This is a genomic window from Micromonospora sp. NPDC005174 (assembly GCF_040608495.1).
Classification (GTDB): Bacteria; Actinomycetota; Actinomycetes; order Mycobacteriales; family Micromonosporaceae; genus Micromonospora.
On sequence record NZ_JBEXIJ010000005.1, the window covers coordinates 172,495 to 285,828 of the forward strand.

Consider the following 113,334-nt stretch of genomic DNA (forward strand, 5'->3'; position numbering starts at 1 on the left):
GCCGGCGAGGTCGACGGTCACCTCGGCCGGGGTGTCGACGACCCGGTTGACGAGGAACACGGTCAGCTCCGCGGTGCTGTCGTCCCAGGTGGAGACCGCGTCGACCGCGTCGATGACGCCGTAGCGGTCGGTGGTCGTGGTGCTGCCGTCACGCAGCACGTCGAGGACGACGCCCTGGGCGTGCCGGGCCGTCCGGGCGAAGGGGTGGAAGATGGTCTGCCGCCAGGCCGAACCCCCCGGTTCGGTCATGATCGGCGCGATGACGTTGACCAGTTGGGCCTGGCACGCCGCGGTCACCCGGTCGCTGTGCCGCAGCAGGCTGATGAGCAGGCCACCGACGACGACGGCGTCGGCCACGCTGTAGTGGTCCTCCAGCAGAGGCGGCGCGACCGGCCAGTCCTCGCCGCTCGGCGGCGTGGACGGCGCCGCGGACTGGTACCAGACGTTCCACTCGTCGAACGCGATCATGATTTTCTTGCTCGACCGGCGGATCGCACCGACCGAGTCGGCGATGGCGGTGACGGCGTCGATGTACCTGTCCATGTCCTCGGCCGAGGCGAGGAAGCTGGGCAGGTCGTCGTCGACCGGCTGGTAGTAGGCGTGCAGTGAGATCAGGTCGACGTCGTCGTACGCCTCGGTCAGCACGTCGCGCTCCCAGCTCCCGAAGGTCGGCATGCCGAGGTGGGACGAACCGCAGGCGACGAGTTCGAGGTCCGGGTCGAAGCGGCGCATCGCCTTCGCGGTCTGCGCGGCGAGCCGGCCGTACTCGGTCGCGCTCCGCTGGCCCACCTGCCACGGGCCGTCCATCTCGTTGCCCAGGCACCACAGTGTGATCCCGTACGGGTCGACGGCGCCGTTGTCGCGACGCTTGTCGGCGAGGTGGCTGCCGCCGCGGTGATTGGCGTACTCCAGCAGGTCGACGGCCTCGGCGGTGCCACGGGTGCCGAGGTTGACCGCCATGATCGGGTCGACGCCCGCCTTACCGACCCAGCGCATGAACTCGTCCAGCCCGAACGCGTTGGTCTCCAGGCTGTGCCAGGCGAGGTCGAGCCGGGCCGGTCGTCGGTCGACCGGACCGACGCCGTCCTCCCAGCGATAGGAGGAGACGAAGTTGCCGCCCGGGTAGCGGACGGTGGTGATGCCCAGCTCCCGGACGAGCGCGAGGACGTCGCCCCGGAAGCCGTCCGCGTCGGCTGTCGGGTGGCCGGGCTCGTAGATCCCGGTGTAGACACAGCGGCCCAGGTGCTCCACGAACGAGCCGAAGAGCCGGCGCGGCACCGGTGCGACGCGTCGACGTGGGTCCAGGAGCAGGCGCGCGGTGTTCACGACTGCCCTCCAGGCCGGCTCGGACGGGGCCGGACGGGCGAGGCGGCGCGGTGGGGGAGTGGGTGCGGCGCTGGGGCGGGGTGGGTGTTCAGGGCGGGCTCCCTTCGTGCGAGGCCACCGACGTCGAGATCCGCGTCGCGGTGCCGGGGGCCGAGGGGTGGTGGGTCGGTGTGACCTCTGGACATCGCCATGATCATCGATTACGTTCCCGATCTATGTAAACGTTACCGATCATGCTCGCGTGAGGGAACACCCGTCGCGGAATGGTGCCTGACGGAGAGTGTCGTTCCGTTGTCAGCGGGTGGATCGATCGCGCGAAATAGCGATCCGGTGGCTTTCTCGGTGTCGCCGCGAGAGGTGGGAAGTTCACGCTGTGAACATCCCGTTAGGACCCCGCGCGCGGAACGCTGGTGAGGCGAAAGGCTCTTGTGTTCGTAATCGTGGTCCGTTACGTTGGCAACATCCTGGAAACGTAACCGATAACGATTGCAGTCCAGAGAGAGCGGCATGATCGAAGCCAATGCGCCGGTAACGATGAGTGATGTCGCCCGGATCGCCGGCGTCTCCACCGCCACCGTCTCCCGTGTCGTCAACGGGCACTACGGCGTCAGCGCCCGCACGATCGCCCAGGTCCGCACCGCGATCCAGGAACTCGGCTACGAGTCGAGCCTGGTGGCGTCGAGCCTGCGACGCAGCCGCACCAACGTTCTAGGCCTCGTGGCGCACAGCTTCCAGTCGTACACGGCGGAGGTGCTCAAGGGCGTCATGAAGGCGCTCAGTCGCTCCGGCTTCGACCTCATCATCTACGCCAACAGTGACCTCTACGGGTCCTACTCGGAGGGCTGGGAACAGCGGCACCTGACGCGCCTGTCGGGCACCCTCACCGACGGGTGCATCGTCGTCACGCCCTGGGGTGAGATGCGCAGCCGTACCCCGGTCGTGGCCATCGACCCGGTGCGAGGGTCGACGGGGCCCTCCGTCATGGCCGACAATCTCGCCGGTGCCACCACGGCTGTGGCGCACCTGCTCGACCTGGGTCATCGACGCATCGGGTTCATCGCCGGGCGCGACAGTCTAGCCTCGGCGTGGTCCCGGGAGGAGGGCTACCGGGCGGCGTTGGACGGTGCCGGCGTGCCTGTCGACCCGACGTTGATCGGCAGGGGGGACTTCAACCCCGAGTCGGCGGTGCCGTTGGCGCGTGCCCTGCTGCAACGGCCGGACCGGCCGTCGGCGATCTTCGCGGCGAGCGACGGGATGGCCCTCAAGGTGCTGGAGGTCGCCCGGGAGTTGGGACTCGCCGTCCCCGGTGACCTGTCCGTCGTCGGCTTCGACAACATCCCCGAGTCGGCGTCGACCGAGCCGGGTCTGACCACCGTGGACCAGTCGATGTACCAGCTCGGGTACGAAGCCGCGCGGATGCTCAAGTCGCTGGTGACCGGCGAGTGGGACGAGCCGAACCAGATAGTGCTCCCGACCAGTCTCGTGGTGCGCGGCTCGACCGCGGCACCGACGAGCGACCAGAGGAGGTGAGCGCAACCGCACGGCGAGATCCACCGATGGGTTGAGCTGGCCAGCGGGTCGCATCCGCTGCCGGCACAGGAAAGGAGTGGAGCGTGACAACCGAACATTATCACGGGCGCTTACGCCGTCTGGGCGTACGCCGGCTCTCGGCGGCGTTCACCGCCGGAGTCATCGCCATGGCGGCGGCCCTGCTCACACCGCAACCGGCAGCGGCGGCGGACACGCCGTGGCTGGAGGTCTCCCCGGACCGGTACGCGTCGTTCACCGTCCCGGCCGCGTACGTCCAGGAGCACCTGGGCGAGGTCTCGCAGGTCGTCGTCGAGGGAAACTTCGGGCCGTCCGCCTCCTGGGCGGAGTTCGGCCTGACGCGCCGGGGTGACGTGTGGTCCGGTGTGCTCGGCGCGTTGACGCCGGGGTTGTACCGCTACCAGGTGACCGCCGACGACACCAAGACCATCAAGGACCCGACGAACAGCACGAGCGTGGCGTCGAACCCGCTCCTGAGCACCTTCCTGGTGGCGGGCGACTCGGCGCGCTGGCTGGCCGACGCGCCCGCCGGCACCGGCGGCACGGTCGGGACGTTGACGTACCGGGTCCGCGGCGAGCAGCGCTCGGCCCTGGTCTGGACACCACCCGGGTACGCGGCCAAGAAGCCGAAGGGCTACCCGACGCTCTTCCTGGAGTCGGGTGCCGGTGCGGCCGCCACCGACTGGCTCGACCTCGGCCGCACGAAGCAGATCCTCGACAACCTCTCGGCGGCCGGCGTCATGCAGCCGATGGTCGTGGTGATCGCCGACAGCGCGGACGACCGGGAGCTGAAGGATCTCCGCAAGGCGGTCGCCGCCAACTACCGGGTCCTTCGCGATCCGGCGCACCAGGCCATCGCCGGCGTCACCGACGGCGCGGCGCGGGCCGTACGGGCGGCGTTCGCGAGGCCGGGCCAGTTCGGCTATGTCGGCTGGTTCTCGGGCACGTCGACTCCGACGATCGACCGCAAGGACGCCAAGGCGGTCAACCACGGCCTGAAGCTGCTGCGGCTCTACACCGGCAACGTCACCGACCCGGCCTACAACACGACCTACCGGCTGACGAAGGCGCTGGACCGGGCCGACGTCCGGTTCGAGTTCGACGGGGTCGACCCCGACGGCGGGGGAACCTGGACCACCTGGCAGGAGAACCTCGTCGACTTCGTGCCACGGCTGTTCCGGCACGTGTCGGACCACGGGCCGAGCCCGGGCCACGGTCGGTTCACGGGCGAGTTCACGCCTCCGCCGGCCGGCACCACCCCGACGCCGTTCGTCACCGAGGACGGGTTCGTCACCTTCGAGACCACCACCGACTTCGCGGACGCCCAGCACGTCACGGTGTGGGCCAACATCGCGCCGGGCGGCAGTTGGCTGCGCGTGCCGCTGACGCGTGACGGCGGCCGGTGGCGGGCGACCGTCGGGCCGCTGAAGCCCTGGTTCTACTACTACCGGCTGATCGTCGACCGGGTGCCGTTCAAGGACACCTCGAATCCGACGAAGGTCACCACGGAACCGATGTGGAGCACGTTCCTCGTCCCGGGCCCGGAGGCTCGACTGCTGACGGACGTGCCCGCCGGCCAGGGCGGAAAGGTCGAGAGCATGACCTATGCCAGCACGGTGGCGGGCCAGGACCGCACCGCGCTGGTGTGGACTCCACCCGGGTACGACCCTGGTCGGGCGCAGCCGTATCCCGTCCTGTACCTCCAACACGGAGGCGGCCAGAACTACACGGACTGGGTCGAGATGGGCCGGGCCAGGCAGATCCTCGACCACCAGTTCCTCGACGGTGACCTCACGCCGATGGTGGTCGTGATGGGCAACGGCAACTCGTCGAACTTCAACCGGGAACTGTTGGAGAACATCGTGCCGACGGCCCGATCCCGCTACCACATCTCCAGCGACCCGTCCCAGCAGGCCATCGCCGGCCTGTCGATGGGCGGCGGGCAGGCGCTCGGCATCCTGCGCGCCTACCCGGGCCAGTTCGCCTACGTGGCGGCGTTCTCCGCCGGGTTCGGCAGCGGCACCGGCGTCGACGTCGAGGCGATCAACAACGGCACCACGATGCTGCGCCTGTACGTCGGCGACCGCACCGACTTCGTGTACCCGAGCTTCATGGCATCGCTGACCACGTTGGACACCCTCGGTATCCGCTACGAGTTCGACGGGGTCACCCCCGGACCGCACGGCTGGGACGTGTGGCAGAAGAACCTCATCGACCTGGCGCCGCGTCTGTTCAAGCGCTAGGAGCCGTCCCCGGCGACGCCACCGGGAGCAGGAGAGCCTGCCCCGGTGGCGCCCGGCCAGCGCATGGATGTCTGTGCACCGCCACCCCCGAAGGGAACCATCTCAATGAAGAGAAGACGCAAGCTCGCCACGGTGGCCCTGCTCGCGGCAGTGAGCGGCCTGGTCGCCTGCTCCTCGGACGACGGCGGCAGCGACGCGAGCAACTGCACGAACACCATCACCAAGCAGAACGTGCCGGTCGTGACGATGTGGGGCTGGTACCCCAACACCCAGCTCGTCGTCGACAACTTCAACAAGCTGCACGACGACGTGCAGGTCTGCTGGACCAACGTCGGGCAGGGCGGTGACGAGTACGACAAGTTCCAGACGGCCATCTCGGCGGGCACCGGCGCACCCGACGTGATCATGGTGGAGGCGGACCGGATTCCGACCTTCCAGATCCAGGGCGCGCTCGTCGACATCAAGCAGTACGGCTACGACGCGGTCAAGGCCAACTACGGCGAGGGCGCCTGGAAGGACGTGTCGGTCGGCGACGCGGTCTACGGCGTCCCGGTCGACGGCGGCCCGATGGGCATGATCTACCGCAAGGACATCTTCGACAAGTACAAGATCACGCCGCCGAAGACCTGGGCCGAGTACGAGCAGGCCGCGCAGAAGGTGAAGGACGCCGGTGGTCCGCTGTTCGGGGATCTCGGCGCGAACGTCCCGGCGGTCCTGATGGCGCTGCAGATCCAGAAGGGCGCCGCGCCCTTCACCTTCGATCCGGCGCAGCCGAAGTCGATCGGCGTGCAGCTCAACGACCAGGCGTCCAAGGACGTGCTGGACTACTGGGGCGGCCTCGCCAAGAAGGGCCTGGTGGGTACGCAGGACCAGTTCACCCCGGAGTACATCTCCGGTGTGATCAACGGGAACTACGCGACGTACATCTCGGCGGCGTGGGCTCCGGGCTACCTCACCGGCGCTGGCGTCGGCAAGGGGCAGGACACCGGCAAGTTCGCGGTGGCGCCACTGCCGCAGTGGGATCCGGCCAACCCGGTGCAGGTGAACTGGGGTGGGTCGGCCTTCTCGGTGACCAAGCAGGCGAAGAAGCCGGAGCTGGCGGCGAAGGTCGCGTACGGGCTCTACGCCGACAAGGAGTCACTCACCGACGGCTGGACCAACCAGATCATCTTCCCGTTGAACCTCACGGCGCTCAAGGACCCCGCGTTCGTCGACCTGAAGGTGGCGTTCTTCGACGGCCAGCAGGCCAACAAGGAGGTCTACCTTCCCGCCGCCGAGGCGTACAAGGGTGTCGCCTACGCGCCCTTCGGTCAGTACTACCTGGACGCCATGACGAAGCAGATCAGCGAGGTCATCAAGGGTTCCGTCACCGGCTCACAGGCCGCCGACAAGCTCCAGGACGACGTGGCGAAGTACGCCAAGGAGCAGGGCTTCACCGTCCAGTGACCGCTTCGGGTGGGCCGGCCCTGGCCGGCCCACCCTCCACCCCGCAGCGTCCACGTCCCGGAGACCGAGATGACAACCCTGACCGAGAAGCGCACACCGCGCAGTCAGCACGAGAAGCCCAAGATCCGTGGCAAGGTGCACCTCCGCGAACACCTGATGGGGTGGCTCTTCGTCGGGCCCTTCGCGATCGTCTTCCTGGCGTTCCTCATCGCGCCGCTGGCGTACGCGCTGTACCTCAGTCTGTTTCAGAAGAAGCTGATCGGTGGCACCAGCTTCGTCCTCTTCGACAACTACGTGAAGGCGTTCACCGACCCGAGTTTCCTGTCGGGTGCGTGGTTCGTCCTTCGCTTCTCGCTCGTCTCGATCCCGCTGCAGATCGTCCTCGCGCTCGCGCTGGCCCTCATCCTGGACGCGGTGACCACGCTGTTCGCCCGCTTCTCCCGCCTCATGATCTTTCTTCCGTACGCGATCCCGACAGTCATCGGGGCGGTGATGTGGGGGTTCCTCTACAGCAAGGGTTTCGGCCCGCTCACCGACATCTTCGGGCTCTTCGGCGCCAGCGCACCCGACTTCCTGGGCAGCGACCTGATCTTCTACGGCCTGCTCAACGTCGTCACCTGGCAGTGGGCCGGCTACTACATGATCATCCTGTACGCGGCGTTGCAGGGAGTCGACCCGACGCTCTACGAGGCAGCCCGGATGGACGGTGCCGGGCGGTGGCAGATCGCGACGCGGATCAAGATTCCGCTGATCGCGCCGGCGTTGATCCTGATCCTGGTCTTCTCGCTCATCGGCACCCTGCAGTTCTTCAACGAACCGCAGATCCTGCGCTACCTCGCCGCAGGCACCATCGGGACCGACTTCACCCCCAACATGTACGCGTACCAGCAGGCGTTCTCACTCGCCAACTTCAACTACGGGTCGGCGATCTCCTTCGCCCTCGGCGGCATCGTCTTCATCTGCGTGTACGCCTTCCTGTTCTTCACCCGCAAGCGGAGGAGCTTCCTGTAGATGACCGACCACACAAGCGTCCGCGCAGGCGCTCGCCGGCCGCAGCGCTACCTCCCTCTGCAGATCCTCCTCGGCTTCCTGGTGATCTACTTCCTCGTACCGTTCTGGTGGGTCATCGTCAACAGCTCCAAGGACGCGCCGGGCCTCTTCGGTGGCGGCAACACCCTCTGGTTCACCGACCAGGTCGACTACCTCGGTAACCTCCGGCAGCTCTTCACCTACGACGGTGGCATCTACCTGCGGTGGATCCTCAACTCCACGCTGTACGCCATCGCCGGCGGCGTCGGCGCCACGGTCCTGGCGGTGATGGCCGGCTATGGGTTCGCCAAGTACCGGTTCGCGGCGCGGCGCTTCAGCTTCGCCGTCGTGCTCGGCGCGCTGATGGTGCCGGCCACCGCCCTGGTCATCCCGACCTTCATCATGTTCTCCCGGTTGGGCCTGACGAACACCGTCTGGGCAGTCATCCTTCCGTCGCTGCTCAACCCGTTCGGCGTCTACCTGATGCACGTGTACGCGCGCGACGCGGTGCCGGACGAGCTGCTGGACGCGGCGCGGGTCGACGGCGCGGGGGAGATCCGCACCTTCCTTCAGATCGCGCTTCCCTTGATGCGGCCCGCGGTGGTCACCGTGCTGCTGCTGTCGGCCGTGGCGTCCTGGAACAACTACTTCCTGCCCCTGGCCATGCTCTCGGACAACCGACTCTTCCCGGTGACCGTGGGCCTTGGTCTCTGGCAGGGCATCGCGTCGGCGAACAACTCGGGAGGCACCTCGCTGTGGAGCCTCATCATCCTGGGTTCGCTCGTGTCCGTGATCCCACTGGTCATCGCGTTCTTCAGCCTCCAACGACACTGGCGCGGCGGACTGTCCGTCGGAGGCCTTCGCTAGGTCGCGCCGCGCGATCTCCCGGAATGACAGAGAGGTGTGCTGATGTCGACGACAGATGGACCGCTGCGCAGCGGGCAGTGGTTCGGCGCGGAGGGCCGTAACGGGTTCATCCATCGGTCCTGGATGCGCAACCAGGGTTTCGCGGACGACGTCTTCGACGGTCGCCCGGTCATCGGCATCGCCACCACCTGGTCGGAGCTGACACCCTGCAACGCCCACCTGCGTGACCTGGCCGAATCGGTGAAGCGGGGCGTGTGGGAGAGCGGCGGCCTACCGCTGGAGTTCCCGGCCATGAGCCTGGGCGAGCCGCTCATGCGTCCCACCACCATGCTCTACCGCAACCTGCTCGCGATGGAGTTGGAGGAATCGGTCCGCGCCAACCCCCTCGACGGCGTGGTCCTGCTCTCCGGCTGTGACAAGACCACTCCCGGCCTGCTGATGGGTGCGGCGAGCGTCGACCTGCCGACGCTGATGCTGACCGGCGGCCCGATGCTCAACGGCAAGTTCCGCGGCCAGGACATCGGCTCGGGGACTGTCGTCTGGCGCTTCACGGAGGAGATGCGGGCCGGCCGGATGACCGCCGCCGACTGCGCCGAGGCAGAGGTCGGCATGTCCCGCAGCCGGGGCCACTGCATGACCATGGGGACCGCCTCCACCATGGCCTGCGTGACCGAGGCGCTCGGCGTGCAGCTACCGGGGGCCGCCGCCGTGCCCGCCGTCGACTCCCGGCGGTACGCCCTCGCGCAGGCCGCTGGACGTCGGATCGTCGCCATGGTGGGTGCGGACCAGCGACTGTCGTCGGTGCTCACCCGCGAGGCGTTCGAGAACGCGATCCGGGTCAACGCCGCGATCGGCGGTTCCACCAACGCCGTCGTACACCTGCTCGCCATCGCCGGACGCCTTGGTGTGCCCCTGTCGTTGGAGGACTTCGACACCCTCACCGCGGAGGTGCCCCTGCTCGTCAACCTCATGCCTTCCGGGGCGTACCTGATGGAGGACTTCGCGTACGCGGGTGGCCTTCCGGTGGTGATGAAGGAGCTCGCCCCGCTGCTGCACACCGACCACATCACGGTCAGTGGCAGGAGCGTGGCGGAGAACGTCGACGGCGCCCAGTGCTGGAACCGGGAGGTCATCGCCACCCTGGAGGAGCCGTTCCAGGCCGCCGGCTCGGGCACCGTGGTGCTGCGCGGGTCGCTCGCGCCGTCCGGGGCGGTGCTGAAGGTCTCCGCCGCATCCCCTCACCTCCTCTCGCACACCGGTCCGGCGCTCGTGTTCGACCGGATCGAGGAGTACGTCGTCGCCGCCGACGATCCGGACCTCGACGTCACCCCCGACACGGTGATCGTCGTCCGCAACGCCGGCCCGCGCGGCTACCCCGGCTTCCCGGAGGTGGGCAACGTGCCGATGCCCCGCCGGCTGCTCGCCGCCGGCATCACGGACATGGTGCGGATCTCGGACGCCCGCATGAGCGGCACCGGCTACGGCACGTGCGTCCTGCACGTGGCACCGGAGGCGTCCGTGGGCGGCCCTCTCGCGCTGGTGCGCACCGGCGACCAGATCCAGGTCGACGTCGCCACGCGCCGCCTGGAACTCCTGGTCGACGAGGCGGAACTCGCCGAGCGCCGGTCCGCCTGGAAGTCACCGCCGCCGGTGGCCGACCGTGGTTGGGTACGGCTGTACAGCGAGCACGTTCTCCAGGCCGACAGCGGAGCCGATCTCGACTTCCTCGTCGGTGGTAGCGGCAGCGCGGTGCCCCGCCACTCACACTGACGGGCGCGGAACGTACGAGGTACCCACCCATGGAAGAACGGACGGCCCGCCAGTGCGAGTTCACGCGGAGAAAGCAGTGACGACCGCCCATCGGCCCCCGGTCATGGCGGACGTCGCCCGCCTGGCGGGCGTGTCGCACCAGACGGTGTCCCGGGTCATCAACGGTGCACCCGCCATCAGACGCGAGACGCGGGAGCGTGTTCTCGAGGCCATCCGGCGGCTCGACTACCGCCCCAACACCGCCGCCCGAGCGCTGGTGCGGGGACGTTCCGGGATGATCGGCATCATCGGCACGGCCAGGACGCTGTTCGGTCCGACGAGCATCCACCGCAGCGTCGAGGACGCCGCCCGCGCCGCCGGTTACTTCGCCACCTCGGTGAGCCTGTCGGAGGTGACGGTACGGGCGCTCAGCGACGCCACCGAACACCTCATGCGTGTGGGCGTGGAAGGCGTCGTGATGATCGCCGGCAACGACGAGGCTCTCGAAGTGGTGCGGATGACCCGGTCCGGCGTGCCCTTCGTGGTGGTGGAGGGTGACCTGTCCAGGGCAAGCCTCACCGTCGGCGTGGACCAGGTGCTCGGCGCCCGGATGGCGACCGAGCATCTGCTCGGCCTCGGGCACACCGAGATCGTGCACGTGTCCGGTCCGCTCAACTGGGCCGAGGCGCGCGCCCGCCGCGACGGCTGGCATTCGGCGATGCTCGCGGCGGGCATCCGGCCGCCCGAGCCGGTCGAGGGGGACTGGATGGCCCACAGCGGCTATTTGGCCGGGCTGCGGATCTGCGAGATGCGCGGGACCACCGCGGTCTTCGCGGCCAACGACCAGATGGCCATCGGTGTGCTGCGTGCGCTGCACGAGCGCGGGCGGCGGGTGCCGCAGGACATCTCCGTCGTCGGATTCGACGACGTCCCCGAAGCGGCGTACCTGATTCCGCCGTTGACCACGATCCAGCAGGATTTCGGCGCGGTCGGTCGACGGGCGATCACGGCGGTCACCCAGGCCATCGACGACATGGTGCCACAGCCTCTGCCGCTCGTCGTACCCACGCTCGTGGTGCGGGAGAGTACGGCGCCACGGACCGGTACGTGAGCCACGGTCACCGCCGCACGAGCGGGCGGGCCCGGCGTGACGCCGAGCCCGCCCGTTGCCGGTCGGTCAGGACCATCAGGTCAGGGCGGTGAGCCGGAACTGCTGGTTGGTCTGTCCGTGGCAGTCGTAGAGCTGGATCTGGGCGCCGTTGGCGGTGCTCCAGACGTCCAGGCAGCGTCCGGACTGGACGCTGCTGATGGTGCCGTTGGAGTTGACGTTCCATTGCTGGTTGGTCTGTCCGTGGCAGCTGTAGATCTGCACGGCCGCGCCGTTGCCGGAGCCTGCGGCGTCGAGGCACATGGTGCCGTACACCTGTAGTTGTTTGCCCGACGTGTAGGTCCACTGCTGGTTGGTCTGCCGGTTGCAGTCGTAGAGGGTGACCCGTGTGCCGTTGGTGCGTGAGGCGTTGGGTACGTCGACGCACCGGCCCGACTGCGTGCCGACGATCTGGCTGGCCGAGCCGGGTGGGGTGGTGGGCGAGACCGTGGGCGTCGGTGTCGGGCTGCTCGTCGGTGTCGTGGTCGGCGTCGGGCTGGTCGGCGTCGACGGCAGCAGCGGGCAGGTGCTGCGGTAGGTGACCACGCCGCTGTTGTCCAGCAGCGGGCAGAGGAACTGGCTGTACCGGGCGTCGTTGTCGACGAACATCTTGACGAACGGCAGCATGGTCCGGACCAGCACGGGGTTCGACCGTCCGACCATGAAGCCGTGATCCGCGCCGGCGACCTCCAGGTAGGTGCTCTCGGTGGTGCTCGGGATGCTGTTGTAGAGACCGGTGGCGTAGGACGGGGTGACCACCGTGTCGGCCTGGCCGGCGAAGATCATGGTGGGCACCCGGTCGTTGGCCAGGTTCGACGACGGCGAGTACGGCGCGATGCCGACGACCGCCTTCAGCGACGGCCGCCGCATCGCGGCACTCAACGCCCCGCCGCCGCCCATGGAGTGGCCGGCGACAGCCAACCGGTTGGGGTCGACGCGGTCGCGTACCGGGCTCTGCTGTGTCAGGTAGTCCAGCGCGGCGAGCAACTGGGTGCCCCGGGCCGTGTCGAAGTCGTTGCGGCTGTTGGTCTCGATGCCGATCACGACGAAGCCGTGGGAAGCCAGCCACGGTCCCATCCAGGCCAGTTCGGCGGAGAACAACGCGGTGTAACCCGGCGAGATGGCGATGGCCCCGAAGGTGCCCTGGCTGGTGTCGGTCGGGTAGTAGATCCGGCCGCCGTTGAAGCCGTACCCCGTCGGGACGCTGACGGACGTGTTGGCGAACGGACCGTTCACGGCGGTGACGCTGGTCCGGGTGGGGTCCGGGCCGCGCTGGTACGGGTTGTCGGCGGCCGACGCCGACCCGGTCGCCAGGGTGATGGTGAGCAGCCCGACCGCGGCGGCGATCCCGGCCGCGGCCAACGTGAACAGGCGTCCTCGGATGCCGGGCGACCTGCGGTCGACAGGGGTGTTCGCCGGGGGCGGCGGATGGTCTGCGGGTCCTCGCACTGTCGGTACCTCCTGGGGGTGGTGGTGGAGAGACGAGGGCGGGCGGGTTCGTCAGGTGCCGAGCCCGCCCGCCCCGACCTTGTCTGGGCGGAACGTCCCTGGTAGAGCTTTACGCGCCGCTGGACGAGAGCCGGAACTGCTGGTTGGTCTGTCCATGGCAGTCGTAGAGCTGGATCTGGGCGCCGTTGGCGGTGCTCCAGACGTCCAGGCAGCGTCCGGACTGGACGCTGCTGATGGTGCCGTTGGAGTTGACGTTCCATTGCTGGTTGGTCTGTCCGTGGCAGCTGTAGATCTGCACGGCCGCGCCGTTGCCGGAACCGGCCGCGTCGAGGCACATGGTGCCGTACACCTGTAGTTGTCTGCCCGACGTGTAGGTCCACTGCTGGTTGGTCTGCCGGTTGCAGTCGTAGAGCTGTACCCGGGTGCCGTTGGTGGTCGAGGAGTTCGGCACATCGACGCACCGGCCCGACTGGGTGCCGACGATCGCACCGGCGGAGCCGGGTGGGGCGGTCGGCGTGACGGTGGGGGTCGGACCCGGCGTGGTGGGCGTGGGGGTGGTCCCGGGGCCGGCGCTGTTCAGCGCCTCCAGGGCGGCCGTGTAGGCGGCCTTCTTGTTGCCGCTGCAGTCGAAGAGCAGCGGAGTGCCGCTGGAGCGCCACGAGTCGCAGTCCCGCACTCCCCAGACCGTGAGTCCGTTGCAGCGAGCCACGGCGAGGCAGTCGTTGACCACGCTGCGGTAGGTGTTGGCCTGCGTCGTACCGGAACCCTCGATGTCCAACTCGGTGATCTGCACGTCCACCCCGAGGGCGGCGAAGCTGGACAGGGTCGTGCGGTAGTTGCTGTTGTACGGCGAGTTGGCGTTGAAGTGCGACTGGAACCCGACGCAGTCGATCGGTACGCCACGGGACTTGAAGTCGCGCACCATGTTGTACACGGCCTGGGTCTTGGCCCACGTCCAGTTGTCGGTGTTGTAGTCGTTGTAGCAGAGCTTCGCGTCCGGGTCCGCCGAGTCGGCGGCGCGGAACGCCGCCTCGATCCAGTCGTTACCGCTGCGCTGGAGGTTCGAGTTACGACGGGCCCCGCTGTTGCCGTCCTCGAACGCCTCGTTCACCACGTCCCAGGAGTAGATCTTTCCCCGGTAGTAACCGGCCACCCGGTTGATGTGGTTGAGCATGGCGTTGCGCAGCGCGGTGCCCTCCATGCCCTGCATCCAGCCCGGCTGCTGGGAGTACCAGGCCAGGGTGTGGCCGCGGACCTTCCAACCCCGGGAGAGGGCGTGGTTGACGATCCGGTCCGCGTTGCCGAAGGTGAAGTTGTTCTGCTGCGGCTCGGTCGCGTCGATCTTCATCTCGTTCTCGGGCGTGACAGCGTTGAACTCGCGGTTCAAGATCGTCGTGTAGGCGCTGTCGCCGAGTTTGTTGGCGGCCACGGCGGCACCGAAGTACCGGCCGGACTGGGCCGCCGCCGCGCCGAGAGTCGTCTCGGCGGCCTGGGCCAGGTTGGGCAGCATCGATACGACCAGGGCCACAATTATCGCGGCAGTTCCGGAAAGAGCGACCGTTCGTAGTCGGGTACGCCCGGTGGGACGGGGCCGGGAAACCATGCTGATCCTCCGGTGGTGGGTGGGGAGAACTCGGGTGCTGTTCGGGTGGGTGAAACCGCGGTGCCGGTTGCGCTAGCGCTGCCTAGGTCACCCGACGGGTCCGGCGGTCGGATGCGGTGTCCGGGCCGCTGCGGTCTGAAAGGATCATGGCAACGTTCACACTGATCGATGTCTCAGGCTCGCAGAAAGTTCCGGCTTTTTCAACCGGTAGTTTCGGGGCTGTTACGGGCCGGGACATCACGGCGTGAGCCGCGTCAGACGCAAGATCGGTTGACGCCCTGCCGCCTGGAAGCGAGGGCCACGGTCGTCCCGTCACGGGCTGGGCGCCGCCCGTCAGGCGTCAGCGCCGGAGCCGAATGACCCTGAGTGACCAGGATGGACAGAGGGTTCGCGAAACCTTACAGTTCGCCAACTGGTTCAGCTTCATCACGGGGGATGCGATGACACCGGCTAGATCTCTGCTGCCCAAATCACGTCCAGGCTCGCGCCGCGTCGCGGCGGCACTGCTCAGCAGTGTCCTGGTCGTCTCGGTTCTCGTGGCGCCGCCCGAGGCCGCCGCCAAGCCCAAACCGCACCTGTCCGCGCAGCGGGAAGCGCTGGACGGCGACGGTGGGACCGCCGCCGGACGGGCGTGGCCGACACAGCCGGCGCGCAACGCCGAGCTGGCGGCTCCGACGTGGCCGAAGCCCGGCCGGGCGACCGTCACTCTGCCGCAGGCGGGTGCGGGCCAACGGAAAACCGCCGCTCCCGCCGTACGAGCCGGCGCGCTGCCGGTGACGGTGGGTCGGGCCGACGGCGCGCGGGGAGCGCGCACCGACGCGGTGGCCGTGGAGCTGCTCGACCGGTCCGTCGTGCCCCAGCAGTGGCGTGACGGTCTGCTGATGCGCGTCAGTGCTACCGCCGCGGCGACCGCGGGCGAGACGGCGACGGGTTCCGGCGCGGCTGCGGTCTCGGTCGACTACCGGGGATTCCGCAACGCCATCGGCGGCAGTTGGTCGTCCCGGCTACGCCTGTGGCAGGTGCCCGAGTGCGCGTTGCGGGAGCGACCGACGCCCGGCTGCGCCGCCACGCCGCTGCCATCGGTCAACAAGGACGGCCAGGTGAGCGCCGAGGTACCCGTACCGGTGGCGGCCTCCGGGGCCCGCACCGCCGGCTCCACCCTCGTCGCACTCGCGGCCGGCAGCGCCGGACCCGAGGGTGATTACACCGCCACCTCACTCACACCGTCAGCGACCTGGGCGGCAGGCGGCGCGACCGGGGACTTCAACTGGTCGTACCCGATGAAAATGCCGCCGGCGATCGCCGGCCCGGTGCCGACCTTCTCCCTCGGCTACTCCTCGGCGTCGATGGACGGCAGGTCCGGCACCGAGAACAACCAGCCGACGTGGGTCGGTGAGGGGTTCGACCTGTGGTCCGGGTACATCGAGCGCAAGTACGTCGGCTGTGGCGAGGACATGACCGACAGCAACAGCAGCAAGAAGACGGGCGACCAGTGTTGGCGGTCCGACAACGCGACCCTGTCCCTCAACGGACGGGGCTCGGAGTTGGTGTACGAGAGCGGCAAGGGTTGGCGTAGCCGCAACGAGGACGGTTCGAGGATCGAGAAGGTCACCGGTGGCAGCAACGGTGACAACAACGGTGAGTACTGGAAGGTCACCACGGCCGACGGAGTTCAGTACTTCTTCGGCCTGCACGCCCTGCCCGGTCAGTCGGCGAAGACCAACTCGACGTGGACCGTTCCGGTGGCCGGAAACCAGAGCGGCGAGCCGTGCCACGGCAGCTCCTTCACCGCCTCGTTCTGCGACCAGGCCTGGCGGTGGAACCTCGACTACGTGGTCGACCCCCGTGGCAACACGATGTCCTACTGGTACGGCACCGAGACCAACTACTACGGCCGGAACGCCAGCAACACCGACAAGGCGTCCTACGTGCGGGGTGGCACGCTCACCCGCATCGACTACGGCACGTGGGACCGCGGGTCGGGCGACCGGTCCGTGACCCCGACCGCACAGGTGATCTTCACGACGGCGGACCGCTGCGACTCCGGTTGCAGCACCCACGACGCGGCGCACTGGAAGGACGTGCCCTGGGACCAGGAGTGCACGGCCACCGCCGCGAACTGCAAGGAGAACTACTCACCCACCTACTGGTCGACCAAGCGGCTGTCGAAGATCACCACCCAGGTCTGGGACACCACCAGGACCACGCCGGCCTGGCAGCCCGTGGACTCCTGGACCCTCACCCACACGTATCCGGCCGTCGGTGACGGCAGCGACCACGCCGGCATGTGGCTGAGCGCGATCTCGCACACCGGGCTCTCCGGGACGGCGGTCAGCATGCCGCCGGTGACGTTCGAGCCGGTGTCCCTGCGCAACCGGGTGCTGACGACGAACAACACCAGCAACAACCGGATGCGGATCGGGAACATCGTGACCGAGACCGGCGCGAAGATCCAGGTCACCTACAGTCTGCCGGACTGCTCGTCGGGCAACCTCCCCGCGACGGCGTACGACAACGCCAAGCGGTGCTATCCGGTCATCGGCGCGGACCCCTACGACCCGGACGGTCCGGACATCACCGAGTGGTGGCACAAGTACGTGGTCACCCAGATCTCCGAGTCGGACCTGACGGTGATGGTGAACGGCACCGACCACGGGCAGCCGGTGAAGAACACCTATTACACCTACGTCGGCGCGCCGGCCTGGCACTACGCCGACGACGACGGCCTGGTCAAGCCGAAGCGCAAGACGTGGAGCCAGTTCCGGGGATACGCGACGGTCGAGACCCGCGTCGGTGACGCGCCGAGCCAGACGTTGAGCCGCACCACGTACCTGCGCGGCATGCACGGCGACCGGGCGACCACCTCGGGCGGCTCGCGGACCGTCACCGTCGGCGCGTCGCTGGGCAACGAGACGGTGTACGACGAGGACCAGTTCGCCGGCCTGGCCCGCGAGCAGGTGACCTACAACGGGGTCAGCACCAAGCCGGTCAGCAAGACCGTGAACGTGCCCTGGATGTCACCCCCACTGGCCTCCCGAACGATCAACGGTGACACCGTCACGGCCCGTTTCACCCGCACGTCGGCCACCTACTCGGCCACCGCTCTGGGAGTGGACGGCGCCTCGGGGTGGCGTACGACCCGGACGGAGTCCCGCTTCGACGACACCTACGGCACGACGACCTGGACCCAGGAGGATGGAGACACGGCGAAGACCGGCGACGAGAAGTGCACCACCTACAGCTACAACCGCAACACCGCAGCGAACCTCGTCGAGGTCGTGAGGCAGACCACCGTCACGGCGCTCACCTGCGGAGTCGCGCCGACCGGGCCCGACGATGTCGTCTCGGACGAGCGGAACTACTACGACGGCGCGACGAGCGTCGGCGCCGCCCCGACGAAGGGGCTGGTCACCAAGGTCGAGAGCCTGAAGGACTGGTCGAGCACGGGCGGCACGACCTGGCGGGTCAACAGCGAGTCCGCCTATGACACCTTCGGCCGGATCACCCAGAGCACCGACGACCGGGGCAACGTCACCACGAAGGCGTACCTGCCGGCCTCCGGTGGGCCGCTGCGAAAGGTGACCACGACGACCGCGGACCCCAACGGCGCAAGCGGCTGGGTCAGCACCATGGAGTCGGAGCCGTACCGGGGTTCGCCGGTGCGGACTACCGATCCCAACGGGCGGGTCACCGACATCGAGTACGACGCGCTCGGGCGTACCGCCCAGGTCTGGAAGATCGGCTGGACGAAGGCCGACCACCCGAACAACCCGTCGGCGCGATACGACTACACCTTCGCCGCCGCGCGGGACGCCTACCCGTACACCACGAGCCGGACGCTGCACCCGGGCGGCGGGTACACCACGTCCCACCAGATCTTCGACGCGCTGCTGCGGTCCCGGCAGGTGCAGACGACGGGCGTGGGCGGTGGCCGGGTCGTCACCGACACCCTGTACGACAAGGCCGGCCGGGCCGTCACCAGCTACTCCGCCCACGCCGAACCCGGCACGCCGTCCGGCGCGCTCTGGTGGGAGCCGGAGTGGTCGGTGCCCGCGCTGACCAAGACCGTCTTCGACGGAGCTTCTCGAGCCACCGACCAGGTCTTCTTCGGCACCGATGGTGTGACGAACCTGGTGGAGAAGTGGCGTACCACCACCAGGTACCTCGGGGACTCCACGACGGTCACCCCGCCGTCGGGTGGCGTACCGACCACGACGGTGGTGGACGCCCTCGGGCGTACCGTCGAGCTTCGGCAGACCGGCTCCAAGACCCTCACCACGCGGTACGGCTACGACGGCAAGGGCGAACTGCGGACCGTCACCGACTCGTTGGGCAACGAGTGGCGGTACACCGTCGACATCCGGGGGCGCAAGACCGTCACCGTCGACCCCGACAAGGGCACGAGCCGGAGCGAGTACAACGACTACGGCGACCTCGTGAAGACCACCGACGCCCGTGGTGAGGTGCTCGTCTACGAGTACGACAAGCTCGGCCGCAAGATCGGCGTGTACGACGACACCGTCTCGGCCGGCACGAAGCGGGCCGCGTGGACGTACGACCGGCTCTATACCGGCCAGACGGTACGCGGCCAGTTGGGCCAGAGCATCCGCTACGAGCCGGCGGGATCGGCGAACGCGTACACCTACCGGGTGAGCGGGTACAACGACCGGTACCAGCCGACGGGCACGCAGTACGTGGTGCCGACCGTGGAGGGCACGGGCATCGCCGGGACGTACATCTACGGCTTCGGCTACTCGCCCTACACGGGCGACGCGACCTCGGTGACGCTGCCGGCCGCCAACGGGTTGACCACCGAGACGGTGACCACCCGGTACGACGCCACGACCGGTCTGCCCAGTGGGCTGGACACCAACCTGATCAACGTCGGCGCCTACGTGATCGGTCAGCAGTACACCGCCTACGGCGAGCCGACGGTCACCACCCGGAAGATCAACGGTGGCGTGTACGTCGAGGACGCGGCGTACTACGACCTGACCACCCGACGGCTCGAGCGGTACAAGGTGCAGCCCGAGACGGCGGCCGGCACGGTGCAGGACACCACCTACGGGTACGACGCCGCGGGCAACATCCTCTCGGTCACCGACGCGCCGCAGGTGGGTTCGGGGGACAACCAGTGCTTCGGCTACGACTCGTTGCGGCGGCTGACCTCGGCGTGGTCACCGAAGGCGGGCGTCGCCTGCGCGACGGCGCCGTCGGTGGCGAACCTGGGCGGCCCGGCCCCGTACTGGCACGAGTGGACGATCGACGACATCGGCAACCGCCGTACCGAGACCGTGCATTCCACGGTCGGCGACACGGTCCGCACCTACGCGGTGCCGGACAGCGGTAAGGACAAGGTCCGCCCACACGGGGTCGACTCGGTGGCCACGGTCACCAACGGCGGCGCCGGAGTGACGACCCGGTACGGGTACGACAGCACCGGCAACATGACCTGTCGCCCGACGGGGGCCGCCACCAACACCTGCGACACCGCCTACACCAACTCCCAGGCGCTGAGCTGGAACAGTGAGGGCAAGCTCGCCACCGTCACCGTCGGTGGGCAGAGCGTCGAGTCGAACGTCTACGACGTCGACGGCAGCCGGCTCGTCCGCCGGGACGCCAACGGCACCACCCTCTACCTGCCGGGACAGGAGATCCGGCGCACCGGTAGTTCGACGACGTCTGCCGTCCGCTACTACACCTTCGGCGGCAGGACGGTCGCCAGCCGTGACCCCAACGGACTGACCTGGCACTACTCGGATCACCAGGGCACCCAGCAGGTCAGCGTCGATGCGCTCAGTCAGCAGGTCTCGGCCCGCCGGCAGACCCCGTACGGCGACCCACGCGGCAGCCAGCCGCAGTGGCGCAACTCGAAGGGCTTCGTCGGCGGCGACAAGGACCCGACCGGTCTGACCCACATCGGGGCACGCGACTACGACCCGGGCCTCGGCCGCTTCGTGTCGGTGGACCCGGTCCAGGACCTCAAGGACCCGCAGCAGTTCCACGCCTACGCGTACGCGAACAACTCTCCGGTGACGGCCTCCGACCCGACGGGCACCATCCCAGAGGGTGTCTCGATGCAGGAATACCAGCAGGACATCCTGCACGACGTCGAGAACCGCAGGCGGCTGTTCAATGATCCGGTGCGCAACGGCTGGGGTGGACGTCGCCCGCCGACCCTGACCAAGACGAAGGATTGGGAGCAGAAGTACAAGAAGGTGGTCGGCGCCACGTGGTGGAAGAACCCGAGTGGTCCGGCGGCCTGGATGCTGATGGCCGTCGAGTCGGCCCAGGAGGCCGACATCGACCCGCGGTGGCTGCTCGCGGTGCTCATGGCCGAGGTGGGTAACTCGGAGAAGTACGCGTCGATCGACCAGAACGTCCAGGCGGCCAGCGTGGTGGCCGACAAGCTGGGCATCTACGGCCCGTTGAAGCAGCTCGTGGGCAACGTGACGGGCTTCAAGAAGGGCGAACAGGCGAATCCCCCGTCGATCGGTTGGGGCAACATCCAGCAGGAAGCGTTCGAGAGCACCAAGGTGAACCACCCGGAGGCGTTGGGGGACGTCGACTGGTCCTCGCTCATCTGGCACAACGACCTCTCCATCAAGGTGACGGCGTACCGGCTGAAGGACACCACGGCCGCGGCGGAACGGACGGCCACCGTGGGCATGAAGCAGAGATGGACGCCCCAGCAGGTGGGCGCCGGGATCTACAACGTCGGGGAGCGTAACTACAACGAAGCGGTGCGGCAGCGTGGCGATCTGGGTCCGAGCGGGACGGTCTACGCCACGACCATCGGTCGCTACTATTGGACGGCCGATCAGATGGTCTGCCACTCCGGAGTGTTCACGTGTTCCTGACGTCGGTGCCCCGCCGGACCCTGATCGTGGTGACGGCCGTACTGCTGGTCGTCGGCGCGGCCGGCTGCGGCGACGGCAATGAGACCCAGCGGTACGCCGACCGCGTGCGGGTGGAGGGCTTCACGTTGGTCAAGTCGGCGTACTCGAACGGCGAAGGTCGGTCCTACCTGGGGCCGGCCGGCGAAGGGGCTCCGCCGGTCACCGCCCCCGGGCTCACCCTGAGCTCGGGCGGCACGGACACCTCGTACCTGTTCTACGACTACCTGGCCTACGGCCAGGGCACCGATCCGGACACGGGCACCTGCTCGGTGACGGTGTACGAGATCCGGGACCGGGCCAAGGCCGTGGACTACCTCGACGACGACCTGAACAGCAGCCAGCAGCAGGCGGTCCGTGACGGCACGTCGCGGATCGTGCATCTCGACGTGCTCTGCGACGCGCAGGCCGACACGTGAGCTGGTGCGGGCCGGCGGCACTCCGCCGGCCCGCACCGATCATCGGAGCGCGGTCCGTCGTGGTCAGGGGGCCCAGGGAGCGGCGATGTTCCAGGTGCTGTCGGCCGCCCAGAGGGTGGGGCTGTTGTAAGCGTCACCGCCCGTGCCGTTGCTGAGCCACACCTCCGAGTTGTAGTGCCGGAGGTACTTCCCACGGAAGTTGTACGACTCCAGCGACACGCCGCTTCCGGTCAGTCCCACCCGGGCGCACCAGGTGGCGTCGGCCCGCAGGAGCGCCGAGCCGTCGTTCGGCGAGTTGCGGACCCGGGAGTCCTGGTGCCGCAGGTACTGACCGGGATAGTTGGCCGACTCGAAGGAGTAGCAGGCGCCGTCGGCCAGGCCGGGCCGGATGACGTACGTCGCGTCGTTCTTGAGCAGCGCCGAACTGCCCGCGTCGACCACCTCCGTGTACGCCAGGCTGTTCTGGTGGCGCAGGTACCGGTTGGTGTAGCCGGGGGTGGTCACCTGCAACGAGCGCCGCGTGTTGACCGGCAGGGCGACGGGGGCGGAACTGCCGATCGCCTTGGACGCGCTGACGAGGGCGGTGTTGGCCGCGCGGACGCGTGCCTGGTCCATCTTGACCACCTGCCGGTCGTAGGTGAGGAAGCCGTTCAACTCTCCCTCCTGGTCGGCGATCTCGGTGTAGATCGAGGCGCTGAGACCCTTGCCGAGCATCAGGTTCTGCGCGCCCTGCACCAGCCCCACGTACCGGTCGGTGAGCGCGGCGGAGGTGGGCTGCCACTCGTAGGCGAAGAACTGCCCGTTGGGGCTGTACTCGTGGCCGGGTGTGCGCAGGCCCAGGCCGCCGAACTCGCCGAGTACCGCGATCCGGCTGCTCGACGGCGAGGGTGAGTCCGGGCCGAGGTAGACGTGCCAGTCGTCGATGTCGCCGTTGCCGGGGTCGCCGAGGGACTGGCAGCAGTTGTGGCCGCTGTGCGGGTTGACCAGGCGGGTGGGGTCCTGATTCTTGATGTTCTGTGCCACGCGGCGGGTGTCGGCCAGGGTGCGCTCGCCCCATCCCTCGTTGTAGGGCGTGTAGGCGACGACCGCAGGGGAGCTGCGGTGCTCGTCGACGATCTCGCGTGCCTCGGTCTCGAACTGCGCCTGTTGCGCATCGGTGGGGTCGATGTTCTGCGCGGTGAGCGACGGAATGTCCTGCCAGACAAGCAGGCCGAGCCGGTCGGCGTGGTAGAACCAGCGCTGCGGCTCGACCTTGATGTGCTTGCGCACCATGTTGAAGCCCAGGTCCTTGTGCATCTGCAGGTCGAAGGCGAGGGCGGCATCGGTCGGCGCGGTGTACAGGCCGTCCGGCCAGAAGCCCTGGTCGAGGGTGCCGACCTGGAAGACGAACTGTCCGTTGAGCTTCGGTCGTAGCACCCCGTTGACCACGCCGGTGGTGATCTCCCGCATCCCGAAGTAATGGACGGTCTGGTCGACCGTCGCGCCACCCGCGTTGCGCAGACGAATTCGCAGGTTGTAGAGGAACGGGTCGTCGGGTGACCAACGGCGGGCGTTGGGCACCGGGACGCTGAAGTCCGTGAAGCCGCCGGTGGCGGAGCCGACGACGGTGCTTCCGGTCAACGCCTCGGCGAGCACGCTGTGCCCGCTCACGTCGCCCCGGGTGAAGACCCGGACCCGCAGGGTGTTGGCGCCCAGGTTCGGGTAGACGTCCACGCTGCTGATCGACGCCGACGGCACCGGTTCCATCCACACCGTCTGCCAGATGCCGGAGCTGGGCGTGTAGAAGATCCCACCGGGCTGCTTGGTCTGCTTGCCGATCGGTGGCAGGCTGCCGTTCTGCCGGGTGTCGGTCGGATCCCACACCTTCACCACGATCTCGTTCACGCCGCCGTTGAGCTGCGGGGTCACGTCGAAGGTGAAGGCGTCGTAACCGCCGGTGTGCGCACCGAGCCGTACGCCGTTGACCCAGACCGTGCTCTGCCAGTCCACGGCGCCGAAGTGCAGCAGGGTTCGCCGACCCGACCAGTTCGGCGGGACGGTGACGGTGCGTCGGTAGAACAGGTAGTTGCGGTTGTCGTTGGCGGCCCGCTGGATACCGGAGAGGGCGCTCTCCACCGGAAACGGCACATTGACCCGTTCGGGCAGGTCGGTGTTGAACTGCGGGGCGTCGTCGGTGCCGGACTGCCGCAGCTGCCACTCCCCGTTGAGGTTGAGCCAGTCCGGACGCGTCATCTGTGGTCGCGGGTACTCGGGCAGGGGCGTCCCGGCCAGCGCCTGGCTGGTCCACGGTGTGGTCAGTGGCGGCGTCTTGGCCGGGGCGGCCTGCGCCGGTCGGGTCGGTGCGGCGAACACTCCGACGACGAGGGTGAGGATGAGCAGTAGGGACAGGGCGGGGCGGGCGGGGTCCTGACGTGTCATGCCGTCTCCGAGGGGCGGGTCGCCGCGGGCCGTGCAGCTGAGCCCGCAGCGCGCGGGCGGTGGGAATCGGGTGGCTTCTGGAGCGCGGACGGCGGATGTCGGCGGGATTCACACCCCACAGGTCATGGCAAATAGATTGACATCCATCACCACCCGTACAACGTTATAGAGGCATCCTGGACATCCAGTCAATTGCCCAGCGTCAATGCCCTGGTGGTGAACCGATCGCCGTACCTCGGCCACGGCGACCGCCCCGGCCGGCGTCGGAGCGGCCGGGTAGCGGGAGTGCTTCCCCCCGGGCGCACCCCCGCGCACAGCCGTCACCATCCGTCGCGGGCAGTGCTCCTATGGGCGCCCATGCCCGATTCAGGATGACCGAACGTGACCGATGTGGACACGGAGGCGTGTGAGCCCTACAGTCTCGCCACCGGTTCACGTTCAATCACGGGGGTTGAGATGATGCCTGGCCGCTCGATGCTGCCTGCCTTATTCCTGAAACGTTCCCGATTCACTGCCGCCAGCGTCGCGGCTGTGGTCGTAAGTTCCCTGCTCATCGCGCCGTCGTCCGTCGAGGCGGCGGCACCCGCTGCCAAGCCCGCCAATCCGTCGGTCGCACCGGACGCGGCCTCGGCCGTCGCCCAGGCGAAGCGTTCCGGCCAGCGGGTGGAGGTGGCCAACGCGCGCACCGAGCTGACGCAGGTCTTCGCGAATCCGTCCGGCGGTTTCACGTCGGAGTCGGCGGTCACGCCGCAGCGGGTCCGCCGTGCGGACGGGTCGTGGGCATCGGTCGATCTCTCGCTTCGCGCCGGGGCGGGAGGCTGGCTGCGTCCGGTCGCCTCGGTGGCCGACGTGCGGTTCTCCGCCGGTGGCAAGGGCCCGGCGGTGACGCTGGTGCGACAGGGCAAGACGTTGACCCTGGCCTGGCCGGGTGGGCTGCCGAAGCCGACGGTCAGCGGCGACTCGGCCACCTACGCGGAGGTGCTGCCGGGCACGGATCTGGTGCTGCGGGCCACCCGCACCGGCTTCACGCACGTCTTCGCGGTCAAGAACGCGAAGGCCGCCGCCAACCCCGCCCTGCGCACCCTGCGCTTCGACCTCGGCGGGAACGCCCGTGTCGTGCGCGGCGCCGACGGGCGGCTCACCGCGATGGCCGGCGCCGAGGTGCTGGCGTCGGCGGAACCCGCCGCTATGTGGGACTCCAACACCACGCCGTCGTCGGCCGCCAGGTCGATGGCCGCCGACGACACCCAGGGCGGCCCGGAGCTGGCCCGGTCAACGGCGGCGGCGCCGGGCGACGTCGCCAGGACGGCTGCCGTCGATGTCGAGGTCGATGGTGGTGACCTCGTGCTCCGTCCGGACGCCGGCCTGTTGTCGACCGCGACGGCCTACCCGGTGTTCATCGACCCGGCCTGGTCGACGGGCAAGACCCGATGGGCGTACGCGACGAACAACAACAGCAACAACACCGACACGTCGGTGGCCCGGGTCGGCCGGGACCCGGACAGCGGCAAGCTCTACCGCTCGTACTTCGACTTCCCGCTGACGTCGATGAAGGGCAAGCACATCGAGTCCGCGTACGTCCAGATGAAGCTGGACCACTCGTGGTCGTGCGGGAACACTCCGACGTACCTGTACCACTCGGCGGGCATCTCCACGACGCCGCGGACCGCGTGGGCGCCGAAGCTGATCAGCCAGAAGTCGACCGCGCAGTCCCACGCCAACGAGGGTTCCGGCTGCTCGGACTCGCCCCAGCCGGACATGACGGTGAACTTCACCGGCTCGGCCGTCACCACCCTTATCCAGACCCAGGCGACCAACAACACGACGAACATCACCTTCGGATTCTGCGCGTGCAGCGCCACCGACGGTTCGGGCGAGTCGACCACCGACCGCTACAAGAAGTTCTGGCCGAACAACGCCAAGCTCGTCGTCGACTACGACTCGATTCCGGGCGCGCCGAACAACCTCCAGGTCTCCGGCGTCGCCTGCGTCTCCGGCCAGCGGATCGGCATCGGCACCCTCACCCCGACCTTCTCGGCGATCTTCCCGGACGCCGACACCGGTCAGGCACTCCGTACCGGCTACGAGTGGCTCCAGATCCCCGCCACCGGCGGCTACAACGACTCCACCCCCCGAAAGACCGCGCCGGCGGGCGCGTCCGTGCCCGCCAACGGCAGATCCACCACCGCTGCCCTGTCGGGGCTGGTCGAGGGCGGCGCCTACGCCTTCCGTACCCGATCAACCGACCCGGCGCCGTACGACAAGACCAGCGCGTTCTCCGGGTGGTGCGAGTTCACCGTTGACACCAAGCTGCCCCCGGTGACCGTCGTCCTCACCTCCGCGCCCAACCCCCTGCCCGGCTCGGTGGCGACCTTCGTCATCAGCTCCACCGACACCACGGTCACCAAGTTCCTCTACGGCTGGACGTCGGCGGTCACCGTGCTGACGCCCACCACCTCCTGCAGCACCGTCTGCGTGAAGACCGCGACCGTCTCCCTCGTGGTGCCGAAGTACGGCATCAACACGCTGCACGCCAAGGGCGTGGACGGTGCCGGAAATCAGGGTCAGGCATCGGTGGAGTTCACGGCGGCCCGTCCCTCACCGGCGGTGGCCCGCTGGGGGCTCGAGACCTACCCCGGCGTGACCGAGGCGCAGGCCCTCGCCGACGGTCAGCCCGCGCTGGGCGGCAACACCCCGCTTTCGCCCACGGGCCTCCTCTGGGAGACCGACGGACGCCTCGTCGGTGGCAAGACGGCCTCCTTCAACGGCTGGTCCTACCTCATGGCCAACTCGGTTCTCGACACCACCAAGTCGTACAGTGTGGCGTCCTGGGTGAAACTGCCGAGTATGCCGACGCAGAACGCGGCCATCGCGACCCAGAGCGGAAACTGCGACTTCGGCTTCTTCTTCGGCATCGTGATGGTGTCCGGAGCGCCGAGGTGGAACGTCACCATGCGCAACGGTGACTGCACGAACGCCGCCTGGACTCCGCTCTACTCGCCCACCGCGATCAGCCAGGCGGACGTCAACCGTTGGCGTCACGTCGCCTTCTCCTACGACTCGGCCGCCCGCACTCTGACGCTGTTCCTGGACGGGGCGGCCGTCGCATCCACGCCGTGGACGACCGCGTGGAGCGCCACCGGCCCCTTCCACGTCGGCCGGAACCGGGCACAGAACACCGGGGTGGCCGACAACTACTTCACGGGGTCCCTCGCCGATGTCCAGGCCTTCGACCGCGTGCTCGTCGGTCAGGACTTCACCGGCCAGCTGGCCGAGGAGCCGACCTCCGGTGGATTCGACGAGCCGGGCATTCTCCGTCCGATCCAGGTGGGCGAGTGGGACTTCGGCGGCGCGACCCCCTGCTACCTGGCGTCGACCGATCCCACGCTCTGCAGCGCTCCGGAGGCCGGGCAGTTCGGGCGTCGGCTCGCACTGACCGTCGGCACCGACACCGGCAGTGAGAGCCGCAATTTCCTGCGGTTCAACTCGGAGGATCTGCAGGATCCGTCGAAGGTGACCACCGAGTACGGCCGATCGGTGAAGGACGTCAGCGGTGTTCCGCAGGACAGCAGGGTGCTGAACACCAATGACTCGTTCTCGGTGTCGGTCTGGCTGCGCCCGGAGTCACTCGGCATCCAGACCGCCGTCGCGCAGATCGGTAACCAGAACTCCGCCTTCTACCTCGGTCAGCGGACGAAGGCCGTCAACGGCGTGACCGGGAACTGGTGGTCCTTCAGCCTCTTCGGTCTCGACACGTCGCCGCAGTACGGCAACGTCGTCGACGTGATGATGACGTCACGGCAGATGAACGAGGAGGACGACCTGTCCACCTGGACTCATCTGGTGGGTGTCTACGACCGGGGACGTCGGGAGGCCCGCCTCTACGTCAACGGCCGGCTGGAGGCCAACCTGCCGTTCCCCGGCACCTTCACCGGCGCGTTCAACGCGACGGGCCCGATCTACGTCGGCGCTTCCCGCTACACGCCGCCGGGTCAGGCGACCCAGGTCGTCGACAAGTGGGACGGCGACGTCGCCAACCTCACCCTCCACCAGGGCGCGCTGACCAACGTCGACGTCGAGCAGCTCTTCGAGAAGCAGTCTGGGGCGGACGTCATCCCGGAGGACTGACCTGCTCGCGGGGTTCGCGCCGGTCGGCCTCCGGGCCGGCCGGCGCGAACCCTTCGCGGTCGTCCCCGCACGTCAACCAATCTTCGCAAACCGTCGCCTGTGGAGGCATGGGTGAAACACGCCCTTTCCAGAACCCGCACATTCCTACGCCCACGAACGAGGGACAGCCGACTTCGCAGCGTGGTCGCCGCGATGCTGACCGGTGCGCTGGTCGTGTCGGTGCTGTCCGTGCCGACGCAGGCGGCGGCCAAGCCGCGCCCGCACCTGACAACGCAGCAGGAGAAGCTCGACGCCGACGGCGCGCCGGCGAAGGGCCGCGCGTGGCCCGTCAAGAAGGTGCCCAGCGCGCAGCTCGCGGCACCGGTCTGGCCGAAGCCGGGCCGGGCGTCCGTGACGCTGCCCGCCCCGGCTGCCGGCCAGCGTGGGGCCACCGCCTCGCCGGTGCGCGCCGGTGCTCTGCCGGTGACGGTGAGCCGGGCGTCCGGCACTGCGGGATCCCGAACCGACGTGGTCTCGGTCGAGGTGCTGGACCGCGCCGCGGCGCCGGAGGCATGGCAGGACGGGCTGCTCCTGAAGGTCTCGGACACCAGCGCCACGGCGAACGCGGCGACGTCGACCGGATCGGGCGCGGCGACGGTCTCCGTCGACTACCGCAGCTTCCAGAATGCCTACGGTGGCAGCTGGTCGTCCCGGCTGAGGCTCTGGCAGGTACCCGAATGCGCGTTGACCAGTCCGCAGAAGGCGGGCTGTGCGGCCATACCCTTGGAGTCGCGGAACGCGGACGGCGCGGTCAGCGCCGACGTGCCGCTTCCGGCGGTTTACGCGGGTGGTCGGACCAACGCGGCGACGGCCTCGGCCTCCACGCTGGTCGCGCTCAGCGCGGGCGCGTCCGGCAGTGAGGGTGACTTCTCCGCCACGCCCCTGGCCGCCTCCTCGACCTGGTCGGCGGGCGGCTCCACCGGCGACTTCTCCTGGTCCTACCCGCTGCAGTTCCCGGCGGCGATCGGTGGCCCCGCCCCGTCGATGACGCTGGCCTACTCCAGCAGTGCCGTGGACGGCAAGTCGGAGGCATCCAACAACCAGCCCTCCTGGCTCGGCGAGGGCTTCGACTACTGGCCCGGTTACATCGAGCGCAGTTACGTCGGCTGCTCCGATGACATGACCGGCGACCACAACAACAGCCAGAAGACCGGCGACCAGTGCTGGCGTTCGGACAACGGGACCCTGTCGCTCAACGGCCGGGGCGCCGAGCTGGTGTACGAGTCGGGCAAGGGCTGGCACAGTCGCAGCGAGGACGGCTCGAAGATTGAGAAGCTGTCCGGCGCGTCCAACGGCGACAACGACGGCGAGTACTGGAAAGTCACCTCCACCGACGGTATGCAGTACTTCTTCGGCCTGCACAACCTGCCCGGGAAGTCCGAGACCACCAGCTCCACCTGGACCAGTCCGGTGGCCGGCAACAACTCCGGCGAGCCCTGCAACGGATCCAGCTTCGCGTCCTCGTTCTGCGACCAGGCCTGGCGTTGGAACCTGGACTACGTGGTGGACCCGCGAGGCAACACCATGTCGTACTGGTACGACAAGGAGACCAACTACTACGCCAAGAACTTCACCACGACCAACAAGGCCTCCTACGTCCGCGGTGGCACGCTGAAGCGGATCGACTACGGCACCTGGGATCGGGGCACCGCGGACCGGTCGGTCGCGCCGACCGCGCAGGTGCTCTTCACCACCGCCGATCGCTGTGACACCAGCTGCTCCACCCACGACGCGGCGCACTGGAAGGACGTGCCGTGGGATCAGGAGTGCACCTCGACCGCCTCGAACTGCGGTAGCAACTACGCGCCGACGTTCTGGTCGACCAAGCGTCTGTCGAAGATCACCGCGCAGGTGTGGGACACCACCAAGAGCACTCCCGCCTGGCAGCCGGTGGACTCCTGGACTCTTGCCCACTCCTGGCCGGCGGTCGGCGACGGTAGCGACTACGCGGGCATGTTCCTCACCTCTGTGGTGCACTCGGGTCACGTGGGCAGCACGGTGACCATGCCTCCGGTGACCTTCGAGCCGGTGGCTCTGCGCAACCGCGTGCTGACGAAGAACAACACCACGAACAACCGGATGCGTATCGGCAACATCGTCACCGAGAGCGGCGCCAAGATCCAGGTGACCTACAGCCTGCCGGACTGCTCGTCGGGCAACCTGCCCGCGACGACGTACGGCAACACCAAGCGGTGTTACCCGGTCCTCGGCCCCGACCCGTACGACGCGGACGGCCCGGACATCACCGAGTGGTGGCACAAGTACGTGGTCACCCAGGTCTCCGAGTCCGACCTGATGGTGGTGGTCAACGGCACCGACCACGGCCAACCGGTCAAGAACACCTTCTACACCTATGTCGGCGCACCGGCCTGGCACTACGCGGACGACAACGGCCTGATCAAGCCGAAGCGCAAGACCTGGAACCAGTTCCGCGGCTACGCGACGGTCGAGACCCGGGTCGGTGACGCGCCGAGCCAGACACTCACCCGCACCACCTACCTGCGCGGAATGCACGGCGACAAGGAATCCACCTCGGGCGGCACCCGGGACGTCACCGTGGGCGCGTCGCTGGGCACCGAGACGGTGAAGGACGAGGACCAGTTCGCCGGCATGGTCCGGGAGCAGGTCGTCTACAACGGTGTCGACACCAAGCCGGTGTCGAAGACGGTGAACGTTCCCTGGATGTCGCCGGCGTCGGCCACCCGCACCATCAACGGCGACACCGTCACCGCCCGGTTCACCAACACCAGAGCCACCTACTCGGGGACGGCCCTCGGTGTCGACGGCGCTTCCGGCTGGCGGGTGACACGCACCCAGTCCAGCTTCGACGACACCTACGGCATGGTCACGCAGGTCCAGGACGACGGCGACACCGGCAAGACCGGCGACGAGCGGTGCACCACCCACAGCTACAACCGCGACACCGGCAAGAACCTGGTGTCGCTGGTCAAGCAGACGACGGTCACCGCCCTCGCCTGCGGCAGCGCGCCGCAGACCACCGACGACGTCATCTCCGACGAGCGGAACTACTACGACGGCGCCACCAGCGTCGACACGTCGCCGACGTTCGGCGCGGTCACCCGGCGCGAAACGCTCAAGGACTGGAGCAAGGCGGCCGGTACGACCTGGCAGGTCATCAGCAAGGGCACCTTCGACGCCTACTGGCGCCCGCTGACCACCACCGACGTTCGCGGTAACGTCACGAAGACCAGCTACACCCCGGCCACGGGTGGCCCCCTGCTGAAGGTGACCACCACCGCCCCCGATCCCGCCGGCGGCACCACCGGCTGGAGCTCGTCGATCGAGGTCGACCCGTACCGGGGCGCGCCCACCAAGTCCACCGATCTCAACGGGCGGACCAGTGAGCGGGAGTACGACGCCCTCGGGCGACTGGCCCGCGCGTGGCAGGTCGGGTGGACGAAGGCCGATCACCCCACCAGCCCGTCGGTGGAACACAGCTACGTGTTCGCCGCCAACCGGGACGCCTACCCGTACACCATGTCCAAGACCCTGCACGCCGGCGGGGGCTATCTGGTCTCGTACCAGATCCAGGATGCGCTGTTCCGGCCGCGCCAGACCCAGACCGCCGGTGTGGGCGGCGGCCGGGTCGTCGCCGACACCTTGTACGACAAGGCCGGCCGTGCGGTGACCAGCTACGCCGCGCACGGCGAGCCCGGCGCGCCCTCCGGTGGTCTCTGGTGGGAGCCGGAGTGGTCGGTTCCGGCGGTGAGCCGAACCGTCTACGACGACGCGGGCCGCACCAGGGCCTCGGTCTTCTACGGCACCGACGGCGTCACCAACCTGGTGGAGAAGTGGCGCACCACGACCGAGTACTTCGGCGACTCGACAAAGGTGACGCCGCCGGCGAAGAACGCTCCGGTCACGACCGTCACCGACGCGCGCGGCAACACGGTCGAACTGCGCCAGCACGTGAGCCCGCAACACTCGACCAGCTACTCCTTCAACCGCAAGGGGCAGCTCACGGGCATGCGGGACACCGCTGGCGACGAGTGGGCCTACACGTACGACATCCAGGGCCGGCAGGCTTCGGTCAGTGACCCCGACAAGGGGACCACGACCACCAAGCACAACGCCTTCGGTGACGTGACGGAGTCCGCCGACGCCAACGGCAAGGTGCTGGTCTACGACTACGACCCGATCGGCCGCAAGATCGGCCTGTACGACGGGAGCAAGTCGGCGGCCACGAAGCGCGCCGAGTGGAAGTACGACACGCTGTACACGGGTCAGACCCTGCGTGGGCAGTTGACCCAGAGCATCCGGTACGACCCGCCGGGTTCGGTGAACGCGTACACGATCCGTCCGACCGGCTTCAACACCCGGTACCAGCCGACCGGGATGCAGTACGTGATCCCGTCGGCCGAGGGGACGGGGCTCACCGGCACCTGGTCCTACGGCTACGGCTACTCGCCGTACGACGGCAGTCCGACCTCGGTCACGACGCCCGCGGTCGCGAACCTTCCCACGGAGACCGTCACCACCAGGTACGACCAGGTAACCGGTCTGCCGACGTCGTTGGACACCAATCTGATCAACGTGGGCCGGTACGTGATCGGGCAGCAGTACACGATCTACGGTGAGCCGACGGTCAACACCCGGAAGATCGACGGCGGGGTCTACGTCGAGCAGGCTTTCGACTACGACCTCACCACCCACCGGCTGGCCCGCAGCCGCGTCCAGCCGGAGACCGCCACCGGCACCGTCGCGGATCTGACCTACGGGTACGACGACGCGGGGAACATCACCTCCGTCGCCGACGCCCCGGCGGTCGGGCAGGCCGACACCCAGTGCTTCGGGTACGACGACCTGCGCCGGCTCACCTCCGCCTGGACTCCCAAGGCCGGAGTGAACTGCGGTTCGTCGCCGACGATGGCCAACCTCGGCGGTCCGGCTCCGTACTGGACCGACTGGACGATCGACAGCATCGGCAACCGGACGAAGGAGATCTCGCACGCGCTCGGCGGGGACACCACCCGTACCTACGAGGTGCCCACTGCGGGGAAGGACGTCGTCCGGCCGCACGCGGTGAAGTCGGTGACCGTGGCGGCGCCCGGCCAGTCCCCGGTGACCACCCGCTTCGACTACGACAAGGCGGGCAACACCACCTGCCGTCCGGCCGGTACGACGGCCAACACCTGTCCTCCGGACGCCAACGCCCAGTCGCTGAGCTGGGACTCCGAGGGTCGGCTGACGTCCGTGTCGGGCTCGGCGGCCTCCGCCGGCAGCAACATCTACGACGCCGAGGGCGGCCGACTGGTCCACCGCGACGCCACCGGAGCAACCCTCTACCTGCCCGGCCAGGAGGTACGGCGGGAGAACAACCTCACGTCGGGGACCCGCTACTACGGGTTCGCCGGCAGCACCGTCGCCTCCCGCAACGGCGCGGGGCTCACCTGGCTCTTCGACGACCACCAGGGCACGCAGAGCGTGGCCGTCGACGCGCTGACGCAGACGGTGACGGTCCGGCGGCAGACTCCGTACGGCGCTCCGCGCGGCCAGCAGCCGACCTGGGTGAACAAGAAGGGCTTCGTCGGCGGTGACATCGACACCACCGGCCTGACCCACATCGGTGTCCGCGAGTACGACCCGCAACTGGGCCGGTTCATCTCGGTCGACCCGGTGCAGGACGTCACCGATCCCCAACAGTGGAACGCGTACGCCTACGGCAACAACAGCCCGATTACGTTCAGCGACCCGACCGGCGAGAAGGCGTGCTCGGACGACGCCTGCGGCCCAGGGGCGGACTACGAGGACGTCAACGGCGTCTACCACTACGTCGACGGGCACAACGACGGCTGCAACGGGTGCAGCAACACCGTGGACCCGTACGCCCACAAGAAGCCGCCGACGGTCAACGACGTCATGACCTACGCGGCGCCGCTCGACAAGACGAAGCGGGACATGATCCGCGCCCGCGGCTACACGGGTTCGGCCACCATGACCTGGGGCGACCTTCGCGACTGGGCATCGGAGTACCACGACAACTGGATCTTCCTGTGCGCGGACGTGATGGGCAACGACCGGCTCAAGTGCGGTCTCGACAACCCGTTCCACAAGCTGTCGAAGCTTGAGCAGTTGGCGCAGGTCGCGCTGATCGTCGGTGCTCTGGCCTGCGCGATGACCGGCCCCGCGTGCTTCCTGGAGGCCGCCGCAGCGGAGGGTGAGTTTGCTGCCACCGGTGCTCTGATCGGTGGTGAAAGCTCCGGGCTCGCCGCGCTGCGCAACCTGAGCGCGCGAGGTGCGGTGAAGGTCGAATCGGTGACCATGGGCCTCTGCAGCTTCAGCGGCGAGACCCGGATCCTCATGGCCGACGGCAGCACCAAACCGATCAGCGAACTCAAGGTCGGCGACGAGGTACAGGCCGCCGATCCGGAGACGGGGGAGAAGGGGAACCGCAGGGTCACCAACCTGTGGATCCACGAGGACGACCTTCGCGCCCTCGAGGTCGACGGCGCGGAGCTGACGACGACCGAGGACCACCCGTTCTGGAATGCCAGCAAGCGAAAGTGGCAGCCGGCGCAGGCGCTTGCGCCGGGTGACGAGCTGCTGACGTCGGGCGGTGGCACGGTACGGGTCGACGAGCGGGTGGCGGACTCCTCGAAGCGGGGTACGGCCTACAACCTGACCGTTGCCGGGATCCACACGTACTATGTGCTCGCCGGCGACACCCCGGTGCTCGTGCACAACACCGGGCCGGCTTGCAAAATCGGCGCCAACGGTTGGCCCGTGCCAACGATGGAAAATTGCCAGGCCTGTGCAACGGAAATCCAGAGGATAATCGGGGGAGATATCGTCCATGTGAAGGACGCATATGGTGCGCCAGGGCTGGGGCCATCGGTGCGTGACCCTGCCGGCAAGTGGACTGAGCACTACGCCGTAATCAAGGACGGTACCGTCTACGATGGGTTCACAGGGCGAGGCGGCATGCCGCTGGATGCCTATCGTGCCCAGTGGCAATATGGCGATTATCTTTCATTCACGCCAGTGGGGTGACCGACCGTGAACTTGGCTGACCTGTGCTTCCATCTCCGGCGTCGACGCAGGATGTATCTGCTGGATGATCGGTTCTCCACGGCGGTTGCCTTCGTGCAGGGCTACGACACTGCATTCGATGGAACTCCCTTGTCTGGCTTTCGGGATTACGTCGCTGATCAACTGCTCAACCGTGAGTCGAGGCTCCATTGGGCTTATGTCATCGCATCAACGAAGGTGCCCGCGATCCTCGGGGGCGATATTGGATTCGAGCAGGTTTCTTCCGAGTTTGACACAGAACTAACGGAGATGTTGATCGATCTGCTGGAAGACTATCAAGGCGCAGGGCGGCCGCCTGGAATACCGGCATGACCGTTCGATAGGTCAGCGGTGTCGGTTCAGCTCGAATGCTGACTGCGTAGACGGAGTGGTGCCTGTACCTGGGGTATTGGCACCACTCCGTCGTGTTCTGCGCGCCAGACGCCGCTGGCCCACGTCATGTCGGCGCGTTCCTTTACACGCCACCGGGCGCGGCGGCTCGGCTCGCCTGTCCAGCTCCTGTCAACTGCTCCTCAACTCACGTTGCCTACAACTCCTGGTGCAGGTTCATCACGTAGCACGAAGGAGTATTCATGGCCGACGTCACCGCACCGTCGTTCAGCGGCGTGCACCACGTCGCTTTCACCGTTCGGAACCTCGAGGCCAGCGTGGCCTGGTACCAGAAGGTCTTCCAGGCCACGCTCGCGGACGGCAAGCTTCCGCACTACGGGCGCGAGTGGTCCGGGTACGCCGAACTGGTCATCGATCCGCGCACCGGCTTCTCCATCGGTCTGCACCACAACGAGGGCAACCAGGGCGAGGAGTTCAACGAGGCTCGCACGGGCCTCGACCACTTCTCCCTCAACGTCGAGACGCGCGAGGGGCTTGAGGCCTGGTCGGCCTGGCTGGACAGCCTGGGCGTCGCGCACTCCGGCATCCAGACCGCGAGGGACCCGTTCCTCTACTCGACAGTCGTCTTCCGGGACATCGACAACATCCAGCTCGAGGTTGTCGCGTTCGGCGTCTGAGTCGCCGGACCGTGGGTATGTCCGCCGGCACGGCGGACGGCGGTGGCGGCCCGCAGGGGTCCGCCATCGTCGTACTCGACATGACGCAGGAGCTCATTCCTGCGCGGAACGGCCTGATGATGTCAAGGAGCGGTGCATGACCAAGGTTCTGATGGTGTTGACCTCGCACGACCAGCTGGGTGACACCGGCCGCAAGACCGGGTTCTGGCTGGAGGAGCTGGCCACGCCCTACTACCGGTTCCGGGACGCCGGGTGGGAGGTGACGCTCGCCTCGCCCCAGGGTGGACGGGCGCCCCTGGACCCGAAGAGCGATGAGCCGGACTTCCAGACCGACCAGACCCGCCGGTTCACGGCGGACGCCCAGGCGGAACGTCAGCTCGCGACGACCGTACGGCTCGACTCGGTCTCCGTCGCGGGCTACGACACCGTCTTCTACCCGGGCGGCCACGGCCCTCTCTGGGACCTCGCCGAGGACGACACCTCGATCAAGCTGATCGAGCAGGTCGTCGCGGCGGGCAAACCGATCGCGCTGGTGTGTCACGCCCCGGGGGTGTTGCGGCACTGCGTGACGCCCGACGGCGAGCCTCTGGTGGCCGGCAAGCGGGTCACCGGCTTCACCGACAGCGAGGAGGAGTACATGGGCCTGACGAAGGTCGTGCCCTTCCTCGTCGAGGACGAGCTGGTCGCGAAGGGCGGCGACTTCTCCAAGGCGGGCAACTTCGAGCCGTACGTGGTGAGCGACGGGCTGCTCGTCACCGGCCAGAACCCGGCATCCTCGGGTCCGGCTGCGGATCAGCTGATCTCACTGGTGGCCGGCGAATAACGCCGGTCACCTCCGTCCGGCGGGGCCACACGCGTGGTTCCCGCCGGACGGAGTACCGGGTGATCCCGGCCGTGACGCGTCGTAGGCGACCTCAGCGGGCCCGCACGGTGTGGACCGCGGAGACCGCGCCGGCACCCTCGCCGACGGCTGTCGCCACCCGCTTCGTGGAGCCGGAGCGGATGTCGCCCACCGCGAAGACGCGGGTAGCGCTGGTCTGGAACGGCAGTGGCGACTGGTGCGTGTCGGACGGCAGCCGGCTGTCGGTCAGCACGAAACCGCTCTCGTCCATCGCGATGCCCTTCATCCACGCGGACTCCGGTTCGGCACCGATGAAGCAGAACAGCCCCCGGCAGTCCAGCCTGGTGGGTTCACCCTCTTTTTCCACGACGATCGCCGCCAGGCTGTCCTCACCCTGAAGCTCACGCAGCGTGCTGCCGGTGTGGATGGTGATCCTCGGGTTGGCCTGGATCCGGTCGGTCAGGTAAGCCGACATCTTCGCTCCGAGATCGGTGGAGCGCACCACCAGGTGTACGGAGCAGCCGCGTGCGGCCAGGGAGAGCGCCGCCTGCCCGGCCGAGTTGGCGCCGCCCAACACGGCGACCGGCTGGGACTCGTACCCGCGCAGGTCCAGTTCCGTCGCCGCGTACCGGACGCAGCCACTCTGCTCGAACTCCGCCCACCGCTCGATGTCGAGGCGTCGGTAACGCGCTCCCGTGGCGGCGATGACCGCGGACGTCGCGATCCGGGTGCCGTCCTCCAACTCCACGACGGGACGGCTCTCGTCGGAGACGTCCAGGCCGACCACCGCGCACGGCGCGTAGATCTGGACGCCGAACTTCAACGCCTGGAGCATCGCCAGCCGGGCCAACTGTTCACCGCTGACCCCCTCGGGAAAGCCGAGGTAGTTCTCGATTCGCGCGCTCTTGGCAGCCTGACCGCCAATACCGGTGCCGTCCAGCAGCACCGTCACGAGACCTTCGGAGGCGCCGTACACCGCCGCGGCCAGCCCGGCCGGCCCGGCGCCGACGACGACCAGGTCAGGGTCACGCGCCGTGGGTACGTAGGTCAGGCCGAGCGCCTCGGCGACCGTGCCGGGAGTGGCGTGACGCAGTACGCGGTTGCTGGTGACGGCGACCGGAAGTTCGTCCTCGCCGACACCCTCTGCCCGCATGAGTGCCCGCCCGGGTAGCGATGACGCGTCGAGCCAGGCGTGCGGGAGGAGCATCTGGTTCACGTACGTCCGCAGCTCCAGCGATCCAGCCACGTTCGGCCGCCCGACGATCTCCAGGGCGTTGCCGGCCGCTCCGCGCATGAGCTCGCGCCGGGCGCGGAAGGTCTCGATCAGCACGTCGGCGATGTCGACCTGGTCGGCGAGTACGCGGCGCAGGTCGGGGGCGGTGATCCGCACGACCGTCCCGGCGGTGACGACACGGACCGTGAGGAACACCTGCTGTCCGGTCAACAGGCTCAGCTCGCCGAGGAACTCGCCCGGCCCACGCCGGTAGATGAGCCGCTCGGGCTCGAGCGACGTCGCGTTGCGCACCGCCTCCGCTGTCGCCGTACGCAGCAGGAAGAAGTCGTAGGAGCTGTCGCCGGCGGCGTACAGGTGCTGTCCCTGGCGGACCTCTTCCTCGGTGCCGTAGCTGGCCAGGCGGTCGAACTGCTCCGCGTCCAGGACAGGACCGTCGGCGTCTCCGGTGCTCACCCCCGAAGACTAGATGGCCGGTGTTGACGAGAACTGGACCCTCACTGACTTACGTCGACATCTCCCACCGGGTGGCTTCGGTGGCTTCACCGTCGCGACGGCCGCGGCCAGCGGTAACTTGCTGGTCACTGGAAATCCTGTGCCCTGGGGTTGAGTTGACGCGCTGTACCGGCACGAGAGAGGAACAACCGTGACACGCCACGCGAACTGGGGCCTGGACGGGTGGGCGGTCCAGCCTGGCGAGGGGAAGTTGATCGAACTCGGCGGCCCGCACCGGCCGGAGATCCTCGTCCGGGGCGCCGAGGTGGATGGGGCGTTGGGCGCGTTCCTGTTCCATCACGACGTGATCGCCGAGAACCCACCGCACGCGCACAACGACTTCATGAAGATCGCTTACGTCCTCGAAGGGGAGTACCACTTCCGGGTGGGGAACGCCGAATTCTCCGGTGGTCCAGGTACCACCGTCGTGGTGCCGCGGGGCGCTTACCACACGTTCGTCACCCCGACCGGCGGCAAGCTGCTGTTCGTCAGCGCGCCGGCCGGCAACGAGCAGCTCTTCGAGGAGCTCGGCAGCCTGGGCCCGAACCCCACGCCGGAGCAGCTCGCCGAGGTCGACCAGCGCTTCGCCACGACCCCGCTTCCCGGTGCGGATGGCCGCCCCTGGAGCCAGCTGCGGGGCACCGGAGGTCAGGCGGACGGAACCGCCCACTGATCTCTGTCGGGCTGCGTACCGCGACCGGCGTCGGCCAACCTGTGGCCGACGCCGGTCGGCGACTACGCGGGCGTGACGGCTGGCCTGGTCCGACCGACGGTGGTGAGGAAGAGAACCAGGCCGGCGCTGGTGAGGACGAAACCCGCCCAGACCGTGGAGAGGGTTCCCCACCCGGCGCCGAGAGCGATGGCACCACCGATGGCCCCGAGCGAGTTGGCGAGGTTGAGGGCGGCCAGGTTCAGCGCACCCATCAGGGTCGGCGCGTCGGGTGCGAATTCGGTCAGCCGTACCTGGATGGTGGGAATGGCGAACATCATGGTCGCGCCGACGCCGAACAGCGTCGGCAGGAGGATCAGGACCTCACGGCCGAGCAGACCGATGACCACGAGCAGCACCAGGACGTAGCCGAAGCCGTAGATCAGCGGCCGGTTGCCGTGCCGGTCGGCGGCCCGACCGCCGTAGTAGTTCCCGAAGGCCATGCCGAGGCCGAAGACAGCCAGGGCGACCGGGATGAGCGACGTGCTCTCCCGGGCCGCGTCGGTGACGAACGGCCCGATGAAGGTGTAGACGGCGAAGATGCTGGAGATGCCGAGTGCCGCGACCGCGACCATCAGCCAGACCTCGCGTCGTCGCAGGGCCGCGAGCTCGTGCCCCACCGAGCTGCCGTGCAGATCGTCGGTGCGGGGCAGCCAGGCCAGGAGCGCCGCGCCGGCCAGCAGGCCCAGGGCGACAACGGTCCAGTAGGTCGCACGCCATCCAGCGTGCTGGCCGACGAGGGTGCCGAGCGGCGACCCCAGGATGGTGGCCACCGTCAGACCGCCCATCACGGTGGCGAACGCCCTGCCGCCCTTGCCCGGGCCGTAGACGTACGCGGCGACGACCGCCCCCGCGCCGAAGAACGCGCCCTGCACGCTCCCGGTGATGAAGCGGAAGACGACGAGGGTGGCGATGTTCGGGGCCAGGCCCGACAGGACGTTGCCGACCAGGAACAGCGCGATCAGACCCAGCAGGAGGGTACGGCGGTTGGCGCGCGCCGCGAGAAGTGTGATCGCCGGCGAGCCGATCATGACGCCGAACGCGTAGGCGCTGATCGCGTACGTCGCGACTGGGATGGAAGCGTCCAGGTCGGCGGCGAAGAGTTGCAGGATCCCATTGCTGCCGAATTCGCCCGTGCCGATGGCGAAGGTGCCCAGGGCCAGCGCGAAGAGGGTCAGTTTCGGTCGGGGACCCGACCGCGCGGCGGTAGCCCGCCGCGCTGGAGCGTCACGCTGGGGTTCGTCCGGCTCGTCGTGGATGCCGGGGTACGCCGGCTGGAGCCGGGTGCTGTTCTCTGACGTGGTCATGGTGCCTTGTCCTCGCGGAGGGATGCCTTGCGTGGACATACTGACGTCAGCCAGTTGACATTTTCTGAAGTCTGTCGGACCGGGCGGACGTCCTCGCGTCCTGGCTGAGCAGCAGGAGCGCGGCCAGCGTCAGCAGTCCGCCGACGAGCGCGAGCACGCGCGCCCCCGACGTGGGCAGGAGGGCACCGCCGAGCAGCGAACCGCCGGCGATGCCGACGTTGAAGGCGGTGCTGACGCCAGCCGAGGCGATGTCGGTGCTGCCGGGGGCCAGGTGCAGCATCCGGTTCTGTACGGCGGAGGCGAACGCCGCGTAGGCGAGGCCGAGCCCGGCGAGGAACGCGACCGCGCCGGGTCGGAGCACGCCGAGCCCGTACATGCCGAACAGCGCGGCCGTACCGATGCCCAGCGGCGTCAGCAGCGAGGCGATCGGCCGACTGTCCAGGGTCCGGGCCGAGAGCAGGGTGCCGACGACGGCCGCGACGCCGGCGGTGAACAGCAGCGGCGTCAGGGCCGCGTCGGTGAAGCCGCTCACGTCGAGTAGGAACGGCGCGATGTAGGTCTGCAGGGTCATGAAGCCGCCGATACCGAGGGCGGTGGCTGTCAGCAGCACGCCGAAGCGCCGACCGTCCGGTGCGGTGCCCCGGGCCGCGCCGCCAGCCTCCGGCGGGTAGGTGGGCAGGAGGACGAGCACCGCGGTGGCGATCAGCAGACCGATCCCCGCCAGCGCCGCGAACGACGCGCGCCAACCGGCCTGCTGTCCGATCCAGGTGCCGAGGGGTACGCCGAGCACCGGCGCGAGCGTCACTCCGGCCCCGAACAGCGCCACCACCCTGCCCCGCACCGCCAGGGGGAAGGGCCCGATCACCGTCGCCGTGGCGATGGACCAGAACAGCGCCTGGGCGACAGCGGTCACGAGGCGGGCACCGGCCAGCATGGTGTACGTGTGCGCGAGCGCGGCGGTGCCGTTCGCGGCGGCGAACAGGACCATCGTGACGCCGAGCAGGTGACGACGGGGGATTCGTCGGGTCAGTCGGGCCAGCGGGACGGACGCCAGCACGACCACGACGGCGTACCCGCTGACCAGCAGACCCACCCGCGAGCGGGACCGGTCGAGATCGACCGCGATGTGGGTCAGCAGGCCGACAGGCAGCAGCTCGGTCGTGACGAACGCGAACGCGGCCAGGGAGAGCGTGACGAGCATGGCCCTGGCCCTGCGCGGCGACACGTCCGGTGCCATTCCCCACCCCCGTAACTCTGTGTGGTCATCGTCTCCGCACGTGGTCCGTAGGGCGCTTGACGGTAGGGACCGCGCCGATATAATTCATCGAACCGGGATGTCATCAGATGAGGAAGCTCCTCCGTTCGGCGCGTACCTACCCGTCGAGTCGAGCCGGCCCGCCGTTCGAGCAGCGTGGAGGCCTTGTGTCCACTATAGATTCACCCCTGGCTGCCGCGCGGCATGGTTTGCCCGCCCTCGGCACGGGCTGGGTCGACGACGTCCTGCTGGCCGGCCCGGGCAACGAGACCTGCCTCGTCCTCGGAGCGCCGATCACGCGGGCGCAGCTGCGCGCCGAGGTGGCCTCCCGACAGGCCCGACTCACCGATGCCGGGCTGCGCCCGGGCGGAGCGATCGCGCTACGGCTGCCCTCCTCGCTGGCGTACGTGGCCAACCTGCTCGCCGCCTGGCGGATCGGGGCCCAGGTGACGCTGCTGGACCACCGCCTGTCCCGTGGTGAGGTCGAGCGGGCACTCGAACGCGTCGGCGCGCAGTTCCTCGTGCAGCCCGTCGACTCCGTACTCCCACCGCTGCGCGGCTTCGTCACCGTCGACGAGACGGTCATCGCGCGCCCGGCCGGCCGGCCGGCATCGACGCCGCACGCGCTCATCCAGCTGAGCTCCGGGTCCACCGGTCCGTCGAAGGTCATCGGACGCACCGTCGACGACCTGGTCGCCGAGATCGAGCGCTACACGCTGACCGACGGCGTGCCCCGGCCCGGCGAGCGGCTCGTACTGCTCGCCTCGATGGCGCACGTGCTCGGTCTGGTCGGCGGCCTGCTCTACGCTCTGCACGCCCGGGTCACGCTCACGCTGCCCGAGCGCATGACGGTCGGCGGGGTGCTGGGCGTCATCGCGGGGGACTCCACGCCGACCACGGTGATCGGCGTCCCCGTCCATCTCGAGATGCTGATGGCCGGTCGCCCCGCCGGGCCACTGCCGCAGTTCGTTCGGATGACCACGGCGGGCGAGCTGGTCCGGCCCGGCGTCCCCGAGCGCTTCGCCGAGTGCTACGACACCGTCCTCGGCAACATGTACGGGATGACCGAGGTCGGCGTCATCGCCACCGACCTGTTCGGTGTGCACCGGCCCGAGGTGCGCCCGGCGCCTGGAATCGACGTACGGGTCGTCGACGGTGAGCTTCAGGTGCACCGGCCCGTCACGCCGTACGTGGGGCTCGTCGACGAGAGCCGCTGGGCCGACGGCTGGCTGCGTACCCGCGACGCGGCCACGATCGACCCGGTGACGGGCCTGGTCACGATCCGCGGCCGCCTCGACTCGCAGGTCTCCATCGGAGGCCTCAAGGTCGACCTGACCGAAGTCGAACAGGCCATCCTCGACCTGCCCGGTGTCACCGAGGCGGTGGTGACGTTCGACGGTGGCGCGATCGAGGCGTACACGGCCGTGGACAAGCCGCTCACCGGGCCCGAGCTGGACGCCGCCCTGGAGGACGTGCTGGCTCCGTACAAGCGGCCGTTGCGGTGGCAGCTCCTGGAGCGTCTGCCGCGTACGTCCAGCGGCAAGCTGGTGCGCGACGTGGCCGTGTTGCGCCGTGCGTCGGCCGAGCCGACGCCGTCATGACGCGCCGACGAGGGACGTGTGTGGCGCGACCGTCGACGGCTCGTCAGGTTGCGATCGCCTCCGGTGGACCGGTGAGCAGCCGGATACCGTCCATGTCGCCTGGGCGCGGCCGCTCCTGCCCGGCGACGGCCAGCACCAGGCCGCCGGCGAGCGCTCCGCAGGCCACCCCGGCGCGACTGTCGGGAACGGGACGCAGCGGCAGCGACCCCGGCGGGTCCGGCCAGCGGGCCGGCAGCACCAGCGGCTGCCGTAGACCGCCGCCGCGTAGGCCGGTGCCGCGTGCCTTCCCGATGGCCTCCTTCTGCGTCCACAGCCACAGGAACGCGCTGGTGTGCAGGGGAGCCGGCTGGTCGGTCAGCCAGTCGGCGTCGGCCGGTGCCATCCAGCGTCGGGCCAACACCGCACCGGGCAGCTCGCGGTCGCGCTCGACGTCCACGCCGACCGGCGTCACCGCCGACACGGCCACCGCCACCACGCCACGTCCGTGGCTGATGCTCGCGTGCAACCCGCGCGCGGCGCCGGTGAGCCTCGGCCGGCCGGTCTGGTCCCGTACCACGCCCACCTCGCCGGCCGGCGCGCCCAGCAGGTCGGCGGCGGTGCTCACCAGATGTTCCGACGCCCGACCCCTGGGGTCGCCGGTGATCGTCGCAATCCGCACCACGACCCATTCCATGGGAGGAGTCAAGCAATGTCAGATGAGGTTCGCCAGTCCATCGTCGATGCGCTGGCACAGATGAACTATGACGTCGACGACGTCACCGGCGACACGGTGCTCGGCCCGGCAGGGCTCGACCTGGAGTCGCTGGCCGTCGCCGAACTCGCCGTCCGTGTCGAGGACACGTTCGGCGTCAAGTTCACCGACGAGGAGTTGGAGAAGCTGGCCGACTACTCCCTCGACCGGTTCGCCGCAGAAGTGGCCGGGCGTGCGGAGCCGGCGCGGAGCGCACCCGCCGCACCGGCCGCCGCGGCGGAGTGACGGTGGGCGGCAGCGATCGCCGCGACGAGATCCTGTCGATCCTCGCCGACGTGGGCTACCGGACGGTCGACGCCTCGCGTGAGCGGATCGACTCGCTGGAGCTCGCCCGGCTGGTCTACGAGATAGAGCGGCGCTACGGCCTCGACCTCGACCTCGACGACGACGAGTTGGCGACCATGTCCACGGTGACCGGTGCGGCGGAGATCCTCGACCGCCTCACCCTGACGGCGGCGGAGCCGGAGTGACCGGTTCGACTGTCGTGGTCACCGGCCTGGGCCTGCTGACGGCTCACGGCCGTGGCCCGGCACCGCTGCTGGCGGCGGTGTTGGCCGGCGAGCCCGCCTTCAGCGAGGTCCGTCGCTTCGACCCCGGCCGTAGCCGGGTCCGAGCGGCGGCGACGCTTGCCGACACCGGCGACCTGGGCACCGAGCTGGTCGCCATCGTGACGGCTGCCTGCGACGACGCGGGGTTGGCGTACCGCCGTGCCGAGTGCCCGCTGTTCTTCGCCACCGGCACGGGCACGACGGTGGCCCGCTCGGGCGGGTCGGGCAACGGGCCGGCCGAACTGGCCGCCACCGTGGCCCGGCGCTGCGGGCTCTCCGGCGTCGCACGGGTCTACACGTCGGCCTGCGTGGCGGGTAGCACCGCGTTGGCCGAGGCCGCCTCGATGATCGCCCGGGGTCGGTGCGATCGCGCCGTGGTCGCCGGGGGCTTCCTCGTCGACGCCGACCACCAGGGCCTGTTCGACGCCGGACGGGCCCTGGCCGACGACGGCGCCGTGCGGCCGTTCAGCAACGGTCGGCGCGGGATGCTGCTGGGCGACGCGATCGTCGCCGTGGTGCTGGAGTCGGCGGCCAGCGCCCAGGGGCGGGGCGCCCGGGTGCGGTCCCGGCTGGCCGGCTGGGCCCGGGCCGGCGACGCCTACCACGTCTGCCAACCCGACCCGGGCGGGGCCGGAATGGGGTCGGCCATCCGGGCCGCCCTGGCCCGGGCCGGGGTGACTCCGGAGGAGGTGGCGTACGTCAACGCCAACGGCACCGGCACGACACGTGCCGACGCCGCCGAGAGCAGCGCGCTGCGCGTCGGCCTCGGCGCGGCGGCGGCGTCGGTGGCGGTCAGCTCGACCAAGTCCGTCCACGGCCACGCCCTGGAGGCGTCCGGCCTGCTGGAGTTCGCGGTCACCGCGCTGGCTCTCGACGCCGGCCGGCTGCCCGTCAACGCCGGCTTCCGGGAGCCTGACCCGCAGTGCCCGGTACGGGTGGTGCGTGAGCCCGCTCCGCTGGCGGGCCGGTACGCCCTGAGCTGCAACCTCGCCTTCGGCGGCGCGAACACCGCGCTGGTGTTGGAGACGGTGTGAGCGGCCTCGACACCGCGCCCGGCGCGATCCGCGAGCTTGCCCGCGCGGCGTGGCCCGAGCCCGGCGACGTCGGCCGGCCACCCGCGATCCGCGGCTTCGTCGCCTCGCCGTTCCCCCCGCTCGTCGTGGCCGTCGTCGGTCGCTGCCTACAGCGACGCATGGGCGCCGGGCCCGCCGGGCCGACCGCCGTCGTGCTGGTCAGCGCCTACGCCGACCAGGCCACCGCGGCGGCCATCGTCGCGGAGGTGGACGGGGGCCGCCGGGTGTCGCCGATGTACTTCTTCCAGTCGGTGCCGAATTCGGTCCTGGGGCACGTCGCCACCGAATGGGCCCTGACCGGCCCGGTCGTGTGCCTGAGTCCGGCCGGCGATCCCTTCGGCGAGGGTCGGGCGGTGGCCGAGGGCCTGTTCGCCGACGGGGACGCCGCCGAGGCGCTGGTGATCGTCGTCGAGCACGACGCCGACCCGGCCAAGCCCTCCGGCGCGACGGCCCTGCTGTTGACGCCGGACCACGAGACGACCAGGCCGCCGACCGGCGGCGGACAAGGCGGTTGACATGACCGGATCGACCCGACCCTCGGCCACCATCACCGGCATGGGGCTGGTGACGCCCGTCGGGCGGGGCGTGGAGGACTTCTTCGCGGCGATCTGCAACGGGCGCTCCGGGCTGGTGCGCCCACCCGAGGGGCACGGCGCGGCCGCTGCCACGGAGGCGGTCGGGATCGCTCCGGACATCGACCCCACCACCGTGCTCCCGCGCAACGAGGTGCTGGTCGCCGACCGATTCCTGATCATGGCACTGGCCGCCGCCGACGACGCGATGCGCGACGCCGGGCTGGAGGTCGGCCGCGACGTCGACCCATTTCGGGTCGCCGTGGTCGTCTCCAGCGGCGCGGGCGGCCTCACCACCTACGAGGCCCAGGCGAAGGCACGGGAGGCGCGCGGCCGTACCGCCGTCAGCGCGTACCTCTATCCGGGTTTCCTCCCCAACATGGCGGCCGCCCGCATCGCCATCCGGTACGGCATCCAGGGCTACAGCTCCTGCATCGCCACCGCCTGCGCGGCCGGTGCCCACGCGGTGGCGGAAGCGCTGCGGCTGATCCGGGCCGGCGACGCGGACGTGGTCGTGTGTGGTGGCGCCGAGTCGCCGCTCGGGCCGACCGGCACCGCCGGTTTCGCCAACGCACGGGCGCTCGCCACCGGCTGGTCCGACCCGACGCAGGCGAGTCGCCCGTTCGACCGGCGTCGCAACGGCTTCGTGCTCGGCGAGGGCGCCGGGATCATGGTCGTCGAGCGCGCCGAGCACGCGGACGCGCGAGGGGCGGCCGGCTACGCCGACATCATCGGGTGGGGTGCCACCACGGACGCCCACCACCCCACGTCACCGCGCGCGGACGGTGTCGGCGCCGCGCAGAGCATGCGCCGGGCGGTCGCCGACTCCGGCGTCGCGCCCACCGACGTCGACTACATCAACGCGCACGGTACGAGCACCAAGCTGGGCGATGTCGCCGAGAGCCGGGCCGTGCACAGCGCCTTCGGCGCGCACGCTCCCGCGGTCAGCTCCACCAAGGGTGTGACCGGACACCTGCTGGGCAGCGCCGGAGCCGTGGAGGCGGCGGCGACCGCCCTCACGATCACCCACGGCATGCTGCCGCCGACTCACAACCTGGACGAGCCGGACCCGGCCTGCGACCTCGACCACGTGCGGGGTCAGGCGCGAGCGGTCCGGCCCCGCGCGGTGCTGTCCAACTCCTTCGCGTTCGGCGGACACAACGTCAGCCTGATGTTCGGCCCGCCGTCGACGGCGCGGGCCCGGGGGGCGGACGCGGGGGCGGTCACCACAAGGGATCAACCATGAGAGGAGCGCGATGACAACGACGGAATTCACGCTGACCGACGCGGAGCGGGCCGCGCTGCCCACCGACGAGGATGTCCGGTCGTACGCCGAGCGGGGCTGGTACCTCAGCCAGAAGCTGCTCACCGACGACGAGGTGGACACGCTCGTCGAGGCCAGCGAGCGGTTCTACGCGGGTCACCGTGACCGGCGGTTGCCCCGGCGGCCGGCGAAGCTGGCCTACTGGGAGCCGGAGCACGGCGACGTGCAGCGGCACAACGACTACGTGCACTACGAGAGCGACGAGGTCGCCGCGATCCTGCGTAAGCCGATCATCGGGGCGGTGGCGGCCCGGCTGGCGGAGGCGGCCGAGATCCGGGTGTTCCAGAGCACGCTGATCCTCAAGCCGCCGAGCCCCGGTGAGCCGACCAACATCGTGCCCTGGCACTTCGACCGTCACTACTGGCAGACCTGCACGTCCGAGCGGATGCTGACCGCGTTCATCCCGATGCACGAGTGCACCGAGGAGATGGGCACGATCACGATGGTCGACGGCAGCAACACCTGGAAGGAGATCGGCGGCGACGACAAGACCACCAAGCACTTCGCCGAGCGGGACCGTTCCGAGCTGGAGGATCTGCTCGTCAGCAACGCCGAGTTCAACGGCGCTCAGGTCAACAAGATCCCCATGCACATCCCCAAGGGACACATGAGCTTCCACCACTGCCGCACCTACCACGGCAGCGGTGCCAACCGCAGCTCAGCTCCCCGACGGGCCATCTCGCTGCACCTGCAGGACGGCGACAACCAGTACCGGCGGTTCCACCGTTCCGACGGCGACCTCGTCGTCTACAACCACGATTCCCTGGTGCGTCGTGACGAGGCGGGTCTGCCCGACTACAGCGACCCGCAGTTCTGCCCGGTGCTGTGGCGGTCGTCGTCCGCTCCCGGCGAGACGGCATGACCGTTGGCACGCCCCGGCCCGTGGCAGTCGCACGGGACCGGGGCGATGGCCGGCGTGACCCACTGCTCTGGCCGGAGGAGTGCCTGTTCGCGGTGGCCCTCACGCTCGTCGCCGGGCTCGCCCTGCTCACCGGCGCGCTCTCGTGGGCGCTGCTCGCCGCGTCGGCCGTGCTGGTCGGCGCGCTGATCGCCGGGCTCGCGCTGTCGAGGCGGCGGCGCAACGCCGCGTCGGGCGTCCCGGTGCGGGCGAGCGGCGCGGCCAGGCTGGTCAGGACCGTCGGTGGGGTGGCCAGGACGGCGGTGCCGTTCCTGTCCTGCGTGGTGATCTATTCGAGCCTGCGCGTCGTCACCCCGGAGCTCGACTTCCCACTCGTCGACCCGGCGTTGATCGAGTTCGACCGGGCCGTCTTCGGCACCGACGTGAGCCGTTGGCTCAACGACACCCTCGGCTCACCCGCGCTGACGTTGTTCATGGCGTTCTGCTACCTGAGCTACGGCCTGTCCCAGGCGGCGTGGGCCATCTCCTCGTACCTGCGGGGCCGCCTGCGCGAATACCACGACTTCGCGCTCGCGATCTCCATCACGGCGGTCGTCGGCTACTCCGGCTACGTGCTGGTGCCCGGGGTCGGTCCGCACATCTACCAGACCGACACGTACGCCGACCCGCTTCCCGGTCAGGAGGGGTCGATCGGTGGCGCGCTGGACGCGATCACCGCGGTCCAGGGCCCGGCGCGGGATCTCTTTCCGAGCCTGCACACCGCCATGACGGTGGTGCTGATGGTGTACCTGTGGCGCGACGCCCGTCGGCTGTTCTGGTGGTACCTGCCGATCGGCCTGGGGTTGGTGCTGTCCACGCTGTACCTGCGCAAGCACTACGCCGTCGACCTGCTGGCCGGGACGGCCCTCGCACTGCTGGCAGTGGTGGTGGCGGGACGGGTCAACCGCTGGTGGTACCGGCCCCGGACCGACTCGCCGGACGGAGCAGCTCGGTCGTTCGCGCCGTCACCGCCGCGATGACCTGCGGATGGTCGAGGATGAAGTGCCCCCCGTCGACAACGGTCAGGTCGAAGCGGTCGACCGTCTCCTGCTGCCAGGCCAGTGCGCCCGCCGCGTCGGCCATCCGGTCGTGCCGGCCCACCACGGTGGCGATCGGGCACGTCAACGCCGGCCGGGGCGGGCGGGCGTAGGTCTCCGCCAGCCGCAGGTCGGTCCGCAGCACCGGCAGGGCGAGCCGCATCAGCGCCGGTTCGGCGAGGACGTCGGCCGGGGTGCCGCCGAGACGTCGCAGCGACTCGATCAGACGGTCGTCGTCCAACGCGTGCAGGGGGCGGTGGGCGAGACCGGCGGCGGGCCCGTTACGCCCCGCGGCGATCAACAACGCCGGGCCCGGGCCGGTGCGGGGCAGCGTCGCCGCGACCTCGTACGCCAGCAGCGCGCCGAAGCTGTGCCCGGCCAGGGCGTACGGACCGGACACCCGGTCGCGCAACATGTCGCACGTCGTGGCCACCAACCGGGGCCACTCGTCGATCGCCGGCTCCTGCCGGCGGGTGCCGTGCCCGGGCAGCTCCACCGGCTCGACAGTCACTCCGGCCGGAAGCCATCGCCTCCACCTGGTGAAATGCGCTGCCGAGCCGCCTGCGGCCGGGAAGCCGAACACGGTCAGGGACGACGGAGCTGAACTGCCGTTCTCCAGAGCTTTTTCGTCCGACGGGACGTGATCTATCAGCATTGACATCTCGCTTCTCGTCCGATGTACTTCAACGTACAGGGAAATCATCAGGCGGGGAATGGCCGCCGTGGTTCACCAAGGCGGATGCGCGTGGGGGGTGCCGTGGGGATGCGCCGCGACCGTCGCCCAGCCTCCAGGGCAGGCGTCACCGACATCGCGGTGGTGGGCGTCGGTTGCCGGTTCCCCGGCGGCGTGGACGACCTCGACTCGCTGTGGCGCGTCCTGGAAGAGGGCCGCGACGTCACCGGCCGCGTGCCGGCCGGGCGGCCCGGCGCGGCCTCGCTCGACACGGTCGGCGTCGGCGGGTTTCTGCCCGACATCGACCTGTTCGACGCGGAGTTCTTCGGTGTCTCGCCGCGCGAGGCGCGCGAGATGGACCCGCAACAGCGCCTCCTCCTCACCCTCGCGTGGCGGGCCATGGAGCACAGCGGCGTGCCGTTGCCGACCTGGTCCGGCAGCAACACCGGGGTCTACTTCGGCATCCTGGCCATGGACTACGCCGTCCTGCACGCCCGCACCCTCGGTGTCGACCACGTGGGAGCGCACTACGCCAGCGGCAAGGAGTTCAGCTTCGGTTCGGGGCGCGTGGCGTACACGTTCGGCCTGAACGGGCCGTGCATGACCCTGACCGCCGCCTGCGCGTCCTCGCTGTTGGCGGTGCACCTCGCGGCGCGCGCCCTGGCGGCCGGCGACTGCGACACCGCGCTGGCCGGCGGTGTGAACCTGATGGTGGGTCCGGAGCTGACCCTCTACATGCGGCACATCCAGGCGCTCTCGCCGCAGGGGCTCTGCCGCCCGTTCGACGCGGCCGCCGACGGCGTGGTACGCGGCGAGGGCGGGGCCGTGGTCGTCCTCAAGAGGTACGCCGACGCCATCGCCGACGGCGACCGGATCTGGGGCGTCATCAAGGGAAGCGCGACCAACCACGACGGCCGCAGCGCCGGCCTGACCGCGCCGAACGCCGTCGCCCAGGAGCAGCTGCTGCGCGCCGCGCTCCGCGATGCCGACGTGGCGCCCGCGGACGTCGGGTACGTCGAGGCACACAGCACCGGCACACCGCTGGGCGACCCGATCGAGCTCAGCGCGCTGGCGGCGGTCTTCGGTCCGAAGCGTGCACCGGAACGCCCGCTGCTCATCGGCTCACACAAGGCCAACTTCGGCCACCTCGACTCCGCCGCCGGCATCCTCGGCCTGCTCAAGGGGCTTCTCGTCGCGCGTACCGGCGTGGTGCCGCCGCAGATCAAGCTGGCCCAGCCGACGCCCCGGTTCGGCTGGTCCGGCTCCGGGCTGGCGGTCCCCACCACCCGTACGACGCTGCCGGACACCCCGCACCGCCTGACCGGCGTCAGCGCGTTCGGCCTGTCCGGCAGCAACGTCCACGTCGTGCTCGCGGCACCCGAACAGGACCGCCCGGCCCCGACCCCGGCACCCGTGTCCTGGCCGGTGCTGGTGCTGTCCGGTCCCACCGAGTCGGCACTGGCGGACCAGGTCACGCGGCACGCGGAGCTGCTCGACGACTCCGCGACGGCAGAGCCCGACCAGCTCGGCGACCTGCTGTTCAGCACCGGCACCCGGCGCAGCCACCACACGCACCGGCTCGCCGTGACCGGCGCTACGGCCGCCGACCTGCGCGGTGCGTTGACCGGTCACCAGCGTGGTGAGAGGTCCGCCAGCACGGTCAGCGGTGAGCTGCTGCACGACGGGCCGGCGTACGTGGTGCAGGTGTTCTCCGGCCAGGGCTCGCAGTACCCGGGAATGGGCCTCGACCTCTACCGCGCCGACCCGACCATGCGGGCCACGCTCGACGAGTGCGACGCGGTGACGCGGCGGATCGCCGGGTGGTCGCTGCTGGAGGAACTGGGCCGCCGTACGGGCAGCCGGCTGTCCGACACCCGGTTCGCCCAGCCGGCGATCTTCGCGATCCAGATCGGGCTCTCCCGGCTCTGGGCGCGGTGGGGCGTTCCGCCGGACTCGGTGGTCGGCCACAGCATGGGCGAGGTCGCCGCGGCCTGCGCCGCCGGCGCGCTGTCGCTGGAGGACGCGCTGCGGGTCATCGTGCTGCGCGGGGAGCTGTTGCAGCCCGCCTCCGGCAGCGGGCGGATGGCCGCCGTCGCGCTGTCCGCCGACGAGGTCGCCGCCGCCCTCGAACGGCACGCCGAGGTCGTGATCGCCACGGTCAACGGGCCGCGCTCGGTCGTCGTCGCCGGCCCGGCCGCCGCCCTGGACCGCCTCCTCGCCGAGCTGACCTCCGCCGGAGCGCGGTGCGTGCCGTTGGCCGGCGACTACGCGTTCCACAGCCCGGCGGTCTCCGCGTACGGCGACGAGCTGGAGCGCCAACTCGACGGGTTGCCATGGACCGCGCCGCGGGTGCCGATGCTGTCCAGCGTCGACCCGACCGGTGTCGTAGCAGAGTTCGGGCCGGCCTACTGGGGCCGCAACGTGCGTGAGCCCGTGCTGTTCTGGCCGGCGATCGACCGGCTGCTGTCCCGGCGGCCGGCGGTCTTCCTGGAGCTGGGCCCACACCCGGTCCTCACCGGGCCGCTGACGGCGTCACTCGCGGCCCGGTCCCGCCGGGGCGCGGCGATCGGCAGCCTGGTGCGGGGGCGACCGCCGGTGCAGACCCTGACACGAGCGCTCGCCGAGGCGTACACCGCCGGTGTCGCGGTGGACTGGGCTGCGGTGCACGGCGAAGGTCGGCGGTACAGTCCGCTGCCACCGGTCCGGCTGAGCGGCGAGCGGTACTGGCTGCCGAGCCCGGCGGTCCCGACTGCGGCGTCCGTCGTCCCGGCGTCGCCGGAGACGGTGCGAGCGGGTTCCCCGGAGCATGCCGGGTCCGAGCATGCCCTCGCCGGCGTGGCCCTGGGCGAGCTGCGAGCCGAGGTACGCCTCATCGCTCCGGACGGCACCGTCGTTCAGACACTGGCCGGGGTCGGAGTGCCGGCGGCATCGGCGAGTAACGGCGGCGGTGGCCGGGACGGCAGAGCCCTCGGCGACGGACTCGGCACCGGTGCGGGAGCCAACGGCGCCGAGACCAACGGCGCCGAGACCAACGGCGCGGGTACGACCGGCGCGGACACCCGCGGCGCGACGGACATCGGCGCGACGGCCAATGGCGCGACGGCCAATGGTGGGACGGCCAATGGTGGGACGGCCAGCGGCGCGACGGCCAATGGTGGGACGGCCAATGGTGGGACGGCCAGCGGCGCGACGGGCGACGGCGCTGGTGCGGCAGGCGCGGGTGTCGGTGGCGGCGACGTTGGTGGCGGGGTCGGTGTCGGCGGCCGTGACGCCACCAACGGCTCCGGCACCCGCGCCGGCACGGCGTGGGAACGGGAGCGGATCGCGGCCCTGGTCAACGACGCGGCCGCCGAGGCTCTCGGCTATGAGCCCGGCCGACGTCTGGCGCGCGGGCGTGGGTTCTTCGAACTGGGGATGGACTCGCTCGCCCTGGTCTCGCTCGTCAGTCGGCTCGAACGGGAGCTGGGGACCGTCCTCGGTGCCGCCGTCGGCATCGAGCACCCGACCATCGACGCACTCGCCGACCACCTCCTCACCGAGGCCCTTCCGACCGAGCCCCCGCGTCAGGCCGAGCCCTCGCGCGCAGTCGAGCCGCTGCGTCAGACCGGGTCACTCCTCATGGCAGGGCCGACCCTCCAGCCCGCACCGCTACCGAGCCGTGACGCGATCGCGCCGGCTGCCAGCGTGCTCGGGCGTGGCACGTCGGGTACGACTACGTCGGTCGTGTCGCGGCCGTCCGGAGCGGCCGCGTCGACCCCGCGTGGGCCGGCAGAGCCCGTGGCGATCGTGGGCATCGGTTGCCGGCTGCCGCAGGCCGACGGCCCGGAACAGTTCTGGCGGCTGTTGTGCGACGGCGTCGACGCCACCGGCGACGTCCCGGCGGACCGGTGGGACGCGGAGGCGCTGCTCGGCGCGGGGCCCGGGGCACCCGGCACGGTGGTCACCCGCCGTGGCGGCTTCCTGGACCGGATCGACCTGTTCGACAACGCGTTCTTCCGGATCTCGGCCCGTGAGGCCCGGGCCATGGACCCGCAGCAGCGCCTCTTCCTCGAGGTGGCCTGGGAGGCGCTCGAGGACGCCGGGGTCACGCTCGAACACCGGCGCTCCGCCCGCGTCGGCGTGTACGTCGGCATGAACACCACCGACTACCAGCAGTTGCTCACCCGGCGCGCCCGGGACGTGGACCTCTACTACGGCACGGGCAACTCCTTCAGCGGGACGGCCGGCCGGTTGTCGTACTTCCTGGACGTGCGCGGCCCGAGCCTGGCGATCGACACGGCGTGCTCGTCCTCGTTGGTCGCGGTGCACCTGGCCGTGCAGAGCCTGCGCGCGGGCGAGGCCGACATCGCGCTCGCCGGTGGGGTCAACGTGATGGTGCGGCCCACCGTGCACCTGGCTATGTCGGCGGCGGGCGCACTGTCGCCCGACGGGCGTTGCAAGACCTTCGACGCCAGCGCCGACGGCTACGGGCGCGGTGAGGGCGCCGGCGTGGTGGTGCTCAAGACACTCGCGCAGGCCGAGCGTGACGGCGACCGGGTCTACGCGGTGATCCGCGGCAGCGCGGTCAACCACAACGGTGCGAGCGGCGGGCTGACCGTGCCCGGCGGCGAGGCCCAGGAGGAGTTGATCCGGGCGGCGCTCGCGGTGGGCGGCGTCCCCGCGTCGGACGTGGACTACCTGGAGGCGCACGGCACCGGGACGGTCCTCGGCGACGCCGTGGAGGTGCGGGCGATCGCCCGTGCGCTCGGCGGCGGGCGTCAGCCGGACCGGCCGCTGCTGGTGGGGTCCGTCAAGACCAACATCGGTCACCTGGAGGCGGCCGCCGGTATCGCCGGGCTGATCAAGACCGCGCTGGCGCTGCGACACGGCGAGCTGCCCGCGCACCTGCACGTCTCCCAGCCCACGGGCCAGGTGGACTGGGCGCGGTTGCCGGTCCGGATCACCACGTCCACCACGGCATGGCCGGCCACCGGTGGACGGTCCCGGGTCGCCGGGGTGAGCGCGTTCGGTTTCACCGGTACCAACGCCCACGTGGTCCTGAGCGGGCCGTCCGCACCGGCGTCGTCGCCGCAGGACGGTGCCGCACACCTCACGTCGGGCGGCGGTGCGGCGTCGAGGGCCGGCGCGATCGTCTCCAGCCGCGCACACCTGCTGGTGCTGTCGGCCGCCGGGGACGGCGCCCTCGCCGTCGCGCGCGACGGCTTCGTCCGGGCGCTCTCCGCCTCGGCCAGCGCCGACCTCGCCGACATCTGCTACGCCGCGGCGGCCCGCCGGGCTCACCTGGAGCACCGGTTCGCGGTGGTCGGCCGTGGGCCCGCCGCGCTCACCGCCGGGCTGTCCGGTGACGACGGCGCGCACCAGGGCGTGGCCTCCGGTGCGGCCGAGCGCCTGGTGCTGGTGTACGGCGACCGTGTGACGGTGGACTGGCGTGCCCTGGAGCGTGACGAGCCCGCGTTCGGGGACACGGTGGACGCGCTCGACGACGGTGGTCTCGTGCGAGCGGCACTGGTCGCCGGTGGCGCGGAGCGCGGCGAGCCCGTCGCAGTGCTGGCCGTCCAACTCGCCCTGACCGCCGTCTGGGAGGCGTACGGGCTGCGGCCCGACGTGGTCGTCGGCCGGGGCGTCGGTGAGGTGGCGGCGGCGTGTGCGGCTGGTGCGCTGGACCGGGCGCGGGCGGTCCGTGCGGCCCTCGACGGCGCGACGGTCACCGTGGCGACGCCCGCCGACCTGCCGGCGACCCCCGTGCTGTGGCTGGCGTCGACGGGCGGGCCGGTTCCCGGTACGCACCCGTTGGCCCTGCGCTCACCGGCCCCCGACTGGGACGCGCTGGCCGGGCCACTCGTGGCGGCGGGGGAGCGGGTGCTGCTCGCGGTCGACGCCGGGCCGGACGCCGCGACCGTCGCGGCAGGACGGGAGACGGATCTCGTGGCGGTCGGGACGGACCTGGGCCGCCCCGACGGCTTCCTGGACGTCGTCGCCCAACTGCACGTGGGCGGGGTCGGCATCCACTGGGAGACGCTGTTCGGCCGCCGCCCGTACCGGGCGGTGCTGCCGCGCTACCCGTGGCAGCGACGCCGGCACTGGGCGGACACGCCGGACCAGGTGCACGGCTCGGCACCCGTCGCGGAGCGGCCGGCCCCCGCGACCGTGGCCGTCACGACCGGTGCGGCCGCCACCGTGGTCTCGACCGCCGTCGCCGCGAGTGTCGTGCCCGAGGTGCAGTCCCGAGGCGCCGTCGGTCGCGCGCTGTCCGACGACGTCCGGGACCGCTGGGCGGCGCGTACGTTCGCGGTCCGCTGGCGCCGCGTCCCCGCGCCCCGCGCGGAGGCGACCGGACGGTGGCTCGTCGTGCCACTCACGAACGCGTCCGTCGAGACGGGACTGCGGGTGGTCGACGGCCTGCGGCTCGCGGGCGTCGAGGCGACCTGGCGGCCCTCGTCCGTCGGCTCGGCCCGCGACGACGACCGGGCGGGCACGCCGACCGACGGCGTACCGGAGGTTGACGCGCCGTGGACCGATGTTCCGCCGGACCACGGAATCGTGCTGGTCGCGGCGGCCGCACCCGGCAGTGTGTCGGGCGAGGTCCTGGTCGCGCGTCTGGTGCGGGCGGCCCGTCACCTTCGCAACGGGCTCGACGCGGCACCCGGCAGGCTGCGCGTCGTCACGGCCGGGGCGTACCAGCCGACCGGCGACGGCGAGGTCGATCCGGCGCAGGCCGCGGTCTGGACGGCCGGGCGGGTGCTCGCGATGGAGGCGGCACCGGGGTGGGGCGGACTGGTCGACGTCGACCCGCGGGTGCTCGGCACCGGCCCGCGCGACGCGGACGGCGAGCCCGGCCAGGCGGACGCCGGCTGGACTCCCGGCAACGCTGCCGGACTGGCCGGCGCGCTCACGGCATCGCGCGCGCCCCGCACCGAGCCGGCCGAGGACGAGGTGTGCCTGCGCGACGGGATCTGGTATGCCTCCCGGCTGTCGACGGCGGACCCACTGCCCGTGGCGCTGTCCGACTTCGACTGCGACCCGGACGCCTGGTACCTGGTGACCGACGCCCTGCGCCCGGCCAGCCGGCCGTTCGTCGACGTGCTCGTGCGCCGTGGCCTGCGCCGGCTGATCGTCGCGGACGCCATGCCGTCCGACATCGCGTCCCCCGGGGACGTCCGGCTCGGCGAGCTGACGGCGTCCGGCGTGGAGGTGCGACACATCGACCTGACGGCGGCGGACCGTACGGCGGCGGAGGTCGCGGCCGACCTGACACCGGAGGCGCTGGGTGCCCCGCTCGGCGGCGTGCTGATCGTCGGGTCGCCCGCGTCGGCGGCCCCGATCGACACCCTCGACGAGGACGCGGTGTCGAGGGCGCTGGGCTGGGCCGACGTCGTACACCGGCTGGATCTGGCGACCCGTGACCTCGCGCCGCCGCTGTTCTGCGTGACCGGCGCGGCGGCCGCGGTCTGGGGAGCCGCCGGGATGGTCGCGCGGGCCGCGGCAGAGGGCGCGGTCGACGCGGTGACCACCGCCCGGGAGCGGGCCGGTCGGCCCGTGCAGGTGGTCCGCTTCATGCCCGTCGACGACCCCGCCGAGTTGTCCCGCCGGGACCGGATGGTGATGGTGGACAGCGGCCTACGACCGCTGGCCGGCGCGGACGTGGGCGAGGCCTTCGAGGTGGCGCTCCGGGCGGGCCTGACCCGGGTCACGGTGGCGGACGTGGACGCTCCGCGGTATGCGCGGGTGTGTCGGGAGCGGGCCGACCGCGCGTTCCTCGCCGAGATCGGCGTCGAGCCCGCGGCGGATGACGGCGGAACGCCGGAGGGCGGGACGCCCGACGCGCCACTGGCCGCCGTCGTGCTGGCGCTGCCGGCCGATCGGCGGGCCGAGCACCTGCTGGAAGCGGTGCTCGACGCGGTGGCCGAGGTGCTGGGTGAGACGTCCGGCGTGGACGTCCTGGCCCACCAGGGCTTCTTCGACCTCGGCATGGACTCGGTGATGTCGCTGAGCCTGCGCGGCTGGCTCGAACGCGCGCTGGGGGTCGACCTGCCGGCGACGCTCACGTTCGAGTTTCCCAACGCGGCGGCCCTCACCGATCACCTGCTGACGGTGCTCGACCCGGTCGCCAGTCCGGCCGATGGCGCGCCGACCACCACGGTGTCCGGCGCGCTGGACGAGGCCGACGACGACCTGGCGGCGATGCCCGAGGACGAGCTGATCGCGCGGCTGTCGGCCGCGCTCGCGGAGGGAGGCTGAGATGACGACGACCGCTCCGCGTACCCCGGACAGCCGACGGCTGATGGCCGACGCGCTGCGCACCATCGAGGATCTGCGCCGTCGTCTGGCCGACAGCCGGGACGGGTGGCTCGACGAGCCGATCGCCATCGTCGGGATGGCCTGCCGCTTTCCCGGCGGGGCGCACTCGCCGGAGGAGTTCTGGACGCTGCTGCGCAACGGGGTGGACACGACCTCCGAGTTTCCGCCGGAGCGCGCCGACGCTCGCGCGTACCACCATCCGGACCCGGAGGAGCCGGGCAAGGCGTACACGATCCGGGGCGCCTTCCTGGACCAGGTCGACCGGTTCGAGCCGGAGGCGTTCGGCATCTCCCCACGCGAGGCCTTGGGCATGGACCCACAGCACCGCATCGCGCTGGAGATCTGCTGGGAGGGGCTGGAGCGTGCCGGCTACGCGCCCGACCGGCTCGACGGCTCGCGCACCGGCGTCTACTTCGGGCTGAGCACGACCGACTACGTACGCGCCCGGCAGGCCGTCGGCGACATCAACGACGTGGACTTCTACCAGCTCACCGGCGAGCCCAGCTTCCTGGCCGGCCGCATCTCGTACCTGCTCGGGTTGCGAGGGCCGAGCAAGGTCGTCGACACCTCCTGCTCGTCGTCACTGGTCGCCCTGCACGAGGCGTGCCAGGCGCTGCGGCTGCGGGAGTGCGACCTGGCCCTGGCGGGCGGGGTGAACCTGCTGCTGTCCCCGTACGGCTTCGTCATGATGAGCAAGTTCCGTGGGCTGTCCGCCGACGGACGGTGCAGGACGTTCGACGCGTCGGCCGACGGGTACGCCCGTGGGGAGGGCGCGGGTGTCGTGGTGCTCAAGCGGCTGTCCGCCGCGCTGGCCGACAACGACCCGATCGTCGCCGTCGTCCGTGGCTCGGCTGTCAACCACGACGGTCGTTCCAGCGGCCTCACCGTGCCGAACCCGCTCGCCCAGCAGGACGTCGTCGGCGCGGCCATGACCCAGGCCGGCGTCGGGCCGGACGGCGTGGACTACGTCGAGGCGCACGGGACGGGCACCTCGCTCGGTGACCCCATCGAGCTGCGCTCGCTGGAAGCCGTCATCGGCCGGCACCGCCGCTCCGACGACCCGCTGCTGGTGGGCTCGGTCAAGACGAACATCGGGCACCTGGAGCCGGCCGCCGGCATCGCCGGCCTGTTCAAGGTCGTCCTGGCCATGTCGCACGGTGAGATCCCGCCGCACCTGCACCTGAGCGAGCCGAACCCCAACCTGGACTGGTCCGGTCTGCACGTGCGCGTGCCTGTCGCGTGCACGCCCTGGCCGGACCGGGGTCACCCGCGCACCGGGGGAGTGAGCAGCTTCGGCGCCAGCGGAACCAACGCGCACGTCGTGCTCGCGGCACCGCCGGTCGGTGCCGACCGCACCGCCGCACCGCAGCCGTACGGGCTGTTCCTGGCCTCCGCGCGCACGGAGGAGGCGCTGCGCGAGATGGCCGACCGGCACGCGCGGTGGCTGCGCGGTCCCCACGCCCCGTCCCTCGGCGACGCCTGCTACACGACGCACGTCGGCCGCGCGGTCCAGACCCACGGTCTCGCGGTGACCGCGGCGGACACCGACGAACTGGCGGACGTCCTGTCGGCGTACGCCCAGGGCCGCCAACCGCGCGGGCTGACGGTCGCCGCGCTGCCCCGCCGCCGCGATCGCAAGGTCGCCTGGCTGTTCACCGGCCAGGGCGCCCAGTACCAGGGCATGGCCCGGGGACTGCTCGGGAACGCCGCCTTCCGCTCCGCGTTCGACGAGGTCGCCGCGCTCTTCGACACCGGGTTGCCCCGGCCCCTGGCGGACGTGTTGTGGGCCGACGGCGCGACTCCGCTCGACGACACCCGGTACACCCAGCCGGCGCTGTTCGCGGTCGAGTACGCGCTGGCCCAGATGTGGCTCTCCTGGGGCCTGCGGCCGTCGGCGGTGGGCGGCCACAGCATCGGTGAGCTGGTCGCCGCCTGCGTCGCCGGCGTGCTGGACCTGCCCGCCGCCGCGACCCTGGTGACCGCGCGGTCGCGGCTGATGGCCGAGCTGCCGTCGGGTGGCGCGATGGCCGCCGTCGGCTGCACCGAGGAGGTCGCCGTCGCGGCGATCGACGGGTACGCGGACACGGTCGCCGTCGCGGCGGTCAACGGGCCTACCGACGTCACCATCTCGGGGATCGCCGCACACCTGGGCACCGTCCTGGAGCGGCTGGCGACCGACGGTGTGCGCACCCGGCGGCTGAGCGTGTCGCACGCGTTCCACTCGCCGCTGATCCGGCCCATGCTGGAGCCCTTCCGCGCGGTGCTGGCCGGGTTGTCGTTCCACCCGCCGCGCATTCCGCTGGCGTCCAACGTCACCGGACGGCTGTGGGGTGACGACGAGGTCGGCCCGGACTACTGGCTGCGGCACGCGGCCGGCGCGGTCCGCTTCCGCGACGGGGTACGCGCGTTGCACGAGGCGGGCGTCCGCACCTTCGTGGAACTCGGTCCGGCGCCGGTGCTGACGGCTCTCGCCGCGCGTTCTCTCGCCGGTGAGCCGGAGTGCGCGTTCGTGCCGACGCTGCGGCGGGGCGGCGAGGACCTGCGCGAGGTGCTGGGCGCGGTCGGCACCGTGAGCCTGCGGGGTTCGCGCCCGGACTGGCGGGCCTTCCACGAGGGCGAGGACGTGCGCGCCGTACCGCTGCCGACGACGCCGTGGCGCGGCGCGCACTACTGGTTCCGCGAGGTCGGGCCGGTGGCCGCGCCGGTGCCGGCGGCGGACGCCAGCGAGGAGACCGGGGCCGCCGTCGTGGGCGGGGACATCCCGGGCGTCGGCCGCCGCCTACCGGGACCGGTGCCGGCGTACGAGGTGACGGCCGAGGCGCTGCCCGGCGAGTCGCCGGGTCTGGGCGCGGTGCTGGACGTGGCGACCCGGGCCGCTGCGGACTGTCTGGGTGGCGTGTGGCGGTGCGCCGAGGATCTGACCGTCCACGCGTCCGTCCCGACCGGCGACCGTGGGCACCTGCGCCTCAGTGTCACGGCACGGGACGACGGCTCGGCCGCCTGGGAGCTGCTCGGTGCGACGGCGGCACGCGAGGCGCTGGCCGCGCCGTGGATCCGTCACGCCAGCGGTCTGTTGCGTCGTCGGTGGCCGGCCGACCGCCCGTACCCCGAACCGGAAGCGGCGTCCATGCCGGAGATCTCGGTGCCGGACGGCGCGGGCTGGCACGAGGTGCTCGACGCCGCGCGTCTCGCGGTCACGGTGGCCGGCGTGGCGGAGCCGGAGGCCGGGTCGATGATCGCCGGCTGCGGCGCGCTCGGCGGCGCGCCCGCAGCGGCCAGTGGCCCCGTGGCGCCGGGCGGCGTACGGGCGGTGCGGGTCCGCGCCGGGTCCGTGCGCGCGCTCGGTGACACGGTGACCGGTGCCGTCGACCTGCTCGACGCCGACGGCGCCCCGATCGGCTACGCCCGGGACGTGATCGTCGCGCCGGTGCCCGCGCCGGCGCAGTGGGACGATCCGGCCGACCTGCTCTACGAACAGACCTGGGTGCCCATGCCCGGGCCGTCCCCGCAGCCGCCGGCCGACCTGGCCGGACGGAGCTACCTGTTGGTGGCCGACCCGGCTGGTCAGGACGCCGCGCTGGTGACCGCGCTGGCCGGGCTGCTGCGCGAGCGGGACGCCGAGGTGACGGTGGCCGCGCCGCCGGTGGTGGGGGAGGGTCCGGACTGCCGGCCCGATCCCGACGCCGTCCGGGAGCTGGTGACCACCTGGTCCGCCGGCCCGGGCCGCCCCTCGCTCGCGGTGGTCCTGACCGGGCTCGACGCGCCCGCGTCGGCGAACTGCGACGCGGGGAGCCTGGAGGAGTACGCCGGGCGCGCGGACCTGACGATCCTCGCCCTCCTCGGCGCGATGCTCGACGATCCGGAGTGCGCCGACGCGCGCCTCTCGTTGGTGACCCGGGCTGCCATGCGGGTGCCGACGGACGCCGCCGCCCCGGACGCCGCCGCCCCGGACGCCGCCGCCCCGGACGCCGCCGCCCCGGTCGCCGGCACGCTCTGGGGTCTGGGTCGGGTGCTGGCGTTGGAGCACCCGGACCGGTGGGGCGGCGTGCTCGACCTGGACCCGGACCGCCGGCCCGGCGAGGACCGACTGCTGCTGGCCGCGCTGACCACGGGTGGGCTGGTCACCGGTGATCCGTCCCTCGGCGGTCCCGCCGACGCGGAGGATGGCTACGACGACCAGCAGGCGCTGCGCGCCGACCGTCGGTACGCGCTGCGCCTGGTGCCCGCACCGCTGGCACCCGAGGCGCTGCGTCGTCGGCCGCCGGTCGACGGCGAGGCCACGTACCTGATCACCGGAGCCTTCGGTGGGATCGGCCTGGCCGTCGCGGAGTGGCTGGCCCGCGCCGGCGCCGGTCGTCTCGTGCTGCTCGCCCGCACGCCGCTGCCGGAGCGGGACGGCTGGGCGGACGCGACCGGGGAGGCGGCGCGGCGGATCGCGGCCGTACGTCGGCTGGAGCGGTTGGGGACCAGCGTCGACGTGGTCGCCGCGGACGTGGTCGACGAAGCGGCGATGACCGCTGTGTTCGCCGAGCTGGCGGGCAACCCGCTTCCGCTGCGCGGGGTCGTGCACGCGGCAGGTGTCTCCGAGCCCGAGTTCGCCCGTGCGGCCACCGCCTCGGCGTACCGGCGGGTGTGGCGGCCGAAGGTCGTCGGCGGCTGGCTGCTGCACCAGCTCACGCGCGACGCCCAACTGGACTTCTTCATCGGCTTCTCGTCGATCGCCGCGACCTGGGGCTCGCAGCACCTGGCCAGTTACGCGGCGGGCAACGCGTTCCTCGACGCGCTGGCCGGGCACCGCGACGCCGCCGGCCTGCCGGCCCTGTCCGTCGCGTGGGGCCCGTGGGACCTGCCCTCGGCGCTGTTCGGCGCCGAGGTGATGGCGTTCCTGAAGGCCACCGGGCTGCGCCCGCTGCCGGCCGACCAGAGCATCCGGATGCTCAGCGCGCTCGCGGCTGGTGACGCCCCGCAGCGGGTGGTGTGCGCGGTGGACTGGTCGGTGTTCAAGCCGGTCATGCAGGCCCGCACGGAGCGGCCGATGCTGCGCGGGATCACCGCCGACGAACCGGCGACGGACGAGGCCGGTGACGCGCCGCTGTTGGCCGGTCTGCGCGCCGAGCGCGACCCGCGTCGGGTGCGGGCGATGCTCGGCGCGTACGCGGTCGAGGTGGCGACCGACGTCCTGGGCGTGGGTTCGGGTGCCCTCGACGAGGAGAGCGACGTACTGGCCAGCGGCATGGACTCGCTCATGGTCATGGACGCGGTCCGCCGCTGTCGACGGGACCTCGGCCTCACCGTGCGCGCCGGTGACCTGCTCACCCTCGCCAGCCCGGCACAGTGGGCGGACCTGTTCGCCGGACTGCTGGCCGACGGGTCGGTGGACACGTCCGCCGACGGCGACGAGCCCACCGCCGACCAGGCCGGCGACAACCTCGCGGCTGACCAGGCGAGTGACCCGGCGTGGATCGCGGCCGACGTGACCCTCGCGCCGGACATCCGGGTGGTGGGCGATCCGCCGGCCCGGGTACGCGACCCCCGGCACGTCCTGCTGACCGGCGCGACCGGCTTCGTCGGTGGCTATCTGCTGCACACCCTGCTCGAGACGACCGCGGCCCGGGTGTCGTGCCTGGTGCGGTGCGCCGACGAGGAGACCGGCCTGCGGCGGCTGCTGGACAACATCCAGCGCTACCTGCCGCTGCCAGCGGAGGCGGTCGACCGGATCACGGTGCTGCCGGGCGACCTGGGGCAGCCCAGGCTCGGCCTGTCCGACGACCGGTACGACGAGCTGTCCGAGCACCTGGACGGGATCTACCACTGCGGCGCCCGGGTGCACTTCGGCTACAACTACCACCAGCTCCGCCCCGACAACATCACGGGGACCGAGGAGATCCTGCGGTTGGCCGCGCGTGGCCGGCCGACCGCGGTCCACCACGTCTCGACGTACGGCATCTGGGGCCTGCCGGCCCCGGGCCGGGACGTCGTCGGTGAGGACGACGACATCGCCACGGCCGGCCGACTGGTGACCGGCTACGTGCAGACCAAGTGGGCGTCGGAGCGGTTGGTCGAGCTGGCCCGCGCACGTGGCGTGCCGGCGGACATCTACCGGCCCGGCCGGGTGTTGGGCGACTCCCGCACCGGCGCGAGCCTGACCACCCACTTCACCACTCGGGTGATGAAGGGCTGCGTGCAGCTCGGACTCGCTCCGGACATCGACATCAAGGTGGAGATGACACCTGTCGACTACGTGGCGAGCGCGCTGGTGCACATCTCCCGGTACGGCCCGGCCCTCGGTGGCACGTACCACCTGGTGAGCCCGTACAAGGCCCTGTTCGCCGACGTGGTGCGGGCGCTGCGCCGGCACGGCTTCGCGGTCGAGGTCGTGCCCGTCGAGGAGTGGTGGCAGGCACTCAAGGCGACCTATGCCGTCGGCACGAACGAGCTGCACCCGGTCATGCCGGTGGTCCAGGAGTTCGTGGTCGGCGGCGAGGAGGCCGTCCACTACGCCGTCGGCAACACCGAGGAACAACTGCGGGACACCGACCTCCGATGCCCGCCGTTGGATGACGACCTACTCGACACCTACCTGCGCTGGATGGTGCGGACCGGCTACCTGCCCGCTCCCACAGCGGCTGATGAAGGAGCTCGAACGACATGACTGATCATCCGCGCAGCACGCCGGAGTACGACGTCGCGATCATCGGGTCCGGCCTGTCCGGCACGATGCTGGCCGCGTGCCTGGCCCGCAACGGTGCGAAGGTGCTGATCGTCGACGGTGCCACCCATCCCCGGTTCGCCATCGGCGAGTCGACCATCCCGGCGACATCGATGATGATGCGGCTGGTCAGCGAGCGGTACGACGTGCCCGAGATCAAGTGGCTGTCCACCTTCGAGGGCGTTCAATCGAAGATCAACACGACCTCGGGGGTCAAGCGCAACTTCGGGTTCGTCTACCACCGGCCGGGGGAGCGCCAGAACCCGCGCGAGACCCACATGTTCCCGATCCCGAAGGTCACCCACACCGAGAGCCACTTCTACCGCCAGGACATCGACAACTGGATGCTGACGGTCGCCGCCAAGTACGGCACCACGGTCCGCCAGCAGGTCCGGATCACCGGTGTGGAGATCGACGACGACGGCGCGACGCTGGCGCACACCGGCGGCGAGTTCCGGGCCAAGTTCGTCGTCGACGCCAGCGGCTTCCGTTCGGTGCTGGCCGAGCAGTTCGGCCTGCGGGAGGAGCCGAGCCGGTTCCGTCACCAGTCGCGGTCGCTGTTCACCCACATGGTCGGTATCCGGCCGTACGACGAGTTGGCCCCCAAGTCCCGGTACGGGCACCCCAGCCCGTGGCACGACGGCACCCTGCACCACCTGTTCCGTGGCGGCTGGATGTGGGTGATCCCGTTCGACAACCACCTGCGGGGCACCAACGACCTGTGCAGCGTCGGCCTGCAGCTCGATCCGCGGATCCACCCGGTTCCGGACTGCACCCCGGAGGAGGAGTTCCGCCGCTTCATCGCGCAGTACCCGGACATCGAGCCGCAGTTCGCCGAGGCCCGGTCGGTGCGCGACTGGACCCGCACCGGCCGGCTGCAGTACTCGTCGCGGCAGACCGTCGGCTACCGGTGGTGCCTGACCTCCCATGCGGCGGGCTTCCTGGACCCGCTGTTCTCCCGGGGACTGTCGAACTCGCTGGAGACGATGCACGCGCTCGTGCACCGCCTGCTGTCCGCGATCGAGGACGACGACTTCTCGGTCGAGCGGTTCGAGTACATGCAGGAGTTCGAGCAGGGTCTGCTGGACTTCAACGACGACCTGGTCGCCAACGCGTACACGTCGTTCGGTGACTGGCGGCTGTGGGACGCCTGGTTCCGGATCTGGTCGCTCGGGCAGTTCATCGCCACCTTCGAGGTGAACCGGGCGTACGCCCGCTTCCTGGACACCCGCGACCCGGCGGTGCTGGCCCCGCTGGAGCGGCCGTGGTGGCGGGGTCGGGTCATCCCGCAGGACTCGCCGTACGGAGCGGTCATGGTCCTGTTGCAGCAGGTCAACGACATGACCCGAGCCGTGCAGGAGGGACGGGCCGACTCCGGTGAGACGGCCGCCGAGCTGCTGCGGCTGCTGCGCGAGGCGGACTTCGTGCCGCCCGCGTGGGGCCTCGCCGACCCGGACAACCAGTGGACCGACGCCAACTTCTTCGAAATCGGCAAGACCCTGCGCTGGGCTCGCAAGAAGGCGCCGAAGGCCGTCGGCGACCTCACGTACGACGGCCTGACGCTCTTCATGAAGAAGCGCTTCTCGCCCGGCGAGTTCGCCGTGGGCGAGGAACTCAAGCACCTTCTCGCGCGCTGGCCCGTGATCGGTAAGCGGCTCCGCGTCCCGACGCCGAAGTGAATTCGATGGATAAGGAGTCCATGATGGAAGGTGCTGCCGCGCACAACGGGATGTTCGACGTGGTGGTGATCGGCTCCGGGCTCGCCGGCTCGACCCTGGCGGCGTGCCTGGCCGCCAACGGCGCGCACACGCTGGTGATCGACGCCGGAACGCACCCCCGCTTCGCCGTCGGCGAGTCGACCATCCCGTACACCTCCATGGCGATGCGGTTGATCAGCGAGCGGTACGGCGTGCCGGAGATCAAGTACCTGAGCACCTTCGAGTCGGTGTACGCGCACATCAACACCACCGGCGGGGTGAAGAGGAACTTCGGCTTCGTCTACCAGCGGCCGGGCGAGCAGCAGCGGCCCGAAGAAGCGAACATGTTCCAGATCCCGAAGATCCTGAACACCGAGAACCACTTCTTCCGGCAGGACATCGACAACTTCATGCTCACGGTCGCCGCGAAGTACGGCGCCGTGATCCGGCAGCAGACGCGCATCGTGGGCGTGCAGGTCGACGAGGACGGCGTGACGCTCGACGTCGGCCCCGGCGCGCCCGTGCGGGCTCGTTACCTGGTGGACGCCAGCGGCTTCCGCTCGGCGCTGGCCGAGCAGTTCGACCTGCGGGAGGAGCCGACCCGGCTGGAACACCACTCCCGGTCGCTGTTCACGCACATGGTCGGTGTGCGGCCGTACGACGACTTCGCCCCGCGCGAGACCTACGGCAACCCGACCCGGTGGCACGAGGGAACGCTGCACCACATCTTCGAGGGCGGCTGGATGTGGGTGATCCCGTTCGACAACCACCCCCGGTCCACCAACGACCTGTGCAGCGTCGGCGTGCAGTTCGACCCGCGGATGTACCCGGTGCCCGACTGCTCGCCGGAGGAGGAGTTCCGCCAGTTCCTCGACCGGTACCCGGGCATCGCGCAGCAGTTCACCAACGCCACGCCGGTGCGCGAGTGGGTGCGGACGGGTCGCCTGCAGTACTCGCCCAAGCAGACGGTCGGGTACCGCTGGTGCCTCATGTCGCACGCGGCGGGTTTCGTCGACGCGCTGTTCTCGCGTGGTCTGTCGAACACGATGGAGATCATCAACGCGTTGACCCAGCGGCTGCTCGACGCGCTCAAGGACGACGACTTCGCCGTCGAGCGGTTCGAGTACGTGCAGGAACTCGAGCAGGGCCAACTCGACTTCAACGACGACCTGGTCAACAACGCGTACATCGCGTTCCGGGACTGGGACCTGTGGGACGCCTGGTTCCGGGTCTGGGCGCTGACCCAGATCCTCTCCACCTTCGAGATCAACCGGGGCTACGCGCTCTACTCCAAGACCCGCGACCCCGCCGTGTTGCGGCGGATGGAACGGCCGTGGTGGCGGGTCGAGCTGCGGGAGTTCGACAGGTCCAAGGTGGACGATCCGGACCACGCCGAGGTGCTCGAGTTCCTGGCCGGCGTCAGCCGGATGATGCGTGCCGTCGACGCGGGGGAGGCGGAGCCCAAGGACGTCGCCAAGCAGATCCGCGACCAGCTCGCCCGCGCGCGGTTCGTGCCGCCGGCGTTCGGGCTGGCCGACCCGGCGATCCGGATCACGGGCGCCTCCGCCGCCAAGGTGCTCGGCACCCTGCGCTGGGCGAAGCGCGACGCCCCGCCGGCGATCGGCGAGCTGACCTACGAGGGTCTGACCCTCTTCATGCGCAAGCGCTTCGCCCGGGGCGAGTTCGAGCCGGTCGAGGAAATCAAGCAGAAGCTCTCCGGCTGGCCGGTGTTCGGCTCCCGGCTGCGCGTCCCCGAGCCGAAGTAAAACGAGGAATTGGAGTACACGGTGAGTGAATTGATCGAGGCCGAGAAGGCCACATATGACGTCGCCATTCTCGGCGCGGGGTTCGCCGGCTCGATGCTCGGCGCGATCCTGGCCCGCAACGGCGCGAAGGTGCTGCTGGTCGACGCCAAGGCGCACCCGAAGTTCGCCATCGGCGAGTCCACCATCCCCAACATGCTGGTGTCGCTGCGCACCATGTCCGAGCGGTACAAGGTGCCGGAGCTGATGACCCTGGCGACGCTGACCGCCTGCCAGAAGATCATTTCGCCCTGGCACGGAAAGAAGGACCACTTCGCCTTCCTGAACCACCAGGAGGGCAAGCCGCAGGACCCGATGCAGGTCACGATGTTCAACTTCCCGAGCCTGCTGCACGAGACGCCGCACATGTACCGGCAGGACACCGACGCGTACCTGTTCCACGCGGCGATCAAGTACGGCTGCACCGCCCGGGTGAACTTCACGATCGCCGACGTCGACTTCGACGACTCCGGCGTGACGGTCAGCTCGACCCGTGGCGAGCAGTTCCGCAGCCGTTACGTGGTGGACGCCAGCGGCTACCGTTCGCCGCTGGCCGAGAAGTTCGGCCTGCGTGAGGACCCGTGCCGCTACAAGCACCACTCGCGGGCCGTCTGGAACCACATGATCGACCTCAAGACCACCGACGAGGTGTTCAAGCGCACCGGGGCGGACAAGCCGCCGGTGCCGTTCTACGACGGCACCGTCCACCACCTGTTCCCGCGGGGCTGGTCGTGGGTGATCGCGTTCAACAACCACAAGGACTCGAAGAACCCGCTGTGCAGCGTCGGTCTGACCATGGACCCGCGCAAGTACCCGAAGACGCCCGGCATGTCGCCGGAGGAGGACTTCTGGAAGCACATGCAGCGGTTCCCGGGCATGGCCGCGCAGTTCGAGGGCGCTCGGCCGATGCGGGAGTGGGTGGGCACCGACCGGGTGCAGTACTCGTCCAAGACCACCGTCGGCGACCGGTGGGTGCTGCTGGCACACGCCGCCGCGTTCATCGACCCGTTGTTCTCCCGCGGCCTGTCCAACACCTGTGAAGCGGTGAACGTGCTGGCCTGGCGGATCCTGCGGGCGGTCGGCGACGACGACTTCTCGGCCGACCGCTTCGAGGGCGTCGACACCCGCCAGCAGGCGCTGTTCGACGGCAACGACAAGCTGGTGAACGCCGCGTACGCCTCGTTCGAGCACTACTCGCTGTGGACGGCCGTCTTCCGGATCTGGGCGTGGGGCTCGAACGCCGGCACCTTCCGCGCCCACGAGGCGTACCGCCGCTGGCGCTCGACCGGCGACGACAAGCATCTGAACGAGCTGGAAGAGGTGAAGAACCCGGGCCTGCACTGGTCCGACCACGAGGGCTACGGCGAGCTGTTCGAGGACATGGTCAAGCAGTGCGGCGACTTCGAGGCCGGGAAGATCACCGGCGACGAGGCGGCGGACGCCCTCTACGACCACCTCAACCGGGCGCCCTTCGTGCCGGACCACTGGGGCTGGAAGGACCGTCACCTGCGGTTCATCAACCCGACTCCGCTCAAGATCGGCCGAACGATGCTGTGGGCGGCGACCAAGGCGCCGCCGGACGTGCGGCGGCTGATGCTCGGCTTCCTGCGTGAGGCCGGCAAGGAGCAGCTCATGGGCCGGAAGATCTTCTAGGAGACCGAATGACCACCACCGAACGCGACGCCCCGGTGATGTACGACGTCGTGATCCTGGGCAGCCATCTGGCGACCGGCCTGCTCGCCACGGTCCTGGCCAAGCAGGACCTGCGGGTTCTGCTCGTCGGCTCGCCCGACGACACGGTGCTGCCGTCGGGCGACAGCACCGTGCCGTACACGACCGCCGTGCTGCACCTGCTGGCCGAGCGGTTCGACGTGCCGGAGATCGCCTCTTTCGCCGCCTTCGAGGACCTCCCGGAGCCGGTGCGCCGGAGCAGCGGGATCAAGAAGAGCCTCGCGTTCCTGCACCACACCGCGGGCCGCAGGCACGACCCGGCGCACGCGGTGCAGTTCCACGTGCCGGGGGAGCACAGCGAGTGGCACCTGTACCGGCCGGTCGTCGACGAGTACGCCCGGGAGTTGGCCGTCCGGTACGGCGCGTCGGTGCTCGCGGAGAAGGCGTCCACCACCGAGGTCCGGCTGGCGCCCGATGCCGTACACCTGGCCTTCGCCTCGGGAGAGACGGCGAGCGCGCGGTTCGTGGTGGACGCCTGCGGGGAGGAGTCACCGCTGCGGGCGGCGTCCGCCGACGGCGATCCGGGCACGTTGCTGTTGCGGTCCCGGATGATGCACGCCTACCTGCGTGACGTCCGGAAGTTCGAGGAGTGCAGCCGGCTCAGCGACTACCACCGGGCGACGACCTGGTCGCGGGGGACGGTGCACCACCTCTTCGACGGCGGCTGGATCCAGGTGGTGGACTTCCGCAACCACGATGACGCGGCCAACGATCTGTGCAGCGTGACGGTGGGGTTGGACCACGACCGGTTCGGCGATCTACCGGCTGACCCGGACGCCGCGTTCCGGGCGCTGGTGGCGCCATTTCCGAGCCTGGCGGAGCAGTTCGCGTCCGCCACGGCGGAGGGCGGCTGGACCACCTCGGCCCAGTGGCAGCGCCGGGCGGCGCTGACCCACGGGCCGCGGTGGTTCGCCATGGAGCGCTCGGCGTGCCGTACCGACGAGTTCCTGTCCCGGGACGTGACGATGACCGCGGAGGTGGTCCACGCGCTCGGGGCGGCGCTGCCGCGAGCGGTACGCGACGAGCAGGCGGCGGGCGCCGTACTGGCCGAGGCGGCGGCGTTCCAGGACGCCCTGATCGACTTCAACGACCAGATGCTGGCCGCGGCCCGTACGGCCGCCGGCAGCTTCGCGTTGTGGAACGCGTACAGCCGGGTGTGGCTGCTCTGGCAGATCCTGGCCCACCTGTCGCTCAAGCGGGCCACGAACGATGCCCGCGCCGCCGGCACGTGGGAGCCGGTCGAGCGGTTCGCCGACGGTGGGCTGTGGTTCCGCACCCCGGACGGCCTGCGCCAGATGCTGGACTGGTTCTTCGAGGTCTTCGCCCGCGTACGCGACGGTGGGCTGAGGCAGGCCCAGGCGGCTGACATGATCTTCCGCGAGCTGCGCAGAGCCCGTTTCGTGCCGCCGCTGTACCGCTTCGGTGACCCGAATGCGCGGTACTACCACTTCACGATGCCCCGTCGCCTCCTCATGGTGGCGTGGGTCATGACGGTGGCGCCCGCGGACTTCAAGCGGCTGCTGACCAAGGACAACGTCACCGGCCGGCGGGATGACGCGCCGTCGCCGGTGCGGGAGCGGGCGTCGGCGGACGACGGGCGGCTCGCCGCCCACGACGACGGGCTGGCGGACGGCTCGGCTGCCGACGCGCCGGGCGTCACTCAGCCAGGTCGGCGGTGAGGTAATGCTGGATCGTGCGACCCATCATCCGGGCCAGATCGTCGCGGTCGTGCCGGGACAGCTCGGTGCCGTCGATCAGGTAGCGGCACAGGGCCAGGCCGATCACCTGGGACGCGGCGAGCGCCGCCCGCAGTTCGTGCCGGTCGGGGCTGACGCCCTCGGCCAGCGTGCCGAAGAACGCGCGGACGAACTCGTCGCGCATCAGCTCGGCGATCTCGTCGCTGGTCAGCGAGGCGGACAGCCGGGCCCGGTAGGAGATCGTCGTACGGGGGCTGTCCCAGTGCGCGAGCAGGGCGGTCGCGGTGGCCCGGCCCAACCGGCGGCGGCTGCCCCCCAGGAGCTGTTCGGCCAGCTCAACGGGGTTGCCGTCGACCTGCACCGCGTGGCGCAGGAGCTGCTCCTTGGAACCGTAGTAGTGCCGGACGAGCCGCGGGTCGACACCCACGCGCCGGGCGACACTGCGGATGCTCACCCCGGTCAGGCCGCACTCGGAGATCTCCCGCCGGGTGACGTCGAGGATCGCCTGCCGGATGCCGTTGCCACCGTCGAATCCCTGCTGCGTCGTCAAGGCAACCTCTTACGAGTTCCCGTACGCCCGAGCGCACGGCCCGATCAAATGCCTAAGTCTAGACCTTTGAGGATATGTCAGTCCGGTCCGGGTTGCTCCTGCAAGCCGGCAATTCCGCCGCGCCGTCTCACCGCGCGGTCGAGGGGGCAGCGTGGACTTCGCCTGGACGCCTGAACAGCGGGACGCGTACGACGAGGTGCGCGCGAGCGTCGAGGAGACATTCGCGCCGACCGCCGATGCCAGCCGGCTGCACGACCGTGACGCCTGGCGGCATCTCGGCCGGCTGGGGCTGCTCGGCCTCTGCATACCCGCAGAGTACGGCGGGGGTGGGCTGGGCGCTCTGGACACCGCGCTGCGCGTCGAGGCGTTCGGTCGGGGGTGCGCGGACACCGGGCTGGTGTTCGCCGCCAGCGCACACCAGTTCGCGTGCGCGGTGCCGATCGCCGGGTTCGGCACGCCGGAGCTGAAGAAGGGCCTCCTGCCGCGGATCTGTTCGGGCGAGGTGGTGGCCGGCAACGCGATGACCGAGGCGGGCGCGGGCTCCGACGTCTCACGGCTCGCCGTGACGGCGACGGAGACGGCGGACGGGTACCTGCTCAGCGGCGAGAAGACGTTCGTGACCAACGGGCCGGTCGCCGACGTGCTGGTGACCTACGCGACCACCGATCCGACGGCCGGCCACCTCGGTGTCACCGCGTTCGTGCTGGACCGGGACACTCCCGGCCTGACGGTCGGCGAGCCGTTCGACAAGATGGGCCTCGTGTCGGCGCCGGCCGGCCGGGTGTCCTTCCAGGACTGTCCGGTGCCGGCGCACCGGGTGCTCGGTGAGCCGGGCCAGGGCGCGGCCATCTTCCAACATTCCATGCGCTGGGAACGCGCCTGCCTGTTCGCCGGATACGTCGGCCTGCTGGACCGCCTGATCGAGCGCTGCGTCGAGCACGCGAGATCGCGCCGACAGTTCGGCCGACGCATCGGCGACTTCCAGGCGGTGGCGAACCGGATCGTGGAGATGAAACTGCGGACCGAGTCGGCGCGGCTGCTGCTCTACCGCTGCTGCTGGGAGATGGACAACGGCGCCGGTTCGGAGCTCAACGTGGCGTTGTCGAAGCTGGCCGTCTCCGAGGCGGCCGTCGCCAGCGCGCTGGACGCGGTGCGCCTGTTCGGAGGCCTCGGCTATCTGCGCGACGCCGGGATCGAGACCGTGCTCCGCGACGCCGTACCCAGCACCATCTTCTCCGGTACGTCGGACGTCCAGCGGCTGCTGATCGCCCGCGAGCTGGGTCTGTGAGGGCGGCGACCGTGACCAGGGAGGTGCCGACAGTGCGGGACGCGGACCGGTCCGAGACGCCAGACGGCGCGGGCATCCACGGCTACGTGGCCGCGTGGGCTCGGCGTACACCGGACGCGCCGGCGGTGATCGCGGACGACGAGCAGCTCACGTACGCCGAGCTGGCGGCGGCCGCGCGTCGCCTCGCGACCGGGCTGGCGCGCGCAGGGGTGTCCCCGGGTGACCGGGTGGTGCTCTGGTCCGACAAGCGGGCCGCCGCGGTGGCCGTCATGCAGGCGGCGCTCGCGCTGGGCGCGCCGTACGTGCCGGTGTCCGCGGCGAATCCACCCGCCCGCGTGTGGCGCATCGCGGAGGACTGCGCGGCGACTGTCGTCGTGGCGGACGGGCCGGCCGCCGAGCGGGTCGCGCGCGAGGGCGGTGCCCCGGGCGGGCCGCCGCTGGTGACGCTCGACGAATTGGAGCGGCGGGGGGCCGAGGGCGACGCGCCACCAGTGCACCAGCCGGCCCCGGACGACCCCGCGTACATCCTCTACACCTCCGGGTCGACGGGGACCCCGAAGGGTGTCTGCCTGAGCCACCGCAACGCGGCCGCGTTCGTCGAGTGGGCCGGTGACCTGCTCGCGGTGTCGCCAGGGGACCGGCTGGCCAACCACGCCCCGTTCAACTTCGACCTGTCGGTCTTCGACCTGTACGCGGCGTTCCGCGCGGGCGCGTCGGTGCACCTGGTCCCGGCCGAGTTGGCGTACGCGCCGGTCCAGTTGGCCCGATTCGTGCGCGAGGAGGGCATCACCATCTGGTATTCGGTGCCGTCCGCGCTGACGCTGATGATCCGGGACGGCGGGATGCTGGAGGGTCCGCCGCCGCCGGTACTGCGGGCCTGCGTCTTCGCCGGCGAGGTGATGCCGATCCGGTACGTGCACGAGCTGCGTGCCGCCTGGCCGGGCGTACGGCTGCTCAACTGGTACGGGCCCACCGAGACCAACGTGTGTGCGTCGTACGAGGTGACCGACGCCGACACCGGGCGGGACCGTCCGCTGCCGATCGGCCGCCCGGCCAGCGGCGCGGTGCTGACCCTGGACCCGCCGGCGTCCACCGGCGTCGACGGTGACGGTGGCGGCGACGTCCCGGAGGGCGAGATCGTGGCCGACGGGCCCACGGTGATGCTCGGATACTGGGGCCGGGAGCCGCAGCGTGGGCCGTACCGCACGGGTGATCTCGGGCGGCTGGCATCCGACGGCACTCTCGAATATCTGGGCCGACGCGACGACATGGCCAAGGTGCGCGGCAACCGGGTGGAGCCCGGCGAGATCGAGGCCGTCCTCGCCGCGCACCCGGACGTCGCGGCGGCCGCGGTGGTCGTCGCCGGCGTCGGGCTGGCCGCGCGGCTGCACGCGGTCGTGGTGCCGGCGGGCGACCGCCGCCCCGGCCTGCTGGAAATCAAGCGTTGGTGCGCGGGACAACTGCCGACCTACATGATCGTCGACTCCGTCCAGGCGGCCACGAGCCTACCGCTCACCCCGAACGGAAAGACCGATCGAGCCGCGCTTCTGGCGGCGATCGAAGGAGGTGGACCATTACTGGCACCGAACTAGTCAACGTGGAGCCGAGTGCGTTCCTAGCGATCATGGGCTCGCTGGCCAGCGGCGTCAGCGTGGTGACCGCGCTCGACGCGTCCGGTCGGCCGCACGGCCTGACCTCGTCGTCGGTGTGCAGCGTCTCCAAGAACCCACCGCTGCTGCTGTTCTGCGTGCGGCAGGTGAGTTCCACCCTGGACGCCATCCGGGAGACCGGCGGATTCGCCGTCAACTTCCTCGACGCGGACGGCCACGAGGTCTCCGACCTGTTCGCCAGCTACAACAGCGACAAGTTCGCGAACGTGGCCTGGCGTCCCGGCGACGTCGCCGGCATGCCGCGGCTGGAACCCACCGTCGCCTTCACCGAGTGCGCGCTGCACGACGTGATCGCCGCCGGTGACCACGTCATCGTGCTCGGCCGCCTCGTCGGCGGCGCGACGACGCCGGACCGATTCCCGCTGGGGTATTGGCGCGGGACGTACGTCCGGGTCGCTCAACCCCATTACCGACGAGAGGAGCGCAACGGGCAGCGCCCCAGCGATCCTTCCCAGCCAATCCATCTCGAGTAGGGAAACAGAGTGGACAAGAACCAACCAGCGACCCACAGCACCGTATGGACATGGATAGCGGCCCTGGTCGCGGTGTTCATGGTCGCGATCGACACCCTCGTCGTCACGACGACGCTACCGGTCATCCGGACCGAGCTCAGTGCGAGCCTTGAAGATCTTGAATGGATCGTCAACGCCTACACGCTCACATTCGCCGTCTTTCTGTTGACCGGCGCGGCGCTCGGTGACCGCTTCGGCCGACGGAAGGTCTTCACCATCGCGTTGCTGGTCTTCACCCTCGCGTCTGCGCTGGCGGGCCTCGCCGACAACATCGAATTCCTCATCGCCGCACGTGCGGTGCAGGGCCTGGGTGCCGCTGTCGTCCTCCCGCTCACCCTCACCCTGTTGGCCAGCGTGGTGCCGGCACGCCAGCGCGGCCACGCGTTCGGGCTGTGGGGCGCGATGGTGGGTCTCGGTATCGCCCTCGGGCCGGTCATCGGCGGTGCGGTGACCGAAGCCTGGTCGTGGCAGTGGATCTTCTGGGTGAACGTGCCCATCGGTCTGCTGCTGTTGCCGGTGATGACGCGCGTCCGCGAGAGCCGCGGCGGCTACGGTCGCCTGGACCCGGTGGGCGTCGTCCTGATCACCGCCGGCATGCTCGGCATCGTGTCCAGCCTCGTGCGGGGCAACAGCGCAGGCTGGGACAGCCCTTCCGTCCTGGCGGGGTTCATCGTCGGCGGAATCCTCGTGCTCGTGTTCATCTTCTGGCAGTCGCGGGCACGTACGCCGATGGTGCCGCTGTCGTTGTTCCGTAGCCGAGGCTTCAGCCTCACCATGGTGGCGACGATCATCATGCCGTTCGGTGTCTTCGGGGCCGTCTTCCTCGGTACCCAGTACCTGCAGAGCATCCTTGGCTACTCGCCACTGGAGGCAGGCCTGCGCACGTTGCCGTGGACGGCCATGCCGATGATCGCGGCCCCGATCTCCGGCATCCTGACCGACAAGATCGGCGGCAAGCCGCTGGTGATCCTGGGCCTGACGATGCAGGCGATCGGCGTGGGCTGGATCGGCTCGGTCGTCGACGACCTGACGTACTCGAAGCTGGTGGTGCCGTTCGTGATCACCGGCCTCGGCCTGGGCATCTTCCTCGCGCCGATCGGTCGGTTGGCCTTCGGCTTCGCGCCCGCCGAGCTGGAGGGCGTCGCCTCCGGTGTCTCCAACGCGATCCGCCAGACCGGCACCGTGATGGGTGTTTCGGTGGGCGGCGCGATCCTCGGCGCGAACGGCGGCTACGAGTCGGTGGCCACGTTCGTCAACGGTCTGCAGGAGGCCCACCTGGTGGCTGCCTGTGCGCTCGCCGCGGGCGCGCTGATCGCGCTGTTCATCCCGCACCTGCGCACACAGGGGCACGGTCACGCCGTCGAGGAGGAGGAAGAGGTCCTCGCAGCGGGCGCCCCGACCTGAGTGGTCCTACCGGATCGAGGCCCCGACCCCCACGGTCGGGGCCTCGACCGCGCCCGTTGAGGGTGGTGCCTGCGGCGAGTTGAGCGATGAGCGGGCGGTGGGCCACAGGCGCGGCGCCGACGTGGCCGGGACGCGGGCGCCCGTCGATGCCGGATGGAGGCTTGGGCGGGTGTCGGCGTCGTGTCGAGCGGTCCGGGGGTGGGCCGCCGGCACCCGGTGTCGGAATGCTGGCAGGCCTTACGAAGGACGAATCCGGGTGCCGCGCGAGAGGTGTGACGGCACCGGTCGGGGCGCGTCCGGGCGGCGGCGCCGGGGTGTGATGTGCGCGGTACGTCGGGCTCGATATCGCGTTGTCCCACGTCAACGCGACCGTCGTGCCGCAGCCGATTGCCGTGCTGGGATTCGTGTACGACACATCGGCCTCGGCGCGCCATGCCCGATGAGACCTATTCCGGCCGGAACGGTCCGCAACCCGACCGTGCCGCGCCATGGCCTACCCAATTAGGGGGGGGACAGCGAGGCCCTCGACAGGATAACATCCATCGATGAACTGGCGGTACGCTAATGGGGGATGGGGCCACCAGGGATATGAAAGCATCAGCGCTAGCTGTTACGGATGTCCAGGTACTCTTCTACGAGCCGGAAGGGCTGTTATTGACAGCGGGATTATTGCCGGCGGATGTAGGTGGGCGCGAGTATCGCGTAATGTTTCAATTGAGTTACCTGGGCAGTGGTGAGATTACGGCGCACGTCGGCTTCGAGCAGTGCGATGGCACTGACAAGACGGCACCCGAGTTCGTCACAGTGGAATTGTTGGGAGCGGCACGACACCGCATGCCCATCATCTGGACGGCCTCGGCGTCGGTGCGCGCGGAGCAGGTGAACTGCCGGCTCATCATCTGGGGGGAACCGGCCGGGGACGACCTCTTGCGAGGCGAGTTGATCGCAGAGGTCTCCGGTCGGCTACCGGTGTTGACCGCCAGTTGCCAGGCATCCGTGACGCAGGCGGAGTTGCCGACCCGGGAGCGGGTGTCCTAGAAGGCTGGTCGCCCCCCGTCGTGCGGCGGGGGGTGGACAGCCCTCGGGGATGACGGCATCGCACTCCCTTCGCGGGTCGGCGGCTCGGTGGATCGGCCGCACCTCGGGTGGTCTGGTGATCGGGTCACATCTGCGGTGAGCTGGCACCCTTCCATGGACGTAGCCGGGGAATCCACGCTGGAACCGCGGCGCGGTAGGTGTCGTACTCGGAGCCGTACCGTCGGCGCAGACCGGGTTCCTCGTAGAACCGGACGAACGCTGCCTGGATGAGGGCGATGGCCAACCCGTACCACAGCAGCGCCGCCTGGCCGAAGATCAGCGCCTGGCCGAGGATGGCCGTCACCACCGCGACGTACATCGGGTTGCGGACGAACCGGTAGGGCCCGCCGATCACCAGATGCTCGGTCGGCGCCACCGGGGCCGGAGTGCCCAGGCCCTCCACGACGAACCGCACGAACGACTGAAGAAGAAACGCCACCGCGGCAACCAGCATCAGTGCGCCGAGGACTCGCACCGGCTGGTAGAAGGCGAACGGTGTTTCGACCTCCCAGTCCGATATCCACCATGGACCGAGGCCCGCGACCACGCCCGGTGCGGCGCAAAAGAAGACAAGACTCCCGACGACCGCCCGTGTTCGTAGCACTGCGCCATGCTACGGCGGGTGCGGGGCACCGTGTCAAGGCATCGTTACGTACTGTTGTTGTTGCCTCGCCGCAGATCCTCCGTATTTCCGCACGTAGGAAGGCGATACTATGTCCTTTGCCCCCATACGATGAATAGGGCATGCGATGAACTGGGAAAGGTGAACTTGTGGGCGCGGAGGTGTCCCCGAACGGTGCTCCACGACGACGGACGGGGCGACGTGTCGGGCCGACGGTGAGCCATCAGCTCATCCTCGAGATCGCTCGTGGCCAGTTTGCCGAGCGCGGCTACGAGGGCACCACGGTGCGTACCATCGCCCAGGAGGCGGGGGTGGACAGCGCGCTGGTGCACCACTTCTTCCTCACCAAGGAGGGCCTGTTCGAGGCCGCGGTGCGTGGTGCCCTGCAGCCACCCGACCTGGTGGAGCGGGCGATGAAGGGCCCGCGCGGCCAGGTTGGCCGGCGCACCGTCGAGCTGTTCTTCAGCCACTGGGACGAGCCGGACACGGCGGCGCGGCTCGGCGGCATCCTGCGGTCGATGACGGCCAACGACATGGCGGCGGACGCCGTCCGCAACTTCCTCGGCGACCAGGTGATCCTGCCGCTGACCCGGGCGCTGGGTCACACCCAGCCGGAGCTGCGGGCCGCCATGGTCGGCTCGCATCTGATCGGTCTCGCCACCACCCGGTACGTCTTCCGCGTACCGGCGATCGCCGAGCTCACCGCCGCCGCTCTGGCCGCGGGTACGGGCAAGGCGATCCAGACCTACCTCACCGGCGTCCTGGCCTGATCCGCCCGCTCTGAACTGGCACGACAATCGTCGTGCCACTGGCCGGCGTCGATCCTTGCGCAGCATCCCCCTTGACGAACCCGTCCGGGCTTCTAGAATTCACCGAGTAGGGATGTCATCAGAGGGGGAAAGCCGCCGGATTTCGCGGCCTCCCGGGTGACAGCTCAACGGGGGAGACCACGTCCGGCGACCTGGGAGGGGTTTGTGCCGACAGACCAACGCGACGAGATACTCGGCCAACTGATGGTGTACGTGCGCCACGAGCTGATCGGCGACCAGGACGAGGGGGTCACCGGAGTCGACCTGCGCCCCGACTCGCCGCTGCTGGAGTGGGGCGTCCTGAACTCGCTGAACACGGCTCGGCTCATCGCGTTCGTCCGGGCGGAGCTCGACGTCGACGTGCCGCCCTCGCACATCACGGGACGACACTTCCGCAGTCTCGACACCATCACCGACCTGATCCTGTCGTTGCCCCGCGCCTGACAGGCCTGCCGAGGAGGCGCCATGAACACCAAGCCAGCAGAGTGGGACATCGGCATCATCGGAGGCGGGCCCGCCGGGTCGACGGCCGCCGCCTACCTGGCCAAGGCGGGGCTGTCCGTCGTGGTCTTCGAGAGCGCGCACTTCCCCCGCGAACACGTGGGTGAGTCGTTGGTACCGGCGACCACGCCGGTGCTGTTGGAGACCGGGGCGATGGCCGCCGTCGAGGCAGCCGGCTTCCCCCGCAAGTTCGGCGCGGCGTGGACGTCGGCCGAGTCGCGGCCCGTGAGCCACATGGGCTTCTCCAACCTCACCCACGACTTCCGGCTCGCGGAGGTCATGTTCAACGAGCGGGACCAGGCCGGCGTCGACCGGGATTACACCTTCCACGTCGACCGGGGCAAGTTCGACCAGATCCTGCTGGAGAACGCGGCGAGTCTCGGCGCGGAGGTCCACCACGGCGTACGGGTCAACCGCGTCGACTTCGACGGCGAGCATCCCGTCATCCACACGCGCTCCGACGAGGGGCAGCGCGAGGTGTCGGTGCGGATGGTGGTCGACGCCAGCGGCCGGAGCACCACCCTGGGCAGCCAGCTCAAGGTGAAGGTGGCCGACTCGGTCTTCAACCAGTACGCGATCCACACCTGGTTCGACGGCTTCGACCGGCAGGCGTTGTCGGCGGAGCAGTCGAAGTCCGACTTCATCTTCATCCACTTCCTGCCGCTGACCGACACCTGGGTCTGGCAGATCCCCATCACCGAGACGATCACGTCGATCGGCGTCGTCACCCAGAAGAGCCGGTTCGCCGAGGCGGCCCGGGAGGATCTCGAGGCGTTCTTCTGGGAGTGCGTGGGCAGCCGGCCCGAGCTGGAGGCGGCCCTGCGCAGCTCGGAGCAGGTGCGGCCGTTCAAGGCCGAGGGCGACTACAGCTACGCGATGAAGCAGATCTGCGGGGACAACTTCGTCATGATCGGCGACGCCGCCCGCTTCGTCGATCCCATCTTCTCCACCGGTGTCAGCATCGCCCTCAACAGCGCCCGGTTGGCCTGCAACGACATCATCGCGGCGGCCGAGGCGGGCGACTTCAAGCGCGAGCGGTTCGCCACCTACGAGATGCTGCTGCGGCGCGGTGTACGCAACTGGTACGAGTTCATCTCGGTCTACTACCGGCTCAACATCTTGTTCACCGCGTTCGTCCAGGACCCGCGGTATCGACTCGACGTGCTGAAGATGTTGCAGGGCAACATGTACGACGAGGCCGAGCCCAAGGCGCTCGTCGAGATGCGGAACACCATCCGGGCCGTCGAGCAGGACCCCGAACATCTCTGGCATCCGTATCTCGGTGAGCTGTCGGCTCCGACGGCGGCTCCCATCTTCTGATTCACAAGGGGGGCCGTGCGGCCCCGGTAGGGGGACATCAGTGAGCGTGGGCAGCAGTGTGTTCAGTGACCTGGCCGTGCACCACGTCGAATTCCACGTGACCGACGCGGTCTGGGCGGCACGCGAGCTTGCCGCACAGTACGGCTTCGCCGTCGTCGGCTCGCGCAGCGTCGAGGACCACGTGTCGGTGGCGCTGCGGCAGGGTTCGACAGTTCTCGTGGTCACCGAAGGGCTCGTCGACGCGCACCCGGCCAGCCTGTACGTGCAACAGCACGGCGACGGCGTCGCCGACCTGGCGATGCGTACCCCGGACGCGAGGGCGGCGTTCGAGGTCGCGGTGTCCCGCGGCGCGCGGGCGGTGGCCGAACCGGCCGTGCGCGAGGGGTTCGTCACCGCCACTGTCGGCGGCTTCGGCGACGTGACGCACACGTTCGTCCAACCACCCGAGGAGTCGGCCGGGCTGGTACTGCCCGGCCTGACTCCCGGTCTTCCGGGCGGTCACCTGCCGGAGTCGGGCCCGACGCCGGGACTGGGCGTGGTCGACCACCTCGCCGTCTGTCTCGAGGCGGGCACCCTCGACCCGACGGTGGACTTCTACCGCACGGTGCTGGATTTCGACGTGACCTTCGAGGAGCACATCCTGGTGGGCAGCCAGGCGATGTTCTCCAAGGTGGTGCAGAGCCCGTCCCGGCTGGTCACGCTCACGCTCATCGAGCCGGACGCCTCGGCGGCCGCCGGCCAGATCGACGACTTCCTCAAGGGGCACGGTGGCCCCGGCGTGCAACACGTGGCGATGTGCTCCACCGACATCGTCTCGGCGATCTCGGCGCTGACCGATCGCGGCGTGGAATTCCTGCGGACGCCGGAGACGTACTACGACCTGCTCGGCCAGCGACTGGATCTCGCCAGGTACGACGTGGACCAGCTGCGGTCCCGCAACATCCTCGTCGACGAGGACCACGACGGGCAGCTGTTCCAGATCTTCGCCAGGTCCACCCATCCGCGCCGGACGTTCTTCTTCGAGGTCATCGAGCGGCTGGGTGCGCGCACCTTCGGCAGCGGAAACATCCGGGCGCTGTACGAGGCGGTCGAGGCGGAGCGGACCAAGACCCACGACGTCCTGTGACCACCATCGCGGATCGGGCAACCGACCTGGCCGCCCTGCTCTGCCTCGACGACGTGGCGGTGGCGGCGCGGCGGGTGCTGGCCGAGCCGGTCTGGGACTACGTGGCCGGGGGCAGCGGCACCGAGTCGACGTTGCGGGACAACCGGGACGCGTTCGACCGCGTGCACCTGGTGCCGCGGGTGCTGGCGGGCACGGACGCCTACGACCTCGGCACGGAGTTGCTGGGCACCCCGATGGGTCTGCCCGTCGGGGTGGCGCCGATGGCCTACCAGCGGCTCCTGCATCCGGACGGCGAGGTGGCGCTCGCCGAGGCGGCCCGGGACGAGGGCGCGGTGTTCGTGGCCAGCATGCTCAGCAGCGAGCCGATCGAGCGGATCGCCGCCACCCAGGCGGCGGTCTGGATGCAGCTCTACTGGTTGCGCGACCGCGGGTTGGTCGCCGACCTGGTGACCCGGGCCGAGGCCGCTGGTTGCCGGGCTCTCATGCTGACTGTCGACGTGCCGCGGATGGGCCGGCGTCTGCGGGACATGCGATCCGGCTTCACGCTGCCCGACGACGTGGTGGCCGCCAATCTGCCGCCGGCCGTCGGCGCGGCCGCGCACTCCGGCGGCGCGCACAGTTCGGCGCTGATGGTGCACACCGGTCTCGCGTTCGACCCGAAGCTGTCCTGGCGGGACCTGGACTGGCTGCGTCGACGGACGCGTCTGCCGATCGTCGTGAAGGGCGTCCTGCATCCGGACGACGCGGTGCGTGCGGCGGACCTGGGAGTCGACGGGGTCGTGGTGTCCAACCACGGTGGCCGTCAGCTCGACGGCGCGGTGCCCAGCATCGCGGCGCTGGAGCCGGTGGTGGCGGCCGTGGCCGACCGGTGTGCGGTCCTGGTGGACAGCGGCGTCCGTAGCGGTGTGGACGTGGCACGGGCGCTGGCCCTCGGCGCATCCGCCGTGCTGGTGGGCCGGCCCGCGCTCTGGGGGCTGGCCGTGGGCGGCCGGGCCGGCGCCCGCCGGGTGCTGTCGTTGCTGCGGACCGAGTTGGAGGATGCGATGGCGATGATGGGCTGCGCCGACCTGCGGGCGCTGGGCCACGGCACCACGGTGGCCGCCAGCGGTTCCGGGTCGACGGTGCGGGGCCGATCGTCCGGTGACACCCTCGCGGGGTGGTCGCCGTGACGGGCGTGTCGGCGACGACCACCGTGGGGGCCCGCGCGCCGATCGCGCTGGCCGACCTGCACGGTTCGCTGGCCGATCCGGTGCTCGACTCGATGACCTTCCTCAACGAGATCGCCGGCCGGTTCCCGGATGCGGTGTCCTTCGCGGCGGGCCGGCCGTACGAGGAGTTCTTCGAGGTCGAGGCGGTGCACCGCTATCTGCGCCGCTACTGCGACCACCTGCGCGCCGAGCACGGAATGAGTGAGCGTCAGGTCAATCGCGTCCTGCTGCAGTACGGGCGGACCAAGGGCATCGTGCACGACCTGGTGGCCACCAACCTGTCGGTCGACGAGGGGATGGACGTCGACCCGGAGGCCGTCGTGGTGACGGTGGGCGCGCAGGAGGGGATGTTCCTCGTCCTGCGGGCGTTGCGCACCGATCCGCGTGACGTGCTGCTGGCGGTCTCGCCCAACTACGTGGGAATTCGGGGGGCCGCGTCGCTCGTCGACATGACCACGTTGCCGGTGCGGGACGGTGCACGGGGCATCGATCTGGCCGACCTCGCCCGGGTGGTGCGCTCCGCCCGGGCGGCGGGGCAGCGCCCTCGCGCGCTGTACCTGGTGCCCGACTTCGCCAATCCGGCCGGGGCGAGCCTGGACACCGACACCCGGGTCGCGGTGCTACGCGCGGCCGCCGAACACGACCTGCTGATCATCGAGGACAACCCGTACGGGCTGTTCCACGCGGGCGGCGAGCGCCCGGCCACGCTCAAGGCCATGGACGACGAGCGTCGTGTCGTCTATCTCGGCTCGTTCGCCAAGACCGGCATGCCCGGCGCCCGGGTGGGTTACGTGGTCGCCGACCAGCCGGTGGCCGGACCCACGGGAACGGGCCTGCTGGCGGACGAGCTATCCAAGATCAAGAGCATGGTGACCGTCAACACCTCACCGCTGGCGCAGGCGGTCATCGCCGGCAAGTTGCTGGAGCACGACTGCAGTCTCGTACGCGCCAACGAGCGCGAGGCCCACGCGTACCGGCGCAATCTGCGGCACGTGCTGGACGGCCTGGCCGCGCGCTTCGGGCAGGGTGCCGGCGTCTCCTGGAACACCCCCGGTGGCGGCTTCTTCGTCGTCGTGACGGTGCCGCTCGTGGTGGACGACGCGCTCCTGGAGCGCTCCGCCCGCGACTTCGGTGTGTTGTGGACGCCGATGCACCACTTCTATGCCGACGGGGGCGGACGTCATCAACTCCGCCTGTCGGTCAGCCTTCTGCAGCCACCGCAGATCGAGCAGGGGCTCGACCGATTGGCGGCCCTGATCACGGAGGTGCGGCCGGTATGAACTCACCCATCATGCCGCTGGCTGGCGGACAGGTCGTGATCCTGCTCGTCCAGATCGCGTCTCTGCTCCTGCTCGGCCTCGGCCTGGGCCGGTTGGTGGCGCGGTTCGGCCTGCCGCCGATCGTCGGCGAGCTGATGGCCGGCGTGGTGCTCGGGCCGTCGCTGCTGGGCCACGCGGCACCGGCGGTGCACGACTGGCTGTTCCCCGCCGACCCGGCGCAGATGCACCTGCTGGACGCGGTCGCCCAGGTCGGCGTGCTGCTGCTGGTGGGGGTGGCCGGCATCGAGCTGGACACCCGGATCATCCGCCGTCGCGGTACGACGGCCCTCCGGGTCAGCCTCGGCGGCCTGCTCATACCGATCGGCTTCGGCATCCTCATCGGCTACCTGGCTCCGGCCGTCCTGGTGCCGGACACCACCGAACGCCCGGTGTTCGCGTTGTTCCTCGCCGTCGCCATGTGCGTGACGGCGATCCCCGTGATCGCCAAGACGCTGTCGGACATGAAGCTGATCCACCGCGACGTCGGGCAGCTGATCATGACGTCTGGCATGGTCGACGACGCGGTGGGCTGGTTCCTGCTGTCGGTCGTGTCGGCCATGGCGACCGTCGGCGTACGCGCCGGCCAGGTCGCGTTGTCGCTGCTGCTGCTGGTCGCCTTCGTGGTCGCCGCGATCGTCGTCGGCCGGCCACTGGTACGCGGCGCGCTACGGATGGCCGGCCGCTCCGCGGAGACCGGGCCGACCATCGTCACCGCCGTGGTGATCGTCCTGGCCGGCGCGGCGATCACCCAGTCCCTGCACATGGAGGCGGTGTTCGGCGCGTTCGTCGCCGGCATTCTCATCGGGCAGGCGGTCCGGGAGCGGCGGGCGGTGCTGGCACCCCTGCGGACCATCGTGCTCACCGTGCTGGCGCCGATCTTCCTGGCCTCCGCCGGTCTGCGGATGGACCTCGGCGTGCTGCTCGACCGGGACGTCGCGCTGGCCGCGTTCGTGGTGCTGGCGGCGGCGATCCTCGGCAAGTTCACGGGCGCCTACCTCGGTGCGCGGTCCAGTCGGCTCGGCCACTGGGAGTCTCTGGCCGTCGGCGCGGGCATGAACGCGCGGGGCGTGGTCGAGATCGTCGTCGCGATGGTGGGGCTGCGGCTCGGTGTCCTGGACATCGCGACCTTCACCATCATCGCGCTCGTCGCGATCGTCACGTCGATGATGGCGCCCCCACTGCTGCGCCTGGCGATGTCCCGGGTGGCGCACAGCGCCGACGAACTCCTTCGCAAGGCCGACCACGAGGAGCAGTGGTCGACCGGCCCGGTCGTACGGCCGGCGGGGACGGGCGCTCCACCGGCCGCGTAGCGGGTCGACCCAGCGGGATCAACCCAGGACGCCGGCGGGGCCGATCGTGTCGGCCTCGTCGGCGTCGTGCAGTGCCAGGATGGCGTCGGCCGCGTTCGCCGGCCCGTCGGTGGCCTCGTACCAGCGCTGGACCTGCTGAGCCGCCTCGCGGTAGGACCGGTCGGCCAGCATCTCCGCGACGAGCGGGGCCAGCCTCGCGCCGACGTGCCTCGGGGCCAGCAGCCGCGCCGCGCCGATCCGTTCCAGCAGCGCGAGGTTCAGGTCCTGCTCGGGTTGGAGCGGGAATCCGAGTACCGGTGTGCCACCGGCCATCGCTGTCTGCACGCTGCCCTGACCGCCGGCGGTGACCGCCAGGTCCACCTCCGGCATGATCAGGTGGCTCGGCAGCACGCCGCCGACCATGACCCGGTCGCCGGCCATGTCGTGCAGGTCGTGGTGGGTGCCCGCGACCAGCACGCGCACCGGCAGCGCGGCGATGGTCGTCACCACGCGCCGCACGAAGCCGACCTCGGCCGAGTTGACCGCCACGTAGACGACCGGGCCGGGCTCGGCGAGGAAACGGGCGACCCGCTCCGGCAGCGGCAGGTCCAGTCGAGCGTAGAGCGGCCCGACGCAGCGCAGCCGCGTGCTGGCGCGGTAACCGGAACGGCCGTTCGGCCGCCAGTCGGCCACGTCCGTCGCGGACACGCCCAGCACCTCCGGCACCTCCGGTATGAGCGCCAGGTCGCCGAGGACGAGCGCGGCGAGGCTGGGCACGCGCGGAACGCCCAGGTCGGCGGCCAGCCGGTTGAACCCGCCGCAGTAGAAACCGACCCGGGGTGGCAGCGAGTTCGACAACCACCGCAGCGCCGACGCCGGCAGCAGGCCGAAGTGAGCCTGGCTGGGGGCCGGCAGCATCCCGCGCTCGAACAGCGGCGGCACCCAACTGCCGGCGTGCTCGGTGACCAGCGACGCGCCGGCCAGCCGGGTGGACAGCAGGGTGGTCAGGGTGAAGCCGGTGACCACGGTCCGGATGTCGTGTCGACGGAAGTACTCGGTCTCCGCGGTGACGTAGTCGCGCATCTCCCGGTCGGTGTACATGCTCTGACCGACGTACCCCATGCCGATCTCGTCGCGGATGAACCGCTCGCACCGCTGTGGCGTCATGCGCTCACCGACGATGTCGTACGGGACGCCGACGTCGCGGAGCACGTGCTCGTAGGTGCCGCCGTGCGTCGCGATGCGGGCGGTCACCCCGCGCTGGCGGAGCGCCCGGTAGATCTCCAGCATGCGGGAGGTGGCGGACAGGAAGCCGCAGTGCGGCATGAGGCAGATCATGCGGTCGTCGATTCCGGGAGCGCACCGGCCTCCGAAGACGGGCCGGCGGTGCGGGCCACCGCGCGTACCTCGTCCAGCACCCGGGCGACCGGTACGTCCGCCCGCTGCGCGACCGCCAGGGCGTCGTCGTACTCCGGCTGGACACTGACCAGGTGGTCACCGAGGTAACCGCGTTTGACCCGTACGGCCGTGTCGCCGTACGGCAGGGCGATCTGGTCGCGGCGCAGCCGGCGACGCTGCACGGTGGACACCCGCACGCCGAGTGTGCCCGTGCGGGTGAACACCAGCCGGCAGACCAGGTCGAGCTGCGCCGGTGCGACCAGGACGCTGAGCAGTTGCCCCGGCCGCCCCTTGCGCATCAGCACCGGAGTGCACCAGGCGTCCGCCGCGCCCACGGCCCGCAACTGCTCCAGCAGGTCCGGCCAGACCCGCGGGTCCACGTCGTCGATTGTCGTGTCGATCCGGTGCAGCGGCTCGCCCTGCCAGGGCGTGCCGTCGGAATCCCGACTGGCGGACGTGCCCACCAGCACGCGCAGGATGTTCGGGTGGCCGGCGGGGTCCCTGGTGCCGGCGCCGACGCCGACCGCGTGGGGCACCAGCGCCGGCGGCGGCCCCCAACCGGTGGCGAGGGTGGCGAGCAGGGCGGCGCCCGACGGCGTGCACAGCTCCATCGTGGCCGGGTGGGCGGCGATGGGGGCGCCCGCCGCGGTGAGGATCTCCAGGACGGCCGGCACGGGCACCGGCATCGGGCCGTGGTCGGTGCGGACCACGCCGGAGCCCACGGCGACCGGACCGACGACCCGGGTTGGCGCGTCGAGCAGCCCCAGGTCGGCGAGCGCGAGGGCGCAACCGACCAGGTCGACCACCGCGTCGAGGGCGCCGACCTCGTGGAAGTGGATGTCCGCCAGGGGTACGCCGTGCACCCGCGCCTCGGCTCGGGCCAACGTGGTGAAGGCGGCGACGGCGAACGCGTGCACCGCAGGCGGGAGTGCGGCGCGGGTGATGATGGCGGTCACCGCGGCCAGGTCGCGGTGGGTGCCGCTGTCCGGCGCGGTGACGATCAGGTGGGCGGCGCGCAGGCCGTGCCGGCGTACGCTCTCCAGCTTCAGTGCCACCGGCTCGACCGCGAGTCGCGCCACGCCCTGCTCCACGACGGACAGGCTCGCGCCCGCGTCCAGCAGCGCCGCGAGCAGCATGTCGCCGGCCGCGCCGTTGCTGGGGTCGACCCACAGGGCGGTCGCCGGTGCGGTCGTCGTGCTCTCCTCGGCCATCGTCCGCGGCTCAGCCATTCGTGTCTGCGCAGCTCGGCGTGCGGCGGGCGATCCTGGCGGCGGCGACGCCAGCGCCGAAGCCGTTGTCCACGTTGACGGTCAGCACGCCCGGCGCGCACGAGTTCAGCATGGCGAGCCACGCCGTGAGGCCGTCGAGGTGCCAGCCGTAACCGACGCTGGTGGGCACCGCGATGAGCGGACTGCCGACGAGTCCACCCAGGACCGACGGCAGCGCGGCCTCCATCCCGGCGATGGCCACCACCACGTCGGCGCGGGCGATGCGGTCCCGCTCGGCCAGCAGTCGGTGCAGGCCGGCCACACCCACGTCCACCACGAGGTCCGCTCGGGCGCCGAAGACGGCGACGGTGGCCGCGCACTCGCGGGCGACCGGCAGGTCGCTCGTGCCGCCGCAGGCGATGGCGACCGTTCCCACGGCTGTCCGGGCCGGGCCCACGACCGCGGTACGGCTCACCGGGTCCACCGCGTCGGCGCCGAACTCGTCGACACACCGGGCCATCGCGGCGTCGGCGAGCCGGGTGGCGAGGATCGGCGTGTCCGGGTGGGCGAGGCGTAACGCGTGCATCGCTCCGGTCACCTGTTCAGGGGTTTTGCCCGCGCCGTACACCACCTCGGGGTCGCCGGTGCGCGACAGACGGTCCACGTCCATCCGTGCGAATCCTAGGTCGATGAATTCCGGTGCGGACACCTCACGCTCCTTCCAGTACTGTCGAGCTGTGAGACCTGATGATTGGGCCTGGGGGGCCGCGGATCAGCTCGTCGCGGAATTCACACGATACGGCAAGACGCTCGTCGCTTTCTCCGGTGGCGTGGACTCGAGCGTCGCCCTGGCGGCGGCGGTGCGGGCCCTGGCGCCGGCCGATGTCGCTGCGGTGACGGCGGTTTCGGCCGCGGTGCCCGCCGCGGAGGTGACCGCCGCCCGCGACTTCTGCGCCCGGCTCGGCGTGGCGCACCACGTGCTCGGCACGCGCGAGTTGGAGGTCGAGGGTTACCGCGAGAACGGCCCCCGCCGCTGCTACTTCTGCAAGAGCACACTCGTCGACACGGTGCGCGAGCTGGCCGACCGGCTCGGCTTCGCGACCGTGGTGACCGGCACCAACGCCTCGGACGTGGCGGCCGGCTTCCGCCCCGGGATCGCCGCGGCCGCCGAGCGTGCGGCCCGCACGCCGCTGGCGGACCTCGGGTTGGACAAACCGGCGGTACGCGCGATAGCCGGGCTCTGGGAGCTCGACACGGCCGCCAAGCCGGCAGCCGCCTGCCTGGCCAGCCGCATCGCGTACGGCGTGCCCATCTCGCCGGCCCGACTGGCCCGGGTGGAGCTGGCCGAGCTGGCCGCGCACCGCGTGCTGGACCCGCACGGGGTGGTCGACCTGCGGGTCCGTGACCTGGGCGACGGCGTCCGTCTGGAGGTCGACGCGCCCGTCGTGGAGCGGGCCCGCTCCGACCAGCGGCTCGCGGCGGCGATCCGCGCGGCCGGGTTTCCCGACGTGCCGCTCACCGTGGAGGCGTTCCGCTCCGGATCGATGAACGAGCTGCTCGCCGACCCGGATCGTTGGCGCTGACGGAGGGCGCGGTTTTTCCCCGAATCGGTGGGCTGACGCGCGGCCCGAATGACGCTATCCTCATCTGGTGAATTACAACCCGGGTGACCGACCCGCCACGCCGAACTGGTCTCTCGACGGTGCTCACGTCCTGCTCACCGGTGTCACCGGGTTCCTGGGGCAGGCATCGCTGGAGCGGCTGCTCGCCGACCATCCCAACACCCGGGTGACGGTCCTGGTGCGCGGGCGCGGCGCGACGTCGGGCGCCGACCGCGTCGCCGGGTTGGCGCGCAAGCCGGTGTTCCGCACGCTGCGTCGCCGGATCGGCGGACCGGCGCTCGCGCAGTTGCTGGCCGAGCGGGTCAGCGTTCTCGAGGGTGACCTCACCGACTCGGTTCCGGCGCTGCCCGACGACCTGACCGCCGTCCTGCACTGTGCGTCCACCGTGTCCTTCGACCCGCCGATCGACGACGCGTTCCAGGTCAACGTCGGCGGCCTGGTCAACCTCTACGACGCGGTGGTCGCGCTGCCGCGACGTCCGCACGTGGTCCACGTCTCCACGGCGTACGTGGCCGGCGCCCGCAAGGGCGTGGTGCCCGAGGCTCCGCTGGACCACGACGTCGACTGGCAGGCCGAGCTGACCGCCGCGCTGGCCGCCCGCGCCGAGGTGGAGCGCGCTTCCCGCCGCCCCGAGGCGCTGCGCGCGCTGTTGGCCGAGGCCCGCGCCGAGCACGGCAAGGCGGGCCCGCAGGCGACGGCGCGGGCCGCCGAGGAGGCGCGGCGTCGCAAGGTGACCGAGCGGCTGGTCGACTACGGCCGACTGCGGGCGCACAGCGTCGGCTGGCCGGACGTCTACACGTTCACCAAGGCCCTGGGGGAGCGGGTCGCCGAGCAGTACGCCCGCGACGAGGGATTGCGCCTCTCCGTGGTGCGCCCGGCGATCGTGCAGAGCGCTCTGCGTCATCCGTTCCCCGGGTGGTTCGACTCCTTCAAGATGGTGGATCCGATCATCCTGTCGTACGGGCGCGGCACACTTCCGGACTTCCCGGGCCTGCCCGACGCGGTGGTGGACATCGTCCCCATCGACCTCGTCACCAACGCCCTGCTGGCGGTCGCGGCCGTCGAGCCGGAACCCGCCGCGCCGGTCTACTACCACGTCGGCACCGGCGCACGGAACCCGCTCACCCAGCGCCAGCTCGACGAGAACATCCGCAACTACTTCCGTCGTCACCCGCTACCCGAGGCCGGTCGCGGCCACATCGCCGTGCCGACGTGGCGCTTTCCCGGCGCGAGCCAGATCGAGCGCAAATTGCGTGCCGGCGAGCGCGCCGTCTCGTTCGCCGAACGGGCGTTGCTGCGGCTTCCGGCGTCACCGCGCACCCGTGACTGGATGACGAAGGTGCACAAGGAGACCAAGCGGATCGAGTCGCTGCGCCGGCTGTCCGACCTGTACGGCGTCTACACCGAGGTCGAGGCCATCTACACCGATGGCAACGTGCTGGCGCTGCACCGCCAGTTGCCCGACGAGGTGGTCAGCCGGGGCAGCTTCGACGTCGCCGAGGTGGACTGGCCGCACTACCTCCAGGAGGTGCACTGCCCGGCCATCACCGCCCTGCTGCGGCAGTCGGTGACGCGGCGTTCCCGCTCCACCCGGCGCGGGCCGCTGCCCGAGGGCCGCGACACCGTGGCGGTCTTCGACCTGGAGGGCACGGTGGTGGCGTCCAACCTCATCGAGACCTTCCTGTGGGCCCGCCTGTCCGACCGGCCGAAGGGCGGCTGGGCCCGGGAGTTCGCCGCGCTCGCCGGCGCCGCGCCGCGCTACCTGCGCGCCGAGCAGCGCAGTCGCGGCGAGTTCATCCGGACCTTCATGCGGCGGTACGCCGGTGCCTCCGAGGAGGCCCTGCGCGACCTGATCCAGGAGCGGATGGGTGACGCGTTGCTGCGCCGGGCGTTGCCGGAGGCGATCCGACAGATCCGCGCGCACCGGGCGGCCGGTCACCGCACCATCCTGATCACCGGTACCGCGGACATCCTCATCGAATCGCTGCGGCCGCTCTTCGACGACGTGGTCGCGAGCCGCCTGCACGTACGCGACGGCGTGCTGACCGGCTTCCTGGCCTCGCCGCCCCTGGTGGGCGAGGCCCGGCTGGCCTGGCTCCGCCACCACGCCGACGACATCGGCGCGGACCTGAGCAGCTCCTACGCGTACGGCGACAGCTTCTCCGACCGATCACTTCTTGAGGGGGTGGGCAACCCGGTGGCAGTCAACCCCGATCCCAAGCTGTACCGCCATGCCAAGCGCCAGAACTGGCGCATCGAGGAGTGGGGCGGTCACACGGTGGGGGCCGTCGAGACCATGGTCGAGCTGACCACCTCGGCTGCCGGCCCCGGCGCGCGGGGAGCGGCCCGATGATGCCGGCCCTGGAGTACCGCCAGTCGACTCCTCGCTTCCTCGCCGCCCGTGGCGCCAGCTCGACCAAGCTCGGCGGTCGGATGTCCGGCGTGCTGGCCAGCAACGTGGCGCCGCTTCGCCTGGTGCACCGGGCCGAGCCCAGCCTGCCCTCCGGTGGTGATTGGGTCCGCCTGCGACCGCTGCTGTCGGGCATCTGCGGCTCGGACGTCAGCCTGCTGACGGGCCGCTCCTCGCCGTACTTCGGCGCGGTCGTGTCGATGCCGTTCGTGCCCGGGCACGAGGTGGTCGCGGAGACCCTGGACGACCTGCCCGGCCTGCCCAAGGGCAGTCGCGTGGTGGTCGACCCGGTGCTGTCCTGCGCGGTGCGCGGAGGGGAGCCCTGTCGCTGGTGCGTCGCCGGGCAGCACAGCCGGTGCGACCGGGTCACCGCCGGCCGCGTCTCCGCCGGCCTGCAGACCGGCTACTGCACCGACACCGGCGGTGGCTGGGGTCGGCAGATGGTCGCCCACGCCGCCCAGCTGCACGCCGTACCGGACACGTTGGACGACCGCCGTGCGGTGCTCGTCGAGCCGTTGTCCTGCGCGGTGCACTCGGTGCGCCGGGCGCAGGTGCCGGAGGGGGCGGCGGTGCTGATCGTCGGCGCCGGCACGGTCGGCCTACTGACCCTGCTGGCGCTGCGCGCCCTGACCAAGGCGGGCCCGATCTACGTGGTCGCCAAGCACGCGCACCAGCACGCTCGGGCGCGCGAGCTCGGTGCCACCGAGGTGTTCCAGCCGTCGCGCGCGGCTCGTGCGGTGCGCCGCGCCTGTGGCGGCACGCTGGAGCAGCCGATGATCGGCGGTGACTTCCTCCTCGGCGGGGCGGATGTCGCGTTCGAGTGCACCGGTGCCGGGGCCGGTCTGGACATGGCGCTGCGGCTGGTCCGGGCGGGTGGCACGGTGCTGCTCTCCGGGATGCCCTCCGGCGGCGTGGACCTGACGCCCGTGTGGTTCCGGGAGCTGAACCTCGTGGGGTCGTACGCCTCCAGCGGTCGCCCGGCCACCGAGACCACCACCGCCGAGGCCGCGGCCGACGAGCAGGGGGCCGGCGAGCCCGCAGGCGGCACGTTCGCCGAGGCGATGGCGTTGGCCGCCGAGGCGCCCCTGGACGGCTACGTCGACGCGGTCTACCCCCTGTCGCGCTGGCGGGAGGCGCTCGGTCATGCCGCCAAGGCTGGGCAGTTGGGCGCCGTCAAGGTCGCCTTCGACCCCAGCCGCAACTGATCCACCAGCCGGACACACACGCACGAGCCGGAACGACGAGAGGACAATTCATGAGCAGACCTGGCTTCGTGCTCGAGGTCGACGAGCGTACGCCGCCGCTGCTCGTACACCAGGGGGAGGGCTTCCTCCTCGAGCGGTTCCCGCTCGGCACGCGGGTGGTGTACCCGCCGGACTCGCTTCCGCCCATCGCCAACGTCGACGCCGCCATCCAGCGTGCGCTGCTGCATCCGGTGGATTCCCCGCCGCTGCCCGACCTGCTCCGCCCCGGGATGCGACTGACGATCGTCTTCGACGACCTGTCGCTCCCGTTGCCGCAGATGCGCCCGCCGGACATCCGGCAGCGGGTGATCGAGAACGTGCTGGAACTCGCCGCCGAGGCGGGCGTGGACGACGTCGAGCTGATCGCCGCGAACTCGCTGCACCGGCGGATGACGCCGGCCGAGCTGAAGCGGATCGTCGGTGAGCGGGTCTTCCGGGCGTTCTTCCCCAAGCACCTGCGCAACCATGACGCCGAGGACCCGGACGGTCTGGTCCACCTCGGCACCACCCCGCACGGCGAGGACGTGGAGATCAATCGGCGGGCGGCCGAGAGCGATCTCATCGTGTACGCCAACATCAACCTCACGGCGATGAGCGGTGGCAGCAAGTCGGTCACCGTGGGGCTCGGCTCCTACAAGAGTCTGCGCCACCACCACAACGTCCACACGCTGCGCCACTCGCGGTCCTTCAACGACCCGCCGAACTCGGCCATGCACCACTCGTACGACCGGATGGCCGAGGTGCTGGGCGAGGCGGTCAAGGTCTTCACGGTCGAGACCACGCTCAACCTCGACTCGTTCCCCAACCACGTCGGCTTCCTCAACCGCCGGGAGTGGGAGTGGGGGATCGGTGACCAGCTCTCCTACCTGGCCGCCAAGCGGGCCAACGACCTGACGCCGCCCAAGCTGCGCCGGCGCGTCTGGCAGAACAACGACGCGCCGTACGGGGTGACCGGGGTCAACGCGGGCCGTCCGGACTCGGTCCACCCGCTCACCCTCGCCAACGTGCACCGTCAGCAGCTCACCGAGGTGCAGGGTCAGAGTGACATCGGTGTCTGGGGCCTGCCCTTCATCTGCCCGTACAACGTCAACTCGATCATGAATCCGATCCTGGTGATGTCGCTGGGCCTGGGCTACTTCTTCAACCTCTACCGCAACCAGCCCATCGTGCGGCGCGGTGGAGTCGGCATCTTCTACCACCCGATGCCGAAGGAGTTCCACCCGGTGCACCACCCCAGCTACATCGACTTCTTCGAGGAGGTCCTGCCGCAGACCACCGACCCGGCGGCGATCGAGGCGAAGTACGAGCAGCAGTACGCGCAGGACCCCTGGTACCGGCACCTGTACCGGACCAGCTACGCGTACCACGGCGTGCACCCGTTCTACATGTGGTACTGGGGAGCGCACGCGATGGAGCACCTGGGCGACGTGATCTTCGTAGGCGCCGACCGGAAGACGGCGGCGGTGATGGGCTTCCGGGCGGCCTCCTCGCTCGCCGACGCGCTGGAGATGGCACGCGACACCGTCGGGTCGAGCCCGAGCATCACCTACCTGCACGCCCCGCCGGTGACGTTGGCGGACGTCCGATGACCCGGGAGGCGATGTGCGCCTGATCGACGAGGTGAGGCTGCTGCGCGGGCGTCGCGACTGGCGTGGCCGGGCCACCACCCCGCGCTCCGCCGAGCCGTACGAGGTTCGCCGCGAGCGTGCCGAGTTCCCCACCGCCTGGGCCCGCACCCGGGCGGCCGGGGCGGTCCGCTTCGGCCTGCAGCGGGGCGTGCTCAAGTCGATTGCCTGGACCCAGACCCACCCGGTCGTCCGCGGCACGGAATACCTGGACGGGTTGCAGGGCCCCGCCGTCTTCGTCTCCAACCACGCGAGTCACCTGGACACGCCGCTGATCCTCGGCTCGGTGCCGCGCCGGTTCGCGCGGCGGCTGGCCGTCGGCGCGGCGGCCGACTACTTCTTCGACGCGCGCTGGCGCGCCGTCGTGACGTCGCTGGTCTTCAACGCGTTCCCGATCGAGCGTCAGGGCGATCGTCGGCTGCGCAGTCTCGCCACCAAGCTGCTCGGCGACGGCTGGAGCCTGCTGCTCTTCCCGGAGAGCAGTCGGTCCACCGACGGTTGGATGAGCGGGATGCGGCTGGGCGCCGCGCACCTGTGCTGCACGCACAACGTGCCGGCGGTGCCGGTCGCGCTGCGGGGGACGTTCGGTGCCATGCCGCGGGGCCGGAACTGGCCGGTGCCCGGCCGGCGCACGGTGGTGGTGCGCTACGGCCGGCCGCTGTGGCCCCGCGAGGGCGAGGGGGCGCGGGCTTTCCACGAGCGCATGTCCGCCGCCATCGGTCGTCTGTGGGTGGAGGAGGAGGTCGGCTGGTACCAGTCGCTGCGTACCCCGCCAGCCGCCGCGGTCGCCTCCACCACCGGGCCGCAGGCCGCCGAGTGGCGGCGGTTGTGGGAGTCGACCCGCCCGCTGCCCGCGGCCGACGGCCGGCCCGCCCGCCGGATCTGGCCGGCCAGCCGGTCCTGACCGTCAGGCGCAGCGGGCGGCCGGCGGTGACCCTTCGGTCACCTGGCTGGGGACGGATGCCGTCGTCAGCGGTATACCTCAGAGTCATGAATATGACTCTGAGGTATACCGCTCACCAGCACATCGGCACGGCGCACAGCCACAGCGGATGACCAGCGCCGTTCGGCCGAGCCGGGCTACGGCCGCTCGCGTGGCAGATCGGCGCGTGCCTGACCGGCGGCGGCGTTACCGGCCGGGAGCCGGTAGGCGGCGAAGAAGATCGCCAGTCCCACCACGACGGTGACTGCCAGCAGAGCGTTCTCCGCGACGCTGTCCACGATCGGCAACGCCTCCGCGTGGGCCACGTGGTACAGCAGGTGTGGCGTGTTCGCGACGACCGAAGCGGCCGCTGCGGCGAGGCACAACTCCCGCACCGGCCGCGCGGCAGCCCACCCGAGGACCACCGCCAACGCCAGGTACGCGTAGCCCAGATCGGACAGCAGGTGCCCGTTGTACGGGCCACCGGCGGCCACCCACCCCGCGCCGAACGGGAACCAGTCGAAGAACCACCGTGGCGCCACGGCCGCCGGCACGCCGAGGGCGAGCATCTGCGCCGCCAGTACAGATGAGCCGATCCGAATCCACCGCATGGGGCTCTTCCTCTGCGCTTCTGCCTCGTCTGTCGGCATCTTGCCTCTGCTCAAAGGTTCGTTGACACCCTTCAACGTGGGCATCTATGGTTCGACCGTTCCTCGGCCAATGAATTAGTAGCACAGACTCGCTCACGGGAGGGGGCTGAGACGTTGCGATCGTACGGGTCCTTCATCGCAGGTCAGGACGTTGCAGCGGACAAGTGGGTACATTGCCTGCGCGCCTCGGCGGTGCTCGACGACATGCTGCCCCAGCTTTCTCTCAAGCGTGACCTGGACCGCGGCCGGCGCCACGACGGCGACGACCACCCGAGCGTCCTGGCCCGCTGTGCGGTGGCCGACGACGCCGTGGTCGAGCGGGCCATCCAGGCCGCCGCGGCGGCGGCGCCCGTCTGGGGCGCGATGCCGCTTCAGGTACGGCTCCAGGTGGTGCACCGGCTGCACCAGGAGCTGCGCCGGCGGCACGACGAGGTGGTGGAAGTCCTCGTCCACGAGGGCCACCCCCGCGCGCTCGCCGAGTGGGAGCTGGCCGGCTGCCTGCACGGCACCAGCCCCGAGACGATCGGGCTGTGCGCCGAGCAGATGCACCGGGAGTACGAGGACGCGAACCGGCGCCTGCTGGTGGTCCGCAAGCCGGACGGCGTCGTCGCGCTGAGCCCACCGCAGAACGCGGCGGCGGTCAACTCGCTGCTCGGCGTGCCCGCGCTCGCGGCCGGCAACGCGCTCGTCGTCAAGGCGCCGCGCGGGAGCCCCTACGGCGTGATGTACGTGTTGCGCGAGATCGTGGCGCCGATCCTCGACGAGGTCGGTGCCCCACCCGGCACCCTGAACGTCGTCTGCGGCCCGCCCAAGCGGATCCTCGACCAGTTCCTGGCCAGCCCGCTCGTCGACGACATCTTCTACTTCGGCAGCAGTGAGCTCGGCATCCCGCTCGGTGAGGACGCGGTACGCCGAGGCAAGAAGCCGATTCTGGAGCTGGCCGGCAACGACGGCTGCGTGGTGTGGCACGACGCGGATCTCGACCGTGCCGCCGAGGCGCTCACCGAGAGTTTCTTCGGGTCCGGGCAGATCTGCATGGTGCCCAACTACGTGGTGGCCCACCCGGCCATCGCGGACCGCCTGCTGGCTCGCCTGATCAGCCACGCCCGCAAGATCCGGCCCGGTCACCCCGAGGACCCGGACGTCCTGCTGTCGCCGGTGCTCAAGAGCGACCAGTTCAATCGGTACGTCGAGCAGGCCACCGAGAACGGCGCCGAGGTGCTCGCCGGCGGCAACCGGATGGAGCTGGACGGCTCGATCTCGTCCACCGGGGTGTTCGTCGAGCCGACAGTCCTGCGGGTCAACGGCCTGGCCGAGGCCCGGGCGGTGTGGGCGGTGGCCCGGGAGACCTTCTTCCCGCTGCTGCCGGTGGTGGTGCCCGACCCGGACCACGGCGACGGCCTGCTCGACGATGTCATCGACTTCCTCAACGCCAACGAGTACGCCCTGCGTAACTCCGTCTGGACCGGCGACGACTCCACCATCGAGCAGTTCGTCGCGCGGGTGCACAACGGCGGCCTGCTCAAGATCAATGATTCGCACATCGGCTTCGTCCCGTACCTGTCCACCCACGGCGGCGCCGGCCTGACCGGCGGCCCGCTGGGCGAGAGCAACTATCCGATGCTGCGTACGTCGCACCTACAAGGGATCAGCATCGGCCGCGACGTCCAACCCCGGCGGGCGGCGCTCGCCTCCCCGCTACGTGCCGAGCAGGAGGGTCTGGCCGCATGAGTTTCCTCGATACCGAGCGGGATACCTGCGAGGCGTTGCTTCCAGGCCTGCTCAAGAGGTTGGGCGAGTTTCCGCTGATGGAGCTGGAACGTCGGGGCGGCCCGGGTGTCGCCCTCTTCCGGGAGGCCGGGGGCGCGGGTCTGGTGGTGCCCAAGACGTACCACGGGCTCGGTGCCTCCGCGCTCCAGGCCGTGCGGGTCACCCGCGCCCTGGCCGCCCAGGCGCCGTCACTGGCGGTCGCCACCACGATGCACCAGTTCTCGGTCGCCGGCCTGGTGGCTCTGGCCAGGGCGAACGTGGGATTCGAGTGGATGCTGCTGGAGGCGGTCGCCACCGACCGCCGGCTGGTCGCGTCCGGCTTCGCCGAGGGGCACGCCGGTCGCGGCATCCTGACGCCCACCATGACGGCCCGGCGGGACGGCAAGAACTGGCGGGTCACCGGCGCGAAGCGGCCGTGCAGCCTCTCCGCCTCGATGGACCTGCTGACCGCGAGCGTCGCCGTGCCCACCGAGGACGGCGGTACCCGCCTGGGTGTGGCGCTCATCCCGGCGGAGTCGCCGGGCATCACGATCGAGCCGTTCTGGGCGTCGTCGGTGCTCACCGGCGCCGAGTCCGACGCCGTGCTGCTCGACGACGTCGAGGTGCACCCAGACCTGTTCGTCTACCCGGAGGTCGCGCTCGACGGCCAGCTCGACGACTTGCAGACCGTCGGGTTCGTCTGGTTCCAGCTCCTGGTGACCGCGTGCTACCTGGGAGTGGCGTCGGCGCTGGTGGAGCGCGCGATCACGAGCGGCCGAGGGCCAATCACCGAACGGGCGGACGTCGCGACCGCCGTGCAGGGCGCGGCGATCATGTTGGACGGCGCGGCACGGAGCCTCGACGACGGTGACGGCGGCAACGACGCCCTCGGCCGGGCGCTCGTGGTGCGGTTCGCCGCAGCCAACGCGATCGCCTCCGCCGTACGGGGCGCGGTGGATCTGCTCGGTGGGATGGCGTTCATCTCGTCGCCCGAGGTGGCCTACCTTTCGGCCGCGTCGCACGCGGTCGCCTTCCACCCGCCGTCGCGCGTGAGCGCCGCCGCGGAACTGACGGCCTGGTTCGGCGGCCAGCCGCTCGTGGTGAGCTAGGGGGAGTGGTGACCAGCAGCGTAGAGACCGATCACCAGGTCCGGGACCAGGTCCGGAACAACTACCGACGGTTCCTGTCCCGGGGCCGCGCCAAGCTCGGCGACATGTTCGGCGGACACGTCGAGGTCGGTTCCGAGGGCGCGTGGGTGTACACGTCGGACGGCGACCGTTTCCTCAACGTGGGTGGGTACGGCGTGTTCCTTCACGGCGCCCGGCATCCGGCCGTGGTCGCCGCCGTCATCGCGCAGATCCAGAGCCATCCGATAGCGACCCGGATGATGCTGGAGCCGTCGGTGGCCGACGCCGCGGCGGCGCTCGTCGCGGTGGCGCCTCCCGGCCTCACCCGGGTGCACTTCGCGGGCTCCGGCGCGGAGGCGGTGGAGGCGGCCATCAAGATGGCGCGCGTCCAGGGCCGGCGCAGGCTCGTCTCGACGGTGGGCGGCTACCACGGCAAGACCATGGGCGCCCTGTCCGTCACCGGGCAGGATCTCTACCAGCGACCCTTCCGCCCGCTGTTGCCGGACGTCACCCACGTTCCGTACGGGGACGCCGAGGCGCTGGGCGTCGTGCTGGCCGACGGACCGCCCGCCTGCGTGATCATGGAGCCGGTGCAGGGTGAGGGCGGGGTGGTGATCCCACCGCCCGGCTACCTGCGCGAGGTGTCCCGACTGTGCCGGGAGCACGGCGCGTTCCTGGTGCTCGACGAGATCCTGACCGGCGTCGGCCGTCTCGGTCACTGGTGGGGCGCCCTCCGCGAGGGCGTGACACCGGACGTGCTGCTGGCCGGCAAGAGCCTGTCCGGAGGCATCGTGCCGGTCTCCGCCGTGGTCGCCACTGCCGAGGCTTTCCAGGCCTTCGACAAGGACCCGTTCCTGCACACGTCGACCTTCTCCGGCGCGCCGATCGCGATGGCCGCCACCCGCGCGGCGATCGCGGCCATCACCGAGGAGGGGCTGGTCGACCGCTCGGCGACGCTCGGCGCCGAGTTGTTGGCCCGCCTGCGGGCGGTGACCGCCGGGTACCCGCACCTCGTGCGCGAGGTACGCGGCGTCGGGCTGCTGATCGGCGTGGAGTTCGCCGGTCCGGGGTTGGCGGGCGAGGCGATCCTCGAACTCCTCAACGCCCGGGTGATCGTGAACCACTCGCTGAACGCCAGCGCGGTGCTGCGCCTCACTCCACCCGCGGTGCTCTCCGGCGACGAGGTCGCCCTCCTGGTCGACGCGTTCGACGGCGCGCTGCGCACGCTCGGCCACCGCTATCCGACAGCAGACCGGCTGGGGGTCCACTGACATGCGACGGGTCGAAATTCAGGCGTTCCTACCTGGTGGGGACGGCTCCACGGTGTTCGACCAACTGGTCGACTTCGAACGTTATCCGCAGCTGGTCGACGTGGTCCAGGCCGTGACGGTGCAGACGCCGGCAGGCGAGCGACGGATCGTCAGCTCGTGGGAGGTCCTGTTCCGCAACGGCATCCTCGCCTGGACCGAGGCCGACGAACTGGACCGCGACCGTCTCTCGATCGAGTTCGACCAGATCGACGGTGACTTCGACGAGTTCTCCGGCGCCTGGACGCTGCGCCAGGACCCGGACGGGGTGGCGATGACGTTCGTGGCGAATTTCGACTTCGGCGTGCCCAGCCTCGCCAGCATCATCGACCCGGTCGCCGAGCGGGTGCTCACCGAGACGATCCACCACGTTCTCCGTGGATTGTTCCCGGCGGTCGTCATCCCGGACGGCGTCCTGGCGACCGCGGCGGCGGGCGTCATCGGGAGGGACTGACGATGGACCAGCAGAACACGTTCGACACGCCGACGACCGCCCGACTGCACCGCGCGGAGTACTTCGCGGGGCTCGCGCTGGCGAGTGGCCTCTTCATCGCGCACTGGGGCGAGATCCGGTGGCTGCCGGCGATCGGCCTGTTCCTCTACATCGACCTGATCGGTTACATCCCCGGCGCGATCGCGTACCACCGCAGCCCCGACGGGCGGATTCCGAAGGCGTACTACGTTCTCTACAACAGCATGCACAGCCTGCTCAGCGCCGGCCTGGTGGTGGCGCTGTGGGCCTGGCTGATCGGGCCCGAGTGGGCGCTGCTGGCCGTACCGATCCACCTCTTCGGTGACCGTTCGCTCTTCGGCAACCAGCTCAAGCCCTTCGGTGTGCCGTTCGAGCCCAAGCGCCTGCCCGCCTTCGACGCGCTGCTGCGCGAGGTGACCGGGCGTCCGTCGCCGTCGCGTGTCGCCGACGTACCGGCTGGCGCGCCGGCCACGTCGAGACCGACCTCGGTCATCTGATGAGCCGGCCGGGCTCCGCGCCGAGCGGTTGGCAGCGTGACGACCCACGGGTCGCACGTCAGCCCGCCCTCGCCGACGACGACGAGGCGTCCGTCGTGATCGTCGGTGGCGGCCTGGCCGGGCTCGCGCTGGCCTACCACCTGACGAACCACCTGCCCGCGAGCGACATCCTGGTGCTGGAGGCCACCGAGGTCGGCGCGGGCGCGAGCGGGCACAGCACGGGCATCGTCGGCCCCGGGGTCGGCGGCCCGATCACCAAGCTGGTCAAACGGTACGGGCGGGACCAGGCCCGGAACATGTTCGCCGCCACGGTCGACGGGATCGCCGCGCTGCGGCGGCTGGCCCGGGCACTGCCGGACGGCTGCGAGCTGACCGAGGGTTTCCAACTCGTGGCGGCGTCGGCGCCCGCACACGCCGGGTCGCTTCGTCGCCAGGCGCAGACCCTGGTCGACCTCGGCTTCGACGCCTCCTACCTGGACCGCGACGCCACCATCGAACGGCTGGGCAGCGTCCGCTACCACGGCGCGTTGTGCTATCCCGACGTGGCGCTGATCAACCCGTGGCTGCTGGTCCAGGCACTCCGGGCGGCGCTGCGCACGGCCGGGGTGCGCATCGCCGAGAACACGCCGGTCACCGCGATCACCGGCGGAGACCCGGTCACGGTGACAGCCGGCGGACATCGGGTACGCGCCCGACGGGTCGCCCTGACCACCGACGGTTTCACCACCGGGCTGGGACTGTTCACCCGCAACGTCGCGGTGATCCGTACCCATGTCCTGCGCACCGAACCCGTGCCCGCCCACCTGCTCGCGCAGACCGGCTGGGACGGACGCGGCGCCGCCATCGACAGCCGCTCGTTCTTCAACTACCTGCGGATGACCGCACGCGGCCGGCTGCTGTTCGGCGGTGGTCCCGCCCTGCTGGAGCCGCGCGTGGACGAGCGTGGCATCGCCGCGGTACGGGACCGGCTGGTACGCGAACTCGCCGCGACCTTCCCGGCGCTGGCGGACGTGCCGGTGAGCGACTTCTGGTCCGGCGTCACGGCATCCACGTTCGACCGGCTGCCCATCGTCGGTCCGGTGCCGGGCCAGCCGGGCGTGTGGTTCGCCGGCGCGTGGTGCGGACACGGCCTGGCTCTCTCCGCGCTCACGGCTGAGCTGCTCGCCCCCCGGCTGGCTGACGGCTCGAAGCCGGAGGCGGTCGACCCGACCGCGCCGCTGCCCGAGCTGCCCTGGCTGCGCAGCAGCGCGGGCCTCATGCCGACGGGTCGGGTCGGCAACCTGCTGCTGGCCGGCTACCTCCGCGGACTGGACGCGGCCGACAAGATCGCCCCCGCCCGGCCAACTCCCACGACGTCGGCCGGGCCGACGCAGGCCGCCGGGCCCACCCGGCCGTCGGCCGCTGCGACAGCGTCGCCGGTAGGTACGGCCGAGGTGCCGCCGGCCCTGGACGTCGAGCTGCCCGCCCCGGTCGCGGGGCCGCCGGCGGCGGTCACGGGCGGCTCGGTCGTGGCCGGGAACCGTGCAGAGGAGCAGCAGGTCGACGTCGTGATCGTCGGGGCGCGGGTGGCGGGCTCGGCGCTGGCGGCCCGGCTCGCGGCAGCCGGCTTGTCGGTGGCGGTGTTCGACCGCGGTGACCTGCCCGCGCCGACCCTGTCCACGCACATCCTGCACGGCACCGAGGACCTGCGCGTCGAGGGCGTGTACGACACCGTCGTCGGGCTCGGTGTGCCGCCGCTGCACGACGTCCGGGTCCGGTTGGACGACGTGCGGCTGCACTTCCGCCACCCCGACGACCCCGGGTTGTGTCCGCCGCGGGACGTCCTCGACCAGGTCCTGCTGGACCGGGCGGTCGCCGCCGGCGCCAAGACCTCCACCGGCACCGCCGTCGTCGGTCTGCGACGCGGCTCCGACGGCACGGTGAACGGCGTGACAGTCCAGCGCGCCGACGGGTCGGTCCGGGACGTGTCGGCACGGCTGGTGATCGGCGCGGACGGCCGCAACTCGTCGGTGGCCCGCTGGGTGGGCGCCCGGCAGTACCTCACCGCGCGCAGCGAACGAGCCCTGCTCTGGCGGTACTTCACCGGCGTCCGGATTCCGCCGGCGCTGCTGTGGCACCGCATCGGGGTGCACATCGTCTCGATCCTGCCGACCGGCCCCGAGGACTTCGTGGTCATCGCACAACCGCCGGAACGCCTACAGGGCGAGCTGGCGGGTCGTGACGTGGCCGGGTTCCTGCGCCACGTGGGATCGGTCAGCCCAGAAGTGGCCCACCTCGCCGCCTCCGCCGAGCCGGTGGGGAACCTCAACCGGGTGGTGCGCTACCCGTGCTTCTTCCGGCAGCCGTTCGGGCCGGGCTGGGCTCTGGTGGGCGACGCCGGGCACGCCAAGGACGCCACCCTGGGTCACGGCATCAACGACGCGCTGCGCAACGCGCGTGGACTCGCGGCGGTGCTCACGACGCACTGGGAGCGACCGGCGGCGCTGTCGTCGGGGCTGGCCCGGTGGGCCCGCGACCGGGACCGGGCCGAACTGCCGAACTACTGGTACGGCCAGGACATCGGTCGGGGCGGCAGGGTCACCGCGATGGAGCACGCGTTCCTCGCCGGCCTTCAGCGCGACCCACGGGCCGTGGGCCGTCTCGACGACGTGATGGGCGACCGGCTCGACGCGGACCGCCTGCTCACCCTGCCCCGGCTGGTGGGTGCCGTCACCCACCGGATCACCGGCGGCGAACCCGCCTCGACCGTCGGCCGCGAGGCCGTCGACCTTGTCCAGCTCGCGTGGGCGCGCCGACGCGCGGCGACCCGCCACGCTCCGTCCGCTCCCTGACCGGTGGAGGTCGCTGCTGTGGAACCGTTGACCGCCCTGGACGTCCTGCGCCGGCACGGGCAGCACTCCAGCGCCGCGCTGGCCCTGAACAGGGACACGCGGCACTTCACCGTGCCCGGCCTCGACGGGTTCATCGCGTACCGGCCGGCCGGCCGGCGGCACGCCGTGCAGCAGGGCAGCGTGCATGCCGACCCGGACGACCGCAAGCGGCTGCTCGGCGCCTTCCACGGCTGGGCCGCGCAGGAGGGTCGCCGGCTGTGCGCGATCCAGCTCACCCCGGACGACCTCGACCTGTACGCCGAGTTCGGTTACCACCTCAGTCAACTCGGTGCCGCGTACTCGATCGACCTGGACAGCTTCACGCTGCGCGGTCGTAAGTTCGAGAAGGTCCGCAACAAGTTGGCCCGTTCCCGGCGGGCCGGGATCACCGTCGTGGAGGCCGGCCGGGACGTGCCGTACGACGCGGCGCTCACCGCCCGCCTGGACGCGATGGACGCCCGCTGGCTCGCCGACAAGGGCCGGCACGTCAAGCAGATCGAGTTTCTGGTCGGTGAACGTGCCCGCCAGGACGACCCCGTGCGCCGGCTGTTCCTCGCGCTGTCCGACGGTGAGCCGGTGGCGTACGTGTCGTACTCCCCGGCGTTCGGCCGGGAGGGCGGATGGCTGTACGACATCACGCGCCGCGAGCCGGACGCGCCTCCCGGCGCGGTCGACCTGGCGTTCGTGGTCGCGTTGCAGCGCTTCCAGGCCGAGGGGGTGCGGTGGCTGCACCTGGGCCTCACGCCGTTCCGGGAGCTGTCGGCCGCACACCAGCCGACGTGTGGCAGCCACCGGGGCGCCGACCGGTTGGTCCGGTTCATCGCCGAGCACGGTGACTGGATCTACCCGGCCCGCAGTCAGGCCGAGTTCAAGGAGAAGTGGCAGCCGAGGGTGACGCCCGAGTACGTGGGCTTCCATCCGAGCGTGTCCCTGCGTACCGTCTGGCGGCTGCTGCGGCTGACCCGGGCGGTGTGACGCCCCGACGGTCGTCTCCGGAAGCCGCGCGGGCCTTCCGGAGACGACCGTTCGTCTCAGCCTCGCGTCACTCGACGGTCAGGCGGACGCGCCGCCGGCGGGCCGCGACGAGCGCGACGACGCCGGCCAGCAACAGGAGGATGCCGGCGCCGGCGATCGTGAGGGCCTTGACGCCGGTGATCGGCAGGCCGGGACCGCCGGCCCCGCCACCGTTGCCCGTGCCGCCGCTGGGACCGGCGGTGGGGCTGCCGCTGGGCTCACCGCTGGGACCGCCGCCGACCGGGGCGCCCGGCTGGTCGACGGTGTACGCGCGCTCCACCGTGTCGGCCGTGACCGGGGACTTCGCCCGGAAGTAGTCGACAAGCACGGTGAGGTCGTTGTCGCCGGTCGCGAGCGGGTCGACACCGCCGGCGAGGGCCTTGAAGTTGTCACCGCCCGAGGCCAGGAACGAGTTGACCGTCACCCGGTAGGTGCCCTTCGGGTCGATGACCGTGCCGTTGAGGAAGATGCGGTCGGCGACGACCCGATTGCCGGCGGGACCGTTCGGGTCGTAGACGTAGCTGAAGCCCTTCGAGACACCCAGGTGGAGGAAGGGCCGCGACGCGCCCGCCGGTTGCCACTGCTGCTCCAGTGTCTCCTTGATCTCCGCACCGGTGTACGTCTTCGTGATCACGTCGTTGGCGAAGGGCTGGACGGTGGCGGCGTCGGCGAAGGTGACCGTGCCGTCGGGACGCTTGACGAAGTCGGCGCGCAGGCCGCCCGGGTTCATGAAGGCGATCTGCGCGCCGCCCCGGTTGGCGGCGCGGGTGCCCTCCAACTGGACGTCCGCGATGAAGTTGCCGAGGGTCGACTCGTTGCCACGGTCCTCGACGCCCTCGGCGGTGACGGCGCGCTTGATGTCGGCGGTGATCTCGCCGATCTTCACCTTGCCCTGCACGTCGGCCTCGGCCTTGGTGTCGGCGACGAACTGCGCGACGGCCGGGTCCGCCGGGTAGCCCTTGATCGGAAGGACCGCGCCCTCGGCGGCGGTCACCTTGCCGTCGGCGATGGTGAGCCTGACCTGGTCCAGCGCGTCCCCGTACCGGCCGGTCTGCAGGACGAGCCGCTTGTGCCCCAGGTTCGGGACGTCGTACGCGCAGTTGTACGGGACGTGGGTGTGACCCGAGATGATCACGTTGATGTCGGCGCTGGCACCGGTCACGATCTTGCCGAACGGAGTGGTCGGGTCGGCCACGGCTGCGCAGGCTGCGGCGTCCGTGCCGCTGGCCTCCGAGCCCTCGTGCACGAGGAGCACGACCGCGTCCACGTCGTCGTCGGCCTTCAGCTTCGCCGCGACGCGGTTCGCCTCGGCGGTCGGGTCCTTGAAGGTCAGGCCCGGAATGCCGGCCGGTGACACCAGCGACGGCGTCTCCAGGGTGACCGCGCCGACGACGCCGATGCGGACGCCGCCGACCGTCAGCACGGTCGACTCCGCCAGGCGGCCGGGAGCGGCCTCGGTGCCCCGGTACACGTTCGCGGCCAGGTACGGGAAGCCGGCGCGGGGGATGACCCGGTCGTTGAGGTCGTCGAACCCGCGGTCGAGTTCGTGGTTGCCGATGCTCGACGCGTCGACACCGATCATCTTCAGGAAGTCGATCGTGGGCTCGTCCTTCTGCACGAGCGAGATGAACGGGGACGCGCCGATGCTGTCACCAGCCGACATGACCAGCGTGTTGTCGTTCTCCGCCCGCAACTGCTTGATCATGCCGGCCATCTGGGCGGCGCCGCCGACTCCCGCCGTGGGCGCCTCCAGGCGGCCGTGGAAGTCGTTGAAACCGAGGATCTGCACCTCGGTCGGCGCGGCCTGCGCCGGGGCCGGCGCGGTGCCCAGCACGACGAGTGTCGCCGCGGCCGTGGCCAGTGCCGCGCGTATGGGAAGGGAACGCAACTGATACTCCTCATCAAACCATCGGTGGAAGCGCCGTCCGGGCGCCCCGAAGGAGATTGCTTGATCTTCGCGCTCATGGTCAGTCATGTTTGTGAATGGCGAGTAACGTACCCGTTCACGCGACGATCAAGTAATTTCCGGCGCTGAGCGTCGCTCGTGCAGAGCGAGCCAGACCCGGTCGGCGGTCAGCGGCAGATCGGTGAAGCGGACGCCGGTCGCGTCGCGCAGAGCGTTCGCCAGCGCCGCGGCGACCGGGTTGAACGGGCTCTCGCTCATCGACTTCGCGCCCAGCGGCCCGACGGCGTCGAGGGTCCGCGCGAAGTGGACTTCCGTGCGGGGGATGTCGGCGAGGGTCGGCAGGTGGTACTGGCGGAAGGCGGCAGTGGTCACCGTACCGCCGGCGTCGACGCGTACCTCCTCGTAGAGGGCGGCCCCGATGGCCTGGGCGACCCCGCCCTCGACCTGGCCCCGGCACTGCATCGGGTTGACGACGGTGCCGGCGTCGGCGGCGTGGACGCTGCGCAGGATGCGGATCGCGCCCGTGTCCGGGTCGACCGCGACCCGGAACCAGTGCGTGTTGAAGGCCACCGAGCGTGGCGTGCCCCCGCAGTGCCCGTCGGCTGCGGTCCGCGCGCCGGCCGAGTGGGCGAGTTCCCACAGGTCCGGCAGGGGTAGCCGGTGGCCGGCGCAGTCGAGCGCGTCGGCGTCGAGCCGGCACTGCGCGACCGGTACGCCGGTGTGCGCGGACGCGAACGCGAGCAGGCGGTCGCGCAGTTCCTGGCAGGCGCGCAGAACGGCGGTTCCCGCGACGATCGTGCCGGTGGAGCCGAACGCCCCGGTGTCGTGCCCGACCAGGTCCGTGTCGGACTGGCGGATCGCGATCCGGTCGGGCGTGGTGGCCAGCGTCTGGGCGGCGAGCTGCTGGTGCACTGTGGTGCTGCCGTTGCCGAACTCGGCGGTGCCGACGGCGACCTCGAAAAGCCCGTCGGGCAGCAGCGTCACCTGGGCGTCCGCGTGGTGCCCGCCGGGTGGCGCGGTGGCGATCATCGACAGGGCCATGCCGTGCCCGGTGAGCCAACCGGGCGGTGCGGGCGGTCCCGCGTCCCTTCCCGCGGCGGCGACGACGTCCAGGCACTGGTCGAGTCCGTAGCTGCCGACGGTCAGGTCGTCGTCGTGGCCGGCCGGGGGGACAAGCCGTTCACCGGGGCGTACGACGTTGCGGGCGCGCAGGGCGACCGGGTCGATGTCGAGGCGTCGGGCCAACTCGTCGAGGACCGACTCGACGGCGAAGCTGACCTGGCCCAGGCCGTAGCCGCGGAACGCGCCGGCGGGGACCGTGTTGGTGTAGACCGCGTACCCGTCGACCCTCTTGTTCGGGCACCGGTACACGGACAGGGATTCGTGGCAGCCGTGGAACAGCACACCGGGCCCGTGGTTGCCGTACGCGCCGGTGTTGGAGACGACCCGCAGGCGGATGCCGGTCAGGGTGCCGTCCCGCTGGGCACCGGCCGTCACCTCGACGGTGAAGGGGTGGCGGGTGGTGGTGGCGGTGAACTGCTCCGCGCGGGTGTGTTCGAGTTTCACCGGGCGACCCGTCCGCAGCGCCGCGAGGACGACGAGGTCCTCGACGAGCATCTCCTGCTTGCCGCCGAACCCGCCACCGACCCGGCCGGTGAGCACCCGTACCCGGTCCGGCGGCAGGTCGAACAGCCGACACAGCGCGCGGCGGGTGAGGAACGGCGTCTGGGTGCTGGAGCGCACGGTCACCCGCCCGTCGTCGTCGACCCAGGCCAGCGCCCCGTGCGTCTCCAGGCTGGCGTGCTGCACACGCTGGGTGCGAAAGGTCTGCCGATGGACGAGGTCGGCGGCCGCGAGCCCGGCGTCCACGTCGCCGACCTCGGCGTGGATCTCGCCGACCACGTTGTCGGCCGCTCGGGCGATGCCGGCCTCGGCACCCTTGTCGACGTGCAGGAGCGGCGCGCCCGGTGCCATCGCCTCCTCCGGGTCGACGACCGCCGGTAGCACCTCGTAGCGCACGACGACGCGTCGACAGCCCTCCTCGGCGGCGGCCTCGGTGTCCGCGACGACGGCGGCGACCCGTTGGCCCACGTGGCGCACCACGTCGTCCAGGAGCCGGGTGTCGGCCGGGTCGTCGCTCGGATGCTCGTGCTGCGCGGTCGAGTAGAGGCGATCGGGGGCGTCCGCGTGGGTGAGCACCGCGTGGACGCCCGGTAGGGCGAGCGCCGCCGTGGCGTCGACGGCCAGGATTCGCGCGTGTGGGTGGGGAGAGCGCAGCACCTTCAGGTGCAGCAGACCGGGCACGTCGACGTCGAACGTGTACCGGGCCGTGCCGGTGACCACCTCCCGACCGGCCGGCGCCGGCACGTTGACCCCGACCGCCGCGCCCGAGGCCGGCTCGTGGACGTGCCGGTCGCCGCGAACGGCGTCCTCGATCGCCCGGTAGCCGGTGCAGCGGCACAGGTTGCCCTTCAACGCCTGCGGGAGCGCGTCGAGTTGGTGCTCGTCGAGCGCGGCGGCCGTCATGATGAAGCCGGCGGTGCAGAAACCACACTGGAAGCCCTGCGCGTCCAGGAAGCGCTGCTGCACGGGGTGCAGGCCGTCGGGCGTGGCGAGACCGCCGATGGTGGTGACCCGACGACCCCGGGCCCGGACCGCCGGGTAGACGCAGCTGTGCACGGGCTCGCCGTCGACGTGCACCGTGCAGGCGCCGCAGTCGCCCGCGTCGCAGCCCTTCTTGACCCCGAAACGGCCGTGTTCGCGCAGGTAGGTGCGCAGGCACTGGCCGGGCCGAGGTGCCTGGTGACACGCCGTCCCGTCGACCTCGATCTCTCCGGTGGTCACCGCGCGCTCCGTCCGGCGAGTTCGGCGCGGATCTGCTCGGCGAACAGCAGGGTGAGGTGGCGTCGCCACCGCGGCAGACCGTGCACGTCGTCGACGTACCGCTCGGCGGGTATGCCGTCGGTGACGGCCTGCCGCAGGGTCTCGGCCGTGGGCAGGGCGTCGAACCGGAGCTGCACCGGCCGTACCGTCGACGCGGTCACCGTGAGCACGAACGACCCTTCGGCCGGGTCGGTGCGGCCCACCAGCAGCGCGGCGGACCGGCCGCCGACGAACAGCGACCCCCGCCGGAACGCGCTCGGGCTGCGCAGGGTGGCGGCGGGCAGGGTCATCGACCGCAGGAACTCCCCGGGTACGAGGGCGGTGGTGCCCTCGCCCGTCACGAAGTCCGCGACCGCCAGCTCACGCCGGTCGCCCTCGGCGGTCAGCAGCAGGCAGGTGCCGTCCAGGGCCGCCCCCAGCGAGATCATCGGGCCGGCCGGTAGCGCCGTGCACAGGTTTCCGCCGACGGTCGCCGTGTTCCAGATCTTGAACGAGGCGAGGAACGCCTCGCAGCACTTCTGGATCAGGTCCCGCAGTGCCGTCGGGTGCGCCGCCGCGGACCGCGCCAGCTCCGCGATCGTGCAGGTCGCGGCGATGTCCAGGCCGCGCGGTGTCGCGGTGACCGGCGGCCAGTCCTCGCCGGCCAGGTCGCGGAGCCGGCGGAGGTGCCGCTGCGGCTCGGAGAACAGGTACGTGCCACCGGCGAGCCAGGCGTCGCCCGCCTGCCACCGACCGGCCACCGCCGCCGGCACCACCGTCCGCACCGAGTCCAGATCCACCGCGCACACCCCGTCCCGCGAAGCCGGTCGGCTCACCTGCCAGCCATCTCAGCAGTGCGGGAGGCCGCAGCCCATTGGCTCAGGGCACGAAGGCTGCCGGGTGGTCGCCGCCGCGAGTTGGGCGTTCGCACAGCGGGCACCTGGACGAGTAGTTGCCAACCATCGCTCGGGCGGTGGGCGCAGCCGGCGGCCGACGGTGACCCTCGGTCACCGTGGTGGAGGGCGGATGCGGTCGTCGGCGGTAGACCTCTAGGGCCTGTCCTGTCGATCATGGAAGCCAGATGATGGCGGCGATGAGGACAAGGCTGGCCCGGTAAAGGGATGCTCGTTTGGCGTAGCGGGT

Annotated in this window: 70 protein-coding genes and 1 pseudogene (1 of these 71 only partly in view); 53 read left to right on the forward strand and 18 right to left on the reverse strand. The window is 70.8% G+C overall.

Features of this window, described 5'->3' with window-relative positions; translation table 11 throughout:
* Window positions 1–1,326, reverse strand: the 5' portion of a protein-coding gene (locus ABZU91_RS08845; protein WP_355236140.1) for an alpha-N-arabinofuranosidase. The gene continues 198 nt to the left of window position 1, outside the view; 1,326 of the gene's 1,524 nt are visible here — the first part of the coding sequence; the start codon lies at window positions 1,324–1,326; its stop codon lies beyond the left edge, outside the window.
* 507 nt (window positions 1,327–1,833) lie between these two features.
* On the opposite strand from ABZU91_RS08845, the gene ABZU91_RS08850 reads away from it, so the two are divergent.
* The 7 genes from ABZU91_RS08850 (at window position 1,834) to ABZU91_RS08880 (ending at window position 11,319) form a co-directional block, all read left to right on the forward strand.
* Window positions 1,834–2,856 carry a LacI family DNA-binding transcriptional regulator gene (locus tag ABZU91_RS08850; RefSeq protein WP_355236143.1) on the forward strand — a complete coding sequence of 341 codons (1,023 nt, stop codon included), beginning with the start codon at window positions 1,834–1,836 and terminating at the stop codon, window positions 2,854–2,856.
* A gap of 83 nt (window positions 2,857–2,939) precedes the next feature.
* Window positions 2,940–5,117: an alpha/beta hydrolase-fold protein gene (locus ABZU91_RS08855; RefSeq protein ID WP_355236146.1), complete on the forward strand. Its 2,178-nt coding sequence runs from the start codon at window positions 2,940–2,942 to the stop codon at window positions 5,115–5,117.
* A gap of 105 nt (window positions 5,118–5,222) precedes the next feature.
* Complete coding sequence (locus ABZU91_RS08860; RefSeq protein WP_355236149.1) at window positions 5,223–6,563, forward strand: extracellular solute-binding protein; 1,341 nt, start codon at window positions 5,223–5,225, stop codon at window positions 6,561–6,563.
* A gap of 69 nt (window positions 6,564–6,632) precedes the next feature.
* A complete protein-coding gene (locus ABZU91_RS08865) occupies window positions 6,633–7,574 on the forward strand; it encodes a sugar ABC transporter permease (protein ID WP_355236152.1) in 942 nt (313 codons plus the stop codon).
* Window positions 7,575–8,459, forward strand: coding sequence for a carbohydrate ABC transporter permease (locus ABZU91_RS08870; RefSeq protein WP_355236155.1), 885 nt, complete (start codon window positions 7,575–7,577; stop codon window positions 8,457–8,459). It abuts the gene before it with no gap.
* A 42-nt stretch (window positions 8,460–8,501) separates the two neighbouring features.
* On the forward strand, window positions 8,502–10,229 hold the full coding sequence (locus ABZU91_RS08875) for an IlvD/Edd family dehydratase (protein WP_355236158.1): 1,728 nt from the start codon (window positions 8,502–8,504) through the stop codon (window positions 10,227–10,229).
* A gap of 76 nt (window positions 10,230–10,305) precedes the next feature.
* Window positions 10,306–11,319, forward strand: a complete 1,014-nt coding sequence (locus ABZU91_RS08880) for a LacI family DNA-binding transcriptional regulator (protein ID WP_355236161.1) — start codon at window positions 10,306–10,308, stop codon at window positions 11,317–11,319.
* Between the two features lie 75 nt (window positions 11,320–11,394).
* Here the strand turns inward: ABZU91_RS08880 and ABZU91_RS08885 are convergent, their stop codons facing one another.
* Together ABZU91_RS08885 and ABZU91_RS08890 are read right to left on the reverse strand one after the other, a co-directional pair.
* Window positions 11,395–12,804 carry a ricin-type beta-trefoil lectin domain protein gene (locus ABZU91_RS08885; RefSeq protein WP_355236164.1) on the reverse strand — a complete coding sequence of 470 codons (1,410 nt, stop codon included), beginning with the start codon at window positions 12,802–12,804 and terminating at the stop codon, window positions 11,395–11,397.
* A gap of 109 nt (window positions 12,805–12,913) precedes the next feature.
* Window positions 12,914–14,407 (reverse strand): endo-1,4-beta-xylanase, encoded by a 1,494-nt coding sequence (locus ABZU91_RS08890; protein WP_355236167.1) that lies wholly within the window; start codon window positions 14,405–14,407, stop codon window positions 12,914–12,916.
* A 440-nt stretch (window positions 14,408–14,847) separates the two neighbouring features.
* Between ABZU91_RS08890 and ABZU91_RS08895 the strand changes: the two genes are divergently transcribed.
* Together ABZU91_RS08895 and ABZU91_RS08900 are read left to right on the forward strand one after the other, a co-directional pair.
* Complete coding sequence (locus tag ABZU91_RS08895) at window positions 14,848–21,267, forward strand: RHS repeat-associated core domain-containing protein (protein ID WP_355236170.1); 6,420 nt, start codon at window positions 14,848–14,850, stop codon at window positions 21,265–21,267.
* On the forward strand, window positions 21,258–21,722 hold the full coding sequence (locus ABZU91_RS08900) for a hypothetical protein (protein WP_355236172.1): 465 nt from the start codon (window positions 21,258–21,260) through the stop codon (window positions 21,720–21,722). Before ABZU91_RS08895 ends, ABZU91_RS08900 begins: the two co-directional genes overlap by 10 nt.
* Window positions 21,723–21,785: 63 nt before the next feature.
* Here the strand turns inward: ABZU91_RS08900 and ABZU91_RS08905 are convergent, their stop codons facing one another.
* Entirely contained in the window at window positions 21,786–24,140 is a 2,355-nt protein-coding gene (locus ABZU91_RS08905; protein ID WP_355236175.1) for an AbfB domain-containing protein, read from the reverse strand.
* A 531-nt stretch (window positions 24,141–24,671) separates the two neighbouring features.
* On the opposite strand from ABZU91_RS08905, the gene ABZU91_RS08910 reads away from it, so the two are divergent.
* From ABZU91_RS08910 to ABZU91_RS08930, 5 genes are all read left to right on the forward strand, one after another.
* A complete protein-coding gene (locus ABZU91_RS08910; protein ID WP_355236178.1) occupies window positions 24,672–28,268 on the forward strand; it encodes a LamG domain-containing protein in 3,597 nt (1,198 codons plus the stop codon).
* Between the two features lie 180 nt (window positions 28,269–28,448).
* Entirely contained in the window at window positions 28,449–35,318 is a 6,870-nt protein-coding gene (locus ABZU91_RS08915) for an RHS repeat-associated core domain-containing protein (protein WP_355236181.1), read from the forward strand.
* A gap of 51 nt (window positions 35,319–35,369) precedes the next feature.
* Window positions 35,370–35,669, forward strand: a complete 300-nt coding sequence (locus tag ABZU91_RS08920) for a hypothetical protein (protein ID WP_355236183.1) — start codon at window positions 35,370–35,372, stop codon at window positions 35,667–35,669.
* A gap of 260 nt (window positions 35,670–35,929) precedes the next feature.
* Window positions 35,930–36,364 (forward strand): VOC family protein, encoded by a 435-nt coding sequence (locus tag ABZU91_RS08925; protein WP_355236185.1) that lies wholly within the window; start codon window positions 35,930–35,932, stop codon window positions 36,362–36,364.
* A gap of 136 nt (window positions 36,365–36,500) precedes the next feature.
* The gene (locus ABZU91_RS08930; RefSeq protein ID WP_355236188.1) at window positions 36,501–37,187 is read left to right on the forward strand and encodes a type 1 glutamine amidotransferase domain-containing protein; all 687 of its coding nucleotides are present in this window, start codon (window positions 36,501–36,503) and stop codon (window positions 37,185–37,187) included.
* Window positions 37,188–37,278: 91 nt separating this feature from the next.
* On the opposite strand, the gene ABZU91_RS08935 is transcribed toward ABZU91_RS08930, so the two are convergent.
* Window positions 37,279–38,892: an FAD-dependent oxidoreductase gene (locus ABZU91_RS08935; RefSeq protein WP_355236191.1), complete on the reverse strand. Its 1,614-nt coding sequence runs from the start codon at window positions 38,890–38,892 to the stop codon at window positions 37,279–37,281.
* Window positions 38,893–39,082: 190 nt separating this feature from the next.
* Between ABZU91_RS08935 and ABZU91_RS08940 the strand changes: the two genes are divergently transcribed.
* Window positions 39,083–39,604 (forward strand): cupin domain-containing protein, encoded by a 522-nt coding sequence (locus ABZU91_RS08940; protein ID WP_355236195.1) that lies wholly within the window; start codon window positions 39,083–39,085, stop codon window positions 39,602–39,604.
* Window positions 39,605–39,666: 62 nt separating this feature from the next.
* Here the strand turns inward: ABZU91_RS08940 and ABZU91_RS08945 are convergent, their stop codons facing one another.
* Both ABZU91_RS08945 and ABZU91_RS08950 read right to left on the reverse strand, forming a co-directional pair.
* Entirely contained in the window at window positions 39,667–40,947 is a 1,281-nt protein-coding gene (locus ABZU91_RS08945) for an MFS transporter (RefSeq protein ID WP_355236198.1), read from the reverse strand.
* A 46-nt stretch (window positions 40,948–40,993) separates the two neighbouring features.
* Window positions 40,994–42,184, reverse strand: coding sequence for an MFS transporter (locus ABZU91_RS08950; RefSeq protein WP_355236201.1), 1,191 nt, complete (start codon window positions 42,182–42,184; stop codon window positions 40,994–40,996).
* Window positions 42,185–42,378: 194 nt separating this feature from the next.
* Here ABZU91_RS08950 and ABZU91_RS08955 point away from each other — a divergent pair, with 194 nt between their 5' ends.
* Window positions 42,379–43,803, forward strand: coding sequence for a class I adenylate-forming enzyme family protein (locus ABZU91_RS08955; protein WP_355236353.1), 1,425 nt, complete (start codon window positions 42,379–42,381; stop codon window positions 43,801–43,803).
* A 43-nt stretch (window positions 43,804–43,846) separates the two neighbouring features.
* On the opposite strand, the gene ABZU91_RS08960 is transcribed toward ABZU91_RS08955, so the two are convergent.
* Window positions 43,847–44,476, reverse strand: a complete 630-nt coding sequence (locus ABZU91_RS08960) for a 4'-phosphopantetheinyl transferase superfamily protein (RefSeq protein ID WP_355236204.1) — start codon at window positions 44,474–44,476, stop codon at window positions 43,847–43,849.
* Window positions 44,477–44,491: 15 nt separating this feature from the next.
* Between ABZU91_RS08960 and ABZU91_RS08965 the strand changes: the two genes are divergently transcribed.
* The 7 genes from ABZU91_RS08965 to ABZU91_RS08995 are packed head-to-tail and all read left to right on the forward strand — an operon-like array spanning window position 44,492 to window position 49,949.
* Window positions 44,492–44,779, forward strand: a complete 288-nt coding sequence (locus ABZU91_RS08965) for an acyl carrier protein (protein WP_355236207.1) — start codon at window positions 44,492–44,494, stop codon at window positions 44,777–44,779.
* 2 nt (window positions 44,780–44,781) lie between these two features.
* On the forward strand, window positions 44,782–45,024 hold the full coding sequence (locus ABZU91_RS08970) for a hypothetical protein (RefSeq protein ID WP_355236210.1): 243 nt from the start codon (window positions 44,782–44,784) through the stop codon (window positions 45,022–45,024).
* The gene (locus ABZU91_RS08975) at window positions 45,021–46,136 is read left to right on the forward strand and encodes a beta-ketoacyl synthase N-terminal-like domain-containing protein (protein WP_355236213.1); all 1,116 of its coding nucleotides are present in this window, start codon (window positions 45,021–45,023) and stop codon (window positions 46,134–46,136) included. The genes ABZU91_RS08970 and ABZU91_RS08975 overlap by 4 nt, the downstream gene beginning before the upstream one ends.
* A complete protein-coding gene (locus ABZU91_RS08980; protein WP_355236216.1) occupies window positions 46,133–46,690 on the forward strand; it encodes a beta-ketoacyl synthase chain length factor in 558 nt (185 codons plus the stop codon). Before ABZU91_RS08975 ends, ABZU91_RS08980 begins: the two co-directional genes overlap by 4 nt.
* 1 nt (window position 46,691) lies before the next feature.
* Complete coding sequence (locus tag ABZU91_RS08985) at window positions 46,692–47,993, forward strand: beta-ketoacyl-[acyl-carrier-protein] synthase family protein (protein ID WP_355236219.1); 1,302 nt, start codon at window positions 46,692–46,694, stop codon at window positions 47,991–47,993.
* A 10-nt stretch (window positions 47,994–48,003) separates the two neighbouring features.
* Window positions 48,004–48,933 (forward strand): phytanoyl-CoA dioxygenase family protein, encoded by a 930-nt coding sequence (locus ABZU91_RS08990; RefSeq protein ID WP_355236222.1) that lies wholly within the window; start codon window positions 48,004–48,006, stop codon window positions 48,931–48,933.
* A gap of 20 nt (window positions 48,934–48,953) precedes the next feature.
* Window positions 48,954–49,949 (forward strand): phosphatase PAP2 family protein, encoded by a 996-nt coding sequence (locus ABZU91_RS08995; protein ID WP_355236224.1) that lies wholly within the window; start codon window positions 48,954–48,956, stop codon window positions 49,947–49,949.
* Here the strand turns inward: ABZU91_RS08995 and ABZU91_RS09000 are convergent.
* Window positions 49,870–50,709 carry an alpha/beta fold hydrolase gene (locus ABZU91_RS09000; protein ID WP_355236227.1) on the reverse strand — a complete coding sequence of 280 codons (840 nt, stop codon included), beginning with the start codon at window positions 50,707–50,709 and terminating at the stop codon, window positions 49,870–49,872. The genes ABZU91_RS08995 and ABZU91_RS09000 overlap by 80 nt on opposite strands.
* 60 nt (window positions 50,710–50,769) lie before the next feature.
* Here ABZU91_RS09000 and ABZU91_RS09005 point away from each other — a divergent pair, with 60 nt between their 5' ends.
* The 6 genes from ABZU91_RS09005 to ABZU91_RS09030 are packed head-to-tail and all read left to right on the forward strand — an operon-like array spanning window position 50,770 to window position 72,595.
* Window positions 50,770–58,917 (forward strand): beta-ketoacyl synthase N-terminal-like domain-containing protein, encoded by an 8,148-nt coding sequence (locus tag ABZU91_RS09005; protein ID WP_355236230.1) that lies wholly within the window; start codon window positions 50,770–50,772, stop codon window positions 58,915–58,917.
* Window position 58,918: 1 nt separating this feature from the next.
* Window positions 58,919–65,629, forward strand: coding sequence for a thioester reductase domain-containing protein (locus ABZU91_RS09010; RefSeq protein ID WP_355236232.1), 6,711 nt, complete (start codon window positions 58,919–58,921; stop codon window positions 65,627–65,629).
* Window positions 65,626–67,365 (forward strand): NAD(P)/FAD-dependent oxidoreductase, encoded by a 1,740-nt coding sequence (locus tag ABZU91_RS09015; protein ID WP_355236235.1) that lies wholly within the window; start codon window positions 65,626–65,628, stop codon window positions 67,363–67,365. Before ABZU91_RS09010 ends, ABZU91_RS09015 begins: the two co-directional genes overlap by 4 nt.
* Window positions 67,366–67,388: 23 nt before the next feature.
* Window positions 67,389–69,149, forward strand: coding sequence for a tryptophan 7-halogenase (locus ABZU91_RS09020; protein WP_355236238.1), 1,761 nt, complete (start codon window positions 67,389–67,391; stop codon window positions 69,147–69,149).
* A gap of 21 nt (window positions 69,150–69,170) precedes the next feature.
* Complete coding sequence (locus tag ABZU91_RS09025) at window positions 69,171–70,838, forward strand: NAD(P)/FAD-dependent oxidoreductase (RefSeq protein WP_355236241.1); 1,668 nt, start codon at window positions 69,171–69,173, stop codon at window positions 70,836–70,838.
* 8 nt (window positions 70,839–70,846) lie between these two features.
* Window positions 70,847–72,595: a hypothetical protein gene (locus ABZU91_RS09030; protein ID WP_355236244.1), complete on the forward strand. Its 1,749-nt coding sequence runs from the start codon at window positions 70,847–70,849 to the stop codon at window positions 72,593–72,595.
* Here ABZU91_RS09030 and ABZU91_RS09035 read toward each other — a convergent pair.
* On the reverse strand, window positions 72,573–73,163 hold the full coding sequence (locus tag ABZU91_RS09035; RefSeq protein WP_355236247.1) for a TetR family transcriptional regulator: 591 nt from the start codon (window positions 73,161–73,163) through the stop codon (window positions 72,573–72,575). The genes ABZU91_RS09030 and ABZU91_RS09035 overlap by 23 nt on opposite strands.
* Before the next feature lie 151 nt (window positions 73,164–73,314).
* On the opposite strand from ABZU91_RS09035, the gene ABZU91_RS09040 reads away from it, so the two are divergent.
* The 5 genes from ABZU91_RS09040 to ABZU91_RS09060 all read left to right on the forward strand — a co-directional run bounded on the left by ABZU91_RS09040 (window position 73,315) and on the right by ABZU91_RS09060 (window position 79,075).
* On the forward strand, window positions 73,315–74,451 hold the full coding sequence (locus tag ABZU91_RS09040) for an acyl-CoA dehydrogenase family protein (RefSeq protein ID WP_355236250.1): 1,137 nt from the start codon (window positions 73,315–73,317) through the stop codon (window positions 74,449–74,451).
* An 11-nt stretch (window positions 74,452–74,462) separates the two neighbouring features.
* Window positions 74,463–76,043, forward strand: coding sequence for an amino acid adenylation domain-containing protein (locus ABZU91_RS09045; RefSeq protein ID WP_355236253.1), 1,581 nt, complete (start codon window positions 74,463–74,465; stop codon window positions 76,041–76,043).
* A gap of 5 nt (window positions 76,044–76,048) precedes the next feature.
* A complete protein-coding gene (locus tag ABZU91_RS09050) occupies window positions 76,049–76,594 on the forward strand; it encodes a flavin reductase family protein (protein ID WP_355236256.1) in 546 nt (181 codons plus the stop codon).
* Window positions 76,595–76,603: 9 nt separating this feature from the next.
* Window positions 76,604–78,037 carry a DHA2 family efflux MFS transporter permease subunit gene (locus ABZU91_RS09055; protein WP_355236259.1) on the forward strand — a complete coding sequence of 478 codons (1,434 nt, stop codon included), beginning with the start codon at window positions 76,604–76,606 and terminating at the stop codon, window positions 78,035–78,037.
* Between the two features lie 834 nt (window positions 78,038–78,871).
* Entirely contained in the window at window positions 78,872–79,075 is a 204-nt protein-coding gene (locus ABZU91_RS09060) for a hypothetical protein (protein WP_355236262.1), read from the forward strand.
* A gap of 124 nt (window positions 79,076–79,199) precedes the next feature.
* On the opposite strand, the gene ABZU91_RS09065 is transcribed toward ABZU91_RS09060, so the two are convergent.
* Window positions 79,200–79,718 carry an isoprenylcysteine carboxylmethyltransferase family protein gene (locus ABZU91_RS09065; protein WP_355236265.1) on the reverse strand — a complete coding sequence of 173 codons (519 nt, stop codon included), beginning with the start codon at window positions 79,716–79,718 and terminating at the stop codon, window positions 79,200–79,202.
* A gap of 233 nt (window positions 79,719–79,951) precedes the next feature.
* Between ABZU91_RS09065 and ABZU91_RS09070 the strand changes: the two genes are divergently transcribed.
* The 7 genes and pseudogenes from ABZU91_RS09070 to ABZU91_RS09100 all read left to right on the forward strand — a co-directional run bounded on the left by ABZU91_RS09070 (window position 79,952) and on the right by ABZU91_RS09100 (window position 87,329).
* A complete protein-coding gene (locus tag ABZU91_RS09070; protein ID WP_355236267.1) occupies window positions 79,952–80,506 on the forward strand; it encodes a TetR family transcriptional regulator in 555 nt (184 codons plus the stop codon).
* 204 nt (window positions 80,507–80,710) lie between these two features.
* Window positions 80,711–80,989 carry a phosphopantetheine-binding protein gene (locus ABZU91_RS09075; protein ID WP_355236270.1) on the forward strand — a complete coding sequence of 93 codons (279 nt, stop codon included), beginning with the start codon at window positions 80,711–80,713 and terminating at the stop codon, window positions 80,987–80,989.
* Between the two features lie 21 nt (window positions 80,990–81,010).
* The gene (locus ABZU91_RS09080) at window positions 81,011–82,366 is read left to right on the forward strand and encodes an NAD(P)/FAD-dependent oxidoreductase (protein ID WP_355236273.1); all 1,356 of its coding nucleotides are present in this window, start codon (window positions 81,011–81,013) and stop codon (window positions 82,364–82,366) included.
* 46 nt (window positions 82,367–82,412) lie between these two features.
* The gene (hppD, locus tag ABZU91_RS09085; protein WP_355236276.1) at window positions 82,413–83,492 is read left to right on the forward strand and encodes a 4-hydroxyphenylpyruvate dioxygenase; all 1,080 of its coding nucleotides are present in this window, start codon (window positions 82,413–82,415) and stop codon (window positions 83,490–83,492) included.
* A gap of 35 nt (window positions 83,493–83,527) precedes the next feature.
* A pseudogene (locus tag ABZU91_RS09090) lies at window positions 83,528–84,568 on the forward strand (alpha-hydroxy acid oxidase); the annotation flags it as partial.
* 185 nt (window positions 84,569–84,753) lie between these two features.
* Entirely contained in the window at window positions 84,754–85,980 is a 1,227-nt protein-coding gene (locus ABZU91_RS09095) for a PLP-dependent aminotransferase family protein (protein ID WP_355236356.1), read from the forward strand.
* A complete protein-coding gene (locus ABZU91_RS09100; protein WP_355236279.1) occupies window positions 85,977–87,329 on the forward strand; it encodes a cation:proton antiporter in 1,353 nt (450 codons plus the stop codon). Before ABZU91_RS09095 ends, ABZU91_RS09100 begins: the two co-directional genes overlap by 4 nt.
* Window positions 87,330–87,347: 18 nt before the next feature.
* Here ABZU91_RS09100 and ABZU91_RS09105 read toward each other — a convergent pair whose 3' ends face one another.
* The 3 genes from ABZU91_RS09105 to larB are packed head-to-tail and all read right to left on the reverse strand — an operon-like array spanning window position 87,348 to window position 90,623.
* Window positions 87,348–88,634, reverse strand: a complete 1,287-nt coding sequence (locus ABZU91_RS09105; protein WP_355236282.1) for a nucleotide disphospho-sugar-binding domain-containing protein — start codon at window positions 88,632–88,634, stop codon at window positions 87,348–87,350.
* An 8-nt stretch (window positions 88,635–88,642) separates the two neighbouring features.
* Window positions 88,643–89,935, reverse strand: coding sequence for a nickel pincer cofactor biosynthesis protein LarC (gene larC, locus ABZU91_RS09110; RefSeq protein WP_355236285.1), 1,293 nt, complete (start codon window positions 89,933–89,935; stop codon window positions 88,643–88,645).
* Window positions 89,928–90,623, reverse strand: a complete 696-nt coding sequence (gene larB / locus ABZU91_RS09115) for a nickel pincer cofactor biosynthesis protein LarB (RefSeq protein ID WP_355236288.1) — start codon at window positions 90,621–90,623, stop codon at window positions 89,928–89,930. Before larB ends, larC begins: the two co-directional genes overlap by 8 nt.
* A 28-nt stretch (window positions 90,624–90,651) precedes the next feature.
* Between larB and larE the strand changes: the two genes are divergently transcribed.
* The 5 genes from larE (at window position 90,652) to ABZU91_RS09140 (ending at window position 97,719) form a co-directional block, all read left to right on the forward strand.
* Window positions 90,652–91,497 (forward strand): ATP-dependent sacrificial sulfur transferase LarE, encoded by an 846-nt coding sequence (gene larE, locus ABZU91_RS09120; RefSeq protein ID WP_355236291.1) that lies wholly within the window; start codon window positions 90,652–90,654, stop codon window positions 91,495–91,497.
* 67 nt (window positions 91,498–91,564) lie between these two features.
* Window positions 91,565–93,889: an HAD-IB family hydrolase gene (locus ABZU91_RS09125; RefSeq protein WP_355236294.1), complete on the forward strand. Its 2,325-nt coding sequence runs from the start codon at window positions 91,565–91,567 to the stop codon at window positions 93,887–93,889.
* On the forward strand, window positions 93,886–95,151 hold the full coding sequence (locus ABZU91_RS09130; RefSeq protein ID WP_355236297.1) for a zinc-binding dehydrogenase: 1,266 nt from the start codon (window positions 93,886–93,888) through the stop codon (window positions 95,149–95,151). The genes ABZU91_RS09125 and ABZU91_RS09130 overlap by 4 nt, the downstream gene beginning before the upstream one ends.
* A 50-nt stretch (window positions 95,152–95,201) precedes the next feature.
* The gene (locus tag ABZU91_RS09135) at window positions 95,202–96,779 is read left to right on the forward strand and encodes a lactate racemase domain-containing protein (protein WP_355236300.1); all 1,578 of its coding nucleotides are present in this window, start codon (window positions 95,202–95,204) and stop codon (window positions 96,777–96,779) included.
* Between the two features lie 13 nt (window positions 96,780–96,792).
* Entirely contained in the window at window positions 96,793–97,719 is a 927-nt protein-coding gene (locus ABZU91_RS09140) for a lysophospholipid acyltransferase family protein (protein WP_355236303.1), read from the forward strand.
* A gap of 176 nt (window positions 97,720–97,895) precedes the next feature.
* Here the strand turns inward: ABZU91_RS09140 and ABZU91_RS09145 are convergent, their stop codons facing one another.
* Window positions 97,896–98,348: a hypothetical protein gene (locus ABZU91_RS09145; RefSeq protein WP_355236306.1), complete on the reverse strand. Its 453-nt coding sequence runs from the start codon at window positions 98,346–98,348 to the stop codon at window positions 97,896–97,898.
* A gap of 231 nt (window positions 98,349–98,579) precedes the next feature.
* On the opposite strand from ABZU91_RS09145, the gene ABZU91_RS09150 reads away from it, so the two are divergent.
* The 7 genes from ABZU91_RS09150 to ABZU91_RS09180 are packed head-to-tail and all read left to right on the forward strand — an operon-like array spanning window position 98,580 to window position 107,384.
* Window positions 98,580–100,118, forward strand: coding sequence for an aldehyde dehydrogenase family protein (locus tag ABZU91_RS09150; protein ID WP_355236309.1), 1,539 nt, complete (start codon window positions 98,580–98,582; stop codon window positions 100,116–100,118).
* Window positions 100,115–101,245: an acyl-CoA dehydrogenase family protein gene (locus ABZU91_RS09155; protein ID WP_355236312.1), complete on the forward strand. Its 1,131-nt coding sequence runs from the start codon at window positions 100,115–100,117 to the stop codon at window positions 101,243–101,245. The genes ABZU91_RS09150 and ABZU91_RS09155 overlap by 4 nt, the downstream gene beginning before the upstream one ends.
* Window positions 101,246–101,253: 8 nt before the next feature.
* Window positions 101,254–102,534, forward strand: coding sequence for an aminotransferase class III-fold pyridoxal phosphate-dependent enzyme (locus ABZU91_RS09160; protein WP_355236314.1), 1,281 nt, complete (start codon window positions 101,254–101,256; stop codon window positions 102,532–102,534).
* Window position 102,535: 1 nt separating this feature from the next.
* On the forward strand, window positions 102,536–103,024 hold the full coding sequence (locus ABZU91_RS09165) for an SRPBCC family protein (protein ID WP_355236317.1): 489 nt from the start codon (window positions 102,536–102,538) through the stop codon (window positions 103,022–103,024).
* Window positions 103,025–103,026: 2 nt separating this feature from the next.
* The gene (locus tag ABZU91_RS09170; RefSeq protein WP_355236320.1) at window positions 103,027–103,539 is read left to right on the forward strand and encodes a hypothetical protein; all 513 of its coding nucleotides are present in this window, start codon (window positions 103,027–103,029) and stop codon (window positions 103,537–103,539) included.
* Window positions 103,539–106,370 (forward strand): FAD-dependent oxidoreductase, encoded by a 2,832-nt coding sequence (locus ABZU91_RS09175; RefSeq protein WP_355236323.1) that lies wholly within the window; start codon window positions 103,539–103,541, stop codon window positions 106,368–106,370. Before ABZU91_RS09170 ends, ABZU91_RS09175 begins: the two co-directional genes overlap by 1 nt.
* Before the next feature lie 18 nt (window positions 106,371–106,388).
* Window positions 106,389–107,384, forward strand: coding sequence for a DUF2156 domain-containing protein (locus tag ABZU91_RS09180; protein ID WP_355236326.1), 996 nt, complete (start codon window positions 106,389–106,391; stop codon window positions 107,382–107,384).
* A gap of 67 nt (window positions 107,385–107,451) precedes the next feature.
* On the opposite strand, the gene ABZU91_RS09185 is transcribed toward ABZU91_RS09180, so the two are convergent.
* The 3 genes from ABZU91_RS09185 to ABZU91_RS09195 form a co-directional block, all read right to left on the reverse strand.
* Window positions 107,452–109,311, reverse strand: coding sequence for a bifunctional UDP-sugar hydrolase/5'-nucleotidase (locus tag ABZU91_RS09185; protein ID WP_355236328.1), 1,860 nt, complete (start codon window positions 109,309–109,311; stop codon window positions 107,452–107,454).
* Window positions 109,312–109,437: 126 nt separating this feature from the next.
* The gene (locus ABZU91_RS09190; RefSeq protein ID WP_355236331.1) at window positions 109,438–112,173 is read right to left on the reverse strand and encodes a molybdopterin cofactor-binding domain-containing protein; all 2,736 of its coding nucleotides are present in this window, start codon (window positions 112,171–112,173) and stop codon (window positions 109,438–109,440) included.
* Window positions 112,170–113,027, reverse strand: a complete 858-nt coding sequence (locus ABZU91_RS09195; RefSeq protein WP_355236334.1) for an FAD binding domain-containing protein — start codon at window positions 113,025–113,027, stop codon at window positions 112,170–112,172. The genes ABZU91_RS09190 and ABZU91_RS09195 overlap by 4 nt, the downstream gene beginning before the upstream one ends.
* Window positions 113,028–113,334 lie beyond the last annotated feature (307 nt).

What these genes read in the sequence shown, in the direction of transcription:
- ABZU91_RS09165 (WP_355236317.1), top strand. Translation starts at nt 102,536, where the DNA reads ATGCGACGGGTCGAAATTCAGGCGTTCCTACCTGGTGGGGACGGCTCC.
- ABZU91_RS08850 (WP_355236143.1), top strand. Translation starts at nt 1,834, where the DNA reads ATGATCGAAGCCAATGCGCCGGTAACGATGAGTGATGTCGCCCGGATC.
- ABZU91_RS08990 (WP_355236222.1), top strand. Translation starts at nt 48,004, where the DNA reads ATGACAACGACGGAATTCACGCTGACCGACGCGGAGCGGGCCGCGCTG.
- ABZU91_RS08960 (WP_355236204.1), bottom strand. Translation starts at nt 44,476, where the DNA reads ATGGAATGGGTCGTGGTGCGGATTGCGACGATCACCGGCGACCCCAGG.
- ABZU91_RS09095 (WP_355236356.1), top strand. Translation starts at nt 84,754, where the DNA reads ATGACCTTCCTCAACGAGATCGCCGGCCGGTTCCCGGATGCGGTGTCC.
- ABZU91_RS09155 (WP_355236312.1), top strand. Translation starts at nt 100,115, where the DNA reads ATGAGTTTCCTCGATACCGAGCGGGATACCTGCGAGGCGTTGCTTCCA.
- ABZU91_RS08890 (WP_355236167.1), bottom strand. Translation starts at nt 14,407, where the DNA reads ATGGTTTCCCGGCCCCGTCCCACCGGGCGTACCCGACTACGAACGGTC.
- ABZU91_RS09080 (WP_355236273.1), top strand. Translation starts at nt 81,011, where the DNA reads ATGAACACCAAGCCAGCAGAGTGGGACATCGGCATCATCGGAGGCGGG.
- ABZU91_RS08950 (WP_355236201.1), bottom strand. Translation starts at nt 42,184, where the DNA reads ATGGCACCGGACGTGTCGCCGCGCAGGGCCAGGGCCATGCTCGTCACG.
- ABZU91_RS09030 (WP_355236244.1), top strand. Translation starts at nt 70,847, where the DNA reads ATGACCACCACCGAACGCGACGCCCCGGTGATGTACGACGTCGTGATC.
- ABZU91_RS09135 (WP_355236300.1), top strand. Translation starts at nt 95,202, where the DNA reads ATGAGCAGACCTGGCTTCGTGCTCGAGGTCGACGAGCGTACGCCGCCG.
- ABZU91_RS08930 (WP_355236188.1), top strand. Translation starts at nt 36,501, where the DNA reads ATGACCAAGGTTCTGATGGTGTTGACCTCGCACGACCAGCTGGGTGAC.
- ABZU91_RS09175 (WP_355236323.1), top strand. Translation starts at nt 103,539, where the DNA reads ATGAGCCGGCCGGGCTCCGCGCCGAGCGGTTGGCAGCGTGACGACCCA.
- ABZU91_RS09105 (WP_355236282.1), bottom strand. Translation starts at nt 88,634, where the DNA reads ATGCCGCACTGCGGCTTCCTGTCCGCCACCTCCCGCATGCTGGAGATC.
- ABZU91_RS09000 (WP_355236227.1), bottom strand. Translation starts at nt 50,709, where the DNA reads ATGATTTCCCTGTACGTTGAAGTACATCGGACGAGAAGCGAGATGTCA.
- ABZU91_RS09010 (WP_355236232.1), top strand. Translation starts at nt 58,919, where the DNA reads ATGACGACGACCGCTCCGCGTACCCCGGACAGCCGACGGCTGATGGCC.
- ABZU91_RS09130 (WP_355236297.1), top strand. Translation starts at nt 93,886, where the DNA reads ATGATGCCGGCCCTGGAGTACCGCCAGTCGACTCCTCGCTTCCTCGCC.
- ABZU91_RS08860 (WP_355236149.1), top strand. Translation starts at nt 5,223, where the DNA reads ATGAAGAGAAGACGCAAGCTCGCCACGGTGGCCCTGCTCGCGGCAGTG.
- ABZU91_RS08905 (WP_355236175.1), bottom strand. Translation starts at nt 24,140, where the DNA reads ATGACACGTCAGGACCCCGCCCGCCCCGCCCTGTCCCTACTGCTCATC.
- ABZU91_RS08945 (WP_355236198.1), bottom strand. Translation starts at nt 40,947, where the DNA reads ATGACCACGTCAGAGAACAGCACCCGGCTCCAGCCGGCGTACCCCGGC.
- ABZU91_RS09100 (WP_355236279.1), top strand. Translation starts at nt 85,977, where the DNA reads ATGAACTCACCCATCATGCCGCTGGCTGGCGGACAGGTCGTGATCCTG.
- ABZU91_RS08895 (WP_355236170.1), top strand. Translation starts at nt 14,848, where the DNA reads ATGACACCGGCTAGATCTCTGCTGCCCAAATCACGTCCAGGCTCGCGC.
- ABZU91_RS08875 (WP_355236158.1), top strand. Translation starts at nt 8,502, where the DNA reads ATGTCGACGACAGATGGACCGCTGCGCAGCGGGCAGTGGTTCGGCGCG.
- ABZU91_RS08865 (WP_355236152.1), top strand. Translation starts at nt 6,633, where the DNA reads ATGACAACCCTGACCGAGAAGCGCACACCGCGCAGTCAGCACGAGAAG.
- ABZU91_RS08965 (WP_355236207.1), top strand. Translation starts at nt 44,492, where the DNA reads ATGTCAGATGAGGTTCGCCAGTCCATCGTCGATGCGCTGGCACAGATG.
- ABZU91_RS09005 (WP_355236230.1), top strand. Translation starts at nt 50,770, where the DNA reads ATGCGCCGCGACCGTCGCCCAGCCTCCAGGGCAGGCGTCACCGACATC.
- ABZU91_RS09170 (WP_355236320.1), top strand. Translation starts at nt 103,027, where the DNA reads ATGGACCAGCAGAACACGTTCGACACGCCGACGACCGCCCGACTGCAC.
- ABZU91_RS09015 (WP_355236235.1), top strand. Translation starts at nt 65,626, where the DNA reads ATGACTGATCATCCGCGCAGCACGCCGGAGTACGACGTCGCGATCATC.
- ABZU91_RS08870 (WP_355236155.1), top strand. Translation starts at nt 7,575, where the DNA reads ATGACCGACCACACAAGCGTCCGCGCAGGCGCTCGCCGGCCGCAGCGC.
- ABZU91_RS08985 (WP_355236219.1), top strand. Translation starts at nt 46,692, where the DNA reads ATGACCGGATCGACCCGACCCTCGGCCACCATCACCGGCATGGGGCTG.
- ABZU91_RS09145 (WP_355236306.1), bottom strand. Translation starts at nt 98,348, where the DNA reads ATGCGGTGGATTCGGATCGGCTCATCTGTACTGGCGGCGCAGATGCTC.
- ABZU91_RS09020 (WP_355236238.1), top strand. Translation starts at nt 67,389, where the DNA reads ATGGAAGGTGCTGCCGCGCACAACGGGATGTTCGACGTGGTGGTGATC.
- ABZU91_RS08920 (WP_355236183.1), top strand. Translation starts at nt 35,370, where the DNA reads ATGTATCTGCTGGATGATCGGTTCTCCACGGCGGTTGCCTTCGTGCAG.
- ABZU91_RS09060 (WP_355236262.1), top strand. Translation starts at nt 78,872, where the DNA reads ATGCCCATCATCTGGACGGCCTCGGCGTCGGTGCGCGCGGAGCAGGTG.
- larC (WP_355236285.1), bottom strand. Translation starts at nt 89,935, where the DNA reads ATGGCTGAGCCGCGGACGATGGCCGAGGAGAGCACGACGACCGCACCG.
- ABZU91_RS08925 (WP_355236185.1), top strand. Translation starts at nt 35,930, where the DNA reads ATGGCCGACGTCACCGCACCGTCGTTCAGCGGCGTGCACCACGTCGCT.